Genomic DNA, 82,188 nt, shown 5'->3' on the forward strand with positions numbered 1-82,188 from the left:
CGGCCCGGCGCCGATGAGGCTGCGCAGGTGGGGCCTGACGGGTCGGCCGGCGAGGGCGGCGGCGGCCAGGTCCCGCGCCAGCTCAGCGAGCGCACCGTCGCCGGCGTCGAGGGCGCGCGCGAGCCCTCCCCACCCGATCGAGTGGACAACTTCTGCGTCGAGATGACCCCGAAAGCTGTTCACTCCATCGGGGTTTGGGGGCGAGGTGACGCGGGCCGGGTGATGCACTCGTGCGGCGACGATGTCAGCGCCGGGCAGGTGCACCCGACCATCTCCGACCGCGACCGTTTCGCCCGGCACGACCCCCCAACGGAGCTCCGTCGATGACGCCGCCAGGCGCAGTCCGATCGGCTGCACCAGGGCGTCCCGCGCCAGCAGTGCCAGTACCGCGTCGTGCTCGCCGAGGTCGAGGTAGACGCAGGTCGGGAAGGTACCGAGCACCCGTGCCTGACGTCTGGGACCGGTGACGGCCTCGTGGACGAGCGACGACACGGCCGCGGGCCACTGCGTTCGTGCGGCAGCGGTCAGCACGCGCTCTCCTTCCGTTCCAGCCAGATCGATGACCGACGCTACCTAGGCAGGTTAGGGTGCGCTCATGGTGAATGTTGCCAACGATGCCGGCTTGATCGACAGTGACTTGCCAGACTCGCCAGACTTGCCGGACTCGCCAGTGGAGTCCGCTGCCGAGCTGGCCCTGGTCAGGGAGCAGCTCGACCGACAGACGGCTGCACTGCGCCGCCTCGAGGATGCCGACCGGGCCCTCGTCCAGATCGTCCTGACCGGCGGCACCCTGGGCGAGCTGTGCGAGCGCGTCGTGTCGTTCCTCGACCCGACGTCACGTGCAGCGGCGATGGTGACGACGACGGATGGCCGGGTCGTGGTCCGTGCGGGCGCGCCGGACGAGCTCGCCCGGGCCGAGGCCCTGCCCTGCTTCGACCGGTCCGGGCGGTTCGTCGTCGAGTCCGAGCCGATGGGCCCGCGCGACGACGGCGCGGACGCGGACCGTGCGGCGGTGCGGATCATCGCCGGACAGCTCGACCACGGCGTCATCCTCGCCTTCACGAGTCACCGGAACCTCACCGAGGATGACGTCCGCCTGCTCGAGCGCGCCGCGACCGTCGCCGCCCTCGCCATCACCAAGGACCAGGCGGTCGCCGCGGTCGAGAGCAAGTACCGCGCCGAGTTCCTGCGCGATGCCCTCTCGGGCCGGGCCGGCACGCCCATCGACGCCGTCTCCCACGCGGCCTCCCTCGGCTGGGACATCGACCGGCCCATGGTCGTCGTCGTGGCTGAGACGGATGAGGACGACGACCGGACCGAGCGCGACCGGGACGAGATCCGCTTCCTCCAGCAGCGTTTCGCCCGGGCGTGGACGCACGCCGTCGGGGTCCGCGACCCGAGCTCGCCGGTCGTCGGCTTCAGCCGAGAGGTCGTGGCGCTCATCGCCGTGCCCGCGTCCGCCGACACGGAACGGGTCATGCGCACCGTCGGCGACCTCGTCCGAGTCGTCCGCGGCGACGGCGGCGGTGGGCGGCGCAGCTTCTCCGCCGGCGTCTCACGGACGATCACCTCACCGGAACAGCTCCCGCAGGCCTACGACGAGGCGCTGTCAGCCGTATCGGTCGGTCGCCAGATGCAGGGCGACGGCGCCCTCGCCCATGTCGACGGGCTCGGGATCTACCGGTTGCTGGCCCTGATCCCCGACGGGGCGGACCTGCGCCGCTTCGTCCGGGAGTCGCTGGGCGAGCTGGCCACGGACGACCAGCCGGAGTACGCCGACCTGCGCCAGACGCTCAGCATCCTCATCGACACCAACATGAACGTCGCCGAGACGGCGCGTCTCCTCTTCTTCCACTACAACACGCTTCGCTACCGGATCGGCAAGCTCGAGAAGATGCTGGGGCCCTTCACGTCCGACCCCGAGCTGCGGCTCACGCTGGCCCTGGCGCTCAAGGTCCACCAGATGCGCGGTCTCTGACCCGTCGAGTGCACTCCGCCCGCCCGCCCCCCGTCGAGTGTGCAGTTCGTGCGGATACGCATGTCACGAAGTGCACACTCGACCAGGAGTCGGGCCGACGTGGGGCGGCGCGGACTGCACACTCGACCAGGGGCCGGCCCGACGTGGGCGGCGCGGCCTGCACACTCGACCGGGAGCCGGCACAAGACCGACGAGACGTATGCCGCCGAGCCGGCTCAGCGGCATACGAAACGTTCCGAGGTGGCCGGCCGACGGTACGTCAGGTTTGACAGGTAACGGGACCAACTCGTTATCACCAAATGCCGAACTCCACCCCCGCGAATCGGAGTAGTTTGCGCCCAATCCCGCCGTGGGAGTGAGCCGAGTCACAAGAGGTGACCGGCCGCAATTCGCTGAGGAGTCTTCGATGGCTTTGGGCTGGAAACTGCACGGGGACGGCAAGACGATGGGCCCCGACGACGTCGTCGCCCCCGACGAACGTCTCTCGTGGGGCAAGACGGTCGGGCTCGGTGCGCAGCACGTCGTCGCGATGTTCGGTGCGACGTTCGTCTTCCCGATCGTCATGGGCCTCAACCCGCAGCTCGCGATCATGATGAGCGGTATCGCGACGATCATCTTCCTGCTCATCGTCAACGGGAAGGTGCCGAGCTACCTCGGCACGTCCGCGAGCTTCGTCGGTGGTGTTGCGGCCATCCGGGCGCAGGGCGGGGACTCGTCCGAGGTGACCGGCGCGATCCTCGTCGCCGGCATCGTCCTCGCCGGCGTCGGCCTGCTCATCCACTTCATGGGTTCGTCGGTGCTGCACCGCGTGCTGCCGCCCGTCGTCACCGGTGCGGTCGTCATGCTCATCGGCTTCAACCTCGCCCCCGTCGTGGCCGGCATCTACTGGCCGCAGGACCAGTGGGTGGCCATCCTCGTGATGCTCTTCACGATCGTCTGCGCGGTTGCGTTCCGGGGCTTCGTATCGCGCATCGCCGTCTTCCTGGCCCTCGTCTTCGGCTTCGTGCTCTCGTGGGTCCTCGACAAGACCGTCGGGATGCTCACCAGCCCGCTGCCCGGCGCCACCCAGGCGACGGAGCACTTCCGCACCAACTTCGACGCGGTCGGAGCAGCGTCCTGGATCGGCTTCCCGCCCGAGACCATGGTCGCCGCGGACGGCAAGGAGGTCGTGGGCTGGCACACGCCGAGCTTCTCCGTCGCCGCGATCCTGCTCGTGCTGCCCGCCGTCATCGCGCTCATCGCGGAGAACACCGGCCACGTCAAGGCGGTGGCCGAGATGACCGGCCACGACCTCGACCCGTACATGGGACGCGCCATCGCCGCGGACGGTGTCGGCACGGCCCTGGCCTCCTCGGTCGGAGGCTCGCCGACGACGACCTACGCCGAGAACATCGGCGTCATGGCGGCGACGAGGGTCTACTCGACGGCCGCCTACTACGTCGCTGCGATCGTGGCGATCCTCTTCGGCCTCTCGCCGAAGTTCGGCGCACTCGTCGCGGCCGTGCCCGGCGGCGTCCTCGGCGGCATCACCGTCGTCCTCTACGGCATGATCGGCCTGCTCGGCGCCAAGATCTGGAAGGAGAACGGCGTCGACTTCGGCAACCCGATCAACCTCGTGCCGATCGCCGCGGGCATCATCATCGGCATCGGCAACGTCGAGCTGCAGATCACCGACGACTTCACCCTCGGCGGCATCGCGCTCGGCACCATCGTCACCATCGCCGGCTGGCACCTCGCCAAGGCCATCGCCCCTGCTGAGCTCCGAGCCCGAGCGGAGACTGCGCACGGCACGATGATCTCGCTCGGCGAGGAGGAGGGCACCTACGGCGACGCCGACCGGATCGATGACCTCTACCAGAACGACGGCCCGCGGGAGCCGAAGCTCTGACGACCCGCTTCGACACGCCAGCTCCCACACGGGCCCTCGAGCAATCGAGGGCCCGTGTGCCTATCGGGCCACTCGAGTTTGGCAGGCTGTGAGGGTCCCGCAAAGGCGCTGGCAAGTTGTGCCAAAGGGGCACGCCCAGCGATGCACAAGACCCTCTAGTCCCACACGCCTCCGGAAGGCAGGATCAGTTCGGTGAAGCCCGCCCCCTTCGTGCACCACGCACCTCGCTCGGTGGAGGAGGCCATTGCCGTCCTCGGCGAGGTCGGCCACGACGGCAAGATCCTCGCCGGCGGCCAGAGCCTCATCCCGATCCTCAACATGCGCCTCGCCTCGCCCGGCCACCTCGTCGACATCAACCGGGTCGACGGGCTCTCGGACATCACCGTCGAGGACGGCTGGGTGCGGGTCGGTGCGCTGGTCCGCCACCGGGCGCTCGAGCGGTCGGACGAGGCCCACGCCGCCCAGCCGGTCCTGCGCCAGGCCCTGGTCAACGTGGCGCACCCGGCCATCCGCAACCGCGGCACGACGGTCGGCTCGATCGTGCACGCCGACACGGCCGGAGAGATGCCCGCCATCCTCGCGCTGACCAACGGGGTCGTCGAGATGGTCGGGCAGGCCGGCCGGCGGGAGACGTCGTGGGAGGACTTCTTCCTCGGCGCGCTCGAGTCGTCCTGCGGGCCGCAGGAGCTCGCCGTCGCGGTGCGGTTCGGACGCTTCGTCGAGGGCACCGGCACCGCCTTCCTCGAGTCGGCACGACGGTCCGGCGACTACGCGCTCGCCGGGGTCGGAGTCGCCGTGACCGTGACCGATGGCACGGTCTCCGGCGCTCGCGCCTCGTTCGTGTCGCTGACGGACGTCCCCTCGGTCCTCGACCTCGACCCGCACCTCACGGGAGTCGAGCCGGGCTCGGGCGAATGGGCCCTCGCACTCGATGCCGTCGCCGAAGCGGTCCGGGCGCACGTCGAGCCAGAGTCGGATCTCCACGCGAGCGCCGAGTACCGCCGCATGCTCGCCGGCGAGCTGACCCGCCGGGCACTGACTCAGGCGACTCGAACTGCACACTCGACGCAGGGGCAGCCGGCGCGAACTGCACACTCGACGGAAGGAAGGGGCGAGCGCGATGACTGAGCACGCCACGACCGAAGGTCTCCACGAGGCACTCCACGACGTATCGGTCGTCGTCAACGGGGTCGCGCGCACCGCGTCCGTTCCGGCGCGGCGCCTCCTGTCCGACTTCCTGCGCCACGACCTCAAGCTGACCGGTACGCACGTCGGCTGCGAGCACGGGGCCTGCGGCGCCTGCACCGTCCTCGTCGACGGCGAACCGATGCGCTCCTGCCTCATGTTCGCGGTCACCGCCCAGGACCACGCGATCACCACCGTCGAAGGGCTCGGCACGCTCGAGCACATGAACCCGGTCCAGCGGGCCTTCACCGAGTGTCACGGGCTCCAGTGCGGCTTCTGCACGCCCGGTTTCCTCACGACCGTCACCGCGTTCCTCGACGAGAACCCGTCACCGACGGCCGAGGAGGCGCGCGAGGCCATCTCCGGCAACCTCTGCCGGTGCACCGGCTACCAGAACATCGTCAAGAGCGTCCTGCGTGCGGCCGAGCTCCGGGAGGAGAACACAATGTCGTCTGCTGCGGAGCCGGCTCAGCAGCATACGTCCAGTTTGGTTGTGGCCGAGGGAGACTCAGCATGACCACGCAGATGTTCGGGGCGCCCATCAAGCGCCGCGAGGACCCACGGCTCGTCACGGGCGGTGGCCGCTACCTCGACGATCTCGGCCACGACGCCCTCGAGGCGGCCTTTGTCCGCAGCCCCCATGCGCATGCGCGGATCGTGGACATCGACGTGGCCGACGCGATCGACGTCGAGGGCGTCGCTGGCATCTACCTCCACGAGGACCTCACCGGTCCGATGGCAGAGGCGCTCCCGCTCCTCATCCCTCATCCGACGCTGACGCACGGCCGGACGACCCACGCCCTGGCCAAGGATGAGGTCAACCACGTTGGCGAAGCCATCGCCATGGTCGTCGCGACGAACCGCTACGTCGCCGAGGACGCCTGCCAGCGGATCCGCGTGACCTACGAGCAGCTGCCTGTCGTCGTCGGTGTCGAAGCCGCCCGGGACGGGGAGCACCTCGTCCACGAGGACGTCCCCGGCAACGTCTCGGCCCACATGCTGCAGGAGGTCGGCGATGTCGAGGCGGCCCTGGCCGCCGCGCCGCACACGCTGACGCTCGACCTCGACATCGAACGGAGCGCCTCGACGCCGATGGAGGGCAAGGGGGTCTACGCGCGTTGGGACGACGAGCGGGGCGAGCTGCGCATGTACTCGTCCACGCAGACCTCCACCGGGGTCCGGGCAGCCGTCGCCGCCCGTCTCGAGCTGCCGCTCGCCAAGGTCGAGTGCATCGCGCCGGACGTCGGCGGCGGCTTCGGCGTCAAGATCATGCACCCCTGGCCCGAGGAGGTCCTCGTAGCCTGGTCGGCGCGCCTGCTCGGGCAGCCGGTCAAGTGGACGGAGGACCGGCGTGAGCACTTCGTGTCGTCCGCGCACGAGCGTGGCCAGCACCAGCGGGTCATGGTCGGGTTCGACGACGAGGGCCGCCTGCTCGGCCTCGACGTGAAGTTCTGGCACGACAACGGCGCCTACACGCCCTACGGGATCATCGTCCCGATCATCACCTCGACCCAGCTGCTCGGCCCCTACAAGCCCGGCACCTACCGGGTCGAGTTCTGGTCGCTCTACACCAACACCGTCATCGTCACGCCGTACCGCGGCGCCGGGCGGCCCCAGGGCGTTTTCGCGATGGAGCGGACCATGGACGCGATCGCCGACCACCTCGGGCTCGACCGCGCCGAGGTCCGGTCCCGCAACTTCATCCTGCCGTCCGAGATGCCCTACGACCACGGACTGCTCTTCCAGGACGGCCGCCCGCTCAAGTACGACTCGGGGGACTTCCCGGCGACGCTGGACAAGCTCAAGAAGCTGGTCGGCTGGGACGACTTCGGCGAGTACCGCGCGCAGGCCGAGGCCGAGGGGCGCAAGGTTGGTCTCGGGATGGGCTGCTATGTCGAGGGGACCGGCGTCGGCCCCTACGAGGGCGGCCACATCCAGATCGAGACCTCGGGGCGGGTCAACGTCTCGACCGGTCTGACGTCCCAGGGCCAGGGTCACGAGACGGCCTTCGCCCAGATCGTCGCCCAGGAGCTCGGCGTCCGCATCGAGGACGTCCATGTCACGACGGGTGACACGCGCCGGATGCCCTACGCCGTGGGGACGTTCGCGTCCCGAGCTGCCGTCATGTCGGGCAACGCCATCGCGCTCGCCGCACGCAACGTCCGGGCGAAGGCCCTGCGCATCGCGGCCGACGCGCTCGAGGTGTCGGTGGACGACCTCGACATCGTCGACGGGACGATCAGCGTCAAGGGTGCACCGCACACCTCGATGTCGCTCGGGACGGTGTCCGTCCTGTCGAACCCGCTTCGCTACGCCTTCGACGAGGCGGCCAAGGCGGCCACCCAGTTCGCGGGCACCTTCGACCCGGACAAGCCGCCGGTCGCCGACGACGACGAGCCCGGCCTCGAGGGCAAGGACTTCTACTCCCCGACCCAGGCGACCTTCGCCAACGGGATGCACGCCGCCGTCGTCGAGACGGACCCGGTCACGGCCGACATCAGGATCCTGCGCTACTGCGTGATCCACGACTGCGGCCCGATGATCAACCCGATGATCGTCGAGGGGCAGGTCCATGGCGGCGTCGCCCAGGGGGTCGGCGGCGCGCTCTACGAGCGGATGGCCTACGACGAGTCCGGGCAGCTGCTCAACGCGTCGTTCATGGACTTCCTCATGCCCTACGCCTCCGAGGTCCCGCACGTCGAGACCGACCACCTGGAGACCCCGTCGCCGCTCAACCCCTTGGGCATCAAGGGCGCCGGCGAGGCGGGGTGCATCCCGGTGTCGGCCGTCATCGCCTCGGCGATCGAGGACGCCGAGGGGTTCCCGATCAGCCGGATGCCGATCTCCCCGAACGACCTGTGGGAGCTCCGGCGCCGCCACCAGGCCGGGGACCTGCCCTCGCTCCGGCGGGCCCGAACTGCACACTCGACGTCATCCGACCCGGCAACCGACCCGGCAGCCGACCCGGCAACCGACCCGGCGTCAGACCCTTCGACCCAGGAGCCGTCCGCATGAAGATCTCCGGCACCGCCGCCCTCTCCGCCGACCCGCTCAAGGTCTGGGACGCCATCCACGACCCCGCGGTTCTCGCCCGCTCGCTGCCCGGCTGCGACCGACTCGTCGAGATCGCGCCCAACCACTACGCGATGACCGTCACCGCCGGGGTCGCCGCCATCAAGGGCTCGTACGACGGCGAGGTGCGCCTGCTCAACCCGCAGCACCCCGAGTCGTTCACCATGAAGGCCTCCGGGTCGGGCACGCCGGGCACGGTGGCCGCTGACGTCGACGTCCGGGTCGCGCCCAGTGAAGACGGCGGGACGCTCGTCAGCTACGACGCCGACGCCACGGTCGGCGGCCCGATCGGCGGCGTCGGGCAGCGCATGCTGTCCGGGGTCACGAAGAAGATGGCCGGCCAGTTCTTCGCCGCCCTCGACGCCGAGATCGCCGGTGTCCCACCCGAGCTGCGCGCCCAGGCACCCGCCCCGGTCGCGCTGGGAGTCGGCGTGGCAGAGCCGGCCACCGCGGAAGCCGGCACGTCCGCGGTCAGCGAGCCCAGCGGCATACGGCCCGCTGGTGCGGGAACGGTCTACGCGGGCAGGGCAGCCGCGAGCGGCGACTCCACCCGGGTCAAGGACTTCGTCATGGGAACGTTCACCGGTGCCGGCATCGCCTTCCTCGGCGTCGTCATCGGCTGGGCCATCGGAAGAGGATGAGAAATGCGTGCCTTCACCGCTGCAGCTGTCCAGGTCGCCCCGGTCCCGGGTGCGCTCACCAAGGAGTCCATCACGGACAACCTCGACCGCTGCGTCGACTTCACCCGCCGGTGCGTCGACGCCACGGGCGCCGAGCTCGTCGTGCTTCCGGAGTCGGCGACGACCGGCTTCACGCCAGGTTGCTCGAAGGAGGAGCTGTGGGACCTCGTCACGGAGATCCCCGGCGGCATCGTCGAGCCGATCCAGGCGGTGGCCCGAGAGACGGGCGCCCACGTGTGCGTCGGCACCTACGAGCGGGGGCCGGAGCGCGGGGTCGTCTACAACGCGTCCGTCCTCGTCTCGCCCACCGGCGAGGTGCTCGGCGTCTACCGCAAGACGCACCCGTTCTGCTCCGAGGCGGTCGACGGCGGCGGCTGGGTCACCCCCGGTGACACGGTCACCGTCTGCGACACGGACCTCGGCAAGATCGGGATGATCATCTGCTTCGACGGCGACTACCCCGAGCTGTCGCGGATCCAGGCCGTCCAGGGGGCGGAGGTCATCTGCCGGCCCTCGGCGCTGCTGCGCTCGGCCGACATCTGGGACCTCACGTCGCGGGCCCGGGCCTACGACAACCACGTCTACGTCATCGGGGCCAACGCCACCGGTATCGATCCGGCGGGCACGATCTTCTTCGGCAACTCGCACATCGTGACGCCGATCGGGCACGTCGTCGCCAAGGCGGCGAGCCACGAGGGCTGGGTCTCGGCCCGCCTCGACCCCAAGGAGGCGCTCGCCTCACTGACGCCGGGCTCGAACGTCGGACAGGGCTTCGACCACCTGCGTGACCGCAACCTCGACCTCATCCGCGGGCACCGGGACGAGCTCGAGCGGGCCGCGAGCAGCTCGTTCTGGCACGAGCGCCCTCGGCACGGCAACGACGGCTGAGCAGCTGGTCCTCTGTGGAAGCTTGCCCGCCTTGGGACGTGGGCGAACTTCCACGGTGACGTCCCTGCCTTGGTTCTGGAGTGACCGGGCGACGGGCGTCCGACGGTGCCGCCCAGCCGCGACCAGAGGTCTCGGCATCCTTGCTCCGCAGGACGCCGCCGACGAGGCATTGACCGCTACGAGCACCGATGACGGAGCTGCGTTGTGCCGCGGGCCGAGCCGAACCTGCGGCACAACGACACCTCAAGAGGCCAGCGAGTGCGTCAGGGCCCAGGCGTTGTAGCCGCCGATCAGGTCCGACACGTCCGAGAAGCCTTGGGCGCGCAGCACGCTCGCACCGACGTTGCTCCGCCAGCCGCCGGCGCAGTAGAGCACTACGGGGCGGGCCGGGTCGAGCTCGCCGATCCGGGTCCTCAGCTCCGCGAGCGGCAGGTGGGTCGAGCCCGGGATGCTGCCCTGTGCGAGCTCACCGACGTTGCGGATGTCGACGACCTGAACCGAGTCCCGATCACACACCTCCTCGACCTGGGCGACCGTGAGCCGGCTCGCGCGCTCCACCCGGTCCTCGCGGGCGAGCAGGTAGGCCTCGACGTCCGTGACGTGGCCGAGGACCTGGTCGAAGCCGATCCGGGCGAACCGGACGGCGACCTCCTGCACCTGCTCCGCAGGGGCGAGCAGGACGAAGGCCTGGGTGGGCTCGAGGACGGTCCCCACGGTCTCCGCGAGGCGACCGTCGGTCGGGATGCTGATCGAGCCCCCGAGGTGCCCGGCCGCGAACTCCTGCTGGTCGCGCGCGTCGACGAGGATCGCGCCACCGGCCAGGGCCTCGTCGACCTGCTCGTCCGTGAGGGCGGGGACGGTGGCATCGGTGTCGCGGACGCCCCGCTCCGCCTTGTTCAGCGTCGCGTTGTAGATGAAGTACGCGGGCGCGGCGGGCTGCCCCTCGGTGACCAGGTCGACGAAGGCTGACTCGCTCGTCGGCTGGCAGGCGTAGTTGAAGCGCCGCTGTTCGCCGATGGTCGACTGCTTCTCGGTGGACAGGTTCTTGCCGCAGGCGGAGCCGGCACCGTGCGCCGGGAAGACCCGGACCTCGTCAGGCAGGCCCATGAGCTTGTGCTGCACCGAGTCGTAGAGCATCCGGCCGAGCTGGTCCCCGGTGACGCCGACGGAGGCGAGCAGGTCGGGCCGGCCGACGTCGCCGATGAAGAGCGCGTCACCCGTGAGGACGCCGTACGGCACGTCGTCATCGTCGTGCTCGCGGACGAGGACGCTGATGGACTCGGGCGTGTGCCCGGGCGTGGCCATGATCTCGAGGGTCACGTCTCCGAGGCTGATCCGCTCGCCGTCCCCCAGTGAGCGGACCTCGAACTCCGGCGAGGCGGCCTCGCCGTAGCCGATCCAGGCACCGGTCTCGCGGGCCAGCTCGAGGTGGCCGGAGACGAAGTCGGCGTGGAAGTGCGTGTTGATGATCCCGACGATGCTCAGGCCGTAGGCTCTCGCGTCGTCGAGGTACTCAGCGACGTCACGCCGGGGATCGACCACGACCGCTTGGCCGGTGACCTCGTCCGCGATGAGGTACGACGCCTGGGAGAGACAGTCGAGGTAGTACTGGGTGAACCGCATGAATGCTCCTTGGACGATGCTGAGTCGCTGTCACGGATCCTAACGCATACCCCCAGGGGTATCATTCCGAGGGAACAGCATGCATGCCGTATGCCGTTGGGCGGGCGGGGCGCGCTGCGTGCAGTGCCGCGCTCGGTTGTTCATGACGGAGCGGCCTGACACCTTCACGAAGGCTTCACGCAGGGGCCAGTCGACCCTTCACCGAGCGGACGTTGACTCGAATCAGGAGCCCGGGAAGCGGGTCCGAAGGCACGATTCGAGGAGGACATCATGTCGAGGACATGGAAGACCAGGGCCATGGCAGCAGCCGGTGCGGTCCTCGTGACCGCGGCTGGAGTGCAAGGCGTCGCACGGGCCGTCACCAACGCGTCCGAAGCCGCCGCGCCGAGCGTCGCGACTGCCACGGCAGTCGACGGGACGGTGGCGAAGGACCTGCAGTTGACCCGTGAGGAGGAGCGGATGGCCCGCGATCTCTACACTGCCCTGGCGGCGCAGTATGACCAAGCGGTCCCGTTCAGCCACATCAAGCGCAGCGAGCAGCGGCACTTCGACGCCGTCGGTGCGCTCCTCACCCGCTACCGGGTGAGCGACCCGTCGACCGGCATGGCTGCCGGCACGTACGCGTACCCGGAGCTGCAGAAGCTCTACGACGGCTGGCTGGCGGAGGGCAAGACGTCCCTCGACGCCGCATACGACGTCGGGATCGCCTTGGAGAAGCGCGACATCGCCGACCTGGAGAAGCTCATCGGGACGACGAAGGACGCGGACGCCAAGACGCTCTTCACGCGGCTGAAGGCTGCCTCGGAGCACCACCTGGCCGCCTTCGAGGCCGCGGCCGCGGGCGACCTGCCTGCGGACGGGGTCGGTGGCGGCATGATGGGCCAAGGCCGCGGCGGCGGCATGATGGGCGGTCGGATGGGCCCCGCAGACGGTGACGAGAGGGTTCCGGGGGCCGGCATGGGACCCGGCATGGGTCCGGGCGCCGGCATGGGCCCGGGCGCCGGCATGGGCCCGGGCGCCGGCATCGGCTCGGCCGACTGTCCGCTCGTGGACGACGACGCCTGACAGAACCCCGGCCACCCGGTCGGCACGACGAGCGGCTGACCAGGAGGGGCGAGCACGGGCCGTGGGTCGGAGGCCTGATCCGAAGTGGCCGATGCGCCCCCGAGAGCCTTGCTCTCGGGGCAGCGCCTACTGCTTCACGGGCAGGCGCGCCGTGAAGGTGGCACCCCGGCCACGGCCCGATGACGCGGCCGTCAGCTCGCCCCCGTGCTCACGCACGATGCCCCGAGCGATGGTCAGACCAATGCCCGACCCGGTGTCGTGCTCGCCCACGCGGCGGCCCGGCACGCGGTAGAAGCGCTCGAAGACCCGCTCGAGCTCGGCGGCATCGAGGCCCTCGCCCGTGTCGCTGACCTCGAGCAGCGCGTCATCGCCGTCACGCCGGCAGGAGACACGCAGCTCGCCCCCGGACGGAGTGGCCCGGATCGCGTTGCCCACGAGGTTGGTGACGACCTGGGCGATCCGGTCTGGGTCCGCGAGCGCCCTGAGCTCGGTGGTGCTGACGTCGACGGTGAGACCCAGCCCCGAGTCCTCGGCCTGGGGGCGCAGCCGCTCGGCGGCGGCCCGGACCACCGGAGTCAGGTCGACGTCCTGCCTTGACAGGCCGATGCGCCCCTCCTCGGCTCGGGACAGGGTGGACAGGTCCTCCGACAGCCTCCGCAGCCGGCGGACCTCCTCGCTCACGTGGTCGAGCTGCTCGGGCGTGGCAGGCAGGATGCCGTCGATCATCGCCTCGACGTAGCCGTCGATGACCGTCAGCGGCGTGCGCATCTCGTGCCCGACCTCACCGAGGAGCCGGACGCGACGTGCTTCGGTGTCCGCCAGGCCACGCCCCAGCGTGTTGACGTCGGTGGCGAGCTCGGCGAGCTCGGACTCGTGGGGCACGGGCACGGGCACGTCGTAGCGTCCGAGGGCCAGCTGGCGGGTCGCCGCCCGGACGGCGCCGAGCGGGCGGATGACGCGTCGCGCCGCGAACACTCCGAAGATCGCGGCGGCGACGGCGCCGATGAGTGCTCCGATGAGAAGGGCCTGGGTGACCGCGTCGGCGAACTGCGCCCGGAACGTACCCCCTTGCTGGCCCCGGCCGTGCATCACAGCGCCCATCCCGCTCATCCGCATGTTCTCGTCGAAGAGCGGGGGCGCGATCTGTCGGACGATGAAGAACGTCGCCGCTGCCCCGATGAGCGCGACGAGCACGTGCGACGCAACGAGGCGGGTGACGAGGCGATTCATGCCGGCGCCCCCGTCGGCTCGAGGAGGAACTTGTAGCCAACGCCCCGCACCGTCCCTATGACGTGCGGTGAGGTCGCATCGTCGGCAAGTGCCTTGCGCATGCTCCGGATGTGCACGTCGACCACCCTCTCGTCGCCGTAGAAGTCGTAGCCCCACACCTTCTCGAGGAGCTGTGCCCGCGAGAACACCCGCCCGGGGGCGTGCGCGAGCGAGACCAGCAGGTCGAACTCCAGGGTCGAGAGGGTGACGGAGTCGGGACCGATCCTGACCTCACGGCGGCCCTCGTCGATGGTCAGGCCGTCGAAGTGAAGGACGTTGGCGGGCGGCGCCGGGTCGGCATCGGCCGAGCCCCTCGTACCTGTCCGGCGCAGGACTGTCTTGACGCGCGCGACGACCTCGCGCGGGCTGAACGGCTTGGTGATGTAGTCGTCGGCGCCGACCCCCAGTCCGACGAGCTTGTCAACCTCCTCCGAACGAGCGGTCACGAGGATGACGAAGACGTCGGACCGGGTCCGGACCCGGCGCAGCACCTCGAGTCCGTCCAGGTCGGGGAGCCCGACGTCGAGGAGGACGAGATCAGCGCGCTGCGCGTCGGGCGCGGTCATCTGGCGCAACGCCTCTGCGCCGCCGCCGGCCTCGGAGACGACGAACCCGTCCGCCTCGAGATAGGCCCGGAGCACGGTCCGGATCTGGGCCTCGTCGTCAACGACGAGAACGTGACGAGCCACGCGTCCTCCTTGCTCGTGCCGATGGGACCCAGCCTAGGAGCCGGAGAACGGACCGAACGTACATGCGGAGCGGCGGATTGGGGGCTGCCGCGCTGGGTAGTTCGAGCCCATGACGACCGACGGCACGACGAACGTCCCGAACCCCTTTCCCCGCCTGGCCATGGTCACCGGCGCGGACTCCGGCATCGGACGCGCGACTGCCCTGCTCCTCGCGACGGAGGGCTTCGACATCGGCCTGACGGCCCACGAGGACCTCGAGGGTGCCGAGGAGACCGCCCGAGAGATCGAGCAACGCGGCCAGCGCTGCGTCCAAGCACGCTTCGACGCAGCCTCCCCCGACGCGGCCTCGACAGTCGACGAGCTCGCGACCCAGCTCGGGGGGCTGGGCGTGCTGGTCAACGTCGCCGGCACCGGGCAGTCCGAGATGGCGCTGGACCTGACGCTCGACCGGTGGCAGCACGTCCTGGCGACCGACCTCACGGGACCGTTCCTCTGCGCCCAGCGAGCGGCCCGCTGGATGGTGGCCCACGACCACGGTGGTCGCATCATCAACGTCACGAGCGTGCACGAGCACATCCCCCGCGTGGGGTCGTCCGCCTACTGCGCAGCCAAGGCGGGTCTCGGGATGCTGACCCAGGTGCTCGCCCTCGAGCTCGCCGAGCACGGGATCACGGTCAACTCCGTCGCGCCCGGAGAGATCGCGACCGAGATGACCGGCCAGGACGAAGAGGACGCCTACCGCGTGTCGCGGCCGGGGAACCCGCTCGGCCGGCCCGGCCACGTCAACGAGGTCGCGTCCGTCATCGGGTTCCTCGCATCGCCCCGGTCCGCGTATGTCACGGGCTCCTCCTATGCGGTCGACGGCGGGCTCATGCTCATGGCCGCCCACGGGCACGACGACGCGGGCTCTGGCTGGCGCCGTCCCTGAGAGGTCGGCTCCACCCGAGGTGCCGTGTCCCTGGAAGCGAGCTGAGCGGCATACGGCATCGGTGTGGAAGGAAGCCCGCGTCCTGGCCCGGGTCTGTTTCCACTCGTGCGGGCTGTCAGCCCGACTCGGCGGCCCGGCTGGGCCAGACTCCGGCGGTGAGCCGCTCGTAGGAGCCCCGGACGATGGACTCGAGCGCGTCGAGGTCGACCTTGTCCAGGTCCTTGATGTAGATGCATCCAACGCCGGTCGTGTGCGGCCCCAGTCGGTCGAGCAGGTCTCGGTAGCCGTCGACGCCATCCAGGACATAGACCGTGGTCGCGGCCTTGCGCGGCGCGAATCCGGCCGCCGGAGCGTCTCCTTCTCGTCCGCTGGCGTACCGGTAGTGGTACTCCCCGAAGCCGACGATGGAGGACCACATCCGCGGCTCCTGGCCGGTCACTCGCTGCATCAGGTCGATCAGCGTGTCCGCGTCGCGCCGTCGCACAGGCGACTGGACGGACGCGAGGTGGGCGGTCACGTCTGCGTTCATGGAGCCACTGTGCCACCCGGATGGCCGCTCGCTGGCTCGTTCCCGGGGTTGCCCTGGGAGGTGTGCGTCGTGGGAGCCCAGTCGTAGATGACCGACGTACGCAGCAGAACGTCGGCGGCGGAGCGGTTCTCACGGCTGACCACCACCCAGAACACCACGATGGGGACGAAGACGCAGAGCAGCGCCCGCAGCAGGGCAATGCCGGGACGGAGTCGTCCTCCGCGCTGGTCCACCACGCGGAGCCCCAGCAACCGTGCACCGTAGCTGCGCCCCGTGGTGGCCCATGCAAGCGTGAGGTAGACGGTGAGCAACCACAGGAAGCAGAGCAGGAGCAAACCGAACCCTGGCTCGACGAGCCGGAAGTCGCGAGGGCTGATGACGTACCTGACCGCCAGCACCCCGACGTAACCGAGGCCGACGCCGATGACGGCGACGACTGTGTCGACCGCGCCCGCGAGGAGGCGGGTGACGATGCCCGCGCGGTGACCTTGCATCGACCGGGCGCCCACCGGGACGACGATGCGCGCAAGCGTGCCACTACCGGGGTCAGTGGGTGGCTCCATCAGCCCGCCCTCTCAGTGCACGTATCCATGGCCGACCACAGGGGTCGGCGACTGACCATCCGAAGCGGCCGGCGTCGCCGTCGCGGTGTCGGCCTCGAGGGCGGCAGCGGGCGTTCGGTCGGATCGGCGCAGCAGCCGGTCGACCGCGTGGGCGACTCGTTCGTCCGCTCGAATGCCCTGGCGCCGCACCTCCAGCAGACCCTCCGACGCCATCGAGCCGGTCGAGCTGCGGATGATGCCGGGCAGGTCGATGCCCTCGACGACGTACTCAGCCAGGCGGATGAGGTCGATCCTGGCGATCACCGCATCCAGGTCGGCGCGGGACATCACCTGGTCGACATCCACCCGGTCGAGCACTGCCTCGAGGTCCGCCCGCGCCACGATCGCGTCGACGTCCACCCGGTCCAGCACCGCCTGCAGGTCCGCCCGCGCCATGATCGCGTCGACGTCCACCCGGTCGATCACCGCCTGCAGATCCACGTCCGCCACGATCGCGTCCACGTCCACCCGGTCCAGCACCGCCTGCAGGTCCACCTGGGCCACGATCGCATCGAGCTCGACGTGCTGGACGAGCGTGTCGAGGTCCACGTGCCTGAGCACCAAGTCGGTTGCGTCCACGCGGGCCAGGACGGCCTCGACCACCCGGGGCGTCAGGCGGTCGGCCAGCCGCGACAGGGCTGTCGCCGCGTGCTGACGCTCCGACCTCCCTCGCGCCAGCAGCTCGCCGACGCGACGGTCCCCGACCACGCGGCGCCCCAGCCTGAGCGGCGTGTGGGCGACCGCGCTGATGGGACGCAGCACGAAGCCCGCTCGGCCGGCGGCCTGACGTGATGCCGCCAGGGCCACGACCGCCAGACCCAGTGCAGCGTCCATCAGCTTGACCGGGTCCGAGGTCGACCTCCGCTCCGGGGTCAGCAGGGCGGCCTGGTCGTCCAACGTGGGGCTGTCGGAAGGTGTACTGGACACGACGCCCCTCCTGTCATGTGGCGTTGCTGACACGTCGATCATCCGCCACGATCACCCCGTGCCGCTTCATTCTCGGCGGGGGAGTCGATCCACTGGCGATGTCTGGCGCCTTTACCACCCTCCGTTGGCAGTTTGTGCCAACGCATCGGTACACCGCCGACTGTTGAATCCTTCCCATGACTTCGCGACGGATCAGGATCGGCATCGACACCGGGGGCACGTTCACCGACGTCGTGGCCCTCGATGAGGACTCCGGTGAGCTGGTCACGACGAAGACGCCATCCACGCCGAGCAACCCGGCCGACGGCTTCATCACCGGCGTCCGGAAGGTCCTGGACCTCATGGACGCGACGGGCGAGGACGTCACCGCCGTCTCCCACGGCACGACGGTCGCGACCAACAAGCTGCTCGAGGGCAAGGTCGAGCGGCTCGGATTCATCACCACCGAGGGCTACGAGTTCATCCTCGAGATTGCCCGACAGGCCGTCCCGGACGGCTACGGCAACTCGTACTTCTGGGTGAAGCCGCCCCGAATCGTGCCGGCGGACTTCGTCAGGACAGTCGGGGGCCGGCTCGACTTCGAGGGCAACGAGATCCGACCCTTCGACGAGACCGGGGCCGTCGAGGTGGCCGGGTGGTTCCGCGACCGCGGGATCACGACGATCGGGGTCTGCTTCCTGCACTCCTACGCGGACGACAGCCACGAGCTGGCCATGCGCGACATCCTCCGCCGCGAGCACCCGGAGGCCGTGGTGTCGATCAGCTCGGAGGTGCTCCGGGAGTACCGCGAGTACGAGCGCTCGATGACGACGCTCGTCGATGCCGCCGTGAAGCCCAACGTCTCCCGCTACGTCGCCAACATCCACGAGCGTCTCGACCAGTTCCTCACTCAGCCGAGCGGGTCCGTCGAGGGTTCACGGGGGCGCAGGCCGGCCACGGCCGTGAGCCCCCGTGGGTTGCCGTTCTACGTGATGAAGTCGAATGGCGGCGTGCTGTCGGCCGATGAGGTCGTCCACCAGCCGATCACGACAGTCCTGTCCGGTCCGGCCGCAGGAGCCCTCGGCGCGGGCCTCATCGCGAAAAAGGCCGGCTTCCCCAAGGTCCTCACGTGCGACGGCGGCGGCACCTCGACCGACGTCTCCGTCGTCCTCGACGGCGAGCCGACGCTGACGACGGAGGGAACCGTCGGCGCCTACCCCAGCAAGATCCCGATGATCGACGTCGTGACCGTCGGAGCCGGGGGCGGCTCCATCGCCTGGATCTCACCCGAGGGCTCGCTCAAGGTAGGCCCGCAGTCAGCCGGCGCCGACCCCGGTCCCCTCTGCTACGCCAAGGGCGGCACCGAGCCGACCATCACCGACGCCCACGTCGTCCTCGGCCGGATCCCGCCGCACCTGCTCGGTGGGGAGATCTCCCTCGACGTCGACGCCGCCCGCGCGGGCATCGAGGCCCTTGCCGGCCGCCTCGGCCTCGACTTCGAGCGCTGCGCTACGGGCATCCTCGAGATCTCCGCCTGGAACCAGGCCAACGCCCTGCGCCAGGTGAGCGTCAAGCGGGGGCTCGACGTGCGCGACTTCATGCTCACGACCTTCGGTGGCTCGGGGTCGCTCCTCGCCTGCCGCCTCGTCGACATCCTCGGCCTCGCCGGCGTCGTCGTCCCGCAGAACCCGGGCAACGTCTCGGCCTTCGGCCTGCTCACCGTCGACGTGAAGAACGACTACGTCCAGACCGCCGTCGCGCGCCATGCAACCCTCGACCACGCCGCCGTCCAGAAGACCTTCGACGAGCTGACCCACCGCGCCGCGCACGCACTCGACGCCGAGGGCTTCACACGCGACGTCCACCGCTACACACGCACCGTCGACCTGCGGTACTTCGGCCAGGCCTACGAGGTCCGGGTGCCGGCCGCCTCAGGAACCATCGACGAGGCGTATGCCGCAGACGTGGCCGCCCGCTTCCACGACGCGCACCGAGCCCTCTACGGCTACGACTTCCGCGATGACCCCACGCAGCAGGTCGAGTGGGTCAACCTCCGCGTCACAGGGATCGGCCCGATCACACGGCCCGAGCTGCAGGAGCTCTCTTCGGCATCAGCCGAGGCCGCTGCCCTGGCGGACCGGGCACTCAAGAGTCGACGCCCGGTCTGCTTCGACGCCGCCGACGGGTACGTCGACACGGGTGTGTTGTGGCGACCGGGCCTCCGCTCCGGCGACACGATCCAGGGCCCGGCCATCATCGAGGAGTTCGGCTCTACCATCCCCATCCACCCGGGCTTCGCCCTGCGCGTCGACGACCTCGGAAACCTCGTCATCACCAGGCTCACGAACAGCACGGAGGTCTGACCATGTGCCTGTCCTGCCAGACCGCCCACGTCAAGCTCGCCCCGGTGGACGGCGCCGCCTCGAGCGGGAGCCAGCGCAGCGGCATACGGCCTGATCCGACTGAGCCACAGGAGAACCCAGCTGGTCTTCCCACGTCGTACGAGCACGGCAACCGCCTGACCCCGGAGGGCACCACGGTCGACCCGATCGTCATCGAGATCGTCGAGGGCACCTTGGCGAGCGTCGAGATGGAGGTCGAGACGGCCATCTCGCGGACCTCGCGGTCCCCCATGATCCGCGACGCGCACGACTTCCGCGCCGGCATCCACGACCGGCAGCTGCGCAAGCTCACCGGCCGGTCCTACAGCGCCCTCGTGCACCCGATCGTGCGCGACTTCCCCATCGACCAGATGGCCGAGGGAGACGTGTTCTTCCACAACGACGTGTACGAGTCGGAGGGCGGCATCGGTCACCTGCCCGACCTCTGCGTCACCGTGCCGGTCTTCCACCAAGGCGAGGTCGTGGCGTTCGTCCAGGCGTTCGGCCACCACGACGACATCGGGGGCGCGGTACCTGGGTCGATGCCGAGCAACGCCCAGTCGGTGTTCGAGGAGGGCCTCTCGGTACCGCCGATCCAGCTGTGGGACAAGGGGGTTCCCAACAAGGCTGCGCTCCGAATCATGACGCGCAACTCGCGCATGCCGGACTCGCTCGCCGCGGACCTCGACGCGGAGTGCTCGGCGTGCCTCATGGGGGCGCGGCGCCTGTCGGAGCTCTTCGAGCGGTACGGACGAGAGACGGTCGAGGCGGCCTTCGACGCGATCCTCGACAAGACGACCGAGACGTACCGCCGCGAGATCCTGTCCAAGATCCCCGACGGGACGTACGTGTGGGAGGACTACGCCGAGCACGACGGCGTCGACGAGCCGCAGCTGCACACGCAACGGATCACCCTGACCAAGACGTCGGAGGACGGCGGGAAGATCCTCATCGACTTCACCGGGACCAGCCCGCAGGCCAAGGGCCCGATCAACCACTGCGGCGACTACGTTGGCGGCAACTTCCTCAAGAAGTGGCTCGCCCCGATCCTTCGCAACCTGGCCGACACCCCGGAGCGGATGGCCGAGCTCGACGTCAACGAGGGCATCGTTCCGCTGATCGAGATGAAGTTCCCGCCGAAGGGCACGCTGCTGACACCGATCTATCCTGCGCCGACCAACGCGCGCACCTTCGTCATCCTGCGGCTGCTGGGGGTGCTCGCGGGGGTGGTCGCCAAGGCCGTGGACGGGCGGATGCCGGCGGACCAGGAGACGATCCGCTACACCGGCGTCTACGGCAAGGACCGCGACGGCAACGACTACCTCATGCGCGAGGTGCTCGGCGGCGGTTCGGGTGGGCGCTACTACGCCGACGGCGAGGACACGATCCACGTCGTGCCTGACTCCCGGAACCTGCCGACCGAGTTCACCGAGAGCCGGTTCCCCTTCATCGTGGAGCGGCTCGGGCTGGCGGTCGACTCGGGTGGGGCGGGGCGCTACCGCGGTGGCCTGGGCTACGAGAAGCACCTGCGGATGCTGCGAGACGCCCACTTCATGTCGATCGCGGACCGCTCGATCCTCGCCTGCTGGGGCGTCAAGGGGGGTCGCGCCGGCCGGCCCTTCGAGGTGACCATCGACGTCGGCGGGGCGGACGAACGGGTCGTCGACGCGCTGGCCAACGCCGAGGTCGTCAAGGCTGGGCAGGTGATCCGGATCCGTACGACGGGCGGGGGTGGCTGGGGCGACCCCCTCGAGCGGCCGTACGGCGAGGTCGAGCGCGACCTGCGCTGGGGGAAGGTCTCCTTCGAGGGCGCGCGCTCTGACTACGGCGTCGTCGCCTCGGGCACGAAGGACGAGCCGGTGGTGGACGTGGCCGCCTCGGACGCGTTGCGTGCGTCGCTGCGAGCCGAGCGCGAGGCCCAGCCGCAGCCGTTCTTCGACCGCGGACCTGGCTATGCCGTCCTCGCAGCGGGCGCGGAGGCCGCCGAGGTCGACTGGGTGTGACGGAGGTTCTCGTCATCGGCTCGGCCGGCAAGACCGGTCGCGCCGTGACTCGCGCCCTCGTGACTCGCGGAGCTCGCGTGCGCGCTGCGGTCCGTCCCGGGTCGCGGGGGATGCCGTATGCCGCTGAGCTCGCTTCCCCGGTCACCGTGGAGCTCACGACGGGGCTGGGTCTGGAAGAGGCGATGCGCGGTGTGGAGGCGGTCTACCACTTGGCGCCGAACGTCCATCCGGACGAAGCCGGGATCGCGGCCCGCGTCGTCGAGTCCGCTCGGGCCGCAGGCGTCTCCCGGTTCGTGTACCACTCCGTCCTCCACCCGGAGGATGCGTCGATGCCGCACCACGTGCGCAAGGCGGAGGCCGAGAAGGTCATCCATGCCCGACTCAGCGCGGCGACGGTACTGCGCCCAGCGGCATACGGCCAGAATCTCTTGGACGCGGCGCTCGCGGGGCGGATGGCGGTGCCGTACTCGATCGACGCGCCGTTCACCAACGTCGACCTGGACGATGTCGCCGAGGTTGCCGCGCTGGTCCTCACCGGGCCGGGCCACGAGGGCGCCACCCATGAGCTCTGCGGGCCGGAGTCGCTCAGCGTGCGTGAGCAGGCCAGCATCGCGGGGGACGTGCTCGGTCGTCCGGTCGACGCACGGCGGATCTCCTTGGAGGAGTGGACGGCCGGGTCCGGCTCGGCCATGTCCGAGCAGGCACGCGAGGACCTGCTGGCGATGTTCCGGGCCTATGACCGCGACGGGCTGACGGGTGATGCATCGACGCTCGAGCGACTGCTCGGCCGTCCAGCCACCCCGTGGAGCGCCACCGTTGCACGAGCCGGGTACACCTAGAGCAGCTGTCTCATGGCCTTGATCGCTCCGGTCAGGTAGCGCTCGACGACTGCTCGGTCGGTGTCGGTCAGCGACTGGTCCAGGGCGGCCAGCGACTGGAACATCGGCCGCAGCCAGCCGATGACCTCGGCACGCCCGGAGTCGGTGACGACGACGACCGTCCGCCGACCGTCCTCCGGGTGCGCGCGCCGCTCCGCGTGGCCATGGGAGACGAGGCGGTCGACGACTCCGGACGAGGCGGCGGACGTGATACGGAGCCGGCGGGCGAGCTCGACCGGCCCCATCGGCTCGGCGGACAGGTGCCTGAGCGCATGCAGCTCGGTGATCGACATGCCGGCCCGCCGAGCCACCACCTCAGGCAGCGCCTCGGCGACGTCGATCAGCTCCTGGAGGGCCTCCAAGGTGCGAGCTGGGCGCCACGCGGGTACTGCGTCCTGCATCGCTCGCGAAGGTGTGCTTTCCATTTCGCTAACCAACTTAGTAAGATCCTTAACGACTTGCCCAACCTTAGCGGAGGAACCCGTGTCTCACCTTGCCGATCGTCTCACCGCGCGGTGGTGGGCCGGCCTTTTCGCCACCATCGCCCTGCTCCTCTCCGGAGCCGTCATCGGGCTCGTGGGCGAGGCCGAGAGCAGCCCCTCGCCCACCGACACCTTGGCGGCCGGGTCGGACAGCGCCGCGGCGGCGGAGCTTCGTGAACGGCTGCCCCGCTCGGACGACTCCGCCGCAGTCGTCCTCTTCAGCCGTGACGCCGAGGCGCTGACCGAGAGCGACCGCGCCGCCATTGCCGAGCGGGCGGCGGAGCTGCCGGGCGCGACGGGGATGCCGCCGGTTCCGAGCGAGGACGGCACGGCCGCCCTGGTCGTCCTTCCCGTCGACGCCGCAGACGCCACGGCTGCCTCGGCCGCGGTGACCGAGATCCGCGACGTCGCGCGGGCTGACCTGCCAGCGGGGCTGACTGCCCAGGTGACGGGTCCGGCGGCCGTCCAGGCAGACCTCGCTGCGGTGTTCGACGGCGCCAACCTCCGGTTGCTCATCGCGACGGCCTCGATCGTGGCCTTCCTGCTCGTCATCACCTACCGCAGCCCCGTTCTCTGGCTCATCCCGCTGACCGTCATCGGCGTCGCGGATCGCGTCGCCACCGTCGTGGCGACCCACACCCTGGACTACTTCGACATCCCTTGGGACGAGTCGACGGTGGGCATCCTCTCGGTCCTCGTCTTCGGCGCGGGCACGGACTACGCGCTCCTGCTCATCTCCCGCTATCGCGACGAGCTGCGCCGGCATGCCGACCGGCGTCCCGCCATGGCTGCGGCAATGTCCCGAACGGCCGAGGCCGTCGTCAGCAGCGCGTCCACCGTCGTGCTCGGTGTCCTCACGCTGCTCCTGTCGGCCTTCCCCTCGACACGGGGCCTCGGTGTCGCGTCGGCAGTCGGGATCGTCGTGGCAGCAGTCTTCGCACTGCTCGTCCTGCCCGCTGCTCTCGTCGTCTTCGGGCGGTGGGTCTTCTGGCCGAAGATCCCGCACGTGGGCGAGCCGGCACTGGCAGACCGCAGGTCCCTGTGGAAGCGAATCGGGGACGTCGTGGCTGCCCGCCCGGGCACGGTCATCGCCGTGACCCTCATCGGCCTGCTCATCGCATCGGCCGGCGCGTTGGGTCTGCGGACCGGGCTGTCGGTCTCCGACCAGTTCCTCGAGAAGCCAGAGGCGATCTCCGCCTCGGAGCGGCTGGCCGAGTCCTTCCCGGCCAGCAGCGCCGACCCTGCGATCGTCGTCACGACCGACGATTCCCAGGCCGTCCTCGCGGCAGTGGAGAGCGCCGACGGCGTGTCCTCCGCACGCATCGGCAACGAGGGTGGCGGCGTGGCGCAGATCGACGCCGTCCTCGCCGGCGCTCCGTCGTCCGCTGAGTCCCAGCGTGGCGTGACCAACCTGCGAAACGCCGTGGCGGGCTTCGACGGCACCCACGTCGGCGGCACCGAGGCCGTCGCGCTCGACACCGCGTCCGCGGCCGCGGAAGACCTGCGCCTCATCCTGCCCATCATCCTGATCGTCGTGCTGGTGGCCCTGATGCTGCTGCTGCGCTCGGTCGTCGCACCCATCATCCTCGTCGCCACCGTCGTCGCCACGTATGTCGCCAGCCTCGGGATCTCGTGGGTGCTGTTCACCCGGGTCTTCGGCTTCGAGCGGCTCGACGACACGGCGCCGCTCTATGCCTTCGTGTTCCTCGTGGCCCTCGGTGTCGACTACAACATCTTCCTCGTCAGCCGCGCGCGGCAGGAGGCCCGCGAGCACGGCGTCCGGCAAGGCATGCTGCGTGCTCTCGCTGCCACTGGTGGCGTGATCACCAGCGCCGGGATCCTGCTCGCGGCCGTCTTCGCCGTCCTCGGCGTGCTGCCACTCGTCGTGCTGGCACAGGTCGGCGTCATCATCTGCGTCGGCGTGCTCCTGGACACCCTCGTGGTCCGGACGCTGCTCGTGCCCGCCATTGCGCTGGTTCTGGGCGACCGCTTCTGGTGGCCGCGCCGGGTCTCCCAGAGCGCGCCTCAGCCGGAGGCCTCGCCGCAGCTGGTTTGAGCCGAACGATCCCTTGGGAAGCTAAGCAGGACCCGGCACTCCTCGAACCCGCTCGAACCCTCTCGTGACTTCTGGCGCATGTCCACAGCGGCGAGCCGCCTTGACTATCAGATGTTGCCGACGTGAGGCTAGGAAGCGGGCTGGCAGTGTCTCCCAAACGGCACAGGGCCGAACAGCATCGCCGACTCCCCAGCGGCGGCTCATCCTTGGAGGTCCCCATGGCACGTCCCTCCTTCTCCCGCGTCGCCATCCCCATGGTCGCCGTCGCCCTTCTCGCGAGCGCGTGCGGCGCTGATGAGCCCGGCTCCGCGGGCGGGACCGACGGCTCTGGCGGCGAGGCGCTGCGCGTCGCCGCGATCTTCTCCGGGTCGACGACTGATGCGGACTACAACGCCCTTGGCCTGCTCGCCCTCCAGGAGGCCGAGAAGAAGCACGGCGCCGAGACGGCGCACTCCGAGAGCGTGCCCGTGCCTGACGCCGAGCGCGTCATGAAGGAGTACCTCGCGGACGGCTACACCGTCATCTGGAGTCACGGCAGCCAGTACTTCGAGGCGACGAACAAGCTCGCCAAGCAGTATCCCGACGTCACGTTCATCGGCGAGTTCGATGACAAGCCGAAGGAGAGCGTCCCGAACCTCTGGATCCTCGATCGGAACTTCCACACCGCCTTCTACCCGATCGGGATCCTCGCTGCCGCGCAGACGACCTCGGGCAAGATCGGCTACGTCGGCGGCCTCTCGCTACCCTTCTCCTACTCCGAGGTCCACGCCATCAACCAGGCGCTCAAGGACAGCGGCTCCAACGCGACGGTGACCCCGGTCTGGACCGGCGACTTCAACGACCCCACCAAGGCCCAGCAGATCACGTCGCAGCTCATCGGGCAGGGGAACGACGTCATCATCGGTTCTCTCAACCTCGGGATGGTCGGCGCCTTCCAGGCCGTCAAGGGCAAGGACGTCAACGTCGTCGTCACAGCGAAGTACACGGACAAGTCGCAGTTCGACCCGGAGCACTACGCGACATCGACGATCTACGACTTCACCAAGCCGCTCGACGACATGCTGACCAAGATCGAGGCCGGTGAGACGAACGGCTACTACCCCCTCGGTTTCGACGCCGGCGTGTCGATCCAGGAGCCGAAGAATGTTCAGCCGGGCGTCGCCGACAAGGTCAACCAGGCGGTGGCGGACATCAAGGCTGGGACGATCACCGTCGAGAAGAACCTGAACCCGATCAAGTGAGCGAGTCTGCGAACCAGTCCGACTCGGAAACGACGCAAGAGACGCCACGGGTCACGGATGCCCTCCTCCGCATGGAGGGAATCCGTAAGACCTTCGGCCCGGTGATCGCCCTCGACGACGTCGACTTCGCCGTCGGCCGCAGCGAGGTGCATGGACTGCTCGGCGGCAACGGGGCCGGCAAGACGACCCTGATGAACGTCCTCTACGGCCTGTACCGACCCGACGGAGGGCAGGTGCTGCTCGAGGGCCGACCGGTCGACATCAGCGATCCGCGCGATGCCATCGACCACGGCATCGGCATGGTCCACCAGAACTTCCTGCAGGTCGAGACGTACACCGTGACCGAGAACATCGTCCTCGGCACCGACCTATCGTCCTGGCCGGCCATGAGGCTCAAGGAGCCGGCCGAGCGCATCGCTGAGCTGTCGTCCCGGTTCGGTCTCCGCGTGGACCCCGCGGCCCGGGTCGGCGACCTCTCCGTGGGCCTGCGCCAGCGAGTCGAGATCCTCAAGGCGCTCTACCGAGGTGCTCGCGTCCTCGTGCTGGACGAGCCGACCACCAATCTGACGCCGCAGGAGGTCGAGTCCCTCTTCGGGTCCCTACGTGCGATTGTCGACGAGGGGATGAGTGTCGTGTTCATCACGCACAAGATCCGCGAGACCCTGAGTGTCTGCGACGCCCTGACGGTCATGCGCGACGGCCGACGCGTCGGCACCCTGCCTCGACGCGACACGACGGCAACCGACCTCGCCACGCTCATGGTCGGCGACGACGTCATGGTCTCCCGGGTCACCGAGGTCGTCACAGCTGGCATGGCGGAGCCCGGAACGGTCACGGTCGCCTTGACCGACTCTCACCTGGACAACGCGGTGGTACGCGTCGAGGCCAAGGGCGTCAGCGCACTGAGCGATCACGCCGTCCCCGCGGTCACAGACGTGTCCTTCGCGCTTCGGCAGGGCGAGATCCTCGGTATCGCGGGCGTGGCTGGGAACGGGCAGGTCGAGCTGGCGGAGGCGCTGGCCGGGATCCGACCTCTCGCGAGCGGCGCGGTGTTGCTGGACGGGCGTGACCTCAGCGGTGAGCTGACGGCCCAATGGATCGACGCCGGCGTCGCATACGTTCCTGAGGACCGACACCGCGACGGCATCCTTCCCTCAGCCAGCATCGTCGAGAACCTCGTTCTCGGTGCGCAGCGAGGCACCCGGTTCCGCAAGGGCCCGCTGCTGGACTGGTCGCGTGCACGAAAGCATGCCGAGGAGTCGATCAAGAGGTTCTCGATCAAGACACCTTCTGCCGGCACGCCGGCTGGGCAGCTGTCCGGCGGCAACATCCAGCGCGTGATCCTGGCGCGGGCGTTCTCGCACCGACCCGGCTTCCTCATCCTGCACAATCCGACGCGCGGCCTCGACATCGCCTCCACCCAGTTCGTCTACGACCGCGCCCGAGAGGCCGTCGAGAAGGGGTCCGCGGTCCTGCTCATCTCCGAGGACCTCGACGAGCTGACCAGTCTGTGCGACCGACTCCTCGTCATCTACTCCGGGCGCATCGTGGGGGAACGCCCGAGGGGCAGCTACGACCAGTACGAGCTCGGCCACCTCATGGCAGGCCTGGCGGAGCCGACATGACCACCACCGCAACCCCTCCGACGAGAACGACCCCTCGTCTCGGCCGCCAAGCGGACCTGGGATGGCAGGTTGCGTCTTACGTGGTGGCCGTCCTCTTGGCCTTTGCCGTAGCTGGCATCGTGATTGCCCTCCTCGGCCACTCCCCTGTCGATGCCTACCGAGCGATCCTCACCACGTCCTTCAAGTCGTCGTTCGGGATCGTCGAGACCATCCACAAGTGGGTTCCACTCGTCCTGCTCGCGCTCGCCTTCACCATTCCCCTCGCCGCAGGGAAGTACAACATCGGCGGTGAGGGGCAGCTGCTCGTCGGCGCCACAGCCAGCGCGGCCATCGGGATCGTGCTGGCCGACCTCCCGCTCGTCGCACTTCTACCACTCGTGCTTCTGGGTGGGCTGCTCGCAGGATCCTTCTTCGCTTGGATCGCCGCGTGGCTCATGGACCGCTTCGGCGTGAACGAGATCCTCAGCACGGTGCTGCTGAACTTCGTCAGCTTCGGCATCGTCGACTACGTCGCGAGCGAGGTTTGGAGTGATCCGGCAGCCGGTCACCCCACGACCATCCCGATCGGCGAGGGTGGCCTCCTCCCCACGGTGGGCCGTCCGCCACTCCACCTGGGAGTGGTGCTCGCCCTGATCGTCGCCGTGGCCGTCATCATCGTCATGCGACGCACCGTGCCCGGCTACGAACTGCGCGCGGTCGGGGACAACCCGCGAGCGGCCCAGGTCCACGGGGTGCGCATCGGTCGGATCGCAGTCGGCTCTCTGGTCATCGGTGGAGCTCTGGCCGGGCTCGCCGGCGCTATCGAAGTCGCCGGTGTGCACGGCAAGCTCATCGAGGGAATGCAGTCCAACTACCTGCTTCTCGGGATCATCATCGGCCTCATCGCCCGTGGCAACGTCCTCGTCGTCCCCTTCGTCGCCTTCGGGATCAGCGTTCTCGAGGTGGGGGCCAGCGCCATGCAGCGCACTGCCGGCGTCCCGAGCGAGATGGTGCTCATCGTGGAGGCGCTGATCCTGCTGTTCCTGCTGTTCTCCGACGTCGTCGGGGCCCGACTGCGGAGGTCGTCCCGATGACCGAGGTTGAATCCTTCCTGCAGCTCGTCGTGACGGCGATGGTGCCCTTCATCCTCGCAGCGCAAGGCACCATGCTTGCTGGCCGGGCCGGCGTCTTCAACGTCGCGCAAGAGGGCATCATGATGCTCGGAGCGAGCGTGGGCTTCCTCGTCTCCCTCAAGCTGGGGGGCAACGGCGTGGGACTTCTCGTGGCAGCCTTGGCGGGCGCGATCCTGGGCTGGTTTCTGGGCTGGGTGACGACGCGCTTCCGGCTGGACCAGTTCGTCATCGGTTTGGCGTTGTTCTTCGCCGCCACCGGGATCGCCTCGTTGCTCTACAAAGTGGTCATCGGCGTGACCCTCCAACCACCCCTGATCCCCACGCTCGGTCGGATCGAGATCCCAGGGCTTGTCGCCATCCCCGTGATCGGACCCGTCCTGTTCGACCAGTCGGTCATGGTCTACGCGGCATTCCTGGTGTCCGGCTTGCTGTATTGGTACCTCTACCGGACCAGCCCCGGTCTCAAGCTGCGCTCGGTCGGCGAGAACCCCAAGGCCGCAGACAGCCTCGGTGTCAACGTCGCCGGGACCAGGATCTGGGCGTCAACCGCCGGTGGTGCGCTGATGGCGCTGGCCGGCGCCTACCTGCCCATGACCTATACGGGCACGTACACGGAGGGCATGGTCGCAGGCCGGGGTTGGTTGGCGATCGCTCTTGCCTTCTTCGGCGGATGGCGACCGCAGTACATTCTTGCGGGCGCCGCGTTCTTCGCCGGCATGGAAGTGCTTGCCCTGCGAGTGCAGGTCGCGGGCATCGACATCCCACATCAGTTCGTCTCGATGCTGCCGTTCATCGCCACCTTGCTGGTCATGATGTTCGCCCTGCGCTGGGCCAGTGTTCCGGCATTCCTGGGGCGCAACTACGACAGGGAGAGTCGTACCGGACACTGACCGTACGACTGGGAGCAGCACAGTGGAGTTCCGGATCCGACTGGCCACCGCCAGCGACCAGGAGGCCGTCGAGGAGGTCACCTGCGCGGCCTACCAACCGTGGGTCGAGGTCGTCGGTGGTCGCCCGGGACCGATGGACGCCGATTTCGCCTCCCTGATTGGCGACAGGAAGGTCCACGTCGCGGTTGTCTTCGGAGCATCCGGCCTCCACCCGTCCGTCGCTGGCGTGCTCGTGCAGGCGATCGAGGAATCCGCTCTCCTCATCGAGAACGTCGCGGTTCACCCAGCACACCAGCGTCGCGGCCTGGGTCTCGCGCTCGTCACGTTCGCCGAGGACACAGCCCGCGCGTGCGGACTGGCTGCGGTGCGGCTCTACACCCACGAACGGATGGCGGCAAATATCGCCTGGTACGAACAGCTCGGCTACGTCATCAGCGGAACCGAGCCGATCGAGTCCGGTCGGCTCGTGCACCTGCGCAAGTCCCTTTCCGGCGCCGAGTAGTGCCCCTTGGCCCTCAGCGCACCCGGCGCCGCTCAGCCACCGAAGCCGTCGAGCGGCTGTTCTGAACCGAGCCCACAGAGTGGATTTGGAGGATGGCGGCACCGCCGGCCGGCTGCTTTGATGGGTTGAAGGACGTCAAGGAAGAGGTGGGTCATGGACGCGACAGGCCGTCAGCGCAACGCCGAGCTCGACTCCCAGAGCGCGGGCACGCGTCGAACCGTCCGTTACGTCGCGGCCGCCATGAGCGCGGCCGTCGCGATCCTCTACGTGGTGCTCATGCTCCTCGTGAGGAACGCCGAGCTCGAGCCGGGCGCGACCGACACGACGACCTACGGGGGCTACGTCGGCCTCGCCGTGGCCTATGCCATCGGAGCGGTGATCCTCTTCGTCGTCGACAACCGGATGCTGCACCTGCTCGGGGCCGGCGTGCAGATCATCGTCCTGCTGCTCTTCCTTGCGTTCGGCATCGGGCTGCTCGGCGAAGGTGTCTTCGAGAACGAGGCCATCAGCCACCTGCCCATCGGCCTGTGGGCGACCCTCATCACCGGCGCCCAGGTCGTCCTCCTCGCGATGCTCGGCTACCTCGCCGACTGGCGGGTCACCCAAGCCGAGCGCTGACCCGCCGCTGGCAACACCTGCCACCCGATTCCGGACCCGCTTGCCACAAAGTGACACGACGGGAAGGTCGTGCGCGCGCCTAGGCTCGGGCACAGCGGCATACGGCATCATCCATGCACGAGGAGCGCACGTGAGCGGACCCCTGGACGACATCGTCGTCATCGACCTCTCACGAGCCCTCGCGGGGCCGCACGCCGGCATGATGCTCGGCGACATGGGGGCGCGCGTCATCAAGGTGGAGACACCGGGACACGGTGATGACACGCGTGGGTGGGGCCCGCCCTTCGTGGGCCCGGAGGACGATCCCATCTCGACGTACTACCTCTCGTGCAACCGCAACAAGGAGTCCGTCACTCTCGACCTCAAGTCGGATGACGGTCGCGACACGCTGACCCGCCTCGTGCGGCACGGGGACGTCCTGATCGAGAACTTCCGCCCCGGTGTCCTCGACCGGCTCGGCTTCCCGACCGAGCGACTGCACGAGATCAACCCACGCCTCGTCATCCTGTCGATCAGCGGCTTCGGGCACGACGGGCCGGAGGGGGGACGCGCCGGCTACGACCAGATCGCCCAGGGCGAGGGCGGCTTGATGTCGCTCACCGGCAGCGGTCCCGGCGACCCGCAGCGAGTCGGAGTCCCGATCGGTGACCTCCTCGCCGGGATGTACGGCGCCCATGGAGTCACGTCGGCCCTCCACGAGCGCCACCGGACGGGTCGGGGGCGCGTCGTGCGCACCTCGCTGCTCGCCGCCATCGTCGGGGTGCACGCCTTCCAGGGCACGCGGTACACCGTTGCCGGCGAGGTCGGACGGGCGCAGGGAAACCACCACCCCTCGATCGCCCCCTATGGCCTGTTCACCTGCAAGGACGGCATGGTCCAGATCTCCTGTGGCAGCGAGGGGCTGTGGGTCAAGCTCGCCAACGCTTTCGGCATCGACCCCGCGACGCCCGGCCTGGCCACGAACCGCGAGAGGGTTGCCAACCGGGACCACCTCATCGAGATCATCGACGCGGCCTTTGCGCCCCACGGCCTCGACGAGCTCGTCGAGCGGCTCGCCGAGGTGGGCGTCCCGGCGGGCCAGGTCCGGACGCTGGACCACGTCTACGAGTGGGAGCAGACCAGGTCCCAGGGGCTGGTCCTCGACGTCGACCATCCGGTGCTCGGGTCGATCACGATCCCGGGGCCTCCGATCCGCCTCGACGACAATGCTTTTGCCGGTGGGCGCGAGGAGCACCTGCACCCCCCGATGTTGGGCGAGCACAACGAGTCGGTTCGCACCTGGCTCGACGAGCAGGACGCCCATGGGTGACCCTGGCTTGTCAAGCGAGCAGGCGGCTGGGTCGCACGGTCACCGGGAAACCAGCCGCCTCGTAGCGGACCCGCTCGAGGTTGCGGTCGACGGGCCGCGTGCTGGCGACAACACCACTGCGGCGAACGCTGGGGCGGTCGGGAGGCATCATCGTCCCCCTTCTTCGTCCGTCGTCCAAGGGTGGCCCAAACCGGTGCGGCCGGGTCGGCGCTCATCCACAGGGAGGTAGCCATGTCGACGTCCGCCAAGCGCCTTGGCGCGCGAGAGCTTCTCGACACCGTCCTCGACGAGGGTTCGTGGGCCAGCTGGGACACTACGCCGGCGCAGCTCGCGCCGGAGGGTTCGCCGTATGCCGCTGAGCTGGCTGCCGCTCGCGAGCGCAGTGGGTGCGACGAGGCGATCATCACTGGCGAGGGCCGGATCCGTGGACGACGGGTGGCGATCATCGCCGGGGAGTTCCGCTTCCTGGCGGGGTCCATCGGTGCGGTCGCGGCCGAGCGGATCGTGCTGGCATTCGAGCGCGCCCGACGGGAGGAGCTGCCGATGTTCGCGGCACCGGCCTCGGGCGGGACCCGGATGCAGGAGGGGACGCCGGCCTTCGTCGGGATGGTGAAGATCAGCGCGGCCTGTGCGCAGTTCAAGGCGGCCCGGCTGCCCTACCTCGTCTACCTTCGTCACCCCACGACCGGCGGCGTCTTCGCCTCGTGGGGCTCCCTCGGGCAGGTCACCGTGGCGGAGCCAGGGGCGATGATCGGCTTCCTCGGCGCCCGGGTCTACGAGGCGCTCTACGGTCGCGCCTTCCCCGAGGACGTGCAGACGGCCGAGAACCTCTTCGAGCACGGGCTCATCGACGCGATCCTGCCGGTGGAGGCCCTCGCCGAGACCGCCGACCGGGCGCTCAACGTGCTCATGGGCGCACGGGAGGAGCCGCCCGTGGTTGCCGACGTGCCGAGGGAGCACCTGGCCGACCTCCCGGCGTGGGACTCCATCGAACGCTCCCGCCGGACCGATCGACCCGGCGTGCGCGCCCTGCTCAAGCTCGGTGCGACGGACGTGCTGCCCCTGCACGGGACGGGCTCCGGCGAGTACGACCCAGGGTTGCTCATGGCCCTGGCGCGGTTCGGCGGCGCGCCGTGCATCGTGCTCGGCCAGGACCGGCGAGGCCAGACCCTGGATGAGCCTCTGTCCCCCAAGGGGCTTCGCGTTGCCCGGCGTGGGATGGCGCTGGCGCGCGAGCTCGACCTGCCGCTGGTCAGCGTCATCGACACCGCTGGTGCCGCCCTGTCGAAGGAGGCGGAGGAGGGTGGCATGGCGGGTGAGATCGCCCGGTGCCTCGCCGAGCTCGTCACCCTCCAAGCGCCCACGCTGTGCGTCCTGCTCGGGCAGGGCACGGGCGGTGGGGCACTGGCCCTCATGCCCGCCGACCGCGTCATCTGCGCACAGCACTCGTGGCTCTCGCCGCTGCCCCCCGAGGGCGCCTCCGCGATCCTGCACCGGGACACGACACATGCGCCCGAGCTCGCCGCGGCGCAGCGAGTCAGGTCGTTGGACCTGCTCGCCGATGGCATCGTCGACCGCATCGTCGCCGAGCGCCCCGATGCGGCCGAGGAGCCGGCGGAGTTCTGCCAGCGGATGAGCCAGGCGATCCAGCACGAGCTGGCGGTCCTCGTCCGCGAGGAGCCGGCGGCACGTCTGGAGGCGCGCCTCGCCCGGTACCGCCACCTCTGACGCTCTCTTGCACACTCGACCGGCGCGGGCTGCACACTCGACCGGCGCGGACTGCACACTCGACGACACTTGGCCCGCTCCTCGTCGAGTGTGCAGAACTCGCCATCAGAGCTTGAGGGCGGCCTCGCGGACCTCGTGGAGAGCCGCGGCACGAAGCGGGTCTGCCTGGTCGGTGACGAGATTGGGCCGGAACTCGATCGTCGTCACGTCCTCGATGCCGGCCCAGTCGAGCCACCACTCGAGGTAGGGGCGTTGGAAGTCGATGCCGAAGGGCGTCGGCCTACCCTCGCCATAGACCGCGCTCGTGAGAACGAGGACGGCCTTCTTGCCGGTGAGCAGCCCGGAGTACCCGACCTCGGCGTCGAACCGGAAGAGCATTCCCGGCTGGCTCACGACATCGATGAGCTGCTTGAGGACATAGGGAATGCTCCCGTTCCACATCGGCACGGACAACAGGTACGCGTCGGCGGCATCGAGGCGCCGGAACGCCGCGCTGGCTCGCTCCCAGGCGGCGGCTGCGGCGCCGGTAGGCTCCTGTCCTGCAAAGACGGCCATCTTGGCTGCACTGGCATCGGGACCGAAGCCGGGCAGAGAGCCGTCCCAGAGATCCCAGTGCTCGACCTGGACGTCCGGGCGGTCGACGACCGCTGCAACGTAGGCCTCTGCCAGTGCAAGAGACTCGGACGCTCCGCCTCGTGGTGAGGCGGAGATGTGAAGTAGTCGGGTCATGGTGACCTCCTGATAGGAATGTGCGTGCGCACGTAACTATAAAGGTGCGGGCGCACGCAATCAAGGGGTACTCTCTCCCCCATGGCCTCCCGTTCCCGACGACAGCTCGCGGCCGACGCCTGGGGAGCGCTGCTCCAGACGCACGCCACGCTGGTGCCGGAGCTCGACCGGTCGCTGCGGTCGCACTCCGGACTCCCGCTCGCCTGGTACGACGTCCTCCTCGAGCTGTCGGCAGCCCATGACGGCCGACTGCGCATGTCAGAGCTCGCCCAGCGCGCGGTCCTCAGCCGGACCCGGATCAGCCGGGTCGTCGACGAGCTCGTCCGGGCCGGCCTCGTCGCCAAGGAGCCCAACCCGGTCGACGCCCGGTCGTCCTATGCCGTCATCACCACCGAGGGCAGGCAGCGTTTCGAGGTGAGTGCGCCGCACTACGTCGGGCAGATCGAGCGGCGCTTCGCCGCCGGCCTGACCGACGACGAGCTGCGCATCATCGCCCGCGCCCTGCGCCGAGTCCAGACCCACGGCATCACGACGACGCCGACCACCCGCTGAGGGCAGGCGAAGTGCGGCAGGAGCAGGAGCGCGCGTGCGTGGGGAGCGAGCTCAGCGGCATACGTACAACTGACAACGAACGCCCCCGGGTTGGGCAGGACCTGCCAACGCGCCCGGCCCCGCCCGCTCCCTAGGCTCACCCGCAATGACATCGAGGAGAGTGGCATGAGGGTGCTCGTCGCACTCGGCGGCAACGCGATGACCGGGCCCGACGGGAGCGCGGCTCCGCACGAGCAGCGGCGGGCGATTCGGAGGGCGATGTCCCATGTCGCCGACCTCGTTGCCGCGGGCCACGAGGTCGCCATCACCCATGGCAACGGCCCTCAGGTCGGCAACATCCTGGTCAAGAACGAGCTCGCCGCCCACGTCGTCCCGCCCGTGCCCCTCGACTGGTGCGGCGCGCAGACGCAGGGCACCATCGGCTTCACCATGCTCGACGCGCTCGAGGCGTCCCTCGCGCGGCGGGGAGCCCAGCGGCCCGTCGCCGCCATCGTGACGCGCACCCTCGTCGACCCCGACGACCCAGGCTTCACGAAGCCGACCAAGCCCGTCGGGCGCTACCTCAGCAAGGCCGACGCTGAGCCGCTCATCGCGCTGGGGCAGGTCTGGGAGGACCGGGGAGCCAAGGGCTGGCGGCGGGTCGTCGCCTCGCCCGAGCCACTCGAGGTGCTCGACGCTCACACCTTGCTCACGCTCATGCAGGCGGGTTACGTCGCCGTGGCCGCCGGCGGGGGCGGCATCCCCGTCGTGCGGTCGGACGCTGCCACCGTGCACGGAGTAGAGGCCGTCATCGACAAGGACCTCACGGCGGCCCTGCTCGCCCGCGCCATCGACGCCGATGCGCTCGTCATCGCGACGGACGTCCCCCACGCGGTCGTCGGCTGGGGCACGCCCGAGGCGAGGCCACTCGAGCGCGTGACGCTGGCCGAGCTCGAGGGGTACGCCGCGGCAGGGCACTTCGCCTCCGGCTCGATGGGGCCGAAGGTCGACGCGGCCATGCGGTTCGTGCGGTCCGGTGGCCGCCGCAGCATCATCACCGCGCTGGACCAGATCACCGAGGCCGTGGACCACGGCGTCGGAACCGTCATCGAGAACCCCACGCCCCCAGACGACTACGAAAGGTGAGTCACGTGCCAGAAGCCATCGAGGTACGCAAGGTCCCGATCCACTCCGTCGCCGACGCATCCGAGCTCGCCCACCTCATCGACGCCGGAGTCATGGAGGCCAGCCGGGTCATCGCCATCATCGGCAAGACGGAGGGCAACGGCGGGGTCAACGACTACACCCGCATCATCGCCGACCGCGCCTTCCGCGAGGTGCTCGTCGAGAAGGGCGCCCCCGCCGACCAGGTGAAGCAAATCCCGATCGTGTGGTCCGGCGGAACCGATGGAGTCATCAGCCCGCACGCGACGATCTTCGCCACGGTGCCAGCTGACCGGACGGAGCCGTCCGACGACCTGCGCCTCACCGTGGGGTTCGCGATGAGCGAGCCGATCAATCCGGAGGAGATCGGCTACGTCGGGATGATCAAGAAGGTTGCAGACGGCGTGACGGTCGCGATGGAGCGGGCGGGGATCTCCGACCCCAAGGACGTCCACTACGTCCAGACGAAGACCCCGCTGCTGACGATCCACACCATCCGCGACGCCAAGTCCCGCGGGATGAAGGTCTGGACCGAGCACACGCACGAGTCGATGGACCTGTCCAACGGCACGACCGGCCTCGGCATCGCCGTCGCTCTCGGCGAGATCGAGATGCCGACGGACGAGGACGTCATGCACAACCGCTCGCTCTACTCGTCCGTCGCGTCCTGCTCGTCGGGCGTGGAGCTCGACCAGGCGCAGATCGTCGTCGTCGGCAACACCCGCGGCATCGGGGGGCGGTACCGGATCGGCCACTCCGTCATGCGCGACGCCCTGGACCAGGACGGCATCTGGGAGGCCATCAAGGGCGCCGGGCTCGACCTGCCCGAGCGCCCGCACTGGACGGACCTCAAGGGCCGGCTCGTCAACGTCTTCCTCAAGTGCGAGGTCAGCCAGGACGGGACCGTGCACGGGCGCCGCAACGCCATGCTCGACGACTCGGACGTTCACTGGCACCGCCAGATCAAGTCAGCCGTGGGCGGCGTCACCGCTGCGGTGACCGGCGACCCGGCCGTGTTCGTGTCGGTGTCGGCCGCTCACCAGGGACCGGACGGTGGTGGCCCGGTCGCAGCCATCGTGGACCTCGGCGAGGGCGAGCCGACCGGTTACCAGTGGGCGCCGCCGGCCTGATCCCCTCGGGACACCACCGCAACACACCCGCTCGTCGCGTGCCTCCCCACGTGCAGGAGGGGTGACCGCGCGGTAGGCCGGTGTGTTGCGGCATGGGTGGGTGGGGCGCGCGCGGCTCTCCCCCGACGCTGGGTCAGTGGGCGAAGTGCCGGGTCCCGGTGAAGTACATCGTCACGCCCGCCGCCTGGGCCGCCTCGATGACCTCGGCGTCCCGGACCGAACCACCCGGGGCCACGACGGCTCGCACTCCCGCGTCGAGCAGGATCTGCAGCCCGTCGGCGAACGGGAAGAACGCGTCCGATGCCGCGACCGCCCCGCGGGCTCGCTCCTCGCCCGCGCGACGCACGGCGAGATAGCACGAGTCGACCCGGTTGACCTGCCCCATGCCGATCCCGACCGCCGCCCCGTCCCTGGCCAGGAGGATGGCATTGGACTTGACCGCGCGGACCGCGCGCCACGCGAACTGCAGGCCCGCCAGCATCGCCTCGTCGGCTGCGGCACCGGAAACCAGCCGCCAGGAGTCCGCCTGGTCACCACCGGTCACCGCGCCGGTCGCGTCATGCACCAGGGCGTCAACCCGGTCGACGTCCTGCATGAGCAGTCCCCCGGAGATCGGACGCGTCTCCATCGACGTGGTACGGATCGCGTCCTCGGCGGGCAGCCGCAGGATGCGGATGTTCTTCTTGCCCTGGAGGATCGACAGGGCCTCGTCCTCGAAGTCCGGCGCGATGATGACCTCGGTGAAGACGTCCTTGACCTTGCCGGCCATGCCAGCGGTCACCGTGCGGTTCGTCGCGATGATCCCGCCGAAAGCGGATATGGGATCCGTCGCATGTGCGCGCGCGTAGGCCTCCTCGATCGTCTCGCCGACTGCGATGCCACAGGGGTTGGCGTGCTTGACGATCGCGACCGTGGGCTGGTCGCCGTGGTCGTAGGCGGCCCGCACCGCGGCGTCCGTGTCGACGTAGTTGTTGTAGGACATCTCCTTGCCGTGCAACTGCTCCGCCGAGGCCACGCCCGCGGTTCCATTGCGGTAGAGAGCGGCTCGCTGGTGCGGGTTCTCGCCGTAGCGCAGCGTCGAGGCCAGCGCGGAGTCGCCCCCGGTCCACATGGGGAAGCCGTCGCTCCCGGCGCCCGCGTAGTCCTGCATCCAGCTCGCGACTGCGGTGTCGTAGCTCGCCGTGTGCACGAACGCCTCCGCCGCCAGCCGCTTGCGCTGGTCGAGCGTGAAACCGCCGGCTCCCAGCGCGTCGACAATGTGGCCGTATGCCGCTGGGCTCGTCACGATCGCCACGCTGGGGTGGTTCTTGGCGGCGGCCCGCACCAACGTGGGGCCACCGATGTCGATCTGCTCGACGCACTCGTCCTCGCTGGCGCCGGACACCACGGTCTCCCGGAAGGGATAGAGGTTGACGACGACGAGCTCGAAGGCCTCGACACCGAGGTCGGCCAGCTGCCCGAGGTGGCCCGGCTTGCGGGTGTCGGCGAGGATGCCGGCGTGCACCTTGGGGTGCAGCGTCTTGACCCGCCCCTCGAGGCACTCCGGGAAGCCGGTCAGCTCCTCGACCGGCGTGACCGCGATCCCGAGGGAGGCGATCGTCTGGGCCGTCGATCCCGTCGAGACGATCGAGACACCCGCCGAGTCGAGCGTCCTCGCAAGGTCCTCGAGACCGGTCTTGTCGTAGACGGAGATGAGTGCGCGCTGGATCGGGCGGCGACCGTCGGGCATGTGGTGGCTCCTGCGCTGATCAGAAGGACATCAGGTTCCGGGAGCACCCAGGCGGGCGATGCCCCGACGTTCACTCCCTGGTGGTTCCCCACCTGCGCCAGTCGTGTCCGCCCAGCCTACTCATCCAACCGAGCCGCCCAGAAATGTCTCGTGCCACACGGACACACCGCGCACTCGACGAATTGGGTGGGCAGCCGCTGGCTGGGCTGACGTCGAGTGTGCACTTGGCCCAGGAAGCCCGGCGCGTAGTGCACAGTCGACCAAGTGGGGGCCTGCGGCGCTTACTGCACACTCGACGAAGGGGGGCCGAGGCGGACCCGGTGTCCCTCGACGGTGAAGCCCCCGTGGGCCAGCCGGCGGACGACGTCCACGAGCATGGCCCGCTCCTGCACCTTGATCCGCTCGTGGAGCGACTCCTCCGTGTCGTCCTCAGCGACCGCCACGACGCGCTGGTCGATGACCGGCCCCGTGTCGATGCCGGCGTCGACGAGGTGACAGGTCGTCCCGGTCACCTTGACGCCATACGCCAGCGCATCCCGCACCCCATGCGCGCCGGGGAAGCTCGGCAGCAGGGCCGGATGGGTGTTGATCACCGTCTGCTCGGAGAGGACGCGCTCACCCAGGATCCGCATGAAGCCGGCGGAGACGACGAAGCGGGGCCGCACCTCTCGGAGCCGCTCCGCCAGCGCGGCGTCCCACTCCCCACGCGACGGGAACTCGGCCGGAGCGCAGATGAACAAGGGGATCCCGGCCCGTTCGGCCCGGTCCAGCCCGCTGCACGGGCGATCCGAACCGACCGCCGCGATCCGCACCCCGTATGCCGGGTCGCCCGCAGCGTCGATGAGGGCCTGGAGCAGCGTGCCCGAGCCGGACACGAGGACGACGATGTCGACTGGGCCGCTCGCTGGGGGGACCTCGGACGCCACGGGCGGAGTCTAGCCGTGACCCTTCGGACCCGTTGAGCGACCGCGGCGTCCCATGGGTCAGGATGGGTGGGTGAGCAGTCCAGACGAGCGGCACGACATCGGGTTCGCGCGCGAGAAGGCCAAGCGCACCCTTCCGGTGACGCTCCTCGTGCTCCTCGGCATCATCGCGATGTACCTGCCGTTGCCGAAGCGGTTCGTCGCCGCGATCCCCTTCCTCATCGCCGCCGTGCTCACGGTGCGGCTGCTCCGTTTCCTGGCCCATCGAAGCGGGCGGGAGAAGATCTGGCCCGCCATCACGTTGGGGATCGTCGCGATGATGTTGTCCACGCTGGCGATGCAGCTGGCGTTCTACGACGACGTCAGCGCCTACGAGGCCTGCATCGAGTCAGCGCAGACGCAGCAGGCACGGGGGGACTGCGAGCAGCTCAAGGAGCAGAGCCCGCTCGGGAGCCGCTTCCTGTTCGAGTAGGGGTCGCCGTCCCCGTGCTGCCGCGCTCAACCCACGCCCGCCACGCGGCCCAGACCACGCCGCCGGCAACCACCTCGACCAGGAGGGCCGCGACGACTGGCAGCACCGCCGGCCCAACCGAGGCCAGCCGTTCGACGCCGATCGAGCCGTTGCCGAGCCAGGTGAGCAGCCCGATCGCGCCCACCGCGATCGCCCCGGCGACGGACGTGGCAAGCAACCGGGCACGGGTGTTGCCGAAGAACTCGAGGTCACGGTCGACCCACCGCCCGATGAGGACCCCACACAGGAATGGGACGAGCACGACCGCGTACATGGCACTGGAATAGTCGGCCTCGCCAGGCAGGGCCCCGAGAACGGGAACCAGCGGCATGAGCCCCGGATGCGCGGCGGCTGGGGAGATGACGGAGCCGGCCGCGATCGAGAAGCCGGGACCGGCCAGGAACGCCAGGACCCACGTCGCGGCATTGCCGAGGAGCATGACCTGGGCGAGGACGACGATCGCCCCGGCAGCGGGGCTGAGCCCGTACTCCCGATGGATCCGCAGTACCTCGTCGAGGTTGAGCAGGATGCGCAGCACCACGACCGCGAGCCCGGCGCCGAACAGGAGGCCCGCCCCACGCCAGCCGATCGCCCACGCCGAGGGCAGCCACGCGGGGCCGCGCCGGAACCATCCCCTCACGAAGCCGGGCGCGTCAGGGTCACCCGGTCGAAGCAGCAGGTAGCCCAGGGCCACGACCGGCACGAGCGCAGTGCCCGGCAGGGCGGCCACGCCGGGCGTCACGCTCCCACCGAGGGTGAGGAGCGAGAAGACGGCCGCCGCGCCGCTGTAGCCGATGACGAACCCGGGCACGATGCCGAGCCTGGCCACACGGCCCCACTCCCCTTCCGAGACGATGGCTCGCTCCGTGCCGATGAGGCGCCGGCCCCACCGCGCAGTGACATAGACGAACACGAGGAACAGGGCGACAGGCGTCAGCGAGATGGTCACCCCGCTGCCCCCGATCGACTGGCCGTGGCCGACGAACCAGATCGCCGTGCCGACCTGCACCGCCGAGAACCACCCGAGGCTGCCCTCCGGCGCCGCGAGCCAGCCGACGAGGGCCGGCAGGACGACGACGGCCCACGTGCCGATCGCGGCGAGGGCCCCGGAGCGGATCGCCGCGGACCGGGCGCTCGCGGTGGCGGAGACGTGCGGCGGGTTGGACAGCTGGCTCACTCCAGTCGGCGGCTCGGGGCGGTGCCCCCATCGTCACAAGCAGGCACCCCTCGAGCCAGCACCCACGCCGGTGGAGATGCAGTTCGCAGGTCCGGGTCGCGAACTCGGCCGTCGGCTGGGAGCAGGCCCAGCGGCATACGGCCCCACGGACCAAGGCGGCCACCCCGCAAGGGATGGCCGCCATCTGAAGGATGCAGGACTGCGGTCGCTACGTGGACAGGCTCTCCATGATCTCGCGCATGAGCTGGGCGGTCTCGGACGGCGTCTTGCCGACCTTGACACCGGCGGCCTCGAGGGCCTCCTTCTTCGCCTGGGCGGTGCCGGACGAGCCGGACACGATGGCACCGGCGTGGCCCATCGTCTTGCCCTCGGGAGCAGTGAACCCGGCCACGTAGCCGACGACGGGCTTGGTCACGTGCTCCCTGATGTACTCCGCCGCGCGTTCCTCGGCGTCGCCGCCGATCTCGCCGATCATGACGATCGCGTCGGTGTCGGGGTCGTTCTGGAACGCCTCGAGGCAGTCGATGTGGGTGGTGCCGATGACGGGGTCACCGCCGATGCCCACGGCCGTCGAGAAGCCGAAGTCACGCAGCTCGTACATCATCTGGTACGTCAGCGTGCCGGACTTCGAGACGAGCCCGACGCGGCCGCCGCCCGAGATGGTCGCCGGGATGATGCCGGCGTTGGAGACGCCGGGCGTGATGAGGCCCGGGCAGTTCGGGCCGATGATGCGGGTCGTGCCCTTGGACTGTGCGTAGGTGAAGAACTCCGCCGTGTCCTTGACCGCCACGCCCTCGGTGATGACGACGACGAGCGGCATCGCGGCATCGATCGCCTCGACGGCGGCGGCCTTGGTGAAGGCGGCCGGTACGAAGATGACCGATACGTTGGCGCCGGTCGTGTCCATGGCCTCCTGGACGGTGCCGAAGACCGGCACCGTGACGCCATCCTCGAAGTCGACCTTCGTGCCCGCCTTGCGCGGGTTGACGCCGCCGACGACGTTCGTGCCGGACCTGAGCATGCGCTGCGTGTGCTTCATGCCCTCGGAGCCCGTCATGCCCTGGACGATGACCTTGGAGTCAGCGTTCAAAAAGATCGACATGGGAGAAAGCCTCTTCCTTCGTTGTCTGTGCTGTCTCGGCGGTCAGTTCGCGGCGGCGGCGAGCTCGGCGGCCTTGCGAGCCGCGCCGTCCATGGTCTCCTCGATGATGACCCGCGGGTGGTTGCGCGCGGCGAGGATGCGGCGGCCCTCCTCGACGTTGTTGCCGTCGAGTCGCACCACCAGTGGACGGTCCTCCTCGTCGCCGAGCGCGTCGAGGGCGCCGACGATGCCCTTGGCCACCTCGTCGCACGCCGTGATGCCACCGAACACGTTGACGAAGACGCTCTTGACCTGGGGGTCGGACAGGATGATGTGCAGGCCGTTCGACATGACCTCGGCGCTCGCCCCACCCCCGATGTCGAGGAAGTTGGCCGGCTTCTGGCCACCGAACTCCTCGCCGGCGTAGGCGACGACGTCGAGCGTGCTCATGACGAGGCCGGCGCCGTTGCCGATGATGCCCACTGAGCCGTCGAGCTTGACGTAGTTGAGGTCCTTCTCCTTGGCGGCCGCCTCGAGCGGGTCGGCGGCCTCCTTGTCCTCGAGCGCCGCGTGGTCCGGGTGGCGGAAGAAGGCGTTCTCGTCGAGCGACACCTTGCCGTCGAGTGCGATGAACCGGCCGTCGTCGGTCTTGACGAGCGGGTTGACCTCGACGAGCGTGGCGTCCTCGTCGCGGTAGACCTCCCACAGCCGCTTCATGACGTCCACGAGACCGGGCTTGTCTGCCTCGTCGAAGCCGGCGGCGTCGACGATCTCCTGCGCCTTGGCGTCGTCGATGCCGATGTTGGGGTCGACGTTGATCTTGGCGAGCGCCTCGGGCCGCTCGACGGCGAGCTGCTCGATGTCCATGCCGCCCTCCTTGGAGCACATGGCGAGGTAGCTGCGGTTCGCGCGGTCGAGCAGGAGCGAGAAGTAGTACTCCTCGGTGATGCGGGCGCCTGCGGCGATCATGACGCGGTGCACGGTGTGGCCCTTGATGTCCATTCCGAGGATCTGCTCGGCGTGCGACTTCGCCTCGTCGGGGGACTTCGCGACCTTGACGCCCCCGGCCTTGCCGCGACCACCCGTCTTGACCTGGGCCTTGACCACCGTCACGCCACCGGACCTGGCGCCGATCTCCTCGGCCGCTGCGCGGGCTTCGTCAGGGGTGGTGGCGATGGCGCCTGCCAGAACCGGAACGCCGTGCGCCTCGAACATGTCGCGGGCTTGGTACTCGAAGAGATCCACGGGGGGAGTCCGTCCTCGTCGTCGATGCGGAGTGTCCCTCGGACTCTAGACCCCAGCCGGTTGACGCCAGAACCCGGCAACGTGCCGACCGGACGAAGATCACACACCGGTCTCAGCGACCGGGCAGCAGCGTGGACGACCGCAGCCGCCGGGCCAGTGGCGCCGGCGGCTGCCTCCCCCTGGTCAACCTCAGTTGATGCCGTATGCCGCTGGGCTCGCTCCCACGGTCCGCTCTCCTGCCGCCGTGGCGGGCCTCGCGTCGGGCGCCCAGCGCCGCCACCACAGGTGCACGCCGGCGCCGAGCCACGCGACGGTCACAACGGCGAGCAGGTAGCCCAACGTCTGCGTCCGCGCCGGGAGGAACCGGTCGTCGTCGAAGGCGTTGAAGGCCCAGAAGGTCCCACCCAGCCCGATCGCGAGGAGCGCTACCCGGAGGCCCACCCGGCGCATCGCCAGGGCCGCGGACACGACGATGGCGCCCGGGAGCAGGATCATCCCTGGACCCGCGAACAGGATGAGACCTGGCAGCGGCGCCACGCGCCACCAGCGGCTCCGACCACTGGCACGGGCGGCGGCGACGACCCCGATGAGTCCCCAGAAGAGTCCGGCGAAGGCGAGGATCAGGCCAGTGCCGGCCCAGGAGAACTCCGGCGAGGTGGAGACGAGCCTCATGAAGAGCCGGGCGAGGGCACCCCAGGCGACCCCGACCGCGAACCACCGGGCGAAGCCGGCGAACAGGGCGCGCATCACCACTCCACCGGGAGGCAGGCAAGTCGGTCACCGGCGCCACCGCTGGCCGGGTCCGTCGGCTTGGCGTGGATGACGACCGATCGGGCCCCCGGCGTGGGCGTGAACCGCACCACCGAGTTCGAGTCGCCCGCGCCCGACGCGTCGACGGTGAAGTCGAGCCAGACCTCGGTCTGGTCGGAGACGGCGACCTTCGGAGCCCCGGAGTGCGCGTCGTGGTTGTAGTGGCCGCCTGACAGCAGCGGCTGGTCCGTCGCGCAGGCGGCATTGTGCAGGTGCGCCCCGAAGGTCCGCCCCGACACGCTGGGGTCGATGCCCCGGAGGTGGAGGACCGCCTTCGTGCCGCTTGCCTGCCCGACGAGCTGGAGCCGTGCGGTTGCGGAGTCGAACGGGCCTGCCGACGTGGTGTCGTAGTCCCGGAGCGGGTCGGAGAAGCGATTGATGACTGCTCCCGCCGCGATGGCCGTCGATCCGACCGCCATGGCTGCTGAGAACGCGACCAACCCAGCCATCCCCCCACGAATTCTCTTGCGATTCATGGCTTGCTGCACCTTTCCGTGGTGTGGTTCGTACACTGGGACAGACGGGATGGCCACGGTCTCGGGGTGACAGGCCGGGGGTGAGGAACTGCTCGATTTTCCTTGTCACCCGGACCTGTTCGTCGATCGTCTGTCGAGGTGATGGATGTCTGTCTGGTTGGTGCCGTGACGGGGCCCGTGGCCACGGAGGACGACCGCTTCGAGTCGCGAGCCGCCGCGCTGTTCGAAGCGGAGGCTGCATCGCTGCTGCACCTGGCCCGGTTCTACGTCGACGACAAGACGGCGGCGGAGGACCTTGTGCAGGAGGCGTTCATCAGACTCAGCCGGAACATGGCTCGCATCGCCGACCAAGCGAGGTCAGCGGCATACCTGCGCTCGATCGTCATCAACCTGGCCCGCGACCACAACCGGCGAGGCCTCGTGTCCCTGAGGCACCACCCGCCCGCCGTCGTCGACGAGCCGTCTGCGGAGGAGGAGGCGCTGGGTCGGAGCGTGCGACAGGACGTCATCGACGCACTTCGCGAGCTGCCCGGCCGGCAGCGCGACTGCCTGACGCTCCGTTACTACTACGACATGTCACCGGCAGAGATCGCGGACGGCCTCGAGCTGTCGGTCAACTCGGTCAAGACCCATCTCCAGCGAGGCCTGAGAACCCTCGCGACCATCCTCGAGGAGAAGCGATGAGCGACATCGAGCACCTGATCGAGGATGCGCTCAAGCCGCCGGGTGCCGCCCCTCCCCCGCCCTCCCCTGACCTCTTCGCCCGGGTCCTCGACTCGGTCCACGACGACCAGGCCCGACGTCGGCGGCTGCGCCGGGACGTCGCGGCCTGGGTCGCCGGAGTCGCCGCCGCCACCACGCTCGTCCTCGTCCTCACCCCACGTTCGAACGGAGAACTGCACATGCCCTGGTGGATCCTCGAGGTCGCCACCAACCTCGCGCTCGTCGCCATCGCCCTCTGGCTCGGGCCGTTCATCAAGCGGTTCGGCCGGGCTTACGCCGCAGACGTCTTCCACGACAACCCGCTCACCGGGAAGAGCTACATCGTCCTGACCGACATCGTCTACTACCTCATCTTCTCGGCATACATCCTGTTCACCGTGCGCTTCGCACCACAGTCGACGTGGAACAACGAGTTCACCGGCCTCGTGACGGCGGAGCAGCTGACCGTCGAGGTCGCCCGGATCGGCGGGATCCTGCTCATCATCGGGATCCTGCACGGCCTGAACATCGTGCTCATGCCGGTGCTCGGACGGCTCTTCTCGCTCAACCGTCGCGTCGACCGCCACGGGGAGCGGCTCGGCGACCGGCCCTGACCCACCCCCGCGCGTGACCGGCGCGGCCCCGCCACGCCCGGGCGGTGTGCGGCTCGGCCGGCCGGGCGCGTCAGGCGGGGGTGACGTTCTCGCGGACCCAGTCCACGATCTCGTGGGTGGTGGCGCCCGGCGTGAAGATCCTTGCCACGCCGAGTCCCTCGAGCTGGGGGATGTCGTCAGCGGGGATGATGCCGCCGCCGAAGACGAGGATGTCGCCGGCGTCGCGCTCCTTGAGCAGCTCGACAACGCGGGCGAAGAGGGTCAGGTGCGCACCACTGAGCACCGAGAGGCCGATCGCGTCGGCGTCCTCCTGGATCGCCGCCTCGACGATCTGCTCGGGCGTCTGGTGCAGCCCCGTGTAGATGACCTCCATGCCGGCGTCACGCAGGGCGCGGGCGACCACCTTCGCGCCGCGATCGTGACCGTCCAGTCCCGGCTTGGCGACGATGACGCGAACGACCGCTGCGGAGGTCGCGCTGGAGGAGTCAGAGGGGGAAGTCATGCGGGGCACTCTAGTCACGGCCGCCGTGTCGATCGACGAAAAGTGATCGATCGCCCAGTCCGGCGGGTACCGTCCGTTCCGTGGCACTCGCGGTGCGGTCAGCGCAGACCCCCCAGCAGGCGGTCCCAACCACGGGGTCCGGCGAGCCGCCGGGCCTGCTCGGGAGCCTGGGTCTGGTGGCGAAGGCGCTGCTGACGCCCACTGGCCTGGCCGGAGCCGCGCTCGAGGCGACCTGGCTGGGTCTGCACCTCGGCACCTATCCGCTCGGCCTCATCGGCGCACGCGCCTCCCATCAGCGCCGGGGCTACCGCGTGGACCACCTGTCGCCGACCCAGCGGGGCCTGGCCGTTCGGGACGTCGAGGCCGCGGAGACGCCGATCCTGCTCGTCCACGGCATGGTCGACAACCGGTCGATCTTCACGGTGCTGCGGCGTGGTCTGGTCAACCGCGGCTTCGGCCGGATCGAGACGATCAACTACCCGGTCCTCACGACGGACATCCGGGCTGCTGCGGCACGACTCGGCGACGAGGTCGAGCGAATCGCCAGCGAGACCGGCTACGAGCGGATCCACGTCATCGGCCACTCACTCGGCGGGCTCATTGCGCGCTACTACGTGACACGGCTCGGTGGAGACGCGCGAGTGCACACCCTCGTCACGCTCGGCACGCCGCACCGCGGCAGCTATCTGGCCTACGCCTGGAACAACAGCCTGACCCGGCAGCTGCGTCCGGGCAGCGGCCTGCTCCAGGAGCTGGCCCAGCCGGTCCGGGACTGCCAGACGCGCTTCATCGTCTACTGGTCCGACCTCGACCAGGTCGTCCTTCCCCAGGGGAACGCGGCGCTGCACCACGAGGACCTCAACGTCCACAACATCGAGCTGCACGGGGTCGGCCACGGCAGCCTCCCGTTCACGCGCACCGTGGTCCACGGAATCTCCAGCGCCCTGGCACATCTCGACTCGTCCGGAGCGACCGTGACTCGGGGTGTGAGCGAGTTCACACGTCGTCGAGTCAGTGCTGCGGATGAGGATCCAACACGGTCTCCGAGACCACGCCGCTGATTTCGTTGACCTGGACGCAAATCGGGAGAAATTCGGTTGCGGGTCGGCTTTCGCTTCTCTCTCGGATCCCCTAGTGTCAGCCCTGGTTGTGATCCCTCCTCCACGACGCGGACCCCCGAAGGAGAACAGTGCCCGATTTCTCGATCACGAATCGGTCACGTTAGCCTCGGACCCGCAATCGGTCTGAGATAGGTAAGCGCTGCGTGTCCAACAATATGTATGTGGGTCGTCACCGGCCCGCGACCAAGCCTGCACGGGGTCGTCAGTTCGTCATCCCCGTCGATCTGCTCTCATCAACTGTCGCCGCCGGGCTCATCGTCCGTGACGCGGGAGCGAGCCCGCTGAGCGCCGAGGCGGCGGCGATGAAGAACGTGTCCAACTCCGTGGCGGGTCTCGGACTGGCAGCCGATCCGGACGCCGTCGCGGTTGCGGCCGGCGACCGGGGCAACCTCCGCGCATCCCGTGACGGCGTGCGCGCCGAGGCGGCCCTGGGCCTCGCGGCCAGCTCTGCGGCCGAGGCCGGCGCGGACGCGGCGAAGGCAGCACTGCAGCGCATCGCCGCCGAGAAGGCCGCGGCCAAGAAGGCCGCCGCGGCGAAGGCCGCCGCGGACAAGAAGAAGAAGGAGGCGGAGCGCAAGCGCCGCCTCGCTCTTGCCCAGCGTTGGATCGCACCCTTCCACGGCTACACGCTCACGTCCGGCTATGGCTGGCGCTGGGGCCGGATGCACCCGGCCCAGGACCTCGCGGCCCCGACTGGCACCCCGGTCCATTCGTTGTCGACGGGCACCGTCATCTTCTCCGGCTGGTCCAACGAGGGCTACGGCTACATGGTGAAGATCCGCTACTGGGACGGGACCGTGTCCTGGTTCGCCCACAACAGCCGACTGCTCGTGAGCGTCGGCGAGCAGGTCACTCCCGGTCAGAAGGTCTCCTACAGCGGCAACACCGGCAACTCCACCGGCCCGCACCTGCACCTTGAGATCCATCCCGACGGAAGTGGCCCGGTGGCCCCCCGGAGCTGGCTCGCCGCGCGCGGCGTCTACCTCTGAGAGCTGGATCGGGACTGGAGTTCGCGAACTGCACTCCCTGGCGGGCGGGTCAGAGCTTGACGACAGGGGCGTAGCGCAGCAGCAGTCGCTTGACGCCGAGGTCTGCGCCGAAGTCCACGTGCGCCAGCGACTTGTCGCCCTCGCCCTCGACCCGCACCACTGTGCCCAGCCCGAAGGCATCGTGGGTGACGCGGTCTCCGGGCTTGAGCGCGACGATCGCCCGGGTGCCGGGACTACGCACACCCGGGCGAGCCGCCAGGGTCGCGACCGCAGGCTGGCCCGAGCCCCGAGCCCCCGAGAAGGATGGCCCGAGCCGGTGCCAGTCGAGCAGGTCGCCGGGGATCTCGTCGAGGAACCGCGACGGTGGGCCGTACTGCGGTGACCCCCAGGCCGAGCGCACGGCCGCCCGCGTCAGATAGAGCCGCTCGCGCGCCCTGGTGATGCCGACATACGCCAACCGGCGCTCTTCCTCGAGCTCCTTCGGGTCCCCGAGCGATCGGAGGTGGGGAAACGTGCCGTCCTCCATCCCGGTGAGGAAGACGACAGGGAACTCCAGGCCCTTCGCGGTGTGCAACGTCATCAGCGTCACGACGCCCTGTGCCTGCGCGTCCGGCTCGTCCGGCACCTCGTCGGCGTCGGCGACGAGGGAGACCTGCTCGAGGAACTCCTCCAGCGCTCCCGCCGGCCCGATGTCCTCGGGCTCCTGGCCGGACGCCGGGCCCTCGAGGGCGCGTCGCTCGTCGAACTCCTGGGCGACGGCGACGAGCTCGGCGAGGTTCTCGACCCGGGTCTCGTCCTGCGGGTCGTGGCTGGCGCGGAGCTCGGCAAGGTAGCCGCTCTGCTCGAGGACCGCCTCGAGCAGCAGCGCGATCCCGCCACCGCTCTCATGGACGGTCCTCAGCTCCTCGAGGAGGGCGGTGAACCCCTTGATCGCGGCGACCGACCGGGTCGCGATCCCCGGCGCATCCTCCGCTCGCCCCAGTGCGGCGACGAAGGGAGTCCGCTCCCGCTCGGCGAGCGCGGCGACGCAGGCCTCGGCGCGGTCACCGATGCCACGCTTCGGCACGTTGAGGATCCGGCGCAGGTTGACCGTGTCGGTCGGGTTGGAGATGACGCGCAGATAGGCGAGCGCATCCTTGACCTCGCGCCGCTCGTAGAACCTGGTGCCGCCGACCACCTTGTAGGGCAGGCCGACCCGGACGAGCACCTCCTCGATCGCTCGGGACTGGGCGTTGGTGCGATAGAACACCGCCACGTCCCCCGGCCGCACCCCGTGCTCGGCGAGGTCGTCGATCTGCTTCGCCACGAACGCTGCCTCGTCGTGCTCGTTGTCGGCGACGTACCCCACGATGAGCGGCCCGTCCCCGGAGTCGGTCCAGAGGTTCTTGGCGCGCCGGCTCTCGTTGCGGGCGATGACGGAGTTCGCGGCGCGCAGGATGCGCTGGGTCGAGCGGTAGTTCTGCTCGAGCAGGATGGTCCGCGCGTCCGGGTAGTCCTGCTCGAACTCGAGGATGTTGCGGATCGAGGCTCCCCGGAACGCGTAGATCGACTGGTCGGAGTCGCCGACGACGCACAGCTCCGCAGGTGGGACGACGTAGTCGCCCTCGCCGGGGCCCGGTACGCCCACGCCGACGAGCTCCTTGATGAGCTGGTACTGCGCCTGGTTCGTGTCCTGGTACTCGTCGACGAGGAGGTGCCGGAAGCGACGGCGGTAGTACTCCGCGACGTCCGGGAAGGCCTGCAGCATGTTGACGGTCATCATGATGATGTCGTCGAAGTCGAGGGCGTTGGCCTGCCGGAGCCGCCGCTGGTACTGGGTGTAGGCCGCGGACAGGGTCCGCTCGTGATGGTTGCCCTCGGACACCTGGCTCGCGTAGGTCTCGTCGTCGATGAGCTCGTTCTTGAGGTTGCTCACCTGGGCCGAGAAGCTGCGCGGCGCATAACGCTTCGGGTCGAGGTCGAGGTCGCGGATGACCAGGCTCATGAGCCGCTGGCTGTCGGCGGCGTCGTAGATGGAGAACGTCGACTTCATCCCGACCTTGGCCGCCTCGCGACGCAGGATGCGCACGCACGCCGAGTGGAACGTCATGACCCACATCGAGCGGGCGCGCGGGCCGACGAGGGACTCTACACGCTCTCGCATCTCGGCAGCGGCCTTGTTGGTGAACGTGATCGCGAGGATCTGCCCCGGCTGGGCGCCGCGCTTCCCGAGCAGCCACGCGATCCGGTGCGTCAGCACCCGCGTCTTGCCGGAGCCGGCCCCGGCGACGATCAGCAGGGGGCTTCCCTCGTGCACGACGGCCTCCCGCTGCTGCGGGTTGAGGCCCTCGAGCAGCGTCTCCGGGTCGGCTGAGCCCCACGCAGGTGCCGTATGCCGCTGAGCCGGCTCCGCGCCCACCTGACCTCCGCGCGCGGCTGCGTCAGCCCACGTCGGGACCCCACGCTCGGTGACCTGCGGGACGGTGGAGGCGGACTGCGGCCCGTCGGGCCCGAAGAGGTCGTCGAAGAGCGTGCTCATGGTGCCTCCAGACTACGTCGCAAGGCCGACACCTCCTTGCGGCGGTGCGCAAGGATGGGGACGTGTCCGACCCATCTGCAGTGACGGCCTCCCCAGCGTTCAGCATCCGGGAGGCAACGGTCGACGACGTCGAGGACATCGCCCGCCTCGTCCGGGAGCTCGCTCTCTACGAGAAGGCGCCCGAAGCGGTCACGGCGACACCCGACCACTTCCGCAAGGCGCTCTTTCCCCGGGAAGCGAGCCCAGCGGCATACGCCCATGTGGCCGAGCGGGACGGAGCCGTGGTCGGGATGGCCGTGTGGTTCGTCAGCTTCTCCACGTGGACGGGGCGGCACGGGCTGTGGCTCGAGGACCTGTTCGTCGACCCCACCCAGCGGGGCTTCGGCATCGGCAGGGCGCTGCTCGCGCGGCTGGCCGCGATCTGCACCGAGCGCGGCTGGACCAGGCTCGAGTGGGTCGTGCTCGACTGGAACTCCCCGGCGATCGAGTTCTACCGGTCTCTGGGCGCGACGGCGCTCGACGACTGGACGACCTATCGGGTGAGCGGTGCGGCACTTCGCGACCTCACGACACGTGACGTGGGCCATTCGGCCCTGCCACCGCGCCGAGGCAGAGAGGATGCTGACCAATAGCACCCCTGAAGACCGGAGCCACCATGCCAGCACTTCGCAAGCGACGGGTCGGACCCGTGGACACCATGTGGCTGAACATGGACCGGCCCAACAACCTGATGGTCATCGAGGCCCTCATCCTGCTCGACGGCGTGCCCGACTGGGACGAGGTCATCGAGCTGTTCCGTCGCGAGGTCCTCGAGCAGTTCCCCGTCTTCAGGCAGCGCCCGGAGCAGTCCGCCCCAATGGGCCAGCCGTGGTGGGTGGAGGACCAGGACTTCTCGCTGGACCGGCACATCATCCGCGTGCACCTGTCGGAGCCCGGCGACGACGACACGCTCCAGGTCCACATGGAGCAGGAGCTCGACGTGCCCCTGGACCGGGACCACCCGCTGTGGCGCGTGCACCTCATCAGCGGCTACGGGTCCGGCTCCGCGATCTTCCTGCGCATCCACCACTCCCTCGGGGACGGGATCGCGCTGACGCGGGTGCTGCTCTCGCTGACGAGGGGCGACCCTGACGCGACGACCGAGGTCGCGGTGACCACCGAGGTCAGGCCGGACGAGAACCTCGTCGACGCCGCTGACGGGAACGGCGCCGGCGTGATCGAGGACCTGGCCGGGCTGGTGGGCTCGGGACTCCAGCTCGCACGGGACGGCGTCGGCCAGCTGCTGCGCCTGGCCACCCCGGACGGCGCCATGGCCGCAACCCGCGAGATGGTGCGCACGACACGAGTCCTCGGTGACCTGCTCTTGTCCCACAACCCCGACACTCCGTTGTCCGGCGAGCCGGGCGGGACGAAACGCATCCGCTGGAGCGGCCCGTTGCCCCTCGCCGACGCCAAGCAGCTGGGGCGCCTTGCGGGGGCGACGCTCAACGACGTGCTCATGAGTGCCGTGGCCGCAGCGCTGCACCGCTACCAGCTCGAGAGCGGCCAGGAGCCGGTGGACCTCATCACGATGGTGCCGGTCAACATCCGGCCCCTCGACGAGCCACTGCCGCCGGAGCTCGGGAACGCCTTCGCGCTGGTCCTGTTCCGGTTCCCCAGTGGTCTCAGTGCGCCCCTCGACCGGCTCGCCGAGACGAAGCGCCGGATGGACCGGATCAAGCGCTCGCCAGAGGCGGTCATCACCTTCGCCCTCATCAACGCCATCGGCCACCTGAGCGCCCACGTCGCGCGCATCTTCGTCGACTTCTTCGCGAACAAGACCATCGGCGTGACGACCAACGTCGCCGGGCCGCGCTCCAGCCGGACCCTGGCCGGCGTGCCGGTGACCGGCATCCTCGGCTGGGTGCCCGGCTCTGGCCGCCAGACGCTGGGGGTGTGCATCTTCACCTATGCCGGCACGGTGCGTGTCGGGTTCATCAGCGATGCGGCCGTCATCCCGGATCCCGAGCGACTCCTCGAGGCCTTCGAGGACGAGGTGGAACACATCATCCACATGGGCCGGCCCCTTCCACAACGGGGAGGGAAGCGCGATGCCGACCGATAACGCTCGTCAGGCCATCGAGGTGGCAGCGGATCTCGACACCGTCCTCGTCACCATCCGCGACGTGGGCAGCCAGCCGGAGTGGATCCCCACGATCAAGGAGGCGGAGGTGGACGAGGCAGACGCGTCGGGCCTGCCCAGGACGGCGCGCTTCGCCGCCTCCACCGCCGTGGGGACCGACCGGTACACGCTCGCCTACGAGCACGCGCCCGAGGGCCTGAGCTGGTCCATGGTCGAGGGCCGGCTGCAGACCGGTCAGGAGGGCCGTTACACCCTCGAGCGCCTGGACCCCGGACGGACCCGGGTCACCTACGACCTGACGATCCACCACAACCTGCCGCTTCCGGGCTTCCTCCGGTCGCGCGTCATCAAGGGCCTCGTGGACGAGACGCTCAAGGGCCTCCGGTCCCGGCTCGAGGGCGCTCGCTGAGCAACGCGATCGGTCGATCCGGCAGCGTCTAGGGTGTCGGCATGACGACTGCTAGGGGTGTCTTCGTCCGAGAGCACGGTGAGCGTGACGTCCTCGAGGTGCGCGAGCACGACGTCCCGGATCCCGCGCCGGGCGAGGTCCAGGTCGAGGTGGCGGCCGCCGGGGTGAACTTCATCGACGTCTACCGACGTCAGGGCGTCTACGCCGGGACGACGCCGTTCGTCCTCGGCGAGGAGGGCGCGGGCACGGTCGTCGCGGTGGGCGCCGGCGTCGACTCGTTCACGGTGGGTGACCGCGTGGCATGGGCCCAGGCGAACGGGAGCGAGACCACCCTCGCGAACCAGCCCGCCGCCCTCGTCGTGCCCGTGCCCGAGGGGGTCGACCTCGAGACGGCGGCCGCCGCCATGCTCCAGGGCCTCACGGCCCACTACCTCGTCACCAGCACGTATGCCGCTGGGCCGGGTGACGTGGCCCTCGTGCACGCCGCTGCCGGCGGGGTTGGCCAGCTGCTCGTGCAGCTGCTCGTCACCAAGGGCTGCACTGTCGTCGCGACCGCTGGGTCTGACGAGAAGTGCGAGATCGCAAGGGAGCTCGGGGCGGCACACAAGATCAACTACTCGCGCTTCTCCCGGGCGGAGGACCTGTCCGGAGCGGTGCGCGAGGCCGCCGGCCGCGGTGTGGACGTCGTCTACGACGGCGTGGGCAAGGCCACCTTCGACGCCTCGCTCGCGTCGCTCCGACCCCGGGGCCTGCTGGTGCTCTTCGGCGGCGCGAGCGGCCAGGTGCCGCCCTTCGACCTGCAACGGCTGAACTCCGGCGGGTCCCTCTTCGTCACGCGCCCGAAGCTCGGTGACCACCTCGCTGATCGCCAGGAGCTCGAGTGGCGGGCGCGCGAGCTCTTCGCCGCCATCACCGACGGGAGCCTCAAGGTCGCGGTGGGCGGGCGCTACTCCTTCGACGAGGTCGCCGACGCCTACGAGGCGCTGGAGGGCCGCCGCACCACGGGCAAGCTGATCGTCGTGCCGGACGGGAATCGCGCGAGATGAGCCGGACGCTGCTGCGGCACCGGCGCATCTGGACCGGCAACCCCACCTCGCCGTGGACCGACGCCCTGCTCGTCGAGGACGGCCATGTCGTGGCGGTGGGGTCCGACGCGCTGGGTGGTGACGCCGGCGAGGTCGTCGACCTGCCGGGCGCGCTCGTCATGCCGGGCCTGCACGACGCGCACATCCACACCGAGTGGGTCGCCCGCGACCTCGCTGAGGTCGACCTGCGGGAGGCCCGCTCGCTCGAGGAGGCGCTCGGGCTGATCCGCGGCCACGTCGCCTCGTCCCCCGCCGGCCGCCCGCTCAGCTCCGGTCGTTGGAACAGCAACAGATGGTCCGTGCCGGTCCAGCCCGACCGGCACGCGTTGGACTCGGTGACCGGCGACCGGGTCGCGGTCCTCGACTCCGTCGACGGCCACACCGTCTGGGCGAACTCCCTTGCCCTGCAGCGGGCCGGCATCACTCGCGGCACCCCTGACCCGGTCGGCGGCGAGATCGTGCGCGATGCCGGCGGCGAGCCGACGGGCATCCTGCGTGAGTCGGCGCAGCGTCTGCTGGACCCGCTCATCGAGGGGCCGGACGCCGAGCCGCTGCGTCCGCTCCTCGAGCGCTGCCAGGAGTGGCTGCTGTCCGTCGGGCTGACGAGCATCACGGACATCGACGGCGAGGACGCGCGCGCCGCCTATCTGGGGATGCAGCAGGATGGCACCCTCAGGCTGCGCGTGACGAAGTGCGTCCGAGACGGCGACCTCGAGCTCGCCGTCTCGGAGGGGCGCCGCTCCGGCGAGGGCGACGATCGCTTCCGCGTGGGACCGGTGAAGTTCTTCAGCGACGGCGCGTTGGGGTCGCACACCGCCCACATGACCGAGCCCTACGTCGGCAGCATCGCCGGCCACGAGACGTGCGGCATCGCCGTCACGCCGTATCCCGTGCTCCTGGAACGGATCCGGATCTGCCTGGAGGCCGGGCTCGATGTCATCACGCATGCGATCGGTGACGAGGCGAACCGGCTGGTCCTCGACGCGTTCCAGGCCATGCGGGAGGAGGGGCACCACGGGCTGCTCCGGATCGAGCACGCCCAGCACGTCCGGCCGGTCGACATCCCGCGCTTCCGGTCCCTCGACGTCGTCGCCTCGATGCAGCCCAGCCACTGCACCGCCGACCTCGAGCTCGCCGATGACATCATCGGCCCCCGCCGCCTGGCCTCCTATGCGTGGCGGTCCTTCCTCGACGCGGGGGTCCGGGTCGCCTTCGGGTCGGACGCTCCGGTCGAGGACCCCAATCCCTTCCTTGGGCTGCACGCCGCTGTCACCCGTCGGCGGGCGGACGGCCACCCGATCGGCGGCTGGCATCCGGAGGAGCGGATCACGCTCGACGAGGCCGTGCACGCCCACACCGTCGTGGCGCACGAGTCGGTCGGGCGCGACGACGTCGGTCGACTCAGCCCCGGTCAGCTGGCCGACCTCGTCTGCGTCGACCGCGACATCTGGGAGCTCGAGAGCACTGACCCGATGGCGATCAGGGAAACGCAGGTACTCCAGACCTGGGTGGGCGGGGCGCTCGCCTTCGAGCAGGACTGAGCCCAGCGGCATACGGCACTGTCTCTGACGGTGGGCCAACGACCGTTGGTCACGAACTCCCTCGGACGAGCCACCCAGAGCCACGGAGTCGTCGAGCAACGGTCGTCCGGCGTCCGCGCGGGAAGGGTACGGTCGGGCCATGGCCGGTTACCGGTACGTGTACACGGACAAGCAGATGCCCACGGTCCATGGGGCCATGGCCCAGGTGTCCAACGAGATCCGCGCCCGGGCGACGGAGCACGGTCTCGACCGGATCGCGCTCGAGCTGGTGAACCTTCGGGCCTCGCAGATCAACGGGTGCGCATTCTGCCTCCACCTGCACACTCACCTCGCCCTGCGCGAGGGCGAGTCGCCACAACGGATCGCCGTGCTGCCCGCGTGGCGGGAGTCCGGGCTCTTCACGAGGGTCGAGCAGGCGGCACTGAAGGTCGCGGAGGCCGTCACCCTCGTCGCCGAGCGCCACCTCAGCGACGACGAGTACGACCTGTTGCGCGAGGACCTCACCGACGACCAGCTCGCCCTGCTCGTCTACGCGGCGTCGATGATCAACGCCTTCAACCGGATCTCGATCCTCAGCCACCACCCCGTCACGTACCGGGAGCAGTTCGGCTCGCCGCCCGGGGCCGCCCGCGACGGCCAGTAGAGCGCCGCCGCGTCAGTCGTTGCCGGGGACAATGCTGAGCAGGAGCGTCGCGAAGAGGGTCAGTGCCCCGACGACGAGCAGGAAGACGCCGATGATCCCGACGCTGCCGGCGCCGTCCGCCGTGGAGTGCAGCCGGCGGCGCCGTCCCACGACGACGAGGACCGTGCCTGAGACGACCCAGACCAGCCCGATGAGGAGTCCGGCAAGGACTCCGGCGTTCCAGCGCACCGGTCCGGCCGCCTCACCAGAGAGCGGCGACGAGCGCGGCCAGCAGCCCGGCGCCACCGGCAGCGTCGAGCTGCGTCCTGGCCGACTCGCCCCTGCGCGACCGGGCGTTCCCGATCTCGGCCATCGCCACGACGACGAGGGAGAGGATGATCTTGACGCCGATCTTCGGGTAGTTGAGGCGGGGGTCTCCCTCCTCGCGCATGGACTCGGCCAGGCCGACGATGATGATGCCCAGGACGAACTGGGCTCGCGCGGCCCAGACGATGGCGACCGGGAACCGGTCTGCGCCTCGTGCCACCACCCAACCGCCGACGATGACGGCCATGCCGAGCAGGTGGAGGGCGACGACGAGGTCGTAGAGGAAGTCCATGGCGGGCATCCTACGGACGGCCCAGGTACGCCTCGGACAGGTGGTGCCACGAGCGACTGAGCCGGTAGTCACCGAGCCGTGCGACCGGCACCCAACGGGCGTCAGCCGTGGTGCCGCCCACGTCGTGGATGACGATGTCACGGGGCTCGCGACAGGTGGCGCGATAGACGATGCGGATCGCGTGGAAGTCCTCGACCACGCCGTTGGGGGCGCGGCCGATCCAGTGCGAGGACTGCACGTCGACGAGGCGGTCGAGAGCGATGCGCTGCCCGGTCTCCTCCCACACCTCCCGGTGGACGCCCTCGGCCGGAGTCTCGCCCTCCTCGAGGCCACCTCCGGGTAGTCCCCACTCGCCAGGAATGTGGGTCTGGTCGTTGAACTGCGTCAGCAGCAGCCCATGCTCGCTCGTGACGAGGGCGTAGGCCGCCACCCGCTGGAAGGGATCACCAGTCTCATCCGGCGCCACGTCCGGGTCTCGCGGGACGTCCTCCTCAGTGAGGGGTATGCCGCTGAGCTCGCTCACGCTGAACGCCAGCTCGAGCGCCCCGCCGTTCACTACGTCTGCGGCCCAAGGGGCTTCGATGCGCAAGCCGTGCTGTCCCAGGAGGGTGGCGGGGTGCTGGCCGTGGGCGAGTCGACCGGCCTCCAGGAGGGCTCCGTCCGGCGTCCGCGCGACGACGCGTATCCCGCCTGGAATGTTCGTCCTCATCGGCGGCCAGGCGCTGTGGAGAGCTCGATCGCCCGCTCGTACTCGGCGAGCGCGAGCGCCGCGACGTGGGGCCAGTCCTGCTCGGGAGGGTGCTCGAGGTTCCAGCGGCGCATCGCAGCGAGCCGGTCGCGGTCGACGGCGAGGCCCGCGAGGGCGCCCGCCATGGCGGCGTCGTCCGGCACGATGAGACCGCCTTGGCCGTGCGTGACGAACTCGCCGATCCCCGACCCGGACCGGCCCACGACTGGCAGCCCGGCGGTCCTGGCCTCGAGGGCCGCGATCCCGAATGACTCGAGAGCCGACGGTGACACGTAGACGTCCGCGGCGGCATACCTGGCTCGCAGCTCCTCGCGCGAGACCCGGCCGGGCAGGGACACCCATCCGATGCCCTCGTCGGCCAGATGGGACTCGACCTTGCCTCGGTCCGGCCCTTCACCGAGGACGGTCAGGCTGAAGGAGCCGCGACCGGCCAGCTGCTCGGCCCGGGCGACGAGCTTGACGAGCGCGCGGGGACGCTTCCGTGCGGCGAGCCGCATCGCGGTGACCAGCCGCAGCGGCATTTCTTGTTCACTCGGTTGGGCGGTGAGGCTGGGGCGGTCCGCCTGCCGCTCACCCCCGATCGAGTGAACAACAATCGGGCCCGATTCTTGTTCACTCGATTGGGTGGTGGGGGTGGGGCCCGATGGGGGGAGCCGCCAGCGGGCCACGTCGATCCCGTTGGGCAGCACGGAGACCGACGCCGACGGCCCCACCAGCTCGCGCAGCGGAGCGGCCGCCACCGCCGACACGGCCGACATCGCGACGCCCTTCGCGGCCCACCTCTTGACGAAGCCGACGGCACCGAAGCCGGGCGCCACGGGCCCGAGCATGCAGTGCCACGTCATCGCCGTGGGCAACCCCATCCCGATGGTGACGCGAGTGCTGTCCCACGCGAAGGGAGAGACGACACCGGTCTGGACGTGGGCGACGTCGAAGCCGCCTCCCGTGAGTCTGCGGCGCAGCTCGCGCGGGGCGAGCGGGTTGACGGGAAGCTCCCACGGCAGGCGGATGGCAAGGCGGTGCACCGGGATGCCATCGATGACCGTGATCTCGCCGCGCATCTCGCCCTCGGGTCCGGGGGTCGCGGTGAAGACCTCGACCTCGTGCCCCAGGGCGACGAGGTGGCGCGCCAAGTCGTGGGTCTGGACCTCGATTCCGCCCAATCTTGGCAGATAGCAGTCGGACAGCAGCGCCACTTTCACGGGGAACACTCTGTCATGCGCCAAGATGGACCCACTTATGTCCCACACCCTCCTCGCGTTCCACGCACATCCTGACGATGAGGCCCTGCTCACGTCCGGGACGATGGCGCGCGCCGCGGCCGAGGGTCATCGCGTCATCCTCGTCGTCGCGACGGACGGCGAGCTCGGGCTGGCATCACAGGCGTACGTCGCGGGCGGCCTGGCCGCGCGGCGACGTGGGGAGCTCGAGACGAGCGCCCGGGCGCTGGGAGTCGCTCGCGTCGAGCACCTCGGCTACGCGGACAGCGGCCTCGGCCCCGAGCTGCTCCCGGACCCACCCGGACGCACCCGCTTCGTCCGGGCCGAGACGGAGCAGGCTGGCCAACGCCTCGCTGCCATCCTCGACGAGGAGCGGGTGGACGTCCTCCTCGGCTACGACGCCAACGGCGGCTACGGCCATCCGGACCACAAGAAGGTCCACCACGTCGCACGCCGGGCGGCCGAGCTCGCCGGCACGTCCCGCCTGCTCGAGGCCACCGTGCCGCGGGACACCATCTGCCGCGCCCTCGACCTCGCCGCCAAGGTGTACCGCTTTCCCCCGGACTTCGACCGGCACAGCTTCGACCGCGCCTTCTCGGCACGCCGCGACATCACCCATCGGATCAACGTGCGCCGCCACATCGCCGCCAAGCGGGCCTCGATGCGGGCCCATGCGTCCCAGGCGAGCGCCGACGGCGGGGCAGACCGCACCCTGGCCGCCTTCCTCCGCATCCCCCGCCCGGTCTACGACGTCGTCTTCGGCCGGGAGTGGTTTGTCGACGCCACGCCCCACCTGAGGGGCGGTGACCCGGGGAGCGAGCCCAGCGGCATACGGCATGACGTGTTTGAGGGGCTGACGTGACGGCCGCGTTGGTGCGCAAGGTGCTGCAGTTCGTCGTCGGCATCGGCCTGGCCGTCTTCCTGCTCTGGTGGGGCCTCCCCCACATCGCCCACACCACGTGGACCGACGTGTGGGCCACCCTGTCCGGCCTGCAGGCCAGCACGGTCGTCGGGCTGACCATCCTGATGGTCTCGGGGCTGTGGCTCGTCACCTTTCTCTACACCGGGTCGCTCAAGGGGCTGTCCCATGGAAAGGCGATGATCGTCAACGCGTGCGGGTCCTCGATCGGCAACCTCCTGCCGGGCGGGGGCGCCGCCGGGGTCGTCGTCACCTACCACCAGCTGCGCTCCTGGGGCTTCCTGCGCCGCGACATCTCCACCATGGTCATCGTCACCGGCGTCTGGAACGTCCTCGCCCGGGTCGTCCTGCCCGTCGTCGGAATCCTTGCCATCGTCATCGGCATCGGGGAGCTCAACCCGGTCGTCGCACAGGCTGCCATCATCGGCGCGCTCATCGGCCTCGCCGTCATCGTCGCCTTCTGGGGGGTCCTCGCCTCCGAGGACTTCGCCCACAAGCTGGGCCGGTGGTCCACCCGCGTGTGGCGCCGGGTCCGCGGGAAGAAGGCCGCCGACACCGACGTCGAGAAGACCCTCGTCGGGATGCGCCACGACATCATCGAGATCGTCCGCTACGGCTGGCTCGAGATGACCTACGGACTCGTCGGCTTCTTCGGCGTCTACTACATCCTCTTCTGGTTCTGCCTCAACTCGATGGGCGTGCAGATGCCGTTCGCCTACATGTTCGGGGCCTACACGGTCGGTCGGCTGCTGACGGCCGTCGGCATCACGCCCGGCGGGCTGGGCGTCACCGAGGCCGGCACCGCCGCCGTTCTCGTCGGGTGGGGCGCGGACCCGACCCAGGCGACCGCCGGCGTCGTGCTCTTCTCGCTGTACACGCACTTCTTCGAGGTGCCCCTGGGCGTGCTCGGCTGGGCGCTGTGGTGGGTCAGCCCCAAGAAGATCCCGTCGGATGCGGTCTACGACGAGGACGAGGGCTCCGTCCGCGCCCCATTGGCGGTGGGCAGCTCGAGCAGCACCGCGGTCCCCGGCCCGAGCGGATCTAGCCCAATCGAGTGACCAGCTTTCGGGGCCGAAAGCTGTTCACTCGATTGAGGGGGACCCGAAAGCTGTTCACTCGATTCAGGGAGACCCGAAAGCTGTTCACTCGACTGGGGCGGCGGGCCACCAGCCTTGGTGGGGCGGTTCCGGGCACTACGGTTGATGCAGGTGGTGCAGAGTCGCCTGCGAAGGGAGCGAGTCGTGGCCGAGGCAATGGAACGGATCTGGCTGAGCAGCTACGCCGAGGGGGTGCCGCACGACATCGAGCCGGTCACCGAGTCGCTGACGGACCTGCTCGACTCGTCCGTGACGCAGTACGCGGAGCGAACCGCACTGGAGTTCTTCGGCGCTGAGACGACCTACACCCAGCTCGGTGACCAGGTGGCCCGGGCGGCGGAGGGGTTGCGCCGCCTCGGGGTCGCCAAAGGGGACCGGGTCGCCCTCGTCCTGCCGAACTGCCCTCAGCACGTCGTTGCCTTCTACGCGGTCCTGCGCCTCGGCGCGGTGGTGGTCGAGCACAACCCGCTGTACACCGAGACGGAGATGGCGACGCAGTTCGCCGATCACGAGGCCACGGTGGCCATCGCCTGGGACAAGGTCGCTCCCATGGTGAGCGGCCTGCCGGGCGTCACGCGCGTCATCGCCGTCAACCTCATCCACGCCATGCCGCTCGCGAAGCGACTGGCCCTCGCTCTGCCGATCCCGAAGGCGCGCTCCCTGCGTTCCGCCCTGACCGGACCGGCCCCGGGCAGCATCCCGTGGGGTCAGCTGCTCCGGCAGGGGAAGATCGAACCGGCGCATCCCAAGCCGACGGTGGACGACCTCGCCGTGATCCAGTACACGAGCGGCACGACCGGAGTGCCCAAGGGAGCGATGCTCACCCACCGCAACCTCGCCGCGAACGCCGCCCAGGGTCGGGCATGGGTACCTGGGATGGCGCCCGGCGACGAGACGATCTACGCGATCCTGCCGATGTTCCACGCCTACGGCCTCACCCTCTGTCTCACCTTCGGGATGAGCGCCGGCGCCCGGGTCGTGCTCTTCCCCCGGTTCGACGTCGACCTCGTCCTCACCGCCGCCCGGAAGCACCCGCCGACGTTCCTGCCGGCGGTGCCCCCTATCTACGAGAAGCTCGCCACGGCCGCCCGGGAGCGCGGTGTCGACCTGTCGGCGACCCGCTGGGCCATCTCGGGCGCCATGACCCTGCCACCTGAGACCCTCGAGCTCTGGGAGTCCGTGACCGGCGGCCTCCTCGTGGAGGGGTACGGCCTCACCGAGACCTCCCCCGTCGCCCTCGGCAACCCCATCGGCCCGTCGCGCCGCACCGGCGCTGTCGGGGTCCCCTTCCCCAGCACGGAGATCCGGGTCGTCGACCCGGACAACCCGGACGAGGACCGGCCTCCCGGCGAGCGCGGTGAGCTGCTCATCCGCGGACCCCAGGTCTTCACCGGCTACTGGGGCAAGCCAGCGGAGACGGCTGAGAGCCTCCTCGATGGGGGCTGGGTGCGCACGGGCGACATCGTGGAGGTCGACGGCGACGGTTTCGTGTCGGTGGTCGACCGGATCAAGGAGATCATCATCACCGGCGGATTCAACGTCATGCCCTCCGAGGTCGAGACAGCCCTCAAGCACTTCCCGGGCGTGACGGACGCGGCCGTCGTCGGCATGCCGAGGGACGACGGCAGCGAGGAGGTCGTCGCCGCAGTCACGGTCGAGGACCGCAACGCCTTCGACCCCGAGGCGGCGCGCGACCACTGCCGCGAGCGGCTCGCTGCCTACAAGATCCCCCGGCGCGTCGAGGTCGTCGACGACCTGCCCAAGACGATCATCGGCAAGGTCCTGCGGCGACAGGTGCGCGACCAGCTGCTCGCGGGCTGACGCACCGGACTCTGCCTCCCCTGCCCAATCGAGTGAACAGCTTTCGGGCCCGAAAGCTGTTCACTCGAAAGGGCAGGGGGTCGGCTCAGGACTGCTCGAAGACGACGGCCATCGGCGTCTGCTCCGACCCCTGGCCGAGGGGGTTGTCCGCGAACATCGCCTCGTAGCGCTCCGTGGGGCCGGGCGCGTCCGTGCCGAGGACGTTGCGGCCGATGTCGTTGGCGTCCATGACGACGGTCCCGGCGAAGGTGTCGCGCCACGCCGCGGGGACCCGTTCCCGGATCAGCGCCGACAGCCGTGCTGCCACGGCGTCCGGGTCCTTGGGGGCGAGCTTGGCCGAGACGTTGGCCGGGTAGACGGAGTACTCCGTCGGGCCGTCGATGGCGCGGATGTCGCCCCCGACGAGCTCGTAGAAGAGGCCGCGCCTGCCGACGAGCTTGCCGATTGCCCCACCGGCCGAGGCGTAGAGCACGCGCGGCAGACCGGCCTCCTCGATGGCGAGCTGCATCGTGAAGGGCGAGCCGAGGCCGATCCCGGCGGGAGTGCGTGTCACGTAGCGCGACAGGATGCGCGCCGGGCGCGAGACCTTGATGTCCCAGATGAAGTACGAGCGGCCCTGGGTGATGGCCACGATCTTCTCCGAGATGAAGAAGTACCACCGGCCCTTGGTCGCGACGTCGTGGTCCCCGCCGGCCGACGGCAGCCCCGCGAAGAACCGCTCGAGGTAGCCGAGGGTCTTCTCCTCGAGATCGTCCTCCCGTGCGTAGAGCTCGGTGCGCAACGGATACCGCCGCACCGTGCTGCCGGCGTCGGCACCGGCTCCCTCGGCGGCGTCGAGCACGAGGTCGAGCTCCTTGCGGGCGTTCGGCTCGTAGTCCGTCTTCACCCGGGGGGCGACGTCGGCCTCCGACGGCTTCTCGTCGAAGTACTCCTGCAGCCACAGCTCGAGGTTGATCAGGCGCCAGAAGGTCATCGAGTCGACGTCGTTCGTGCCCTTGATCCACCCCTCGAAGGCGTGCAGCACCTCGGTCTGGTTGAAGTAGGGCCGGGTCGCGAAGGACTCCGACAGGAAGATCCCGTAGAAGTGGTTCTTCAGCCGCATGAACCACTCGCCCTGCGGCGTCGTGAAGCCGATCTTGTTGCGGCGCCGGTTGATCGAGTCGGGCAGCAGGTCGCGGGTCGCATCGCGCAGGATGCGCTTGTTCCAGCCGTCCTTGATGATCGCCTCGTCGGACAGCGAGAAGATGAACTTGACGACCTCCTTGTCGAGGAACGGCACGCGCCCCTCGAGCGAGAAGCGCATCGTGTTCTTGTCCTCGTAACGGAGCAGCGACGGGAGCGAGCCGACGAAGAGGTCCTCGACGAGGCGCTTCTTGAGGTTCGACCCCTCGACCGCGTACCGCTCCCCCTTGTAGTCGGCCACGAACCCCTGGCCGAGGAGCTGGGTCGTCGGGACGTCCTTGCGCCCGCGCAGCCTCGCCTTGAGCTTGAACCGCCCCAGGCGGTACAGCACGTCGAGCGACTTGGACAGCTCACGCGCCGCCGTGACCGCACCCTGCGCTCGAAGCTGGCGCAGGTAGACGAAGTAGTAGGGGATGTAGCCGGCCATCATCTCGTCTGCGCCCTGGCCGTCGAGCAGGACGGTGACGTGCTTCGTGGCCTCGCGCATCACCTGGTACTGCGCGTACGGGCCGCTCGAGATGAGCGGCTCCTCCTGGGTGCGGACGAAGTCGACGAGGTCCTCCTTGAACTCGGAGGCGGTCGGCTTGATCTTGTGTCCGCTGACGTGCCCCCGGCAGATCTCGAGGACGTCGTCGACGTAGCGCTCCTCGTCGTTGATCGAGTTCGGGAAGACCGCGGAGAAGGTGTTCTGCTGCTGGCCCACCGACCCCTCGGCCGTCTCGTCGTGCTCACCGAGCAGCCGGTTGATGATGACGGCGACCGCCGACGAGTCGAGCCCGCCGGACAGCGAGGTCCCGACCGGCACCTCCGACTGCAGCCGCAGCCGCACGGCCTCGGTCAGCCGCTCGCGGTACTCGCGCACCGCCGCCTCGTCGTAGGGCCGCTGCTCCTGGGCGAGCTCGAGCAGCTCCTCGCGCAGCCGCGTGAACCGCCGCCTCGCCACCGACCCGTCCGCCGCGATGGTCATCATCTCGCCCGGCTCGAGCCGCTCGATCCCGTCGAAGAACGTCTCGCGCCCGTCCTCGTGGATCCGGAAGCGCAGGTACCGGTAGATGGTCCGGTCGTTCGGCCGCTTCTCGTAGAGGCCCGACGCCAGCAGGGGCTTGATCTCACTTGCAAAGGCCCACGCGACTGAGCCCTCATTGCCGTCCGCACCCGAGCCAGCCGAGCGGCACACGTACAGGGGCTTGATCCCGAAGTGGTCGCGAGCGAGCGTCAGCGAGCGCTCCTGGGCGTCCCAGATCGCCAGCCCGAACATCCCGTTGAAGCGGTCGAACGCGTCCGCCCCCCACGCGGCGAAGGCCTGCAGAACGACCTCCGTGTCGCTGTCCGTCTCGAACGTGTGGCCGAGCGGCTCGAGCTCGGCGCGCAGATCCAGGTAGTTGTAGACCTCGCCGTTGTAGACGATCGTGTAGCGCCCGTCGCGCGTCGTCATGGGCTGCTGGCCGTGGGCGCGGTCGATGATCGACAGCCGCCGATGCGCAAGTCCGACCAGGCCGTCCGTGAAGATGCCGTCGCCGTCGGGACCACGGTGGACCTGGCAGTCGTTCATCCGGCGCAGCAGCGCGTCGTCGGCCGTCAGCCCGTGGTACCCAGCGATTCCGCACATGCCGAACACCCTAATGGCGTATGCCGCTGAGCTCGCACCCGCGACAACGTGGCCCCACGCGCCGGCTGAGTTGACCCACTCGGGGTCACGGGGGGCCAATCAGGGTGGTACCGGGGAGAAAACTGATGGCTTTGGCGGAGGCGATCTCCTTACCGTCGACCATGCTCGACGTGATCGACGCCGTCAACTCGTTCATCGAGGCCAACGCCTCCACCCCGTGGGCCCTCGTCGTGCTGTTCGTCCTGACCGTCGTGGACTCGACCCTGCCGCCCCTGCCGAGCGAGTCCGTGCTCATCGCCCTCGCCGCCTTCGGGGCGAGCACGGGATCGCCGCCGCTCGTCGTCCTCGCCGGGGTCGCCGCCCTCGGCGCCTGGAGCGGGGACAACCTGGCCTACACGCTGGCCCGGCACTCTCCGATGCGCCGGTTGCGCGACACGCGATCGCCCCGACTGCGGAGCGCGTTCGGCTTCGCCGCGGGCGAGCTCGATCGTCGGGGCGGGCTCTTCATCGTCGTCGGGCGCTACATCCCGGTCGGTCGGGTGGCGGTCAACCTGACGGCCGGAGCGAGTGAGTTCCCTCGGCGGCGCTTCCTCGGGCTGACGGCGTTGGCGGGGACCACGTGGTCGGCCTACAGCGTCGGCGTCGGGGCCCTGGCCGGTGCCTGGCTGCAGGACAACCCGCTCCTGGGCGCAGCGGCCGGGATCGGCGTGGCGGTCGTCATCGGAGCGGTGATCGACCGGATGCTCCGCGCGCGGAGGGTGGGCCTGGATCGCCGTGAACCGCGCTCGATGCCCCAGCGTCTTCCGCAGCGACCGATCCTTCCCACGGAAGCGAGCTCAGCATGCACCGTCCGTCCCGAACTGCGTCATTCGTCCTCGGTGGCCTCGCGGCCGCCACGCTCGTGACCGGGGGCGCCGCCATCGCCGCTGATGCGGATGCGCTGCTCAAGGCGCCGCTCCAGGGCAGCATCCTCAGCGACCCACCGCTCTTCGGCGCGACGCGGGGTGGCGCGCCGTGGGAGATCGGCCCCAGCGAGGCGAAGCTCGAGCTCGACGGCACGGTGAAGATCACGATCACCGGCCTGCTCATCCCCGGTGTCGGCGTCGGACCGGTCCGCACCGTGACGGCGACGGTGGCCTGCAACGGCGAGCGGGTCGCAACGACCGCAGCGGCACCGCTGAGTGCCGCGGGCGACGCCACGATCAAGGACGACGTCACGCTGCCGGACCGTTGCCTCGCGCCGGCCGTCCTGATCAACCCGAACGGGAACGCCGCGGTCTACATCGCGGCAACCGGCCACTGACGGCTCAGGTCATTCCCACTCGATCGTGCCAGGCGGCTTGCTCGTCACGTCGAGCACGACCCGGTTGACCTCCGGGACCTCGTTGGTGATCCGCGTCGAGATGTGCGCCAGCACGTCGTACGGCACCCGCGCCCAGTCGGCGGTCATCGCGTCCTCCGAGGCCACCGGCCGCAGCACGACCGGGTGGCCGTAGGTGCGACCATCGCCCTGGACGCCGACCGACCGGACGTCGGCGAGGAGCACGACCGGGCACTGCCAGATGTCGCGGTCGAGGCCGGCCCTGGTCAGCTCCTCGCGCGCGATCGCGTCCGCGCGCCGGAGGATGGCCAGCCGCTCGGCGTCGACGGCGCCGATGATGCGGATGCCGAGTCCCGGCCCGGGGAACGGCTGGCGCCACACGATCGCCTCGGGGACGCCGAGCTCGAGACCGACCTGGCGGACCTCGTCCTTGAAGAGGGTGCGAAGCGGCTCGACGAGCTTGAACTGGAGGTCGTCGGGCAGACCGCCGACGTTGTGGTGGCTCTTGATGTTCGCCGCGCCTTCGCCGCCACCGGACTCGACGACGTCGGGGTAGAGCGTGCCCTGGACGAGCCACTTGACTGGGTGCACCTCATCCGCGTGGCTGCCGACGACGTCGCGGGCCGCCTGCTCGAAGACGCGGATGAACTGCTCACCGATGGCCTTGCGCTTCGTCTCGGGGTCCATGACGCCGGAGAGAGCGCTGAGGAAGCGCTCCTGGGCGTCGACGACGACGAGGTCGACGCCGGTCGCCTCGACGAAGTCCTTCTCGACCTGCTCGGCCTCTCCCTCACGGAGCAGGCCGTGGTCGACGAACACGCAGGTCAGCTGGTCGCCCACCGCCCTCTGGACGAGGGCCGCCGCGACGGACGAGTCGACACCGCCGGACAGGGCGCAGAGGACGCGGTCCTCGCCCACCTGCTCGCGGATCGACTCGACGAGCTCCTCGACGACGTTGCCGGGAGTCCATTGCGGCTCGATGCCCGCGCCCTGCCGGAGGAAGTTCTCGATGACCCGCTGGCCGTGCTCGGAGTGAAGCACCTCAGGGTGCCACTGGACTCCGTACAGCCGGCGCTCGTCGTCCTCGAACGCCGCGACCGGTGTGGCCAGCGTCGAGGCGGTCACGAGGAAACCGTCCGGCGCCTCGCCGACCGAGTCGCCGTGCGACATCCACACGACCTGCTCGTCCGGTTGGCCGTCGAAGAGCGTGGAGTCGGTGCGCGAGATCGAGGCATCGGTCTTGCCGTACTCCCGCGCTCCCGTGCGGTCGACCGTGCCGCCGAGCGCCCGGGCCATGGACTGGAACCCGTAGCACATGCCGAGGACCGGCACGCCCGCTTCAAGCAACGCGGGGTCGAGGCGCGGTGCGCCCTCCTCGTAGACCGAGCTGGGGCCGCCGGAGAGGATGATCGCGGCGGGCTGCCTGGCGAGCAGGTCGGCAACCGGCGTGGAGTGTGGCACGACCTCGCTGTAGACCTGGGCCTCGCGGACGCGCCGCGCGATGAGCTGGGCGTACTGTGCGCCGAAGTCGACGACGAGGACGGGGTGGGCCTGGAGGTCGTGCGCTTCACTCACGCACGAAGCCTAGCCGCCCGCATCGGAGGCGACGCGGACTGCACGCTCGACGCGGGGGCGACGCGGGGGTCAGGCGACGTAGGCGCGTTGGAGCATCGCGTTGACCTCCTGCGTGTTCCGGTGCTCCGCGACCCACGGGACGATGGGCACGAAGCCTGCGAGCAGGTTGAGGATGATCCGCTTGAGGCCCCAGGCGGCCTTGACACCGAGGTTCGCGACCGAGACCGCGAACGCCATGTAGATGAAGCCGTGGATGTAGCTCCAGTTCTCCGTGAGGAAGTTCTCCTGGTCGAAGCCGTACTTCATGATCATCTCGGCGATGAGGATGAACAGCGCGATGCCGGCGATGATCGCCATGACCCGATAGATGTTAAGGGCCGTCCTGATCTGCGTCGGCTTGGCCAGGTTGGTCGGGTACGTGCTCACGCGTGCGCGTCCTCTCTCGGTGCGGCCGACTCAGGGACGGCCGGCTGCTGCTCTGCTCGGAACATCTTCCACCACATCCAGATCGCGAAGAGACCGAAGACCCACCACTGGATGGCATAGGCGAGGTTCTTGAGGTTCAGCGGTGCGTCGGCCTCCGGGGGCGGCACTCGGGCCAGCGCCGCAGCGGTGTGCCCGGACTCCGATGAGGCCAACAGCACGACGTTGTAGAGGTCACCCGGCCACTCGTTGACCAGCTGCGCCAGGTCGATGCCGCGCCGCTGGCCATCGGGAAGGGGTGGGCCGCTGCGCGGCGACTCTCCCGGTCCGAGCGTGCCGAGCACGGTGACCGTCCCCTCGGGCGGGGGTGGCACGGTGGTCGGTGTGCCGTCGACGAAGCCACGCAGCACGGCAACCGTGCCGACCGGCGTCTCGAGCGGGGTCACGACCCACGAGCCGACCCGGCCACCCAGCCGACGGTCGGGGACCACGAAACCCAGCTCAGCGGCATACGTCCCGGTGGCGCTGACGGGCCGGTTCGAGAACTCGGCCTTGAACGCGGAGTGGGTGGTCGCCACCTCGGTGAGGGGGGCGCGTGGCAACGCGGCGGCCGCGGAGACGGCCTCCTTGCGGCCCTCGTCCTGCGCGACGCCGAGCTGCCAGAGTCCGAGGAAGACGCATCCAGCGACAACGATGAGCATGACGATCGTCAAGCCCACCCAGCGCGAGGTGAGCAGGCCACGGAACACGCGTCAAGCGTAGGTCACCGCGTGAAGCCGCCGTGTCACCGCCCGCCCGGCCGTGACACACTCGACGTTCATGACCGGCTGCACGTCCCTCCACCGCCGGCGCTCCCGGATCCTGCTCGCCGTTGCCGTGGCTGCCCTCTCGGTCGGCGGCCTCACGGCCTGCGGCGGGGCCGAGCCCCTTGCCGCTGCGACCGTCACCGTCTGGGTCGAGCCGCCCGTGGATCCCGCCTCCCAGAGCACGCCCGAGCAGGCGACCCCCACGACGGAGGAGGAGCCCACCATCGCCGCCACGTTGCGCGCCGGGCACCTGAATGACGCGGTGTCCTCCTACGAGCAGGCGCAGGAGCACTTCGAGGAGGCCGACAAGTCGGTCGAGGTGGCCGCCTTCCGCAGCCCGAGCGGCAACATCTACTGCCAGCTCGGCCCCGACTTCGCAGCCTGCGAGGTCGAGGAGGGCCGCGTCGAGCCCCCTGTCGACGGGATCTGCCGGGACTCGGACGCAGACGACGTCGGCCGACTCGAGCTCGTGGCCGGCGCGGTGACCCCCGTGTGCAACACCGACTCCATCCGGGACCCGGAGGCGCGGAAGCTGGCCTACGGTCGCATCGCCGAGGTGCCGGGGGTGGACGTCACCTGTCTCAGTGAGGAGTCGGGAGTCACCTGCGTCGACCCGAACAGCGAGCACGGTTTCTTCATCGCCCGGGGGACCTTCACCACCTTCTGAACCATGCGGCCCAGGTCATCCGGGTGGTGGGCACGTCGAAGCAGGGGAACTCGATGAACGTTCTCGTGGCTCCCAAGTGATCCACCTGGTCGGGTGATCCGGCCCGCGTGACCCGTCAGCGTCCGTCCTGCGGACGACCTCGCGGGCACATGGGGATGATCCACCGACAGCCCGGCCCCGCCGACACCACGGTCGGCGGGGCCGAGGCATCCCCGTAGAATCGTCACTCCGGCGCGGCCGAGCCGGACTCTTCCCAACCGATGTTTCGAGGAGACCCGTGGCGCAACTGCTGCTCCTGCACCTGCTGGCAGCCGTCGTCGCCCCCCTGCTCGTCCGCCTCCTCCACCGGAAGGCCTTCGTGGTCCTCGCGCTGGTCCCGGCCACCGCGTTCGGCTGGCTCGTCAGCGTGTCCACCGAGGTGCGGGAGGGGTACGGCCCGACCCAGCAGTTCTCCTGGGTCCCCGGACTCGGGCTCGACCTCGACTTCCGGGTCACGACCCTGTCCTGGGTCCTCGGGCTGCTCGTCACCGGAGTCGGCGCCCTCGTCCTCCTCTACTGCACCTGGTACTTCAAGCCGGACGACGACACCCTGTGGCGCTTCACCTCGGTGTTCACGGCCTTCGCCGGTGCGATGCTCGGCCTCGTCCTGACCGACAACTTCCTCGTGCTCTACGTCTTCTGGGAGCTGACGACGGTCTTCTCCTACCTGCTCATCGGACACAACCCGGCGAGCTCGACCAACCGACGAGCCGCCATGCAGGCCCTGCTCGTGACGACCTTCGGCGGTCTCGCGATGCTCATCGGGATCATCGCCATCGGGGTGCACCACACGTACTCGATCAGCGAGCTCCTCGACTCCCCTCCCCCGCTGGACGGGATCCTCATTGCCGCCATCGTCCTCCTGCTCGTCGGGGCGCTGTCGAAGTCGGCGCTCATCCCGTTCCACTTCTGGCTTCCCGGCGCCATGGCGGCGCCGACACCGGTGAGCGCCTACCTCCACGCAGCCGCGATGGTCAAGGCCGGCGTCTACCTCGTCGCCCTGCTCGCGCCGGCCTTCGCCGGGGTCCCGGCCTGGCATGCCCTCACCGTCGGCCTCGGCCTCGGCACGATGCTCCTCGGCGGGTGGCGGGCCATGCGCCAGCACGACCTCAAGCTGCTGCTCGCCTATGGCACCGTGAGCCAGCTGGGATTCATGGTGGCGATCACCGGGATCGGCACGCGCGCCGCCGCTCTCTCGGCCCTCGCGCTCATCATCGGGCACGCCCTCTTCAAGTCCACGCTCTTCCTCATCGTCGGGATCATCGACAAGACGACGGGAACCCGCGACCTGAGGCGCCTCTCCGGCGTCGGCCGCCGCTTCCTCCCGATCAGCATCCCGGCGGGCCTGGCGGCGCTCTCGATGGCCGGTGTGGCGCCCCTGACCGGCTTCGTCGCGAAGGAGAGCGTGCTCGGCGCGGTGCTGGGCGGCATCGAGGACGCCGAGCCGCTCCCCAAGGCGTGGGGATGGCTCGCCCTGGCGGTCATTCTCATCGGCTCTGCCCTGACGGTGGCCTACACGGCGCGGTTCATGTGGGGCGCGTTCGCGACCAAGCCCGACGTTCCGCCCACCCGCTTCACCGTGCCGCATCCCGGATTCGTCGCGGCACCGCTCCTGCTCGGCGTGGCCTCGCTGTTCCTTGGCCTGCTCGCACCCATCGAGTCCACCTGGCTCATGCCGTACGCGGACGAGTTCACCGTGGGCGACGCCGCCGAGCCGCTCGCCCTGTGGCACGGCCTGACCGTGCCTCTTGCGCTGTCCGTCGTCTCGATCCTCGCCGGCGGTCTCCTGTTCCTGGCCCGGGAGGACGTCGCCCGGGCGCAGGCTCGTGTCCCCGACCTCGTCGACGGCGAGCGCATCTTCGGTCACGTCCTGCGGGGGGTCGACAGGGGCGCAGTCGAGGCGACTGCGGTGACGCAACGCGGCTCGCTCCCGCTCTACGTCATGGCCATCCTCGTCATGTTCGTCGCGCTGCCCGGTGGCGCAGCCGTGCTCGGAGGCACGATCGGTCCCGTCCGCCTGTGGGACTCCCCCGCCCAAGTCGTCGTCGGGGCGATCGTCGTCTCCGCCGCGCTCCTCGTCCTCTTCTCGCGCAGGCGGGTCACGAGCATCATGCTCGTGGGGGTCACCGGCTACGGCACGGCGATGACTTTCATCATTGCCGGTGCCCCCGACCTCGGCATCACCCAGATGCTCGTCGAGACCGTCGCCCTGGTCGTCTTCGTCCTCGTCCTCCGCAGGCTCCCGACGAAGTTCACCCGCCACCCACAGTCGCCGGTCCGGTCCTGGCGTCTCGCCCTCGGCCTCGCCGTCGGACTCGGGGTCGCCAGCCTGGCCCTCGTGACCACGAGCGCCCGCAACCAGCTGCCGACCTCCGAGGGTTTCCCCAGGGAGGCGTACGCCTTCGGCCACGGCCGGAACATCGTCAACGTGACCCTCGTCGACATCCGTGCCTGGGACACGCTGGGCGAGGTCTCCGTGCTCGTCGTCGCGGCGACCGGCATCGCCAGCCTCATCTTCGTCAACACCCGGAACGCCCGACTGTCGCGGGCCACGGCCAAGAACCTCCCTCCGACAGAGCCGGGCCGGGGCACCTGGCTGCACGGTGGGCGCACGCTACGGCCCGAGCGTCGATCGGTCATCTTCGAGGTCGTGACCCGGCTCGTCTTCCACGTCATGCTCGCGGCGTCGCTCTTCCTCCTCTTCGCCGGCCACAACCAGCCGGGAGGCGGTTTCTCGGGCGGCCTGGTCGCGGGTCTCGCCCTCGTGATCCGGTATCTCGCGGGCGGCCGCTACGAGCTCGACGAGGCGGCCCCCTTCGACGCCGGCCTCCTCGTGGGGCTCGGTCTGCTCGTCGTCGCCACCTCGGCGCTCGCCCCGCTGGCCTTCGGGGGCACGATACTCGAGACGACGGCGGTGGACTTCGAGCTGCCGGTCTGGGGCGACGTGCACCTGGTCACCTCCCTCTTCTTCGACTGCGGCGTCTATCTCATCGTCGTCGGGATGATGCTCGACATCGTCCGGAGCCTCGGCAGCGGCATCGACCGCCAGATCGCGGAGGAGACGTCCGACCCGAGTACCGCTGCGGCCTATGACACCGCCCCGGCCGGGGAGGCCACTCCCACTCCCGCAGCGGACGCCGATCTGGCCCCACCTCGACCGAGAGGGGCCGCGTCATGACCGCCCTCATCGAGCCCACGATCCACCCCAACGTCACGCTCATCGTCGTCGTGGCCGCGCTCATCGCAGCCGGGACGGTCCTCGTGCTGGACCGAAGCCTCGTGCGGATCCTGCTCGGGCTGCTCATGGTCGGCAACGGCGTGTCGATCCTCTACATGGTCGTCGCGGGCGCGGCTGGACGTCCCCCGTTCGTCGGCGACGCCGACCCCAACGAGATGAGCGACCCGTTGCCCCAGGCCATGGTGCTGACGGCCATCGTCATCTCCCTGGCGACCATGGGCTTCCTGATGGCGCTCGCCTACCGGCTCTGGCAGGTGGCTGGGACGGATGACGTGCCCGACGACGCCGAGGACGCACGGATCCTCGACCTGGCCCTGGCCAACGAGACGTCCTCGACGTACGACCCCAACGTGACCCCGACCACGACCGCCGACGAGAGCGCCCAGGAGACCACCCCATGAGCTCCTGGGTCCCCAATCTCGTGCCGATGGCCGTGCTGCTCCCCCTGCTGGGTGCGGCCCTCACCCTCTCCTTCCGGCGCTCACCGGCTCTCCAGCGGACCATCAGTGTCGGGGTCCTCGCCACTGTCGTCGTTGTCGCCGCAGTCCTCATCCACCAGACCGACGCGCACGGCCCCCAGGTGCTCTGGCTCGGTGACTGGCCGGAGCCGCTCGGGATCTCCCTCGTCGCCGACCGGCTCAGCTCACTCATGCTCCTCGTGTCGGCCGTCGTCTCGCTGCTCGTCCTCATCTTCGCCATCGGCCAGGGACAGGCGGACGACGAGGAAGACACGCCGATGTCGATCTTCCACCCGACCTACCTCGTGCTCATGGCCGGCGTGTCCAACGCGTTCCTCGCGGGCGACCTCTTCAACCTCTTCGTCGGGTTCGAGATCCTGCTGTTCTCGTCGTACGTCCTGCTGACCCTGGGCGGCTCGGGTCCGCGCATCCACGCCGGCACGACGTACGTCGTCGTCAGCCTGGTCAGCTCGTCCCTGTTCCTCATTGCCATCGCGGCGGCCTATGCAGCGACTGGAACCGTCAACCTGGCACAGCTGGCCCTGCGCATCGAGGGGCTGCCGGCCGGTGTGGCCCTCGCCGTCCAGCTGGCCCTGCTCACGACCTTCGCAATCAAGGCAGCGGTGTTCCCGATGTCGTCGTGGCTTCCCGACAGCTACCCGACTGCTCCAGCGCCGGTGACGGCAGTCTTCGCCGGGTTGCTCACCAAGGTCGGTGTGTACGCGATCATCCGCACCCAGACCCTCCTTTTCCCCGAGTCGCCGCTCACCGGCCTGCTGATGTGGGCAGCGCTCCTGACGATGATCGTCGGCATCCTCGGCGCGGTGTCCCAGACGGGACTCAAGCGGATGCTGTCCTTCACGCTGGTCAGCCACATCGGCTACATGATCTTCGGCGTCTCACTCGCGACAGAGCACGGGATCGCGGGCGCGATCTTCTACGTCACACACCACATCACGATCCAGACTGCGCTGTTCCTCATCACCGGTCTCGTTGAGCGGCTTGGCGGGACGACCTCTCTCGACCGGCTCGGGGGCCTCGCGGCAGCCTCACCGGTCCTGGCCATCCTGTTCTTCACCTCGGCCGTGAACCTTTCCGGGATCCCCCCGCTCTCCGGGTTCCTCGCGAAGATCGGCCTGCTCCACGCCGGCCTCGAGGTCGGCACGCCGATGTCCTGGGTCCTCGTCGTGGCCGGCATCGTCACGAGCCTGCTCACGCTCTATGCGCTCATGAAGGTGTGGAGCCAGGCATTCTGGCGCAGCGCCCCCCGTGAGGCTGCGGGCGAGGAGGTGGACGGCGCGGGCTCGAAGGAGTTCGAGACCAGACCGGTCCCGGTCGGGCACGGTGCCGCAGCACGGACCGACTCGAGGGGGGAAGCCCTCGCGACCGGGCCGCGCGACTTCTACACCGACCCGCCGCGACGTCGCAGGAGCGCAACTGCGCAGGCCGCGCACCCCCTGCCCAACGCGATGCTGTGGGCGACGGCAGCGATGACTGCAGTGGGCATCCTCATCACGCTCGTGGCCGGTCCCCTCTTCGCCTACACCCAGCGCGCCGCGACCGACCTCATGCAGCGGGATCCGTACATCACGAGCGTGCTGCCCCCGGAGGTGCGCCGGTGAGCACGCTACCCGAGCCCACCGAGGGCACCCGGGCGACCGACACGCCACACCGACGGCGGCGCTCCTTCCAGCCGCGTGCCATCCTCGTCGTCGCGCTGGCCTGGTGCCTGCTCTGGGACCGCATCTCCTGGGGCAACGTCCTGTCCGGCCTGGTGGTGGGTCTCCTGGTCACCCTCGCCTTCCCGCTGCCATCGATCGAGTTCGGAGGGCGGCTGCGGCTCCCCCAGCTGCTCGTGTTGTTGAGCCACTTCTTCCGCGACCTCGCCGTTGCATCGGTTCAGGTCGCCATCTTGGCCTTCCGTTCCCGCCCGCCGCGCAACTCCGTCATCGAGGTCAAGCTCCGGACGCACTCGGACTTCTACCTCACCCTGACGTCAGAGCTCGTCGGCCTCGTGCCCGGCTCCACGGTCATCGAGGCCCGGCGATCGAGCTCGATCATCTACCTGCACCTGCTCGACGTCTGGGGACAGGAGGCGACCAAGCACTTCCACGACCACGTGCTCGAGATCGAGGAACGGGTCGTGCGCGTGTTCGGCTCGCCCGGCGAGATCGCCACCGTCGAACGACTCAAGAAGGAGGGCCGATGACGCTCGTCACCGCCGCCGCGACGGTCATGCTCGGGGTTGCCGCTGCCTTGTGCCTCTTCCGGCTCTACCGGGGCCCGAGCGCCCTGGATCGCATCCTCGCGATCGACGTCCTCCTCGTCATCTTCATCGCCGGGGTCGCCCTCGAGTCGGTGTGGAACCACCACGCCACCAACCTGCCCCTGATCATGATCCTGGCCATGGTCAACTTCGTCGGGGGCGTGGCGGTGACCCGGCTGCTCTCCCGCGACTCCGACGACCAGCCATCCGAGTCGGACGGAGTCGCCTCGTGAACTGGTCCTCCGTGCTCGACATCGTGGGTGGGATCTGCCTGCTCCTCGGCGCGGCGCTCTGCCTCGCGGGGGCCGTCGGGCTGGTCCGCTTCCCTGACACCCTCTCCCGGCTCCACGCCGTCACCAAGCCACAGAGCCTCGGGCTCGTCCTCGTCCTCGTCGCCCTGGCCCTGACACTGCGCACGTGGGCCGCCGCTTCAACGCTCATCATCGCCGCGGCCGCGCAGTTCTTCACCTCTCCGGTGTCCGCCCATCTCGTCGGACGAACGGCCTACCGCAACCGTCGCGTCGACGCACGAACCCTCGACGTCGACGAACTGTCCGAGGCCCTCGAGCGGGGCGACTCAGCCACCTCGCAACAGCCGCCTTCGTCGTGAAGCAAGCTCAGCGGCATACGGGCCCATTCCGTATGCCGCTGAGCCGGCTGAGCGGGATACAGCTGGGTTCGCGCGAGGTGGAGCGCGCCGACGTCACGGGGCGAGGTGCTCGTGGGGGCCGAGTGGGGCGACCCAGAGTGTGACGTCAGGAGGCCTGCTCCCGCTGAACCACACGGTAGGGCAGTCCCTGGGCCGGGCGATCGTCCTGCCCTCCACAGGCCGGCCACAGCGACATCGCTCGCTCGGCCTGTGCGGTGATCGTCAGGCTCGGGTTCACGCCGAGGTTCGCCGAGATGGCTGCGCCGTCGACGACGTGCAGGCCCGGGTAGTTCCAGACGCGGTGGTACGGATCGAGGACGCCCCGGTCGGGCGAGCCGGAGATCACCGCGCCCCCGAGGAAGTGGGCGGTCATCGGGATGTCGAGGATCTCGCCGATGCTGGACCCAGGGACGGCCCGCTCGCCGGTCGCCCGCCCGAGCCGGCCCGCCAGAGCGCGTACCGCGGCGTTGCCCTCAGGGATGTACGTCGGGTTGGGCGCGCCGTAGCCCTGGGTCGACGTCAGGTGCGTGCCCAACAGGCCACGTCGGCGTCGGACGGTGATGGAGTTGTCCGTCGTCTGCATGACGAGCGCGATGATGGTGCGCTCGCTCCACCGGCGTTTCGACAGGGACCTGAGGAAGAGGGCCGGGTGGGCCAGCGCCTGGCCCAGGAACCTCGCCCATCGGGGCACCCGGCCGCCACCGTCGACCTGCAGGATCGCGAGCAGCCCCATGGCGTTGGAGCCCTTGCCGTAGCGGACGTTCTCGACGTGAGTGGTCTCGTTCACATGGAAGCTCGAGGTGATCGCGACTCCCTTCGACAGGTCCATCCCTCGCGGCACGCGCGCCGTGGTCGCCCCCGCGAGCGCCTCCGAGTTCGTCCGCGTGAGCTCCCCGAGCCTGCCCGACAGGTGCGGCAGGTGGCTTTCTCGCATGGCGTGGAGCAGCTGTGCGGTCCCCCAGGCACCGGCAGCGATGACGACCTGGTCGGCGGTCGCCGTCCGGCGGTCCTTGCCTCGCTTGGTCCACGCACCGGTGCGCTCAGTGGTGACGGCGTAACCGCTCTCAGGTCGAGCGCGGTCGAGTGGGCGGACCTCGGTCACCGTGCGCAGCGGCTCGATCGTCACGCCACGACGCTCGGCCAGGGCCAGGTAGTTCTTGACGAGCGTGTTCTTGGCGCCGACCTTGCAGCCGACCATGCAGTTCCCGCACTGGGTGCAGCCGACGCGGTCCGGGCCCTCACCGCCGAAGAACGGGTCCGGCGCTCGCTTGCCGGGCTCGCCGAAGTAGACGGCCACGGGGGTCTTGCGGAACGTGTCCCCGACTCCCAGATCGCTCGCCGTGTCCTTCATGACCTGCTCGACCGGCCCCCAGCACGGGTTCTCGACCACTCCGAGCATGCGCTGCGCCGTCGCGTAGTGCGGCGCGAGCTCGGCCTGCCAGTCGGTGATGTCGGCCCACTGCGGGTCGCGGAAGAACGGCTCCGGGGGCACGTACAGGGTGTTGGCGTAGTTGAGCGAGCCACCGCCGACGCCGGCTCCGCCCAGGATCAGACATTCCGGCAGCCGGTGGATCCGCTGCACGCCGTAGCAGCCGAGCCGCGGCGCCCAGAGATAGCGCCGCAGGTTCCAGCTCGTGTCCGCGAAGTCCTCGTCCGCGAACCGGCGGCCGGCCTCGTAGACGTGGACGCGGTAGCCCTTCTCGGCCAGCCGGAGCGCCGCGACCGAGCCGCCGAAGCCCGACCCGATGACCACGACATCGTGGTCGTACACCTGCGTCATACTCGCAGCCTAGACGCCCGCGAGGCCAAGACTACCGCCGAGTAACGAACCCCACAGGCCTACCGAGCGGACGTACGGCAGCGAGCCCAGCGGCATACGGCAGGAGGAACGGCCTACTGCCCGAGGTAGGGCGAGACGACCACCTCGACCCGCTGGAACTCCTTGACATCGCTGTAGCCGGTCGTGGCCATGGCCCGCCGCAGGGCGCCGACGAGGTTGGTCGTGCCGTCGGCCTGACGCCCCGGGCCGAAGAGGATCTCCTCGATCGAGGCCTGCATGCCGAGCTCCATGCGCACACCGCGCGGCAGCTCGGAATGGTGCGCCTCTGGGCCCCAGTGGTACCCGCGCCCGGGTGCGTCCGTCGCGCGGGCCAGCGCGGCCCCGAGCATGACGGCGTCGGCACCGCAGGCAACGGCCTTGACGATGTCACCCGAGGTCCCGACGCCTCCGTCGGCGATGACGTGGACGTACCGGCCACCGGACTCGTCGAGATAGTCACGCCGGGCGGCCGCGACATCCGCCACGGCCGAGGCCATCGGCGCGTGGATCCCGAGCGTCTTGCGGGTCGTGTGTGCCGCTCCCCCGCCGAAACCGACGAGCACTCCAGCCGCGCCCGTGCGCATCAGGTGCAGCGCCGCGGTGTACGAGGCGGCCCCGCCGACGATGACCGGAACGTCCAGCTCATAGATGAACCGCTTGAGGTTGAGCGGCTCGGCCCGCCCGGAGACGTGCTCGGCGGACACCGTCGTGCCGCGGATGACGAAGAGGTCGACCCCCGCGTCGACGACTGTCTTCCAGTGCTGCTGGGTGCGCTGCGGCGACAGGGCGCCGGCCACCGTGACGCCAGCCTCGCGCAGCTGGTGAAGTCGCTCGGTGACGAGCTCCGGCTTGATCGGCTCCGCGTAGATCTCCTGCATGCGCGGGGTCGCGTGCACCGGATCGAGCCCGGCGATCTCGGCCAGCTGAGTCGTCGGGTCCTCGTAGCGGGTCCAGAGCCCCTCGAGGTCGAGGACGGGCAGCGCGCCGAGCTTGCCGAGCGCGATCGCGGACTCGGGCGAGACGACCGAGTCCATCGGCGCGGCCATCACGGGGGTGTCGAAGTGGTACGCGTCGATCTGCCACGAGACCGACACCTCCTCGGGATCGCGGGTGCGCCGAGACGGCACCACGGCGATGTCGTCGAAGGAGTAGGCCCGCCGTCCGCGCTTGCCCCTGCCGATCTCGATCTCAGTCACCGCCCGATCCTAGCTGCGGTTCGAGCGCCTCGAGGAAGGCGAGGGTCGCGCGGCTCGGATTGAAGCTGCTCCACGCGAGGTACTCGATGCGGGTCGGTCCGTTGGTGACGCGGATCGCTGTGAGGTCCGGTCCCGGGGGAACGAGCGCCGGCGCCAGGAGCGCGATGGCGAGGTCCTGTCTCACGAGGCCGAGGATGAGCCCCGCGTCCATGGCCTCGAAGGCGACCTCGCGCCGGAGTCCCGCGGCTGCGAAGGCGAGGTCGCTCTGGGCCCGGCCCGGGGTCCCGGCCGGGAAGTCCGCGAAGGACTCCTCGGCCAGGTCATGCAGGTCGAGGGCGTCCCGTCCGGAGAGGCGATGGCGCGCGCTGAGGACGGCGACGAGCCGGTCGCGCAACAGCTCCCGGGTCCGGACCCGTTGCGGCGGAGCAGTCTCCGGGAGACCGAGGACGGCGATGTCGACCTCCCCGATGTCGATGGCGGCAACGAGCTCATCGCTCCCACCGCCTCGCAGGGCGATGCGCACCGCCGGATGCGCATGGTGGAACTCGCGCAGCGCGGCCGGGACGTCGATGGCGGTGACGGTGGGGATGAGACCGATGGCTAGCTGCCCCCGGAGCTGGCCGGTGGCCGCGACGGCGTCGGCCGCCGCCCGCTCGGC

Annotated in this window: 77 protein-coding genes and 1 riboswitch; of the genes, 47 read left to right on the plus strand and 30 right to left on the minus strand. The window is 69.8% G+C overall.

Features of this window, described 5'->3' with window-relative positions:
- A partial coding sequence (locus VJN29_RS01730) for a hypothetical protein (protein WP_324141738.1) occupies nucleotides 1-531 on the minus strand: 531 nt, incomplete at its 3' end.
- 124 nt (nucleotides 532-655) lie between these two features.
- Between VJN29_RS01730 and VJN29_RS01735 the strand changes: the two genes are divergently transcribed.
- The 7 genes from VJN29_RS01735 to VJN29_RS01765 all read left to right on the plus strand — a co-directional run bounded on the left by VJN29_RS01735 (nucleotide 656) and on the right by VJN29_RS01765 (nucleotide 9,691).
- Nucleotides 656-1,978 carry a PucR family transcriptional regulator gene (locus VJN29_RS01735; RefSeq protein WP_324141739.1) on the plus strand — a complete coding sequence of 441 codons (1,323 nt, stop codon included), beginning with the start codon at nucleotides 656-658 and terminating at the stop codon, nucleotides 1,976-1,978.
- A gap of 406 nt (nucleotides 1,979-2,384) precedes the next feature.
- The gene (locus tag VJN29_RS01740) at nucleotides 2,385-3,866 is read left to right on the plus strand and encodes a uracil-xanthine permease family protein (protein ID WP_324141740.1); all 1,482 of its coding nucleotides are present in this window, start codon (nucleotides 2,385-2,387) and stop codon (nucleotides 3,864-3,866) included.
- Nucleotides 3,867-4,058: 192 nt separating this feature from the next.
- Nucleotides 4,059-4,994 carry a xanthine dehydrogenase family protein subunit M gene (locus VJN29_RS01745; RefSeq protein WP_324141741.1) on the plus strand — a complete coding sequence of 312 codons (936 nt, stop codon included), beginning with the start codon at nucleotides 4,059-4,061 and terminating at the stop codon, nucleotides 4,992-4,994.
- Nucleotides 4,987-5,568 carry a (2Fe-2S)-binding protein gene (locus VJN29_RS01750; protein ID WP_324141742.1) on the plus strand — a complete coding sequence of 194 codons (582 nt, stop codon included), beginning with the start codon at nucleotides 4,987-4,989 and terminating at the stop codon, nucleotides 5,566-5,568. Before VJN29_RS01745 ends, VJN29_RS01750 begins: the two co-directional genes overlap by 8 nt.
- Nucleotides 5,565-8,066, plus strand: a complete 2,502-nt coding sequence (gene cutA / locus VJN29_RS01755; protein ID WP_324141743.1) for an aerobic carbon-monoxide dehydrogenase large subunit — start codon at nucleotides 5,565-5,567, stop codon at nucleotides 8,064-8,066. The genes VJN29_RS01750 and cutA overlap by 4 nt, the downstream gene beginning before the upstream one ends.
- Nucleotides 8,063-8,764 (plus strand): carbon monoxide dehydrogenase subunit G, encoded by a 702-nt coding sequence (locus VJN29_RS01760; RefSeq protein WP_324141744.1) that lies wholly within the window; start codon nucleotides 8,063-8,065, stop codon nucleotides 8,762-8,764. Before cutA ends, VJN29_RS01760 begins: the two co-directional genes overlap by 4 nt.
- A 3-nt stretch (nucleotides 8,765-8,767) precedes the next feature.
- Nucleotides 8,768-9,691 carry a carbon-nitrogen hydrolase family protein gene (locus VJN29_RS01765; protein WP_324141745.1) on the plus strand — a complete coding sequence of 308 codons (924 nt, stop codon included), beginning with the start codon at nucleotides 8,768-8,770 and terminating at the stop codon, nucleotides 9,689-9,691.
- Nucleotides 9,692-9,934: 243 nt separating this feature from the next.
- Here the strand turns inward: VJN29_RS01765 and VJN29_RS01770 are convergent, their stop codons facing one another.
- On the minus strand, nucleotides 9,935-11,314 hold the full coding sequence (locus VJN29_RS01770; RefSeq protein WP_324141746.1) for an MBL fold metallo-hydrolase: 1,380 nt from the start codon (nucleotides 11,312-11,314) through the stop codon (nucleotides 9,935-9,937).
- A 270-nt stretch (nucleotides 11,315-11,584) separates the two neighbouring features.
- Here VJN29_RS01770 and VJN29_RS01775 point away from each other — a divergent pair, with 270 nt between their 5' ends.
- Nucleotides 11,585-12,379 (plus strand): DUF2202 domain-containing protein, encoded by a 795-nt coding sequence (locus tag VJN29_RS01775; RefSeq protein WP_324141747.1) that lies wholly within the window; start codon nucleotides 11,585-11,587, stop codon nucleotides 12,377-12,379.
- Nucleotides 12,380-12,505: 126 nt separating this feature from the next.
- Here the strand turns inward: VJN29_RS01775 and VJN29_RS01780 are convergent, their stop codons facing one another.
- Together VJN29_RS01780 and VJN29_RS01785 are read right to left on the minus strand one after the other, a co-directional pair.
- Nucleotides 12,506-13,609 carry a sensor histidine kinase gene (locus VJN29_RS01780; RefSeq protein WP_324141748.1) on the minus strand — a complete coding sequence of 368 codons (1,104 nt, stop codon included), beginning with the start codon at nucleotides 13,607-13,609 and terminating at the stop codon, nucleotides 12,506-12,508.
- On the minus strand, nucleotides 13,606-14,337 hold the full coding sequence (locus tag VJN29_RS01785) for a response regulator transcription factor (RefSeq protein WP_324141749.1): 732 nt from the start codon (nucleotides 14,335-14,337) through the stop codon (nucleotides 13,606-13,608). The genes VJN29_RS01780 and VJN29_RS01785 overlap by 4 nt, the downstream gene beginning before the upstream one ends.
- Before the next feature lie 109 nt (nucleotides 14,338-14,446).
- Here VJN29_RS01785 and VJN29_RS01790 point away from each other — a divergent pair, with 109 nt between their 5' ends.
- Nucleotides 14,447-15,265 carry an SDR family oxidoreductase gene (locus VJN29_RS01790; protein ID WP_324141750.1) on the plus strand — a complete coding sequence of 273 codons (819 nt, stop codon included), beginning with the start codon at nucleotides 14,447-14,449 and terminating at the stop codon, nucleotides 15,263-15,265.
- Between the two features lie 115 nt (nucleotides 15,266-15,380).
- On the opposite strand, the gene VJN29_RS01795 is transcribed toward VJN29_RS01790, so the two are convergent.
- Genes VJN29_RS01795 through VJN29_RS01805 form a run of 3 tightly spaced genes read right to left on the minus strand, consistent with a single transcriptional unit; the run spans nucleotide 15,381 to nucleotide 17,323 of the window.
- Nucleotides 15,381-15,794 carry a DUF1801 domain-containing protein gene (locus tag VJN29_RS01795; RefSeq protein WP_324141751.1) on the minus strand — a complete coding sequence of 138 codons (414 nt, stop codon included), beginning with the start codon at nucleotides 15,792-15,794 and terminating at the stop codon, nucleotides 15,381-15,383.
- On the minus strand, nucleotides 15,791-16,357 hold the full coding sequence (locus tag VJN29_RS01800) for an RDD family protein (protein ID WP_324141752.1): 567 nt from the start codon (nucleotides 16,355-16,357) through the stop codon (nucleotides 15,791-15,793). Before VJN29_RS01800 ends, VJN29_RS01795 begins: the two co-directional genes overlap by 4 nt.
- A gap of 12 nt (nucleotides 16,358-16,369) precedes the next feature.
- Nucleotides 16,370-17,323: a hypothetical protein gene (locus VJN29_RS01805; RefSeq protein ID WP_324141753.1), complete on the minus strand. Its 954-nt coding sequence runs from the start codon at nucleotides 17,321-17,323 to the stop codon at nucleotides 16,370-16,372.
- 176 nt (nucleotides 17,324-17,499) lie between these two features.
- Here VJN29_RS01805 and VJN29_RS01810 point away from each other — a divergent pair, with 176 nt between their 5' ends.
- From VJN29_RS01810 to VJN29_RS01820, 3 genes are read left to right on the plus strand one after another with little or no spacing between them, the layout of a single operon-like run.
- Entirely contained in the window at nucleotides 17,500-19,665 is a 2,166-nt protein-coding gene (locus VJN29_RS01810; RefSeq protein WP_324141754.1) for a hydantoinase/oxoprolinase family protein, read from the plus strand.
- A gap of 2 nt (nucleotides 19,666-19,667) precedes the next feature.
- Nucleotides 19,668-21,686, plus strand: a complete 2,019-nt coding sequence (locus VJN29_RS01815; protein ID WP_324141755.1) for a hydantoinase B/oxoprolinase family protein — start codon at nucleotides 19,668-19,670, stop codon at nucleotides 21,684-21,686.
- Nucleotides 21,683-22,525 carry an NmrA family NAD(P)-binding protein gene (locus VJN29_RS01820; protein WP_324141756.1) on the plus strand — a complete coding sequence of 281 codons (843 nt, stop codon included), beginning with the start codon at nucleotides 21,683-21,685 and terminating at the stop codon, nucleotides 22,523-22,525. The genes VJN29_RS01815 and VJN29_RS01820 overlap by 4 nt, the downstream gene beginning before the upstream one ends.
- On the opposite strand, the gene VJN29_RS01825 is transcribed toward VJN29_RS01820, so the two are convergent.
- Nucleotides 22,522-22,989, minus strand: a complete 468-nt coding sequence (locus VJN29_RS01825) for a MarR family winged helix-turn-helix transcriptional regulator (RefSeq protein WP_324141757.1) — start codon at nucleotides 22,987-22,989, stop codon at nucleotides 22,522-22,524. The genes VJN29_RS01820 and VJN29_RS01825 overlap by 4 nt on opposite strands.
- A 58-nt stretch (nucleotides 22,990-23,047) precedes the next feature.
- Between VJN29_RS01825 and VJN29_RS01830 the strand changes: the two genes are divergently transcribed.
- The 8 genes from VJN29_RS01830 (at nucleotide 23,048) to VJN29_RS01865 (ending at nucleotide 32,399) form a co-directional block, all read left to right on the plus strand.
- A complete protein-coding gene (locus VJN29_RS01830; protein ID WP_324141758.1) occupies nucleotides 23,048-25,102 on the plus strand; it encodes an MMPL family transporter in 2,055 nt (684 codons plus the stop codon).
- A gap of 218 nt (nucleotides 25,103-25,320) precedes the next feature.
- Nucleotides 25,321-26,343: a BMP family protein gene (locus tag VJN29_RS01835; RefSeq protein WP_324141759.1), complete on the plus strand. Its 1,023-nt coding sequence runs from the start codon at nucleotides 25,321-25,323 to the stop codon at nucleotides 26,341-26,343.
- 71 nt (nucleotides 26,344-26,414) lie between these two features.
- Nucleotides 26,415-27,968: an ABC transporter ATP-binding protein gene (locus tag VJN29_RS01840; protein WP_324141760.1), complete on the plus strand. Its 1,554-nt coding sequence runs from the start codon at nucleotides 26,415-26,417 to the stop codon at nucleotides 27,966-27,968.
- A gap of 119 nt (nucleotides 27,969-28,087) precedes the next feature.
- Nucleotides 28,088-29,041, plus strand: coding sequence for an ABC transporter permease (locus VJN29_RS01845; protein WP_324141761.1), 954 nt, complete (start codon nucleotides 28,088-28,090; stop codon nucleotides 29,039-29,041).
- Entirely contained in the window at nucleotides 29,038-29,970 is a 933-nt protein-coding gene (locus VJN29_RS01850) for an ABC transporter permease (protein ID WP_324141762.1), read from the plus strand. The genes VJN29_RS01845 and VJN29_RS01850 overlap by 4 nt, the downstream gene beginning before the upstream one ends.
- A gap of 22 nt (nucleotides 29,971-29,992) precedes the next feature.
- Entirely contained in the window at nucleotides 29,993-30,472 is a 480-nt protein-coding gene (locus VJN29_RS01855; protein WP_324141763.1) for a GNAT family N-acetyltransferase, read from the plus strand.
- A gap of 153 nt (nucleotides 30,473-30,625) precedes the next feature.
- Entirely contained in the window at nucleotides 30,626-31,090 is a 465-nt protein-coding gene (locus VJN29_RS01860; protein WP_324141764.1) for a hypothetical protein, read from the plus strand.
- A 130-nt stretch (nucleotides 31,091-31,220) separates the two neighbouring features.
- Nucleotides 31,221-32,399 carry a CoA transferase gene (locus VJN29_RS01865; RefSeq protein ID WP_324141765.1) on the plus strand — a complete coding sequence of 393 codons (1,179 nt, stop codon included), beginning with the start codon at nucleotides 31,221-31,223 and terminating at the stop codon, nucleotides 32,397-32,399.
- Nucleotides 32,400-32,409: 10 nt separating this feature from the next.
- Here the strand turns inward: VJN29_RS01865 and VJN29_RS01870 are convergent, their stop codons facing one another.
- Entirely contained in the window at nucleotides 32,410-32,550 is a 141-nt protein-coding gene (locus VJN29_RS01870; RefSeq protein WP_324141766.1) for a hypothetical protein, read from the minus strand.
- 80 nt (nucleotides 32,551-32,630) lie between these two features.
- On the opposite strand from VJN29_RS01870, the gene VJN29_RS01875 reads away from it, so the two are divergent.
- On the plus strand, nucleotides 32,631-34,127 hold the full coding sequence (locus VJN29_RS01875; RefSeq protein WP_324141767.1) for a carboxyl transferase domain-containing protein: 1,497 nt from the start codon (nucleotides 32,631-32,633) through the stop codon (nucleotides 34,125-34,127).
- A 105-nt stretch (nucleotides 34,128-34,232) separates the two neighbouring features.
- Here the strand turns inward: VJN29_RS01875 and VJN29_RS01880 are convergent, their stop codons facing one another.
- Nucleotides 34,233-34,856 carry an FMN-dependent NADH-azoreductase gene (locus VJN29_RS01880; protein WP_324141768.1) on the minus strand — a complete coding sequence of 208 codons (624 nt, stop codon included), beginning with the start codon at nucleotides 34,854-34,856 and terminating at the stop codon, nucleotides 34,233-34,235.
- 81 nt (nucleotides 34,857-34,937) lie between these two features.
- Here VJN29_RS01880 and VJN29_RS01885 point away from each other — a divergent pair, with 81 nt between their 5' ends.
- From VJN29_RS01885 to VJN29_RS01895, 3 genes are all read left to right on the plus strand, one after another.
- Nucleotides 34,938-35,408 carry a MarR family winged helix-turn-helix transcriptional regulator gene (locus tag VJN29_RS01885; protein ID WP_324141769.1) on the plus strand — a complete coding sequence of 157 codons (471 nt, stop codon included), beginning with the start codon at nucleotides 34,938-34,940 and terminating at the stop codon, nucleotides 35,406-35,408.
- Nucleotides 35,409-35,573: 165 nt separating this feature from the next.
- Nucleotides 35,574-36,533: a carbamate kinase gene (locus VJN29_RS01890; protein ID WP_324141770.1), complete on the plus strand. Its 960-nt coding sequence runs from the start codon at nucleotides 35,574-35,576 to the stop codon at nucleotides 36,531-36,533.
- Between the two features lie 5 nt (nucleotides 36,534-36,538).
- On the plus strand, nucleotides 36,539-37,681 hold the full coding sequence (locus VJN29_RS01895) for a ring-opening amidohydrolase (RefSeq protein WP_324141771.1): 1,143 nt from the start codon (nucleotides 36,539-36,541) through the stop codon (nucleotides 37,679-37,681).
- A gap of 133 nt (nucleotides 37,682-37,814) precedes the next feature.
- Here the strand turns inward: VJN29_RS01895 and purH are convergent, their stop codons facing one another.
- Together purH and purN are read right to left on the minus strand one after the other, a co-directional pair.
- On the minus strand, nucleotides 37,815-39,410 hold the full coding sequence (purH, locus tag VJN29_RS01900; RefSeq protein WP_324141772.1) for a bifunctional phosphoribosylaminoimidazolecarboxamide formyltransferase/IMP cyclohydrolase: 1,596 nt from the start codon (nucleotides 39,408-39,410) through the stop codon (nucleotides 37,815-37,817).
- Between the two features lie 38 nt (nucleotides 39,411-39,448).
- A riboswitch (ZMP/ZTP riboswitch) is annotated at nucleotides 39,449-39,525 on the minus strand.
- 166 nt (nucleotides 39,526-39,691) lie between these two features.
- Nucleotides 39,692-40,336, minus strand: a complete 645-nt coding sequence (purN, locus tag VJN29_RS01905; protein ID WP_324141773.1) for a phosphoribosylglycinamide formyltransferase — start codon at nucleotides 40,334-40,336, stop codon at nucleotides 39,692-39,694.
- A gap of 70 nt (nucleotides 40,337-40,406) precedes the next feature.
- Here purN and VJN29_RS01910 point away from each other — a divergent pair, with 70 nt between their 5' ends.
- Nucleotides 40,407-40,805 carry a hypothetical protein gene (locus VJN29_RS01910; protein WP_324141774.1) on the plus strand — a complete coding sequence of 133 codons (399 nt, stop codon included), beginning with the start codon at nucleotides 40,407-40,409 and terminating at the stop codon, nucleotides 40,803-40,805.
- On the opposite strand, the gene VJN29_RS01915 is transcribed toward VJN29_RS01910, so the two are convergent.
- From VJN29_RS01915 to VJN29_RS01935, 5 genes are all read right to left on the minus strand, one after another.
- Nucleotides 40,762-42,021 carry a DUF6350 family protein gene (locus VJN29_RS01915; RefSeq protein WP_324141775.1) on the minus strand — a complete coding sequence of 420 codons (1,260 nt, stop codon included), beginning with the start codon at nucleotides 42,019-42,021 and terminating at the stop codon, nucleotides 40,762-40,764. The genes VJN29_RS01910 and VJN29_RS01915 overlap by 44 nt on opposite strands.
- Nucleotides 42,022-42,229: 208 nt before the next feature.
- Nucleotides 42,230-43,123 carry a succinate--CoA ligase subunit alpha gene (sucD, locus tag VJN29_RS01920; RefSeq protein ID WP_324141776.1) on the minus strand — a complete coding sequence of 298 codons (894 nt, stop codon included), beginning with the start codon at nucleotides 43,121-43,123 and terminating at the stop codon, nucleotides 42,230-42,232.
- A 42-nt stretch (nucleotides 43,124-43,165) separates the two neighbouring features.
- Nucleotides 43,166-44,347 carry an ADP-forming succinate--CoA ligase subunit beta gene (sucC, locus tag VJN29_RS01925; RefSeq protein WP_324141777.1) on the minus strand — a complete coding sequence of 394 codons (1,182 nt, stop codon included), beginning with the start codon at nucleotides 44,345-44,347 and terminating at the stop codon, nucleotides 43,166-43,168.
- Nucleotides 44,348-44,536: 189 nt separating this feature from the next.
- Nucleotides 44,537-45,094, minus strand: coding sequence for a hypothetical protein (locus VJN29_RS01930; protein WP_324141778.1), 558 nt, complete (start codon nucleotides 45,092-45,094; stop codon nucleotides 44,537-44,539).
- Nucleotides 45,094-45,606: a superoxide dismutase family protein gene (locus VJN29_RS01935; protein ID WP_324141779.1), complete on the minus strand. Its 513-nt coding sequence runs from the start codon at nucleotides 45,604-45,606 to the stop codon at nucleotides 45,094-45,096. The genes VJN29_RS01930 and VJN29_RS01935 overlap by 1 nt, the downstream gene beginning before the upstream one ends.
- Before the next feature lie 192 nt (nucleotides 45,607-45,798).
- On the opposite strand from VJN29_RS01935, the gene VJN29_RS01940 reads away from it, so the two are divergent.
- Both VJN29_RS01940 and VJN29_RS01945 read left to right on the plus strand, forming a co-directional pair.
- The gene (locus VJN29_RS01940; protein WP_324141780.1) at nucleotides 45,799-46,317 is read left to right on the plus strand and encodes an RNA polymerase sigma factor; all 519 of its coding nucleotides are present in this window, start codon (nucleotides 45,799-45,801) and stop codon (nucleotides 46,315-46,317) included.
- On the plus strand, nucleotides 46,314-46,949 hold the full coding sequence (locus VJN29_RS01945; RefSeq protein ID WP_324141781.1) for a hypothetical protein: 636 nt from the start codon (nucleotides 46,314-46,316) through the stop codon (nucleotides 46,947-46,949). Before VJN29_RS01940 ends, VJN29_RS01945 begins: the two co-directional genes overlap by 4 nt.
- A 70-nt stretch (nucleotides 46,950-47,019) precedes the next feature.
- Here VJN29_RS01945 and VJN29_RS01950 read toward each other — a convergent pair whose 3' ends face one another.
- On the minus strand, nucleotides 47,020-47,451 hold the full coding sequence (locus tag VJN29_RS01950) for a cobalamin B12-binding domain-containing protein (RefSeq protein ID WP_324141782.1): 432 nt from the start codon (nucleotides 47,449-47,451) through the stop codon (nucleotides 47,020-47,022).
- An 80-nt stretch (nucleotides 47,452-47,531) separates the two neighbouring features.
- Here VJN29_RS01950 and VJN29_RS01955 point away from each other — a divergent pair, with 80 nt between their 5' ends.
- The gene (locus tag VJN29_RS01955) at nucleotides 47,532-48,512 is read left to right on the plus strand and encodes an esterase/lipase family protein (RefSeq protein WP_324141783.1); all 981 of its coding nucleotides are present in this window, start codon (nucleotides 47,532-47,534) and stop codon (nucleotides 48,510-48,512) included.
- A gap of 215 nt (nucleotides 48,513-48,727) precedes the next feature.
- Entirely contained in the window at nucleotides 48,728-49,561 is an 834-nt protein-coding gene (locus VJN29_RS01960; RefSeq protein WP_324141813.1) for a M23 family metallopeptidase, read from the plus strand.
- A 49-nt stretch (nucleotides 49,562-49,610) separates the two neighbouring features.
- Here VJN29_RS01960 and pcrA read toward each other — a convergent pair whose 3' ends face one another.
- Complete coding sequence (gene pcrA, locus VJN29_RS01965) at nucleotides 49,611-52,079, minus strand: DNA helicase PcrA (RefSeq protein WP_324141784.1); 2,469 nt, start codon at nucleotides 52,077-52,079, stop codon at nucleotides 49,611-49,613.
- Nucleotides 52,080-52,141: 62 nt separating this feature from the next.
- On the opposite strand from pcrA, the gene VJN29_RS01970 reads away from it, so the two are divergent.
- The 6 genes from VJN29_RS01970 (at nucleotide 52,142) to VJN29_RS01995 (ending at nucleotide 57,879) form a co-directional block, all read left to right on the plus strand.
- Nucleotides 52,142-52,711, plus strand: a complete 570-nt coding sequence (locus VJN29_RS01970; protein ID WP_324141785.1) for a GNAT family N-acetyltransferase — start codon at nucleotides 52,142-52,144, stop codon at nucleotides 52,709-52,711.
- Nucleotides 52,712-52,767: 56 nt separating this feature from the next.
- Nucleotides 52,768-54,183, plus strand: coding sequence for a wax ester/triacylglycerol synthase family O-acyltransferase (locus VJN29_RS01975; RefSeq protein WP_324141786.1), 1,416 nt, complete (start codon nucleotides 52,768-52,770; stop codon nucleotides 54,181-54,183).
- Nucleotides 54,170-54,610 carry an SRPBCC family protein gene (locus VJN29_RS01980; RefSeq protein ID WP_324141787.1) on the plus strand — a complete coding sequence of 147 codons (441 nt, stop codon included), beginning with the start codon at nucleotides 54,170-54,172 and terminating at the stop codon, nucleotides 54,608-54,610. Before VJN29_RS01975 ends, VJN29_RS01980 begins: the two co-directional genes overlap by 14 nt.
- A gap of 41 nt (nucleotides 54,611-54,651) precedes the next feature.
- Nucleotides 54,652-55,656: a quinone oxidoreductase gene (locus VJN29_RS01985; RefSeq protein WP_324141788.1), complete on the plus strand. Its 1,005-nt coding sequence runs from the start codon at nucleotides 54,652-54,654 to the stop codon at nucleotides 55,654-55,656.
- The gene (locus VJN29_RS01990; protein ID WP_324141789.1) at nucleotides 55,653-57,236 is read left to right on the plus strand and encodes an amidohydrolase; all 1,584 of its coding nucleotides are present in this window, start codon (nucleotides 55,653-55,655) and stop codon (nucleotides 57,234-57,236) included. The genes VJN29_RS01985 and VJN29_RS01990 overlap by 4 nt, the downstream gene beginning before the upstream one ends.
- Before the next feature lie 139 nt (nucleotides 57,237-57,375).
- Complete coding sequence (locus VJN29_RS01995) at nucleotides 57,376-57,879, plus strand: carboxymuconolactone decarboxylase family protein (RefSeq protein ID WP_324141790.1); 504 nt, start codon at nucleotides 57,376-57,378, stop codon at nucleotides 57,877-57,879.
- A gap of 12 nt (nucleotides 57,880-57,891) precedes the next feature.
- On the opposite strand, the gene VJN29_RS02000 is transcribed toward VJN29_RS01995, so the two are convergent.
- From VJN29_RS02000 to VJN29_RS02015, 4 genes are all read right to left on the minus strand, one after another.
- Nucleotides 57,892-58,107: a hypothetical protein gene (locus tag VJN29_RS02000; protein WP_324141791.1), complete on the minus strand. Its 216-nt coding sequence runs from the start codon at nucleotides 58,105-58,107 to the stop codon at nucleotides 57,892-57,894.
- Between the two features lie 13 nt (nucleotides 58,108-58,120).
- Nucleotides 58,121-58,477, minus strand: coding sequence for a hypothetical protein (locus VJN29_RS02005; RefSeq protein ID WP_324141792.1), 357 nt, complete (start codon nucleotides 58,475-58,477; stop codon nucleotides 58,121-58,123).
- Between the two features lie 10 nt (nucleotides 58,478-58,487).
- Entirely contained in the window at nucleotides 58,488-59,000 is a 513-nt protein-coding gene (locus VJN29_RS02010) for an NUDIX hydrolase (RefSeq protein ID WP_324141793.1), read from the minus strand.
- A 182-nt stretch (nucleotides 59,001-59,182) separates the two neighbouring features.
- The gene (locus VJN29_RS02015; protein WP_324141794.1) at nucleotides 59,183-60,427 is read right to left on the minus strand and encodes a glycosyltransferase family 4 protein; all 1,245 of its coding nucleotides are present in this window, start codon (nucleotides 60,425-60,427) and stop codon (nucleotides 59,183-59,185) included.
- A 37-nt stretch (nucleotides 60,428-60,464) separates the two neighbouring features.
- On the opposite strand from VJN29_RS02015, the gene VJN29_RS02020 reads away from it, so the two are divergent.
- The 3 genes from VJN29_RS02020 (at nucleotide 60,465) to VJN29_RS02030 (ending at nucleotide 64,282) form a co-directional block, all read left to right on the plus strand.
- Nucleotides 60,465-61,307, plus strand: coding sequence for a PIG-L deacetylase family protein (locus VJN29_RS02020; RefSeq protein WP_324141795.1), 843 nt, complete (start codon nucleotides 60,465-60,467; stop codon nucleotides 61,305-61,307).
- On the plus strand, nucleotides 61,304-62,422 hold the full coding sequence (locus VJN29_RS02025; RefSeq protein WP_324141796.1) for a lysylphosphatidylglycerol synthase transmembrane domain-containing protein: 1,119 nt from the start codon (nucleotides 61,304-61,306) through the stop codon (nucleotides 62,420-62,422). Before VJN29_RS02020 ends, VJN29_RS02025 begins: the two co-directional genes overlap by 4 nt.
- A 195-nt stretch (nucleotides 62,423-62,617) precedes the next feature.
- Entirely contained in the window at nucleotides 62,618-64,282 is a 1,665-nt protein-coding gene (locus VJN29_RS02030) for a long-chain-fatty-acid--CoA ligase (RefSeq protein ID WP_324141814.1), read from the plus strand.
- Nucleotides 64,283-64,367: 85 nt separating this feature from the next.
- Here VJN29_RS02030 and asnB read toward each other — a convergent pair whose 3' ends face one another.
- Nucleotides 64,368-67,073, minus strand: a complete 2,706-nt coding sequence (gene asnB / locus VJN29_RS02035; RefSeq protein ID WP_324141797.1) for an asparagine synthase (glutamine-hydrolyzing) — start codon at nucleotides 67,071-67,073, stop codon at nucleotides 64,368-64,370.
- Nucleotides 67,074-67,234: 161 nt separating this feature from the next.
- Here asnB and VJN29_RS02040 point away from each other — a divergent pair, with 161 nt between their 5' ends.
- Together VJN29_RS02040 and VJN29_RS02045 are read left to right on the plus strand one after the other, a co-directional pair.
- A complete protein-coding gene (locus tag VJN29_RS02040; protein WP_324141798.1) occupies nucleotides 67,235-67,978 on the plus strand; it encodes a DedA family protein in 744 nt (247 codons plus the stop codon).
- Nucleotides 67,915-68,376 (plus strand): hypothetical protein, encoded by a 462-nt coding sequence (locus tag VJN29_RS02045; protein WP_324141799.1) that lies wholly within the window; start codon nucleotides 67,915-67,917, stop codon nucleotides 68,374-68,376. The genes VJN29_RS02040 and VJN29_RS02045 overlap by 64 nt, the downstream gene beginning before the upstream one ends.
- A 9-nt stretch (nucleotides 68,377-68,385) precedes the next feature.
- Here VJN29_RS02045 and guaA read toward each other — a convergent pair whose 3' ends face one another.
- The 3 genes from guaA to VJN29_RS02060 form a co-directional block, all read right to left on the minus strand.
- Entirely contained in the window at nucleotides 68,386-69,969 is a 1,584-nt protein-coding gene (gene guaA, locus VJN29_RS02050) for a glutamine-hydrolyzing GMP synthase (protein ID WP_324141800.1), read from the minus strand.
- 69 nt (nucleotides 69,970-70,038) lie between these two features.
- The gene (locus VJN29_RS02055; protein WP_324141801.1) at nucleotides 70,039-70,395 is read right to left on the minus strand and encodes a DUF3817 domain-containing protein; all 357 of its coding nucleotides are present in this window, start codon (nucleotides 70,393-70,395) and stop codon (nucleotides 70,039-70,041) included.
- Nucleotides 70,392-71,141, minus strand: coding sequence for an SURF1 family protein (locus VJN29_RS02060; RefSeq protein WP_324141802.1), 750 nt, complete (start codon nucleotides 71,139-71,141; stop codon nucleotides 70,392-70,394). Before VJN29_RS02060 ends, VJN29_RS02055 begins: the two co-directional genes overlap by 4 nt.
- 70 nt (nucleotides 71,142-71,211) lie before the next feature.
- Between VJN29_RS02060 and VJN29_RS02065 the strand changes: the two genes are divergently transcribed.
- The 7 genes from VJN29_RS02065 to mnhG all read left to right on the plus strand — a co-directional run bounded on the left by VJN29_RS02065 (nucleotide 71,212) and on the right by mnhG (nucleotide 78,476).
- Nucleotides 71,212-71,865 carry a hypothetical protein gene (locus tag VJN29_RS02065; protein ID WP_324141803.1) on the plus strand — a complete coding sequence of 218 codons (654 nt, stop codon included), beginning with the start codon at nucleotides 71,212-71,214 and terminating at the stop codon, nucleotides 71,863-71,865.
- A 277-nt stretch (nucleotides 71,866-72,142) separates the two neighbouring features.
- Nucleotides 72,143-75,082: a Na+/H+ antiporter subunit A gene (locus VJN29_RS02070; RefSeq protein ID WP_324141804.1), complete on the plus strand. Its 2,940-nt coding sequence runs from the start codon at nucleotides 72,143-72,145 to the stop codon at nucleotides 75,080-75,082.
- Nucleotides 75,079-75,543 carry a Na(+)/H(+) antiporter subunit C gene (locus VJN29_RS02075; protein ID WP_324141805.1) on the plus strand — a complete coding sequence of 155 codons (465 nt, stop codon included), beginning with the start codon at nucleotides 75,079-75,081 and terminating at the stop codon, nucleotides 75,541-75,543. Before VJN29_RS02070 ends, VJN29_RS02075 begins: the two co-directional genes overlap by 4 nt.
- Nucleotides 75,540-77,222 carry a Na+/H+ antiporter subunit D gene (locus VJN29_RS02080; RefSeq protein ID WP_324141806.1) on the plus strand — a complete coding sequence of 561 codons (1,683 nt, stop codon included), beginning with the start codon at nucleotides 75,540-75,542 and terminating at the stop codon, nucleotides 77,220-77,222. Before VJN29_RS02075 ends, VJN29_RS02080 begins: the two co-directional genes overlap by 4 nt.
- Nucleotides 77,219-77,809, plus strand: coding sequence for a Na+/H+ antiporter subunit E (locus tag VJN29_RS02085; RefSeq protein WP_324141807.1), 591 nt, complete (start codon nucleotides 77,219-77,221; stop codon nucleotides 77,807-77,809). Before VJN29_RS02080 ends, VJN29_RS02085 begins: the two co-directional genes overlap by 4 nt.
- A complete protein-coding gene (locus VJN29_RS02090) occupies nucleotides 77,806-78,099 on the plus strand; it encodes a monovalent cation/H+ antiporter complex subunit F (protein ID WP_324141808.1) in 294 nt (97 codons plus the stop codon). Before VJN29_RS02085 ends, VJN29_RS02090 begins: the two co-directional genes overlap by 4 nt.
- Nucleotides 78,096-78,476: a monovalent cation/H(+) antiporter subunit G gene (gene mnhG, locus VJN29_RS02095; RefSeq protein WP_324141809.1), complete on the plus strand. Its 381-nt coding sequence runs from the start codon at nucleotides 78,096-78,098 to the stop codon at nucleotides 78,474-78,476. The genes VJN29_RS02090 and mnhG overlap by 4 nt, the downstream gene beginning before the upstream one ends.
- A gap of 145 nt (nucleotides 78,477-78,621) precedes the next feature.
- Here mnhG and VJN29_RS02100 read toward each other — a convergent pair whose 3' ends face one another.
- The 3 genes from VJN29_RS02100 to VJN29_RS02110 form a co-directional block, all read right to left on the minus strand.
- The gene (locus tag VJN29_RS02100) at nucleotides 78,622-80,295 is read right to left on the minus strand and encodes a GMC family oxidoreductase (protein ID WP_324141810.1); all 1,674 of its coding nucleotides are present in this window, start codon (nucleotides 80,293-80,295) and stop codon (nucleotides 78,622-78,624) included.
- A gap of 113 nt (nucleotides 80,296-80,408) precedes the next feature.
- On the minus strand, nucleotides 80,409-81,530 hold the full coding sequence (locus tag VJN29_RS02105) for a GuaB3 family IMP dehydrogenase-related protein (RefSeq protein WP_324141811.1): 1,122 nt from the start codon (nucleotides 81,528-81,530) through the stop codon (nucleotides 80,409-80,411).
- Nucleotides 81,523-82,188: LysR substrate-binding domain-containing protein (locus VJN29_RS02110; protein ID WP_324141812.1), on the minus strand; the 666-nt coding region annotated here is incomplete at its 5' end. The genes VJN29_RS02110 and VJN29_RS02105, both read right to left, overlap by 8 nt.

Origin of the sequence: Intrasporangium sp. (assembly GCF_035280925.1) — a bacterium.
Classification (GTDB): domain Bacteria; phylum Actinomycetota; class Actinomycetes; order Actinomycetales; family Dermatophilaceae; genus Intrasporangium.

Coding starts and splice junctions, on each gene's coding strand:
- VJN29_RS01930 (WP_324141778.1), bottom strand. CDS start 45,094: ATGCGCGCCCTGTTCGCCGGCTTCGCCCGGTGGTTCGCGGTCGGGGTC.
- VJN29_RS01880 (WP_324141768.1), bottom strand. CDS start 34,856: ATGACCCGACTACTTCACATCTCCGCCTCACCACGAGGCGGAGCGTCC.
- VJN29_RS02065 (WP_324141803.1), top strand. CDS start 71,212: ATGACCGGCTGCACGTCCCTCCACCGCCGGCGCTCCCGGATCCTGCTC.
- VJN29_RS02090 (WP_324141808.1), top strand. CDS start 77,806: ATGACGCTCGTCACCGCCGCCGCGACGGTCATGCTCGGGGTTGCCGCT.
- VJN29_RS01980 (WP_324141787.1), top strand. CDS start 54,170: ATGCCGACCGATAACGCTCGTCAGGCCATCGAGGTGGCAGCGGATCTC.
- asnB (WP_324141797.1), bottom strand. CDS start 67,073: ATGTGCGGAATCGCTGGGTACCACGGGCTGACGGCCGACGACGCGCTG.
- VJN29_RS01775 (WP_324141747.1), top strand. CDS start 11,585: ATGTCGAGGACATGGAAGACCAGGGCCATGGCAGCAGCCGGTGCGGTC.
- VJN29_RS01990 (WP_324141789.1), top strand. CDS start 55,653: ATGAGCCGGACGCTGCTGCGGCACCGGCGCATCTGGACCGGCAACCCC.
- VJN29_RS02020 (WP_324141795.1), top strand. CDS start 60,465: ATGTCCCACACCCTCCTCGCGTTCCACGCACATCCTGACGATGAGGCC.
- VJN29_RS02045 (WP_324141799.1), top strand. CDS start 67,915: ATGCACCGTCCGTCCCGAACTGCGTCATTCGTCCTCGGTGGCCTCGCG.
- VJN29_RS01810 (WP_324141754.1), top strand. CDS start 17,500: ATGACTTCGCGACGGATCAGGATCGGCATCGACACCGGGGGCACGTTC.
- VJN29_RS01840 (WP_324141760.1), top strand. CDS start 26,415: ATGGAGGGAATCCGTAAGACCTTCGGCCCGGTGATCGCCCTCGACGAC.
- VJN29_RS01780 (WP_324141748.1), bottom strand. CDS start 13,609: ATGAATCGCCTCGTCACCCGCCTCGTTGCGTCGCACGTGCTCGTCGCG.
- VJN29_RS01960 (WP_324141813.1), top strand. CDS start 48,728: ATGTATGTGGGTCGTCACCGGCCCGCGACCAAGCCTGCACGGGGTCGT.
- VJN29_RS01860 (WP_324141764.1), top strand. CDS start 30,626: ATGGACGCGACAGGCCGTCAGCGCAACGCCGAGCTCGACTCCCAGAGC.
- VJN29_RS01750 (WP_324141742.1), top strand. CDS start 4,987: ATGACTGAGCACGCCACGACCGAAGGTCTCCACGAGGCACTCCACGAC.
- VJN29_RS01790 (WP_324141750.1), top strand. CDS start 14,447: ATGACGACCGACGGCACGACGAACGTCCCGAACCCCTTTCCCCGCCTG.
- VJN29_RS01770 (WP_324141746.1), bottom strand. CDS start 11,314: ATGCGGTTCACCCAGTACTACCTCGACTGTCTCTCCCAGGCGTCGTAC.
- VJN29_RS01835 (WP_324141759.1), top strand. CDS start 25,321: ATGGCACGTCCCTCCTTCTCCCGCGTCGCCATCCCCATGGTCGCCGTC.
- pcrA (WP_324141784.1), bottom strand. CDS start 52,079: ATGAGCACGCTCTTCGACGACCTCTTCGGGCCCGACGGGCCGCAGTCC.
- VJN29_RS02005 (WP_324141792.1), bottom strand. CDS start 58,477: ATGGACTTCCTCTACGACCTCGTCGTCGCCCTCCACCTGCTCGGCATG.
- VJN29_RS01815 (WP_324141755.1), top strand. CDS start 19,668: ATGTGCCTGTCCTGCCAGACCGCCCACGTCAAGCTCGCCCCGGTGGAC.
- cutA (WP_324141743.1), top strand. CDS start 5,565: ATGACCACGCAGATGTTCGGGGCGCCCATCAAGCGCCGCGAGGACCCA.
- VJN29_RS02100 (WP_324141810.1), bottom strand. CDS start 80,295: ATGACGCAGGTGTACGACCACGATGTCGTGGTCATCGGGTCGGGCTTC.
- VJN29_RS01765 (WP_324141745.1), top strand. CDS start 8,768: ATGCGTGCCTTCACCGCTGCAGCTGTCCAGGTCGCCCCGGTCCCGGGT.
- VJN29_RS01875 (WP_324141767.1), top strand. CDS start 32,631: ATGTCGACGTCCGCCAAGCGCCTTGGCGCGCGAGAGCTTCTCGACACC.
- VJN29_RS02040 (WP_324141798.1), top strand. CDS start 67,235: ATGCTCGACGTGATCGACGCCGTCAACTCGTTCATCGAGGCCAACGCC.
- VJN29_RS01870 (WP_324141766.1), bottom strand. CDS start 32,550: ATGATGCCTCCCGACCGCCCCAGCGTTCGCCGCAGTGGTGTTGTCGCC.
- VJN29_RS01825 (WP_324141757.1), bottom strand. CDS start 22,989: ATGGAAAGCACACCTTCGCGAGCGATGCAGGACGCAGTACCCGCGTGG.
- VJN29_RS01795 (WP_324141751.1), bottom strand. CDS start 15,794: ATGAACGCAGACGTGACCGCCCACCTCGCGTCCGTCCAGTCGCCTGTG.
- VJN29_RS01740 (WP_324141740.1), top strand. CDS start 2,385: ATGGCTTTGGGCTGGAAACTGCACGGGGACGGCAAGACGATGGGCCCC.
- purH (WP_324141772.1), bottom strand. CDS start 39,410: ATGCCCGACGGTCGCCGCCCGATCCAGCGCGCACTCATCTCCGTCTAC.
- VJN29_RS02075 (WP_324141805.1), top strand. CDS start 75,079: ATGACCGCCCTCATCGAGCCCACGATCCACCCCAACGTCACGCTCATC.
- VJN29_RS01885 (WP_324141769.1), top strand. CDS start 34,938: ATGGCCTCCCGTTCCCGACGACAGCTCGCGGCCGACGCCTGGGGAGCG.
- VJN29_RS01935 (WP_324141779.1), bottom strand. CDS start 45,606: ATGGCTGGGTTGGTCGCGTTCTCAGCAGCCATGGCGGTCGGATCGACG.
- VJN29_RS01800 (WP_324141752.1), bottom strand. CDS start 16,357: ATGGAGCCACCCACTGACCCCGGTAGTGGCACGCTTGCGCGCATCGTC.
- VJN29_RS01890 (WP_324141770.1), top strand. CDS start 35,574: ATGAGGGTGCTCGTCGCACTCGGCGGCAACGCGATGACCGGGCCCGAC.
- VJN29_RS02030 (WP_324141814.1), top strand. CDS start 62,618: ATGGAACGGATCTGGCTGAGCAGCTACGCCGAGGGGGTGCCGCACGAC.
- VJN29_RS01945 (WP_324141781.1), top strand. CDS start 46,314: ATGAGCGACATCGAGCACCTGATCGAGGATGCGCTCAAGCCGCCGGGT.
- sucD (WP_324141776.1), bottom strand. CDS start 43,123: ATGTCGATCTTTTTGAACGCTGACTCCAAGGTCATCGTCCAGGGCATG.
- VJN29_RS01760 (WP_324141744.1), top strand. CDS start 8,063: ATGAAGATCTCCGGCACCGCCGCCCTCTCCGCCGACCCGCTCAAGGTC.
- VJN29_RS01850 (WP_324141762.1), top strand. CDS start 29,038: ATGACCGAGGTTGAATCCTTCCTGCAGCTCGTCGTGACGGCGATGGTG.
- VJN29_RS01995 (WP_324141790.1), top strand. CDS start 57,376: ATGGCCGGTTACCGGTACGTGTACACGGACAAGCAGATGCCCACGGTC.
- VJN29_RS02080 (WP_324141806.1), top strand. CDS start 75,540: ATGAGCTCCTGGGTCCCCAATCTCGTGCCGATGGCCGTGCTGCTCCCC.
- VJN29_RS01985 (WP_324141788.1), top strand. CDS start 54,652: ATGACGACTGCTAGGGGTGTCTTCGTCCGAGAGCACGGTGAGCGTGAC.
- VJN29_RS01950 (WP_324141782.1), bottom strand. CDS start 47,451: ATGACTTCCCCCTCTGACTCCTCCAGCGCGACCTCCGCAGCGGTCGTT.